The 114,049-nt window shown below is 42.3% G+C and carries 99 protein-coding genes (1 of these 99 running past the window's edge); 72 read left to right on the forward strand and 27 right to left on the reverse strand.

Annotated features, from left to right (window positions below; all coding sequences use genetic code 11):
- On the reverse strand, positions 1–1,933 hold the 5' portion of the coding sequence (locus L1271_RS18630; protein WP_235368508.1) for a hypothetical protein. The gene continues 1,655 nt to the left of window position 1, outside the view; only the first 1,933 of its 3,588 coding nucleotides appear in the window; the start codon lies at positions 1,931–1,933; the stop codon falls past the left edge of the window.
- A gap of 133 nt (positions 1,934–2,066) precedes the next feature.
- Complete coding sequence (locus L1271_RS18635; protein ID WP_102057821.1) at positions 2,067–2,372, reverse strand: hypothetical protein; 306 nt, start codon at positions 2,370–2,372, stop codon at positions 2,067–2,069.
- Between the two features lie 239 nt (positions 2,373–2,611).
- Between L1271_RS18635 and L1271_RS18640 the strand changes: the two genes are divergently transcribed.
- The 27 genes from L1271_RS18640 (at position 2,612) to L1271_RS18770 (ending at position 25,841) form a co-directional block, all read left to right on the forward strand.
- Positions 2,612–3,409: an isocitrate lyase/PEP mutase family protein gene (locus L1271_RS18640; RefSeq protein ID WP_235368509.1), complete on the forward strand. Its 798-nt coding sequence runs from the start codon at positions 2,612–2,614 to the stop codon at positions 3,407–3,409.
- A gap of 409 nt (positions 3,410–3,818) precedes the next feature.
- On the forward strand, positions 3,819–4,256 hold the full coding sequence (gene mioC / locus L1271_RS18645; protein ID WP_010604148.1) for an FMN-binding protein MioC: 438 nt from the start codon (positions 3,819–3,821) through the stop codon (positions 4,254–4,256).
- A 422-nt stretch (positions 4,257–4,678) separates the two neighbouring features.
- Complete coding sequence (gene mnmG, locus L1271_RS18650; protein WP_235368510.1) at positions 4,679–6,568, forward strand: tRNA uridine-5-carboxymethylaminomethyl(34) synthesis enzyme MnmG; 1,890 nt, start codon at positions 4,679–4,681, stop codon at positions 6,566–6,568.
- 15 nt (positions 6,569–6,583) lie between these two features.
- The gene (gene rsmG, locus L1271_RS18655; RefSeq protein WP_010376874.1) at positions 6,584–7,204 is read left to right on the forward strand and encodes a 16S rRNA (guanine(527)-N(7))-methyltransferase RsmG; all 621 of its coding nucleotides are present in this window, start codon (positions 6,584–6,586) and stop codon (positions 7,202–7,204) included.
- Positions 7,205–7,218: 14 nt separating this feature from the next.
- Positions 7,219–8,004 (forward strand): ParA family protein, encoded by a 786-nt coding sequence (locus tag L1271_RS18660; RefSeq protein WP_010376876.1) that lies wholly within the window; start codon positions 7,219–7,221, stop codon positions 8,002–8,004.
- Positions 8,005–8,019: 15 nt separating this feature from the next.
- The gene (locus tag L1271_RS18665; protein ID WP_102057818.1) at positions 8,020–8,958 is read left to right on the forward strand and encodes a ParB/RepB/Spo0J family partition protein; all 939 of its coding nucleotides are present in this window, start codon (positions 8,020–8,022) and stop codon (positions 8,956–8,958) included.
- Positions 8,959–9,247: 289 nt separating this feature from the next.
- A complete protein-coding gene (locus L1271_RS18670; protein WP_010604145.1) occupies positions 9,248–9,628 on the forward strand; it encodes an ATP synthase subunit I in 381 nt (126 codons plus the stop codon).
- A gap of 15 nt (positions 9,629–9,643) precedes the next feature.
- Entirely contained in the window at positions 9,644–10,501 is an 858-nt protein-coding gene (gene atpB, locus L1271_RS18675; RefSeq protein ID WP_010376880.1) for a F0F1 ATP synthase subunit A, read from the forward strand.
- 78 nt (positions 10,502–10,579) lie between these two features.
- Positions 10,580–10,813 (forward strand): F0F1 ATP synthase subunit C, encoded by a 234-nt coding sequence (gene atpE, locus L1271_RS18680; protein ID WP_010376881.1) that lies wholly within the window; start codon positions 10,580–10,582, stop codon positions 10,811–10,813.
- Positions 10,814–10,862: 49 nt separating this feature from the next.
- On the forward strand, positions 10,863–11,333 hold the full coding sequence (gene atpF / locus L1271_RS18685; protein ID WP_010376882.1) for a F0F1 ATP synthase subunit B: 471 nt from the start codon (positions 10,863–10,865) through the stop codon (positions 11,331–11,333).
- Positions 11,334–11,349: 16 nt separating this feature from the next.
- Positions 11,350–11,883 (forward strand): F0F1 ATP synthase subunit delta, encoded by a 534-nt coding sequence (gene atpH / locus L1271_RS18690; protein ID WP_010604141.1) that lies wholly within the window; start codon positions 11,350–11,352, stop codon positions 11,881–11,883.
- A 14-nt stretch (positions 11,884–11,897) separates the two neighbouring features.
- Entirely contained in the window at positions 11,898–13,439 is a 1,542-nt protein-coding gene (gene atpA, locus L1271_RS18695) for a F0F1 ATP synthase subunit alpha (RefSeq protein ID WP_235368511.1), read from the forward strand.
- A 52-nt stretch (positions 13,440–13,491) separates the two neighbouring features.
- Positions 13,492–14,352: a F0F1 ATP synthase subunit gamma gene (gene atpG, locus L1271_RS18700; RefSeq protein WP_017218545.1), complete on the forward strand. Its 861-nt coding sequence runs from the start codon at positions 13,492–13,494 to the stop codon at positions 14,350–14,352.
- 32 nt (positions 14,353–14,384) lie between these two features.
- Positions 14,385–15,770, forward strand: coding sequence for a F0F1 ATP synthase subunit beta (gene atpD, locus L1271_RS18705; protein WP_102057817.1), 1,386 nt, complete (start codon positions 14,385–14,387; stop codon positions 15,768–15,770).
- 13 nt (positions 15,771–15,783) lie between these two features.
- Positions 15,784–16,200 carry a F0F1 ATP synthase subunit epsilon gene (locus L1271_RS18710; protein WP_010604138.1) on the forward strand — a complete coding sequence of 139 codons (417 nt, stop codon included), beginning with the start codon at positions 15,784–15,786 and terminating at the stop codon, positions 16,198–16,200.
- Positions 16,201–16,900: 700 nt separating this feature from the next.
- Positions 16,901–18,988 (forward strand): winged helix-turn-helix domain-containing protein, encoded by a 2,088-nt coding sequence (locus tag L1271_RS18715; protein ID WP_235368512.1) that lies wholly within the window; start codon positions 16,901–16,903, stop codon positions 18,986–18,988.
- 217 nt (positions 18,989–19,205) lie between these two features.
- Positions 19,206–19,382 (forward strand): hypothetical protein, encoded by a 177-nt coding sequence (locus tag L1271_RS18720; protein WP_157782774.1) that lies wholly within the window; start codon positions 19,206–19,208, stop codon positions 19,380–19,382.
- An 18-nt stretch (positions 19,383–19,400) separates the two neighbouring features.
- A complete protein-coding gene (locus L1271_RS18725) occupies positions 19,401–19,913 on the forward strand; it encodes a hypothetical protein (RefSeq protein WP_157782773.1) in 513 nt (170 codons plus the stop codon).
- Positions 19,914–20,079: 166 nt separating this feature from the next.
- A complete protein-coding gene (locus L1271_RS18730) occupies positions 20,080–20,424 on the forward strand; it encodes a hypothetical protein (RefSeq protein WP_010604135.1) in 345 nt (114 codons plus the stop codon).
- Complete coding sequence (locus L1271_RS18735) at positions 20,424–21,668, forward strand: HlyD family secretion protein (protein ID WP_235368513.1); 1,245 nt, start codon at positions 20,424–20,426, stop codon at positions 21,666–21,668. Before L1271_RS18730 ends, L1271_RS18735 begins: the two co-directional genes overlap by 1 nt.
- Positions 21,668–23,896, forward strand: a complete 2,229-nt coding sequence (locus tag L1271_RS18740) for a peptidase domain-containing ABC transporter (protein ID WP_010604133.1) — start codon at positions 21,668–21,670, stop codon at positions 23,894–23,896. Before L1271_RS18735 ends, L1271_RS18740 begins: the two co-directional genes overlap by 1 nt.
- A gap of 87 nt (positions 23,897–23,983) precedes the next feature.
- Entirely contained in the window at positions 23,984–24,121 is a 138-nt protein-coding gene (locus L1271_RS18745; RefSeq protein WP_157782772.1) for a hypothetical protein, read from the forward strand.
- A 610-nt stretch (positions 24,122–24,731) separates the two neighbouring features.
- On the forward strand, positions 24,732–24,887 hold the full coding sequence (locus tag L1271_RS18750; RefSeq protein ID WP_081489935.1) for a class IIb bacteriocin, lactobin A/cerein 7B family: 156 nt from the start codon (positions 24,732–24,734) through the stop codon (positions 24,885–24,887).
- Positions 24,888–24,898: 11 nt separating this feature from the next.
- Positions 24,899–25,057, forward strand: a complete 159-nt coding sequence (locus L1271_RS18755; RefSeq protein WP_081489934.1) for a Blp family class II bacteriocin — start codon at positions 24,899–24,901, stop codon at positions 25,055–25,057.
- A 51-nt stretch (positions 25,058–25,108) separates the two neighbouring features.
- Positions 25,109–25,252, forward strand: a complete 144-nt coding sequence (locus L1271_RS18760) for a class IIb bacteriocin, lactobin A/cerein 7B family (RefSeq protein WP_235368514.1) — start codon at positions 25,109–25,111, stop codon at positions 25,250–25,252.
- Between the two features lie 29 nt (positions 25,253–25,281).
- On the forward strand, positions 25,282–25,440 hold the full coding sequence (locus L1271_RS18765) for a hypothetical protein (protein ID WP_157782771.1): 159 nt from the start codon (positions 25,282–25,284) through the stop codon (positions 25,438–25,440).
- A gap of 56 nt (positions 25,441–25,496) precedes the next feature.
- A complete protein-coding gene (locus tag L1271_RS18770; RefSeq protein WP_235368515.1) occupies positions 25,497–25,841 on the forward strand; it encodes a hypothetical protein in 345 nt (114 codons plus the stop codon).
- A gap of 1,698 nt (positions 25,842–27,539) precedes the next feature.
- On the opposite strand, the gene L1271_RS18775 is transcribed toward L1271_RS18770, so the two are convergent.
- The 5 genes from L1271_RS18775 to L1271_RS18795 all read right to left on the reverse strand — a co-directional run bounded on the left by L1271_RS18775 (position 27,540) and on the right by L1271_RS18795 (position 29,118).
- Complete coding sequence (locus L1271_RS18775; RefSeq protein ID WP_235368516.1) at positions 27,540–27,920, reverse strand: hypothetical protein; 381 nt, start codon at positions 27,918–27,920, stop codon at positions 27,540–27,542.
- On the reverse strand, positions 27,889–28,182 hold the full coding sequence (locus L1271_RS18780) for a hypothetical protein (protein WP_174170136.1): 294 nt from the start codon (positions 28,180–28,182) through the stop codon (positions 27,889–27,891). Before L1271_RS18780 ends, L1271_RS18775 begins: the two co-directional genes overlap by 32 nt.
- Before the next feature lie 95 nt (positions 28,183–28,277).
- Complete coding sequence (locus tag L1271_RS18785; RefSeq protein WP_235368517.1) at positions 28,278–28,604, reverse strand: hypothetical protein; 327 nt, start codon at positions 28,602–28,604, stop codon at positions 28,278–28,280.
- 46 nt (positions 28,605–28,650) lie between these two features.
- Entirely contained in the window at positions 28,651–28,890 is a 240-nt protein-coding gene (locus tag L1271_RS18790) for a hypothetical protein (RefSeq protein ID WP_010607034.1), read from the reverse strand.
- Positions 28,891–28,902: 12 nt separating this feature from the next.
- Positions 28,903–29,118, reverse strand: coding sequence for a hypothetical protein (locus tag L1271_RS18795; protein ID WP_010607033.1), 216 nt, complete (start codon positions 29,116–29,118; stop codon positions 28,903–28,905).
- A 1,081-nt stretch (positions 29,119–30,199) separates the two neighbouring features.
- Between L1271_RS18795 and L1271_RS18800 the strand changes: the two genes are divergently transcribed.
- The 10 genes from L1271_RS18800 (at position 30,200) to glmU (ending at position 44,496) form a co-directional block, all read left to right on the forward strand.
- Positions 30,200–31,555 carry a radical SAM/SPASM domain-containing protein gene (locus L1271_RS18800; protein ID WP_235368518.1) on the forward strand — a complete coding sequence of 452 codons (1,356 nt, stop codon included), beginning with the start codon at positions 30,200–30,202 and terminating at the stop codon, positions 31,553–31,555.
- A 127-nt stretch (positions 31,556–31,682) separates the two neighbouring features.
- The gene (locus L1271_RS18805; protein ID WP_010607031.1) at positions 31,683–31,901 is read left to right on the forward strand and encodes a hypothetical protein; all 219 of its coding nucleotides are present in this window, start codon (positions 31,683–31,685) and stop codon (positions 31,899–31,901) included.
- 292 nt (positions 31,902–32,193) lie between these two features.
- Positions 32,194–35,130: a S8 family peptidase gene (locus tag L1271_RS18810; RefSeq protein ID WP_102057810.1), complete on the forward strand. Its 2,937-nt coding sequence runs from the start codon at positions 32,194–32,196 to the stop codon at positions 35,128–35,130.
- A gap of 100 nt (positions 35,131–35,230) precedes the next feature.
- Complete coding sequence (locus L1271_RS18815; RefSeq protein ID WP_235368519.1) at positions 35,231–35,794, forward strand: hypothetical protein; 564 nt, start codon at positions 35,231–35,233, stop codon at positions 35,792–35,794.
- 619 nt (positions 35,795–36,413) lie between these two features.
- Positions 36,414–36,596: a hypothetical protein gene (locus tag L1271_RS18820; protein WP_010607028.1), complete on the forward strand. Its 183-nt coding sequence runs from the start codon at positions 36,414–36,416 to the stop codon at positions 36,594–36,596.
- Between the two features lie 81 nt (positions 36,597–36,677).
- Positions 36,678–38,093: a radical SAM/SPASM domain-containing protein gene (locus L1271_RS18825; protein WP_100215558.1), complete on the forward strand. Its 1,416-nt coding sequence runs from the start codon at positions 36,678–36,680 to the stop codon at positions 38,091–38,093.
- A 39-nt stretch (positions 38,094–38,132) separates the two neighbouring features.
- Positions 38,133–40,982 carry an insulinase family protein gene (locus tag L1271_RS18830; protein WP_235368520.1) on the forward strand — a complete coding sequence of 950 codons (2,850 nt, stop codon included), beginning with the start codon at positions 38,133–38,135 and terminating at the stop codon, positions 40,980–40,982.
- 44 nt (positions 40,983–41,026) lie between these two features.
- Positions 41,027–41,953 (forward strand): ATP-grasp domain-containing protein, encoded by a 927-nt coding sequence (locus L1271_RS18835; protein WP_010607025.1) that lies wholly within the window; start codon positions 41,027–41,029, stop codon positions 41,951–41,953.
- A 78-nt stretch (positions 41,954–42,031) separates the two neighbouring features.
- Positions 42,032–42,175 carry a hypothetical protein gene (locus tag L1271_RS18840; protein WP_157757260.1) on the forward strand — a complete coding sequence of 48 codons (144 nt, stop codon included), beginning with the start codon at positions 42,032–42,034 and terminating at the stop codon, positions 42,173–42,175.
- Positions 42,176–43,137: 962 nt separating this feature from the next.
- Positions 43,138–44,496, forward strand: a complete 1,359-nt coding sequence (gene glmU / locus L1271_RS18845; protein ID WP_235368521.1) for a bifunctional UDP-N-acetylglucosamine diphosphorylase/glucosamine-1-phosphate N-acetyltransferase GlmU — start codon at positions 43,138–43,140, stop codon at positions 44,494–44,496.
- A 60-nt stretch (positions 44,497–44,556) separates the two neighbouring features.
- Here glmU and L1271_RS18850 read toward each other — a convergent pair whose 3' ends face one another.
- A complete protein-coding gene (locus tag L1271_RS18850; protein WP_010607023.1) occupies positions 44,557–44,745 on the reverse strand; it encodes a hypothetical protein in 189 nt (62 codons plus the stop codon).
- Positions 44,746–44,941: 196 nt separating this feature from the next.
- On the opposite strand from L1271_RS18850, the gene L1271_RS18855 reads away from it, so the two are divergent.
- Positions 44,942–46,186: an HlyD family secretion protein gene (locus tag L1271_RS18855; RefSeq protein WP_010607022.1), complete on the forward strand. Its 1,245-nt coding sequence runs from the start codon at positions 44,942–44,944 to the stop codon at positions 46,184–46,186.
- An 18-nt stretch (positions 46,187–46,204) separates the two neighbouring features.
- Positions 46,205–48,349, forward strand: coding sequence for a peptidase domain-containing ABC transporter (locus tag L1271_RS18860; RefSeq protein WP_235368522.1), 2,145 nt, complete (start codon positions 46,205–46,207; stop codon positions 48,347–48,349).
- Positions 48,350–48,384: 35 nt separating this feature from the next.
- On the opposite strand, the gene L1271_RS18865 is transcribed toward L1271_RS18860, so the two are convergent.
- Entirely contained in the window at positions 48,385–48,573 is a 189-nt protein-coding gene (locus tag L1271_RS18865) for a hypothetical protein (RefSeq protein WP_010606994.1), read from the reverse strand.
- A gap of 234 nt (positions 48,574–48,807) precedes the next feature.
- Between L1271_RS18865 and L1271_RS18870 the strand changes: the two genes are divergently transcribed.
- Both L1271_RS18870 and L1271_RS18875 read left to right on the forward strand, forming a co-directional pair.
- A complete protein-coding gene (locus L1271_RS18870; protein WP_235368523.1) occupies positions 48,808–50,013 on the forward strand; it encodes a lanthionine synthetase C family protein in 1,206 nt (401 codons plus the stop codon).
- A 9-nt stretch (positions 50,014–50,022) separates the two neighbouring features.
- Positions 50,023–53,151 (forward strand): lantibiotic dehydratase, encoded by a 3,129-nt coding sequence (locus L1271_RS18875; protein WP_235368524.1) that lies wholly within the window; start codon positions 50,023–50,025, stop codon positions 53,149–53,151.
- A gap of 46 nt (positions 53,152–53,197) precedes the next feature.
- Here the strand turns inward: L1271_RS18875 and L1271_RS18880 are convergent, their stop codons facing one another.
- Positions 53,198–54,763: an NAD(P)-binding domain-containing protein gene (locus L1271_RS18880; protein ID WP_235368525.1), complete on the reverse strand. Its 1,566-nt coding sequence runs from the start codon at positions 54,761–54,763 to the stop codon at positions 53,198–53,200.
- A gap of 236 nt (positions 54,764–54,999) precedes the next feature.
- Here L1271_RS18880 and L1271_RS18885 point away from each other — a divergent pair, with 236 nt between their 5' ends.
- A complete protein-coding gene (locus tag L1271_RS18885; RefSeq protein WP_102057803.1) occupies positions 55,000–55,518 on the forward strand; it encodes a hypothetical protein in 519 nt (172 codons plus the stop codon).
- Between the two features lie 49 nt (positions 55,519–55,567).
- On the opposite strand, the gene L1271_RS18890 is transcribed toward L1271_RS18885, so the two are convergent.
- The 6 genes from L1271_RS18890 to L1271_RS18915 form a co-directional block, all read right to left on the reverse strand.
- Entirely contained in the window at positions 55,568–55,741 is a 174-nt protein-coding gene (locus L1271_RS18890; RefSeq protein ID WP_017218574.1) for a hypothetical protein, read from the reverse strand.
- 228 nt (positions 55,742–55,969) lie between these two features.
- Positions 55,970–58,516 (reverse strand): family 20 glycosylhydrolase, encoded by a 2,547-nt coding sequence (locus tag L1271_RS18895; RefSeq protein ID WP_235368526.1) that lies wholly within the window; start codon positions 58,514–58,516, stop codon positions 55,970–55,972.
- A complete protein-coding gene (locus tag L1271_RS18900; RefSeq protein ID WP_235368527.1) occupies positions 58,506–59,381 on the reverse strand; it encodes an ROK family protein in 876 nt (291 codons plus the stop codon). The genes L1271_RS18895 and L1271_RS18900 overlap by 11 nt, the downstream gene beginning before the upstream one ends.
- A gap of 6 nt (positions 59,382–59,387) precedes the next feature.
- A complete protein-coding gene (locus L1271_RS18905; protein WP_235368528.1) occupies positions 59,388–60,653 on the reverse strand; it encodes an MFS transporter in 1,266 nt (421 codons plus the stop codon).
- A 106-nt stretch (positions 60,654–60,759) separates the two neighbouring features.
- The gene (locus L1271_RS18910; RefSeq protein WP_235368529.1) at positions 60,760–62,247 is read right to left on the reverse strand and encodes a tryptophan halogenase family protein; all 1,488 of its coding nucleotides are present in this window, start codon (positions 62,245–62,247) and stop codon (positions 60,760–60,762) included.
- Between the two features lie 58 nt (positions 62,248–62,305).
- On the reverse strand, positions 62,306–64,960 hold the full coding sequence (locus tag L1271_RS18915) for a TonB-dependent receptor (RefSeq protein ID WP_235368530.1): 2,655 nt from the start codon (positions 64,958–64,960) through the stop codon (positions 62,306–62,308).
- Between the two features lie 284 nt (positions 64,961–65,244).
- Here L1271_RS18915 and L1271_RS18920 point away from each other — a divergent pair, with 284 nt between their 5' ends.
- The 3 genes from L1271_RS18920 (at position 65,245) to thpR (ending at position 67,544) form a co-directional block, all read left to right on the forward strand.
- On the forward strand, positions 65,245–66,111 hold the full coding sequence (locus L1271_RS18920) for a helix-turn-helix domain-containing protein (protein ID WP_010606984.1): 867 nt from the start codon (positions 65,245–65,247) through the stop codon (positions 66,109–66,111).
- A 171-nt stretch (positions 66,112–66,282) separates the two neighbouring features.
- Positions 66,283–67,005 (forward strand): helix-turn-helix domain-containing protein, encoded by a 723-nt coding sequence (locus L1271_RS18925; RefSeq protein WP_235368531.1) that lies wholly within the window; start codon positions 66,283–66,285, stop codon positions 67,003–67,005.
- A gap of 20 nt (positions 67,006–67,025) precedes the next feature.
- Positions 67,026–67,544 (forward strand): RNA 2',3'-cyclic phosphodiesterase, encoded by a 519-nt coding sequence (gene thpR, locus L1271_RS18930; RefSeq protein ID WP_193521934.1) that lies wholly within the window; start codon positions 67,026–67,028, stop codon positions 67,542–67,544.
- A gap of 235 nt (positions 67,545–67,779) precedes the next feature.
- Here thpR and L1271_RS18935 read toward each other — a convergent pair whose 3' ends face one another.
- From L1271_RS18935 to L1271_RS18955, 5 genes are all read right to left on the reverse strand, one after another.
- Positions 67,780–68,067, reverse strand: coding sequence for a hypothetical protein (locus tag L1271_RS18935; protein WP_174170167.1), 288 nt, complete (start codon positions 68,065–68,067; stop codon positions 67,780–67,782).
- 421 nt (positions 68,068–68,488) lie between these two features.
- Positions 68,489–69,145, reverse strand: a complete 657-nt coding sequence (locus L1271_RS18940; RefSeq protein WP_199539668.1) for a hypothetical protein — start codon at positions 69,143–69,145, stop codon at positions 68,489–68,491.
- Positions 69,109–69,855: a hypothetical protein gene (locus L1271_RS18945; RefSeq protein ID WP_010606979.1), complete on the reverse strand. Its 747-nt coding sequence runs from the start codon at positions 69,853–69,855 to the stop codon at positions 69,109–69,111. The genes L1271_RS18940 and L1271_RS18945 overlap by 37 nt, the downstream gene beginning before the upstream one ends.
- Positions 69,856–69,878: 23 nt before the next feature.
- Positions 69,879–71,165, reverse strand: coding sequence for a LysM peptidoglycan-binding domain-containing protein (locus L1271_RS18950; RefSeq protein ID WP_174170170.1), 1,287 nt, complete (start codon positions 71,163–71,165; stop codon positions 69,879–69,881).
- Positions 71,166–71,395: 230 nt separating this feature from the next.
- The gene (locus L1271_RS18955) at positions 71,396–72,259 is read right to left on the reverse strand and encodes a LytTR family DNA-binding domain-containing protein (RefSeq protein WP_235368532.1); all 864 of its coding nucleotides are present in this window, start codon (positions 72,257–72,259) and stop codon (positions 71,396–71,398) included.
- 167 nt (positions 72,260–72,426) lie between these two features.
- Here L1271_RS18955 and L1271_RS18960 point away from each other — a divergent pair, with 167 nt between their 5' ends.
- On the forward strand, positions 72,427–73,629 hold the full coding sequence (locus tag L1271_RS18960) for an acyltransferase family protein (protein ID WP_235368533.1): 1,203 nt from the start codon (positions 72,427–72,429) through the stop codon (positions 73,627–73,629).
- Positions 73,630–73,766: 137 nt separating this feature from the next.
- On the forward strand, positions 73,767–77,192 hold the full coding sequence (locus L1271_RS18965) for a GMC family oxidoreductase N-terminal domain-containing protein (RefSeq protein ID WP_235368534.1): 3,426 nt from the start codon (positions 73,767–73,769) through the stop codon (positions 77,190–77,192).
- Between the two features lie 173 nt (positions 77,193–77,365).
- Here L1271_RS18965 and L1271_RS18970 read toward each other — a convergent pair whose 3' ends face one another.
- Complete coding sequence (locus tag L1271_RS18970; RefSeq protein ID WP_235368535.1) at positions 77,366–78,691, reverse strand: sensor histidine kinase; 1,326 nt, start codon at positions 78,689–78,691, stop codon at positions 77,366–77,368.
- An 11-nt stretch (positions 78,692–78,702) separates the two neighbouring features.
- Positions 78,703–80,115 carry a sigma-54-dependent transcriptional regulator gene (locus tag L1271_RS18975; protein WP_235368536.1) on the reverse strand — a complete coding sequence of 471 codons (1,413 nt, stop codon included), beginning with the start codon at positions 80,113–80,115 and terminating at the stop codon, positions 78,703–78,705.
- A 249-nt stretch (positions 80,116–80,364) separates the two neighbouring features.
- Between L1271_RS18975 and L1271_RS18980 the strand changes: the two genes are divergently transcribed.
- The 7 genes from L1271_RS18980 (at position 80,365) to L1271_RS19010 (ending at position 90,999) form a co-directional block, all read left to right on the forward strand.
- Positions 80,365–81,618, forward strand: a complete 1,254-nt coding sequence (locus L1271_RS18980) for an efflux RND transporter periplasmic adaptor subunit (RefSeq protein ID WP_102057789.1) — start codon at positions 80,365–80,367, stop codon at positions 81,616–81,618.
- Positions 81,619–81,628: 10 nt separating this feature from the next.
- Positions 81,629–82,336 carry an ABC transporter ATP-binding protein gene (locus tag L1271_RS18985; RefSeq protein ID WP_235368537.1) on the forward strand — a complete coding sequence of 236 codons (708 nt, stop codon included), beginning with the start codon at positions 81,629–81,631 and terminating at the stop codon, positions 82,334–82,336.
- A gap of 2 nt (positions 82,337–82,338) precedes the next feature.
- Complete coding sequence (locus L1271_RS18990) at positions 82,339–84,735, forward strand: ABC transporter permease (RefSeq protein ID WP_102057787.1); 2,397 nt, start codon at positions 82,339–82,341, stop codon at positions 84,733–84,735.
- A gap of 228 nt (positions 84,736–84,963) precedes the next feature.
- On the forward strand, positions 84,964–87,378 hold the full coding sequence (locus L1271_RS18995; RefSeq protein ID WP_235368538.1) for an FtsX-like permease family protein: 2,415 nt from the start codon (positions 84,964–84,966) through the stop codon (positions 87,376–87,378).
- A gap of 122 nt (positions 87,379–87,500) precedes the next feature.
- On the forward strand, positions 87,501–88,847 hold the full coding sequence (locus tag L1271_RS19000; protein WP_235368539.1) for a 3-deoxy-D-manno-octulosonic acid transferase: 1,347 nt from the start codon (positions 87,501–87,503) through the stop codon (positions 88,845–88,847).
- A 2-nt stretch (positions 88,848–88,849) separates the two neighbouring features.
- Entirely contained in the window at positions 88,850–89,878 is a 1,029-nt protein-coding gene (locus tag L1271_RS19005) for a glycosyltransferase family 9 protein (protein WP_235368540.1), read from the forward strand.
- On the forward strand, positions 89,875–90,999 hold the full coding sequence (locus tag L1271_RS19010) for a glycosyltransferase (RefSeq protein ID WP_102057783.1): 1,125 nt from the start codon (positions 89,875–89,877) through the stop codon (positions 90,997–90,999). The genes L1271_RS19005 and L1271_RS19010 overlap by 4 nt, the downstream gene beginning before the upstream one ends.
- 53 nt (positions 91,000–91,052) lie before the next feature.
- Here L1271_RS19010 and L1271_RS19015 read toward each other — a convergent pair whose 3' ends face one another.
- On the reverse strand, positions 91,053–91,232 hold the full coding sequence (locus L1271_RS19015; RefSeq protein ID WP_235368541.1) for a transposase: 180 nt from the start codon (positions 91,230–91,232) through the stop codon (positions 91,053–91,055).
- A gap of 546 nt (positions 91,233–91,778) precedes the next feature.
- Here L1271_RS19015 and L1271_RS19020 point away from each other — a divergent pair.
- Positions 91,779–92,099 carry a DUF6482 family protein gene (locus L1271_RS19020; RefSeq protein ID WP_102057782.1) on the forward strand — a complete coding sequence of 107 codons (321 nt, stop codon included), beginning with the start codon at positions 91,779–91,781 and terminating at the stop codon, positions 92,097–92,099.
- Between the two features lie 64 nt (positions 92,100–92,163).
- Here the strand turns inward: L1271_RS19020 and L1271_RS19025 are convergent, their stop codons facing one another.
- Entirely contained in the window at positions 92,164–94,086 is a 1,923-nt protein-coding gene (locus tag L1271_RS19025) for a PKD domain-containing protein (protein WP_235368542.1), read from the reverse strand.
- Between the two features lie 149 nt (positions 94,087–94,235).
- Here L1271_RS19025 and L1271_RS19030 point away from each other — a divergent pair, with 149 nt between their 5' ends.
- Both L1271_RS19030 and glmS read left to right on the forward strand, forming a co-directional pair.
- Positions 94,236–95,018 (forward strand): DeoR/GlpR family DNA-binding transcription regulator, encoded by a 783-nt coding sequence (locus L1271_RS19030; protein WP_010377680.1) that lies wholly within the window; start codon positions 94,236–94,238, stop codon positions 95,016–95,018.
- Positions 95,019–95,028: 10 nt separating this feature from the next.
- On the forward strand, positions 95,029–96,849 hold the full coding sequence (glmS, locus tag L1271_RS19035; RefSeq protein WP_235368543.1) for a glutamine--fructose-6-phosphate transaminase (isomerizing): 1,821 nt from the start codon (positions 95,029–95,031) through the stop codon (positions 96,847–96,849).
- Between the two features lie 138 nt (positions 96,850–96,987).
- Here glmS and L1271_RS19040 read toward each other — a convergent pair whose 3' ends face one another.
- Positions 96,988–97,887, reverse strand: a complete 900-nt coding sequence (locus L1271_RS19040; protein ID WP_235368544.1) for a WYL domain-containing protein — start codon at positions 97,885–97,887, stop codon at positions 96,988–96,990.
- A gap of 192 nt (positions 97,888–98,079) precedes the next feature.
- Here L1271_RS19040 and L1271_RS19045 point away from each other — a divergent pair, with 192 nt between their 5' ends.
- From L1271_RS19045 to L1271_RS19095, 11 genes are all read left to right on the forward strand, one after another.
- The gene (locus tag L1271_RS19045; protein WP_235368545.1) at positions 98,080–98,253 is read left to right on the forward strand and encodes a hypothetical protein; all 174 of its coding nucleotides are present in this window, start codon (positions 98,080–98,082) and stop codon (positions 98,251–98,253) included.
- Between the two features lie 144 nt (positions 98,254–98,397).
- Positions 98,398–98,535 (forward strand): hypothetical protein, encoded by a 138-nt coding sequence (locus tag L1271_RS19050; RefSeq protein WP_235368546.1) that lies wholly within the window; start codon positions 98,398–98,400, stop codon positions 98,533–98,535.
- 78 nt (positions 98,536–98,613) lie between these two features.
- Positions 98,614–99,441 carry a TnsA endonuclease C-terminal domain-containing protein gene (locus L1271_RS19055; protein ID WP_235368547.1) on the forward strand — a complete coding sequence of 276 codons (828 nt, stop codon included), beginning with the start codon at positions 98,614–98,616 and terminating at the stop codon, positions 99,439–99,441.
- On the forward strand, positions 99,425–101,512 hold the full coding sequence (locus tag L1271_RS19060) for a Mu transposase C-terminal domain-containing protein (RefSeq protein ID WP_235368548.1): 2,088 nt from the start codon (positions 99,425–99,427) through the stop codon (positions 101,510–101,512). Before L1271_RS19055 ends, L1271_RS19060 begins: the two co-directional genes overlap by 17 nt.
- A complete protein-coding gene (locus tag L1271_RS19065; protein ID WP_235368549.1) occupies positions 101,509–103,179 on the forward strand; it encodes an AAA family ATPase in 1,671 nt (556 codons plus the stop codon). The genes L1271_RS19060 and L1271_RS19065 overlap by 4 nt, the downstream gene beginning before the upstream one ends.
- Before the next feature lies 1 nt (position 103,180).
- Positions 103,181–104,698, forward strand: coding sequence for a TnsD family Tn7-like transposition protein (locus L1271_RS19070; RefSeq protein ID WP_235368550.1), 1,518 nt, complete (start codon positions 103,181–103,183; stop codon positions 104,696–104,698).
- Positions 104,685–106,313, forward strand: coding sequence for a Tn7-like element transposition protein TnsE (locus L1271_RS19075; RefSeq protein ID WP_235368551.1), 1,629 nt, complete (start codon positions 104,685–104,687; stop codon positions 106,311–106,313). Before L1271_RS19070 ends, L1271_RS19075 begins: the two co-directional genes overlap by 14 nt.
- A 15-nt stretch (positions 106,314–106,328) precedes the next feature.
- The gene (locus L1271_RS19080; RefSeq protein WP_235368552.1) at positions 106,329–106,667 is read left to right on the forward strand and encodes a hypothetical protein; all 339 of its coding nucleotides are present in this window, start codon (positions 106,329–106,331) and stop codon (positions 106,665–106,667) included.
- Position 106,668: 1 nt separating this feature from the next.
- Complete coding sequence (locus tag L1271_RS19085) at positions 106,669–107,895, forward strand: PfkB family carbohydrate kinase (protein WP_235368553.1); 1,227 nt, start codon at positions 106,669–106,671, stop codon at positions 107,893–107,895.
- Complete coding sequence (locus L1271_RS19090) at positions 107,892–108,488, forward strand: 7-cyano-7-deazaguanine synthase (protein WP_235368554.1); 597 nt, start codon at positions 107,892–107,894, stop codon at positions 108,486–108,488. Before L1271_RS19085 ends, L1271_RS19090 begins: the two co-directional genes overlap by 4 nt.
- Entirely contained in the window at positions 108,475–109,146 is a 672-nt protein-coding gene (locus L1271_RS19095; RefSeq protein ID WP_235368555.1) for a hypothetical protein, read from the forward strand. Before L1271_RS19090 ends, L1271_RS19095 begins: the two co-directional genes overlap by 14 nt.
- On the opposite strand, the gene L1271_RS19100 is transcribed toward L1271_RS19095, so the two are convergent.
- Positions 109,090–109,941 (reverse strand): 8-oxoguanine DNA glycosylase, encoded by an 852-nt coding sequence (locus L1271_RS19100; protein WP_235368556.1) that lies wholly within the window; start codon positions 109,939–109,941, stop codon positions 109,090–109,092. The genes L1271_RS19095 and L1271_RS19100 overlap by 57 nt on opposite strands.
- A gap of 110 nt (positions 109,942–110,051) precedes the next feature.
- Between L1271_RS19100 and L1271_RS19105 the strand changes: the two genes are divergently transcribed.
- From L1271_RS19105 to L1271_RS19120, 4 genes are all read left to right on the forward strand, one after another.
- Positions 110,052–110,384 carry a helix-turn-helix domain-containing protein gene (locus L1271_RS19105; RefSeq protein ID WP_235368557.1) on the forward strand — a complete coding sequence of 111 codons (333 nt, stop codon included), beginning with the start codon at positions 110,052–110,054 and terminating at the stop codon, positions 110,382–110,384.
- A gap of 74 nt (positions 110,385–110,458) precedes the next feature.
- Positions 110,459–110,758 carry a MazG-like family protein gene (locus tag L1271_RS19110; RefSeq protein ID WP_235368558.1) on the forward strand — a complete coding sequence of 100 codons (300 nt, stop codon included), beginning with the start codon at positions 110,459–110,461 and terminating at the stop codon, positions 110,756–110,758.
- A 6-nt stretch (positions 110,759–110,764) separates the two neighbouring features.
- Positions 110,765–111,865, forward strand: a complete 1,101-nt coding sequence (locus L1271_RS19115) for a dCTP deaminase domain-containing protein (protein ID WP_235368559.1) — start codon at positions 110,765–110,767, stop codon at positions 111,863–111,865.
- A 2-nt stretch (positions 111,866–111,867) separates the two neighbouring features.
- Positions 111,868–113,274: a hypothetical protein gene (locus L1271_RS19120; RefSeq protein ID WP_235368560.1), complete on the forward strand. Its 1,407-nt coding sequence runs from the start codon at positions 111,868–111,870 to the stop codon at positions 113,272–113,274.
- Positions 113,275–114,049: the final 775 nt, after the last annotated feature.

Below are 114,049 nucleotides of genomic sequence, written 5' to 3' on the forward strand. Positions count from 1 at the left end.
ACAATCCTAAGTTATCAGGGTTATAATGATCGGACTTTTTATGACATTTCTGAATTATGTGCTGGGCAGCGAGTTGCCAAATATGATTGTCGTTAAGATAATTTGCTAGTTCCTCAGTAATATCGTCGCCAATATGCTGATTATAATCACTGTGCAGGTGATAGCTGGCCAGTGTAATTAATCCCATATCCAATTGCGGCCATTGCTTTGGGTGGCACAGCGCACGCGATGAGCGGAAATGCTCATCGACCAACTTAAGATGCTTGCGACACAGTAATTCATCTTGGTTGGTGAAGTGACGAAATATCGACTGGATATTTTTGGCTTTAGCATTTTCAGCCGCGCTCTTGATATCAGACACGGAGAGTTGAGTATAACGCTGATAATAGGCTTCTCTGGAGAGTAGTGCTTCATCACCTTCGGTAAGTGATGCCATCATATATTTGCAAAACTCACGCTTGCCTAGGGCATGGTAAAATACATCAATCACGCGAAGGTACTGCTCAGCACGAGCTTGTAGTAAGTTATTTTCTGCATCGTTGCGTACCGCAAGCGTCAACACCATGCCATTTGGTTGTGTATATTCAGCTTCTTCACTGAAGTGATCTGTAAGTAGATCGCCTCGCACAAGGCTGAGCACCGACTCCAGCTCCTCGACTATGCCTTGATTATTGCGCTCAAAACTACTCAATTGATCAATAAGATGCTCAGCCATGTCACTGGCATGCACTTTCGCTAATTCAAGCACATCTACTTCACAGACTGTTTCCAATACTGTTTGTGGTTCCCCAGTTTCAATGTAGCGCCACAATACTTCGCCTTGGGGCATAGCCAGCACAAAAGGTTTCAGCAAATTAGTACCATAGTTAAGCTCATATTTACGCTCACCTCTGGCTAGATAGGCACGATAATTTGCGCGAGCAGCAATGGCACTCTGTGCAATTTTAACTAATGGGCCTGCAACCTGTGATTGGACTTTTTGCTGTAAATCATACGCTTCATTTTCGAGGGTACTGCCAAAAAATGACATTGCCATAAAGCTGTCTTTAGCCTCTTCATCGTCATAAAAACAGCTATGGGGGAATAGCGATTGATACAAAGAGATCACAGGCTGATGACCACTAAGGTCTTCTTCTTCATCCTCATCACACATGGTATCGACATGGGCAAGCAATACAGGTTCAGCTTGAAAACGTGCAATGACTAATGCTTTAAATTGCTCATAACTCTCAGGATTTTCGCGTAAATATTCCCCAAGCGGCTGGTAGTCACATTCTTCACTGTATTGATCATTTTTGAACATGCCAGATCTAAAGTTATCGTTGTCACACCAAATAAATGCTTTGATCATTTCACGATGCCAACCGTGCTCGTGTAGCAATACACTTAAATAGCTTTCATAACCACATGCATGTTCATCATCCCAATAAGGCACAAAGTATTGTGCTAGCAAATAGGCGTACTGTATATCCGTCTTTGCAAGCATATACAAAGCTTCAACGCCAAATACCCGCATATCATCAAGCCACATTTCATCAGTGTCATTTTGGCGGCGACTATAGGCCACTATTGCCTTGGCGGCTTCTACAACGGCTTGTTTGATCTCAGGGTATTGCAGCGCTGCTGCAAATAAAATGACCTCTGAAATATAGTTTTCGGTGTCATCAAGTATGGTGTGGTCATAGTGGTGAGCACCGCCTTCTTGGCCTAAATCTAATGCAGATTGAAGCAACTTTAGGTTGTTGCCACTATCTTGCGGTTGCAAACGGCGCATCCCCGCTTCATCAAGTTGCTTAAACTCAACATCAAACTGACTGTTAAAACAGGCCTTATCGCTGTCCAACAAAGCCATATACTGAGCTAATGCTAATTTGATTTGTTGCGGGTTTTGGATATCCAGCGTGATTATCTGGTTTTTATCGAATTGGTTCATGTCGTTATTTCTAATTGAATTTGACGTATAGCCGCACTAATCGGGCTATAGAGAAGAAAAAGAAAAAGATAATGAAGCGCAGCTTTGTGAACTGCGGCAATTTCAAGCAAATGCTAAACACAGCGAGTGGCAGCTACGCGTTCGTATCCTCAGCTTGCAGCTCCTTTAACCTGTCGATATCTATTTGACAGTCCTGCTTTGCTTTTTTCTGTTGATCGGGTGCCATATCATCCCAATGAATATAACCACCGTGTGCGTATGGCGCATTGTATAAATAGTTGGCGAATTTTTTGTTGGCAGTACCAGAGACTAACCCTCTTACAGAACCCTGTTTATCAGCAGCCCACAGTGCGACGCGTTTAAATTCCAACTCTCCAGATGCATTAATACGAAATGAGTACCAATTTTCAGCAGCACTAATGTGCAGATCCTTATCCATGTTTTACCTTTTGTAGTTCCTTAATATCAACACTATTATTTCGAATCCATATAACTAGGTCAACATCAAACTTATCGTTAAGCTTTTGATAAACATTAATAAAAAGTAAAGAGCAGCACACTTATAATAAGGATCTGAGCGATAACCGCAAATCTACCCAATCACGTTAAGTGCTAAATCTGGCCAGTCCAACATCCGTACACTGCGTATCCTAAGCGTTTCAACTTAGGAGAAATAAAATGGCTCTTTTTACAACTTTCAATGCACTACACCAACAATCAGCCCCGCTTTTTCTAGCTAACTGCTGGGATCCATCATCAGCGCTTATCATCGAACAGGCTGGTGGTCAGGCCGTTGCGACAACAAGCTGGGGCATGTCTAATCATCAGGGCTACAAAGATGGAGAACAACTCACATTTGACCGTGTACTACAAACAGTAAGTGCCATCCTTAAGGTGATCACTATTCCATTGAGTGTTGATATTGAGGCAGGCTACAGCGCGGATCTAAATCAGATCATCAAACATATTATCCAATTGGCCGACCTTGGCGTTGCAGGTATCAATATTGAAGACAAGCCCAGTCACCAGAGCAGCTTACGCGATATAAAGGCACACCAAGCGTTATTGCAGGCAATCAAACAAGCTTTACGTCATAATGGTTTCGATCATTTTTTTATTAATGCCCGTTGCGATCTTTGCTTACAACCACAGTGGACTGAAGCGACGCTGCATGAGCGTGCACTCGCCTATCAAGCAGCAGGTTGCGATGGCTTTTTTATTCCCGGTTTAACCGACGCCACGACGATAAAACGCCTAACAGCCCTGCTTTCAATTCCAGTCAATGTGATGCTGTTGCCCGGATTTAGTGATAAACAGGCGTTAGCAGAGTTAGGAGTCAAACGTATCTCATCGGGTAACGCTCTCAGCGATCATGTGATAGCACAACAAGAATCAGTCACCAGAAGGCTGCTCGAAGAACATGCTGTAGACTTCTTATTTGAGCAATCAGTCCGCACAACTTGGCTGTCAAACTAAATAAATCACAAGATCTGACCGCTTTTTTAGATTCTTTTATTATATGGATCTAACTATATAGATCTAAAAGACTGGATCGACTTCCAGCTTTTAGATCGTTATCCACAACACCTCATCCACAACCTCAAAATTTGTTCAAAAACAGCGGTGTTCTTACCGTTTCAAGCATGAGCCTTGGCTTAAAAAAGTATTTTTAGGCTCAGCTATCCCATAGATTATCCACAAATAAATCACCGAGTTAAACTTAGGAATATTTTATTTTATGTCTTTATTTCATATAGATAAGTAAAAACACTAAAAATTACACACTATTTGTGCAAATATTTTTATCCAATAACCTCAAAGCCCTCTTTACATATTCACGTTAAACGCTAAGATGGCGCGCAATACGACTTAGGTGAGGGTAACAATGCAAACTTTAGATCTTATTGTAGGCAGCCAAATGGGATCAGCTGAATACGTTGCTGAACAGCTTATGGAATCGCTTGAATCTCAAGGTTATACCGTGAATTTGCATGAAAAACCCGAGCTTGAAGCTTGTCAGCAAGCACTTTGGCTGGTGGTGACATCAACCTATGGAGCCGGTGACTATCCAGAAAACTTATTACCTTTTATATCAGCATTAAAAGCGAGCTCGGATCTAAGCCAGTTACGCTTTGCGGTAGTGGGAATTGGTGATTCAAGTTATGACACCTTTAATCATGCAGCTATTAATCTTGCTGATCTACTTAAAGAAAAAGGTGCAACACAGCTGTTAGACATAGAAAAGATCGATGTTTTACACCCAGATCTACCAGAAGATACCGCTATTGCTTGGTTACCTAAGTTTGTTGAATGTGTCGCTTAACGGCGCGACACTGAAATACACAGAAGTTATTCACAAATTCAGTCTATTTTAGATCGTATTGTGGATAACCTATGATCTAACTGCTGATCTACGCTTACTTATCCATTGGATAAAATAATTCAGATCTAGCCCTGTGAATAAAGTGGCAAGTTGATCAAAGGTTTTAAGCCCATTGATCCGATCTAATTCACACCAATTGATCTTAGTTAAGCAGTTGGATCTAAACAGGAATACAAAACTATTCACAGATCAAAGGATCAGTAGTAGTAAGATCAATAAAGATCTTTAAAAAGATCCTTATATATTTTAAGTGATCTCTTTTTTGCGTTGTGCAAAGTTTAACCATTTCACTTCTGGTTAATTCTAGGTAGAATACGCATCCTTTCTAAATTTGCTCGGTTGTTTTAAGTAGGATCCCGTAAATGATTTATCATGAACATTTTGATGTCATCGTTGTTGGTGGTGGACACGCAGGCACTGAAGCTGCACTTGCAGCTGCACGTATGGGTATGAATACCTTATTGTTAACACACAATATGGATACCTTAGGCCAAATGTCGTGTAACCCAGCTATTGGTGGGATTGGTAAAGGTCATTTGGTTAAAGAGATCGATGCGCTTGGTGGTGCAATGGCCAAAGCAATCGACAAAGGTGGGATCCAATTTCGAACGCTTAATTCATCGAAAGGCCCTGCGGTACGAGCGACTCGTGCTCAGGCAGATCGCACATTGTATAAAGCTGCGATCCAAGACATTTTGCAACATCAAGAAAACTTAAAGATCTTCCAACAATCTTGTGATGATCTGATTGTTGAAGGCGATCAGGTCAAAGGTGTCGTAACTCAAATGGGTTTACGCTTTAGCGCTTCTTCAGTGGTGTTAACGGTTGGTACTTTCTTGGGTGGCCAGATCCATATTGGTTTAGAAAACTTTAAAGGCGGCCGTGCTGGCGATCCTCCTTCTATCGCTTTGGCTGAGCGTTTACGTGAAATGCCTTTTCGAGTTGATCGACTAAAAACGGGTACACCACCACGTATCGATGCAAGAACGGTTGATTTTTCAGTGATGCAAGAGCAACCAGGCGATACCCCTACTCCGGTTTTCTCGTTTATGGGCAAAGTGTCTGATCATCCAAAACAGATCCCTTGTTATATCACCTATACCAATGAAAAAACCCATGATGTGATCCGCAATAACTTACATCGTTCGCCGATGTATGCTGGCGTGATTGAGGGGATTGGTCCGCGTTACTGCCCTTCCATCGAAGATAAGATTGTGCGTTTTGCTGATAAAGAAAAACATCAGATCTTCGTAGAACCTGAAGGCTTAACGTCATACGAGCTGTATCCAAATGGTATCTCCACCAGCTTACCATTTGATATCCAACTGGAGATCGTGCGTTCTATTAAAGGCTTTGAGAATGCGCATATTTGTCGTCCTGGTTATGCAATTGAGTACGACTTCTTCGATCCTCGTGACCTAAAGCAATCATTAGAAACTAAGTTTATCAATGGCTTATTCTTCGCTGGTCAAATAAATGGTACAACCGGTTATGAAGAAGCTGGTGCCCAAGGGCTGATTGCGGGTATGAACGCAGCGCTTCAAGTTCAAGGCCGTGAAGCATGGACACCGCGCCGTGATGAAGCTTATGCCGGTGTGTTGATTGACGACTTAGCAACGCTTGGTACAAAAGAACCTTATCGTATGTTTACCTCTCGTGCTGAATACCGTTTGTTACTGCGTGAAGACAATGCGGATTTACGTCTAACGGAAAAAGGTCGCGAACTAGGTTTAGTTGACGATGAACGCTGGGCTGCATACAACAACAAGCTTGAAGTTATGGAACAAGAAGCACAGCGTCTACGCAATACTTGGATCCATAAAGATCACCCTGCACTTGAAGCGGTAAATGGATTATTGAAAAAACCACTGGTACGCGAAGCCAGTCTTGAAGATCTGATCCGCCGTCCTGAGGTTAATTATCACGATCTGATGGCAATTGAAGGATTAGGATCTGAATTTGATAATATTCCAGCCCTTGAACAGGTTGAGATCCAGACTAAGTACGCTGGTTACATTGCGCGTCAACAAGATGAGATTAATAAACAGCTTCGTCATGAAGAGACATTACTGCCTGCTGAGTTTGATTATGCTCAGGTAAGCGGCTTGTCAAATGAGGTTGTGGCAAAGCTAAGTGATGCTCGTCCACAAACGATTGGCCAAGCTTCACGTATTTCTGGTATCACCCCTGCTGCTATTTCGCTATTATTAGTGTATCTGAAAAAGCAAGGGCTATTACGTAAGTCGGCGTAATAGCAGTGGAACACTGTGTTACTAGAACAATTGAATGAATTACTCGCTGATACCTCTATCGAGCTCAGCGAACAACAAAAGCAGCAGTTGGTCGAATATGTCCAGCTGCTGGATAAATGGAACAAAGCCTACAACCTCACTTCCGTTCGTGACCCAAAAGAAATGATGGTAAAACACATCATGGATTCTTTGGTTGTTGCGCCACACCTAACGGGCAGTAACTATATTGATGTTGGCACCGGACCGGGTTTACCGGGTATGGTTTTAGCGATAGCTAGACCGGACATCAATTTTGTTCTTCTTGATAGCCTTGGTAAAAGAGTTCGATTTTTAATGCAGGTAAAACATGGGCTTGGCATTGAGAATGTTACCCCAGTGCAGTCTCGAGTTGAAGAATATCAGCCAAGTGTTAAATTAGACGGTGTACTCAGCCGTGCTTTTGCATCACTACAAGATATGATCCAGTGGTGTTCACATTTAATCGATAACCAAGGTGTATTCTTAGCACTAAAGGGTCAATACCCTGCGGATGAGCTAGAACAACTACCAAACGGCGTGAGTTTATCGCAAGATATTAGTTTAGTGGTGCCCAAGCTTGAAGGTGAGCGCCATTTAATCATTCTTTCTAAAGATTAATTGTCGAGGACAATGTGGCAAGAGTCATTGCAATAGCAAACCAAAAAGGTGGTGTTGGTAAAACAACCACTGCGGTGAATTTAGCCGCGTCCATGGCGGCGACTAAACGTAAAGTTCTGTTGATCGATCTCGATCCTCAAGGCAATGCAACCATGGGCAGTGGTGTTGATAAATACGCCGATGTCGCAACGGTTTATGATCTATTGATCGAAGAAGCGCCAATGGATCAAGTGATCACCACAGAAACCAGTGGAGAGTATCATTTGATCGCAGCCAATGGGGATGTAACCGCGGCAGAAGTCAAACTGATGGAGTTGTTTGCGCGCGAAGTGAGACTACGCAACGCCCTTGAGACGATAAAAGATAAATATGAGTATATATTCATCGACTGTCCACCTTCATTAAATATGCTAACGGTAAATGCCATGGCTGCCGCCGATGCGGTTTTAGTTCCGATGCAGTGTGAATATTATGCACTGGAGGGATTAACAGCTTTAATGGACACCATTACCCAACTCGGTAAGTTGGTGAATCCAGGATTGCAAATTGAAGGCATTTTGCGCACTATGTACGACCCGCGTAATCGTCTAGCTAACGACGTATCTGAGCAGTTAAAACAACACTTTGGCGATAAAGTGTACCGGACTGTGATCCCTCGTAATGTGCGATTAGCGGAGGCGCCAAGTTTTGGAGCGCCTGCGATGTATTATGATAGAGCATCAAGCGGTGCGAAAGCTTATCTAGCGCTAGCGGGTGAAATGCTAAGACGCAAAGAAAAGCAAGCAGCTGCGGTTGCCTAAGAGGATAAAAAGAACATGTCGGTTAAAAAACGTGGTTTAGGCCGAGGGTTGGATGCCCTACTCAGCTCAGCTAAACCTAATCCAAGTGCTGCGGCACCTGTGCCTAACCAACAAGAAGCGGTTGCGACAGTCAGTGAAGCACCTGCCGAATCGGCGGTTGAACAAGAGTTACAACGATTACCTATTGAGTGGCTAAAGCCAGGTAAATATCAGCCGCGTAAAGATATGTCTGAACAGGCACTTGAGGAACTGGCGAGTTCGATCCGTTCACAGGGGATTTTACAGCCTATTGTTGTGCGTAAAGTTACCACGCAAAGCTTTGAAATTATTGCCGGTGAGAGACGTTGGCGTGCGGCACAACTGGCAAAGCAAGATACCGTTCCTTGTTTAATCAAAGATGTGCCGGATGAAGCGGCTGTTGCTATTGCCCTTATTGAAAACATTCAGCGTGAAGACCTCAATGCGATGGAAGAAGCAATTGCTCTAGATCGATTGCTTAATGAATTTGAACTCACGCATCAGCAGGTTGCTGATGCGGTGGGTAAATCGCGTACGACGGTCACCAATTTACTTCGTCTCAACAATCTCAACGATGATGTAAAAATCTTGTTGGAACATGGCGACATAGAAATGGGTCATGCTCGTTGTTTACTTGCCCTAACTGGTGAAGCGCAATCTGAAGCAGCAAGAACTGCTGTGGCCAAAGGATTAACCGTAAGAGAAACCGAAAAACTGGTTCGCACCATTTTAGAGCCTGTTGAGAAAAAAGAAGCGAAGCAAAAAGATCCTGATGTGAAGCTGCTTGAACAGCAATTGCAGGAAAACTTAGGCGCAAAAGTTGAGATCAACTATAACCAAAAAGGCAAAGGTAAACTGGTTATTTCCTATGCTAGTCTGGATGAGCTTGATGGTATTTTGGGGCGTATTAACTCTGAAATGAATGAAGCTGACTAACGGTAAACTTAACTAATTGACTAATGCGTGAATGCGGTGCTTTATTTTGCGCCGCTATTTCCTCACCGATATGCTGCGAAATAGCGAGAATACTAAGAACTTTGATGGAAAAATAGCCACTCTTGTACAGGCTTTAATTTAAGCCTTCCTCCCTAACAAATTTTGACCTATTTGGCGTCCAAAAAACGTCACATTTCGCCTCGTCAAGTTGCAAATTAAGCAGAAACAAGTATAATTTCGCCAGTTTTCATACCCTGATAAAATTTAACGTCATTAAGGTTAATATAAAGTGACTCATTCGTTAGCCCGTCCATATAGGCGAGCCGCATTACAAGGTGTTTTGATTCAGGGTATCGTAGCATTAGTCGCTGCAGTAATCGTTTTTATAGGTTGGGGAGTACAAGCCGGAGTTTCAGCATTAGCTGGCGGCGCTGTGTTGGTACTCCCTAATTTTGTATTTGCTGCTTACGCCTTTCGATTTATGGGTGCAAGCAAAGCAAATCAAGTATATTCCTCGATAAAACGAGGAAATGGATTAAAATTTTTGCTAACTGTTGTGCTCTTTGCACTGATTTTTAAGCATTTTTCAGTAATGATGCTGCCTTTCTTTGGCGCGTATATGCTCGTGATGCTGACACAATGGTTGGTCCTGATTTTTTTTAATCATTAACTTTTGGGATAAAACATGGCTGCAGAAGAAGTTACTCTATCAAGCCATATTCAGCACCACTTGACCAATGCCAAGATGTGCTCGACCGATGCCGGTCTTGCCTTCAACAAAGCATGTGCGGATAGTGGTTTCTGGACATGGCATGTAGATACCCTCGCATGGTCAATCGGTTTAGGTCTGATATTTTTATGGATCTTCCGAAGTGCCGCTAAAAAATCCACTATAGGTGTTCCTGGTAAATTCCAGTGCTTTATCGAGATGGTTGTTGAGTTCGTTGGTGCCAACGTACGTGACACTTATCATGGTAACAGCAAGTTAGTTGCACCTTTAGCCCTAACGATCTTCGTTTGGGTATTCCTAATGAACTTGATGGACTTAGTTCCTGTTGACTTCCTACCTGCATTCGCTGGCTTTGTTGGTGAACAAGCATTTGGTATGGATTCACACGATGTGTACATGAAGATTGTACCTACAACAGACTTAAACATGACTGCAGCACTGGCGCTAGGCGTGTTTATTCTGATGATCGGTTATTCAATTAAAATCAAAGGCATCGGTGGCTTTATTGCAGAATTAACATTGCACCCATTTAGCTCTAAAAACAAACTAATGATGGCAGTGTTGATCCCGTTTAACTTACTACTTGAAACAATCGCATTGGTTGCTAAGCCGTTCTCGCTAGCACTTCGTTTGTTCGGTAACTTATACGCAGGTGAGATGATCTTCATCCTTATCGGTGCAATTGGTTTGATGCAGTTACCACTGCACTTCGTGTGGGCAGTATTCCACATTATGGTAATCGTACTTCAGGCATTCGTATTTATGATGCTGACTATCGTTTACCTCAGCATGGCTAGTACAGAAAGTCACTAATTAGCTGAATAATAAAGATTTTTACAACTTAAATTTAAACTTAAACTTTAATTTACTATTAAAACTTTGGAGATAAAAATGGAAATCGCAGTTGCTATTAAACTTATCGCTGTTGCACTACTAATCGGTTTTGGTGCTATCGGTACTGCACTAGGCTTCGGTAACATGGGTGGTAAGTTCCTAGAAGCATGTGCTCGTCAACCTGAGCTTGCGCCTTCACTACAAGTTAAAATGTTCATCCTAGCTGGTCTTATCGATGCCGTTGCAATGATCGGTGTAGGTATCGCTATGTACATGTTGTTCGCTCTTTAATATTGCAAAATACCTGAAACGAACAACTGTCAAGTAAGGAGGAGCGGTCGTGAACTTAAACGCCACTCTAATAGGTGAATTAATCGCATTTGTGGTCTTCGTATGGTTCTGTATGAAGTTCGTATGGCCACCACTAAATGGTGCGATTGAAGCTCGCCAGAAGAAAATTGAAGATGGTTTAGCGGCATCTGATGAAGCTGAGAAAGAACTTGAGCGCGTACGTGCACAAGGTGCTGAACAGTTGAAAGAAGCGAAAGCACAAGCGGCTGAAATCATCGAACAAGCTAAGAAGCGTGCTGCGCTGATTGTTGACGAAGAGACTACTCGTGGTCAGCAAGAGCGTGAAAAAATCATTGCTCAGGGACACTCTGAAATTGAGTCTGAGCGCAATCGTGTGAAAGAAGAGCTGCGTTCACAAGTCGCTGCACTTTCTATCGCAGGCGCTGAGAAGATTTTAGAGCGTGAAATCAATCAAGCCACACACAGTGACATCGTTGAAAAACTTGTCGCTGAGCTTTAAGTAGGAGGGTATGAGCATGTCTGAATTGACTACTATCGCTCGCCCATACGCTAAAGCGGCTTTTGAACTTGCCGTTGAAAAAGGCACAGTTGAAGCTTGGAATGAAATGCTGTTCTTCGCTGGTCAAGTTACCAGCGACGAGCAGGTTCAGGCGCTACTTGGTAGCATTGCTACTGAATCACAGCAGTCTGAAATCATTATCAAGTTATGTGCTGAGCAACTCAACGAACAAGGTCAAAATCTTATCAAGCTGATGGCCGAAAATGAGCGTTTAGCCGCCATCCCAGCTGTTGCAGAATTGTTTGCTGAATTAAAAGCAGACTATGACAAAGAAATCGAAGTAGATGTGGTTTCAGCAACAGTGCTTGCAGATGATACGCAAGCAAAATTGGTCGCGGCACTTGAGAAACGTTTCGCACGCAAAGTTAAGCTGAATTGTAGCATCGACGAAGCCATTGTAAGTGGCCTAGTGATTAAAGCCGGTGACACCGTAATTGACGGTTCTGTTCGCGGCAAGTTAGATCGTCTTGCGACGTCGCTACAATCGTAATTGGGAAAAAGAGCATGCAACTTAATTCCACAGAAATTTCTGCACTGATCAAGCAACGCATTGAGCAGTTTGAAGTTGTAAGTGAAGCGCGTAACGAAGGTACTATCGTATCTGTTACCGACGGTATCATCCGCATCCACGGTCTTGCTGACTGTATGCAGGGTGAGATGATCGAGCTTCCTGGCAACCGTTATGCTATCGCACTAAACCTTGAGCGTGACTCAGTAGGTGCTGTAGTAATGGGTCCATACGCTGACCTTAAAGAAGGCGTAAAAGTTAAATCAACTGGTCGTATCCTTGAAGTACCAGTAGGCCGTGGTCTACTAGGTCGTGTTGTTAACACGCTAGGTGAGCCAATCGACGGTAAAGGCGCTGTTGATAACGATGGTTTTGAACCAGTTGAAAAAATCGCACCTGGCGTAATCGAGCGTCAATCAGTAGATGAGCCAGTACAAACTGGTTATAAGTCTATCGATGCGATGATCCCAGTTGGTCGTGGTCAGCGTGAGCTTGTGATCGGTGACCGTCAGACTGGTAAAACAGCACTAGCAATCGATGCTATCATCAACCAAAAAGACACAGGCGTTAAGTGTGTGTACGTAGCGGTTGGTCAAAAAGCGTCAACAATTGCTAACGTAGTACGTAAACTAGAAGAGCACGGTGCACTTGCAAACACTATCGTAGTAGTTGCTTCTGCATCAGAATCTGCAGCGCTACAATTCCTAGCGCCGTTCTCTGGTTGTACTATGGGTGAATACTTCCGTGACCGCGGTGAAGATGCACTAATCGTATATGATGATTTGTCTAAGCAAGCTGTTGCTTACCGTCAAATCTCACTACTACTTAAGCGTCCACCAGGCCGTGAAGCATACCCTGGTGACGTTTTCTATCTTCACTCACGTCTTCTAGAGCGTGCGTCTCGTGTAAACGCTGACTACGTTGAGAAGTTCACAAATGGTGAAGTGAAAGGTAAAACAGGTTCATTGACGGCATTGCCAATCATTGAAACTCAAGGTGGTGACGTTTCTGCATTCGTACCTACCAACGTTATCTCAATCACTGACGGTCAGATCTTCTTAGAAACTGACTTGTTCAATGCAGGTATCCGTCCAGCGGTTAACGCTGGTATCTCGGTATCTCGTGTAGGTGGTGCAGCTCAAACTAAGATTGTTAAGAAACTAGGTGGTGGTATCCGTCTAGCGCTAGCTCAGTACCGTGAACTAGCGGCGTTCTCTCAGTTCGCTTCTGACCTTGATGATGCAACACGTGCACAGCTTGAACACGGTGAGCGTGTAACAGAGCTAATGAAGCAGAAACAGTACGCACCGATGTCTGTTGCTGATATGTCATTATCGCTATTTGCAGTAGAGAAAGGCTTCCTAAAAGATATCGAAATCAATAAGATCCTTGATTTCGAAGCAAGCCTAATCGCATTTGCTAAGAGCGAGTACGCAGAGCTAATGGCTCAAATCAATGAAACTGGTAACTACAACGCCGAGATCGAAGCGCAGCTTAAAGAGCTTCTTGATAAGTTCAAGTCTACGCAAACTTGGTAATGTGTTATTAAGGTGAGTAGGTAACTACTCACCGAGATTCGGAGAGAGAGTCATGGCCAGCGGAAAAGAGATAAAAAGCAAGATCGGGAGTATCAAGAATACTCAAAAGATCACCAGCGCAATGGAGATGGTTGCCGCTTCTAAAATGAAGAAGGCACAAGAACGCGTAGCGTCTAGTCGTCCATACGCTGAGAACTTACGCAAAGTGATCGGTCGTGTTGCTCAGGCTAATCTTGATTTCCATCACCCGTTCCTAGAAGAGCGTGATGTGAAACGAGTTGGTTATATCGTTATCTCTACAGACCGTGGTCTTTGTGGTGGCTTAAACTCAAACGAGTTTAAGCGTGTAGCGAAAGACGTGAAAGCGTGGAAAGAAAAGGGTGTTGAGGCGTCGTTCGCAACACTAGGTAGCAAAGCTGCTGGTTTCTTTAAACGTTTTGGTGGTTCGCTTGAAGCCAAAAAGGCAGGGCTGGGAGATACACCTTCAATACAGGACGTAATTGGTCCTGTAAAAGTAATGCTAGATGCATACGAAGAAGGCAAAATTGACCGCTTATTCGTTGTGTACAACAAGTTTGTCAACACAATGAAACAAGAGCCTGTTATCGATCAGTTATTACCTTTGCCAAAAGCTGAAGAAGAAGTATCAGCTCACGCTTGGGATTACTTATATGAGCCAAGCCCAGAGGCGATTTTAGAGACACTAATTGTGCGCTTTATTGAGTCTCAGGTTTACCAAGGCGTAGTTGAGAATGCTGCCTCTGAGCAAGCTGCCCGTATGGTTGCGATGAAAGCCGCAACTGATAACGCAGGTGGCCTGATTGATGAGCTACAGCTGGTATACAACAAGGCACGTCAAGCCGCAATCACACAAGAAATCAGTGAGATTGTGAGCGGTTCGGCTGCCGTGTAACGCTTCGGCAAAGTTTAATAAGAGGAATAGACATGAGTTTAGGTAAGGTCGTCCAAATTATCGGCGCCGTTGTGGACATCGAGTTTCCACAAGACAACGTGCCAGCCGTATATGACGCACTAAAAGTTACAGAAGGCGACTTAGCTGGTTTGACACTAGAAGTGCAACAGCAGCTAGGTGGCGGTGTGGTACGTGGTATCGCACTAGGTAGTACTGACGGTCTACGTCGTGGTACTCCAGTACAAGGTACAGCTGAGCCAATTAAGGTTCCAGTTGGTACAGCAACACTAGGTCGTATCATGAACGTACTTGGTGACGCGATTGACGAAGCGGGTCCTATCGGTGAAGAAGAGCGTTGGTCTATTCACCGTGCAGCACCATCATACGAAGAGCAGAGCAGCTCAGTTGAACTTCTAGAGACTGGTATCAAGGTTATCGACCTTGTATGTCCATTCGCTAAAGGTGGTAAAGTTGGTCTATTCGGTGGTGCGGGTGTAGGTAAAACCGTAAACATGATGGAACTTATCCGTAACATCGCAATCGAGCACAGCGGTTACTCAGTATTCGCAGGTGTTGGTGAGCGTACTCGTGAGGGTAATGACTTCTACCATGAGATGAATGACTCAAACGTACTAGACAAAGTATCACTAGTATATGGTCAGATGAACGAGCCACCGGGTAACCGTCTACGTGTTGCACTAACTGGTCTAACAATGGCTGAGAAGTTCCGTGACGAAGGTCGTGACGTACTATTCTTCGTAGATAACATCTACCGTTATACACTAGCAGGTACTGAAGTATCAGCACTTCTAGGTCGTATGCCTTCAGCAGTAGGTTACCAGCCTACACTAGCTGAAGAAATGGGTGTTCTACAGGAGCGTATCGCATCAACTAAGACAGGTTCAATCACTTCAATCCAAGCGGTATACGTACCTGCGGATGACTTGACTGACCCATCTCCAGCAACAACGTTTGCTCACTTAGATGCGACAGTAGTACTTTCTCGTGATATCGCGTCTCTAGGTATCTACCCTGCGGTAGACCCTCTAGATTCAACTTCACGTCAGCTTGACCCACAAGTTATCGGTCAAGAGCACTACGACACTGCACGTGGCGTTCAAACAGTTTTACAGCGTTATAAAGAGCTGAAAGACATCATCGCAATTCTAGGTATGGACGAGCTATCTGACGAAGATAAGCAAGTTGTATCTCGTGCACGTAAGATCCAGCGTTTCCTATCTCAGCCGTTCTTCGTTGCTGAGGTATTTACAGGTGCACCTGGTAAATACGTATCTCTTAAAGACACAATCTCTGGCTTTAAGGGCATCCTAAACGGTGATTTCGATGATATGCCTGAGCAGGCATTCTACATGGTTGGCTCAATCGACGAAGCAGTTGATAAAGCTAAAAACATGTAATTAGGAGGTTGTTATGGCAATGACAGTACACCTTGATGTAGTAAGTGCAGAGCAGAGCTTGTTCTCTGGCGCTGTGACTACTATCCAAGTGACAGGTAGTGAAGGCGAGCTTGGTATTCATCCAGGCCACGCGCCACTACTGACTGGCCTAAAACCTGGTATGGTACGTTTGGTTAAAGCGGATAGCTCAGAAGAAGTTATCTACGTTGCAGGCGGTACGCTTGAAGTTCAACCACAAACAGTAACTGTTCTAGCGGACGTTGCTATTCGTGCGGAAGAGCTTGACGAGCAAGCTGCTGAAGAAGCTAAACGTGAAGCGCAAGCGCAAATGGCTTCTGGTACTAGCGGTGAGTTGGATTACCAACAAGCTGCAGTACAACTAGAAGAAGCCCTTGCTCAACTACGCGTTATTCGCCAGCTGCGCAAATAAGCAACCACCTATCTGGTTATTGGAAACCCACGCATCGCGTGGGTTTTTTTATGCGTACAGGTAAAGAGCTAAGGGCTTGCTATCTAGCTATTAGAGCCATTGCATTAAATTTTAGGGCGGATATACCATGCAATTTAAATCAATTAAATGGCTTAATTTTGCCTTGCGGTACGTAGATACTGAGGTAGTAGTCGGGTGTGAGAGCGGATCTGCTAAGTTATTTCTTCACACTATTTCTAGCTGACAATGTGTAAAGCTTTATAGACATTCCCATACTAGGAAGATTTGTTATGCATGCATCGATGCAAATAGGTATCGAGAGTTGTTCAAGCATTGAACAGCATCACTTGCTTCTTTTTATATAGAATGGGCTGTAACTTTCTGTTTTTATATTCTATTTTTTATTGGTACTCTGAACTTTGAAATATCCAGGAAAAATAACATTTTTTACATGATAAAAAAGAAATAATGGTTCGATATTGTCTTTTGTATTTGTAATGGGTATAAGTGAGCGTATTCCCTTGAACTTATTGTTTTTAACGTTAAGTTTTAGGTTAAATGTGGTTGGTAAAGTTATATTTTATGCTACTTTAATTGTTCGTATTTATTGAAAAATAACTTTGTTATCTTAGAATAGGTATTGTCTTCTCGATAATGGAAACTCGCAGGCTTCATGGATGAGGTAAAGCACGGAAAAGTGATGAAAGAAGTAAATTTCACTAGAACAGTCCAATTTGTTAAGTTTGCTCAATGGACTTTAGATCCCAAAAAGCAAACAATCACTGATGGTGACGAAAGTAGAGAATTAGAGCCACTGCTTTATAAGATTCTTTGCTATTTGTTACTTAACATCGATCAAATTATAACTAGACAAGACTTAATTGATGACGTTTGGTGTCAGCATTATGTTGATGATAACGCAATAAATAGAGCGATCTCTGAACTCAGAAAACTGCTAAAGTCAGAAAAGTTCAAAGGCGTTATTATTAAGACTCACTACCGTAAAGGTTATAGCTTAGCGGTAGATAGAGAAATTGTTCTTTTTGAAGATGGCGGCCAATCTAGTAATCCAGAAGTAACCCCACCACCCACTAAAAAATCTAAAAAAAATTACTCCACAATACTTATTGGCTTAATGCTTCTTGTTGTAGCAATCACGCTATCAATGCTTTATTTCCTCCCTGCTAAAAAAAATGAGAATCAAGCGCTCAGCGCTTTTAAAGAGCATTCATTTGATAGTTTTGAGGAGCGAGCTATCACTTGGCAAGAGGCATATTACAGTTATTTAATATTGCACCCTGACAGCAATTATTATGCTTATTTGTCGGAATCTGACACGAGTAAATCTATTGTTGTTCGTTCGATGAAACACGATGATGCAAAGAAATTTACTTTTCCTGACAGCAGTGTAGAGCCTTTAGGTTTTTCTACTTCTCTTTCGCACCTATTCTACAGAGAGAAAACTGCAGATGGTGCTTGTGCCATATGGCGTATTGATTATTTGAAGGAAACTGATGCGCAAAAAGTAATGGGATGTGATAAGCAAATTCGCAACCTATTAGAAGTTGATAATCGTTATCTACTCTATGACAAGCTAGGCTTTCGTGAAAAGAGCCATACTGCTGCACTTTATATTTTCGATAGAAAAAGAGAGCTTGAGTTTAGAATATCTTCTCCAAACGCAAGTTCATTTGGCGATCAATTACTGCATTATGACTCCAGTAACGGACGAGTGTATTTCAAACGGATGCAAAGTGAGTTTACAGAAGTTTTTTATACCGATGTTGAAGGCAGTAACCTAGTCCAGGTAGCAACCATTACAGGAGTCGTAAACAACTTTACGATTGTTGATAACCAGCTATATTGGTTTGATTTACTGTCCCAAAGTGTCAAAGCATTTGACATCGATCTGGGAGTTGAAGTTGAGAACATCAAAAATAACTCATCAGTCGAGTATAGGAATATTTGGCGTGTAGCAAAAGATAAATATTTGGCGCAACAAAAAGACTTTGAAGTGGTAACTACACTGTATTCAAAAGATCTTGTCAAGCAGCTGGATATTGCAGGGGCCAGAGATGCCGCAGCATTGGAAAATATGGATCAATTTGTTGTTATTTCCAATGTTGATCATATTAATGAGCATTTACTTAGTTTTTTAGACAAGCAAGGCCGTGTTATTCGCCAAGTACAGTTAGATGAGTTTGCTTATCGGGTTAAGGTGAATAAAAGTAATTCATTGATTTATATAAGATTAGATAAAGATATCAAGGTGTTTGACCTCACTGGTAAGTTAGTCAATGAATTCTCATTTGATGAGAAAGTGGTTGAGATTGAAGCGTCTAATGATTCTCAGATAGCTGTAGTGGTACAAAAGGGCAAGATAAATAGAGCGCTTCTTATAGACAGTATGACTGGAAAGCAACGCCTACTGCCGATAAGAGATGTTCTTTGGTTTACCTGCTTTACAGAGTCAAAGTGTATTACGCAGAATTTTTTCAGAGAGGTACGGCTATACGATCTCGAAGAGGGAGCATTTACTGGGCAAAGCACCTACGTTGAACCATTTTTCCCCAACTTTACATTATTTGGAGCAGAGTTAATTTACTTTGACGGTAAAAAGCTAATGGAGTTTGACCCCGAAGCTTTATCGCAAAATGAACTAAAGTCCTACGATCCTAGTGAACAAGGAAATCTGTTAAATATGAGGCTAATCGATAATGATGGCAGTTATCTAACTTTTGCTATCACACGTAAGCAAAATGCAATCACGGTCTTTGAGAACAAATAAAAAAGCCCGAGAGCATGGCGGTGCCTCGGGCTGGTACATATGCGAGAAATGCAGATGTAATAAGGAAAACTTAGTCTAGGGGATCTAATTTATCCAGTCAAATTTATTGAGATACTTATCCTAATATTCAAATTAGCTTTCCTAAGGTTTTGCTAATAGCAAGTTTTTGATTTATCGCTATGCTAGACCTTGCTCTACAATAAAACGGAATAAAAAAATGAAACTTTCAATTAAAAAAAAGCAACTAAAGCAACTAACTAAATCACAAGCATCTAGCGTTAATGGTGCTGGTACTAATGAAATAGTAAAGGAGCTATTGACCTACAGCGTGATGTGTAATCAGGACAGCATGGCCTGTGGTATGGACGATAAAACCACAAAGCATTTTATGTAAGCTAAAAGGGTCGCTCGATTGATGCGTGCTGTTTGGCTTTTAACCAATGTTATACTTATTAAAGAGTTAACTTTTATCCCTCAGCCAGTGGAATACATTTTGGCCGGAGGGGGAGTGAAGTCAATACGCAATCAAATTGAACAAGGACCCGTTCATAAGGAAGAGGTACTATTTGAGTACCTCTCGACTGATAGCCATTTTAAGCCTTTCTTTTCACACTCCAGCGGAATCATACAGTACGCGCTTAAAGATACGCCTCAACTCACTACTGGCAAGAGAATACTCAAGATCACACCCAATGCAAGTTACGGGTACATGATATTTGAACAGTCCAATACGTACCCTGACATCTCTGTAGATTATTTTATTTGTACAGATGATGAAAGTACTGGTTTTGCGGTTCAGTTTTATCACACTCGATCGAATATATTTTTTTGGAAATCAAGTGAAGATGAAATAAACATGCACTCAAGCTTAAGTGGAAAACCAGTTTATTTAGCGCTTGCACCATGTAATACGTCTGCCGACTAGCCTTCAAAACAACCCTAATATTATCAAATAATATCCATATCCTTTCATAATGCTTTGAGTCAACTTGTTGTTAGCTATGGTTATTTTTGTTTTTTTTGCTTGTTTGAAATGTAAGTGAACTATAGGCATTATCAAACCACTTTATTAGTTTGAATAGGCACTAAAAATGACGTTAGAAGAATACTTTAATAATTACTACGAACTAATATGTAATGGTGAGTTAGATAACTTAGCGCAATTTTATTGTAGTAACTCTCCACTTATTGAAGCAAATTATCAGCAGTTTTCTGGTATGAGACAGCAATTTAAGTTCAAACTTTCATTACAAGGTGTAGAGCTTATCTCAAAGCAACCTGACCTATTAATTGTGCGAGATAGCTTAAGGTTTGAAGCGACAATTGAAGGTAATGAAGTTGTTCAGGTATCAAGCAACGTTCACATGATGACGCGTGATAACGACGAATGGAGAATTTTTAACTCTGCAGCGTTGCCTGACAATAAGGTGGCATAATGTCTGACTTATTCAGAAAAGAAGCGTTATTACATCAAGGGCATAAACTAGATGGTGAAGTTACCCTCGCTACTCATATGTCATTCAACTGGATATTAGGTGTAATTGTACTTATCGTAGTTATAGGTTGCGCTTATTTATTCCTAGGAGAGTACCACAGAAAAGAAGTGGTTTCTGGTTACCTGAGACCAACTCAGGGGGTTAGTAAAATTTATCCGCTCGGCACAGGGGTAGTTGATAGAGTCCTGGTAGAAGAAGGTCAGTCTGTTAAGAAAGGTGAAGTGCTCGCAACGATTCGTATGGAGCGGGTACTGACTTCTGGTGCAGACATGAATGCCGCGATTGTCACTGAGTTGGAAAAGCAAAAGCAGCTATTGCAAGAAAATCTTGCGAATCAAATAAAGTTGAGAGATATGAATCAGGATAAACTTGAGTCTCAGATCGCAAGTTTATCAATTCAGCTAGAAAAGGCTAAAAACCAGTTACGACTACTATCCGAGCGAGTAGCGCTTAGCGATGAGCGAGTCAAAAATACAGAAGCACTTATCACAAAGGGGTTTGCTTCAGGTAATGACTTAAAGACTCAAAAAGACAACTTATTAGCTATTACTCAGCAGCAAGAAGAGCTGTTGTCGCGGCTATCCAGTCAAAGAGAACAGATGAGTCAACTTCAATATGAGCTAGCGCAGTTACCTATAGATCATCGAGAAACACAAGTAAGCCTTCAGTCACAACTCGCAAGTATCAACCAACAAATCAGACAAGCACAAGGCCAGCAGAGCTACAATATACTGAGCCAAATGGATGGCAAAGTTAGCAATCTACTTGTTAAACCGGGGATGGTTGCAAATGGACAAACTCCCATAATGACTGTCTTGCCGCATAATGCGGAGTTGGAGGCTATTTTGTTTGTGCCAACGAGAGCTTATGGCTTTGTAAAACCCGAGCAGCTTACTCGGATCCGTTACCAAGCATTTCCATATCAGCGCTTTGGCATATATGAAGGGCATATTAATACAGTTTCTAAATCAATTTTATTACCTAATGAAGCAAATGCCCCTGTATCTTTGCGAGAACCGGTATATCAAGTAGTTGTAAGTCTTAAATCTCAGTCTGCTAATGCCTATGGCGCGACAGTTCCGCTCCAAGCTGGAATGTTACTAGAAGCCGACATTATGGTTGATAGTCGCTCATTATTTGAGTGGTTATTTGAACCAATTTACAGCATCAAAGGAGCGTTGTAATGGAAAATCCTATGCATTTATTGAGATTTAGTGGCAATAAGCGTCTACCTGTGATCTTGCAAACTGAAGCCGCTGAATGTGGTTTAGCTAGCTTAGCTATGGTAGCGGCATACCATGGTCATAAAACCGATCTTACTTCGCTTAGACGTGAACACGAAATATCGCTCAAAGGAGCAAATTTAGAAGAGTTGATGCAGATTGCTGATAAGTTAAAGTTTAGCACAAGAGCACTACGGCTAGACTTAGAGCATCTACCTAAGCTCAAGACCCCCTGCATTTTACATTGGGATATGAACCACTTTGTGGTATTAAAAAAAGTTTCAAGTCGCGGAGTCGAAATACATGACCCTGGAGTTGGTTTACGAAAATATACATTAAGCGAGTTTTCTAAGCATTTTACTGGTGTTGCTTTAGAGCTAAATCCAACAGAGGAGTTTCGCTCTGAGGATACGAGAGTAAACTTGAAGTTATCTGACTTTTGGAGCAAGGTGACTGGGATGAAATCAACACTTGGTAAAGTGTTTATTTTATCGGTATTACTCCAGGCGTTCGCGATTGCAAGTCCTTACTATATGCAGTTAGTTGTCGACGAAGTTGTGCTCAGCTACGACAAGAACTTACTCGCGATATTGGCGATAGGCTTTGGCCTTCTTATGCTAATTGAAATGATAACTGGTGCCGTTCGGAGTGTTTTGCTATTACACTTTGGAAACTTGATGAGTATACAGCTTGGCTCCAACCTGTTTTATCATTTAATACGCTTACCTTTAAAGTACTTTGAAAAGCGCCATATTGGTGATGTGGTTTCGCGTTTTGGCTCATTACAACAAGTGAAAGACCTACTAACTCAGGGAGTAATTGAAGTTATCATCGATGGTATTATGGCAATTGCCACACTAGTGATGATTTTTATTTACAGCCCCAAATTGAGCTTCGTAGTGCTAGTTGCCATTGTGTTATATGCCATTTTCAGAATTGCAATGTACCGACCATTGAGGCAAATGTCGGAAGAAGTCATTGTGAATTCTGCAAAAGAGCAATCTAACTTCATGGAAACCATTCGCGGAATACAAACGATAAAGCTATTTGGTCGTGAAGTACAAAGACAAAGTGTTTGGCATAATAAATATGCGGATAGTCTGAACGCAGGTATACGCGTTGGACATTTAAATATCGGGTATGAAGCAGTAAATAAAGTTATTTTTGGCGTTGAAAACGTACTGGTTATCTATTTTGCTGCTTTATTAGTGATGGATGGTGACCTAACGGTAGGGATGTTATTTGCCTTTATGGCATATAAAAGACAGTTCGTAGAAAAAATGGCAGGTCTTGTTGAGAAAGCCATTGAATTTAAAATGCTGAACCTGCACTTCAATCGCTTAGGTGATATTACACTCACAGATAAAGAACAAGATATTGAGCGAAAAATATCAGGCTCTCCATTAACGGGAAAGATTGAGCTACAAAATATTGCCTATAAATATAATCAAAAAGACGCACCTATTTTTAAATCACTTAATTTGCAAATTGAAGCTGGTGAATCTGTTGCAATAATAGGCCCTTCTGGTTGTGGTAAAACAACGCTCGCAAAAATTATGCTTGGACTTTTTGAGCCTGATGATGGAAAGGTATTGGTTGATAATCAAGATATTCGTCAATTAGGTTTAGGTAGCTATCGCTCTCAAATAGCCGGAGTTATGCAAGATGATCAGCTACTATCTGGATCAATAGCCGATAACATCTCATTTTTTGATCCGCAGTTAGATATGAAGCAAGTAGAGTGGGCTGCTCAGGTTGCAGCTATAGATAAAGATATTGCTAATATGACTATGGGTTATAACACGCTGGTTGGTGACATGGGAGCTGCACTATCTGGTGGTCAAATTCAGCGCCTACTATTAGCTCGTGCGTTATATCGCAAACCTAAAATTTTATTTATGGATGAGGCTACGAGTAATCTTGATACCAAGCTTGAATATGCAGTTAATACTGCAGTTAAGTCTTTAGATATAACTCGTATCATTATCGCTCACCGCCCTGAAACCATAGCCAGTGCTGATCGTGTGATCGAGCTTCGATACGGTGAAGCTGTTGAGGTGGATAAGGATATTTATGAGGCTAGGAAAATGCCTATGGGTGAATCAACACAAGCACCTGTGTGTAAGTTAAATATTGAAAATGAGCCTTATACAGATACTTCTGCTGGTGGAGAATTTGTTCTGAGCTAGTAAACGATTTCGAGTAATCACTCTCACTCGGGAGCTTGAGGTAATAAGGAAAATAAAATGAACAAAACTAATCAAAAGGTACGAGAAATGATTGAATTAACATATCAATTAGAAAAAATTTATGGCGGCAGTACTTCCCTGCCTACAACAGCGCCAAGGTATCAAGGGCCGTTTTATCCTTCAGACCCATGCTTAGGGCCTATCGATATCACGACTTATTTTTAGAATGAAACTAAAAACCCCTTTTATGGGGTTTTATTTACTATTGATGAACTTTTGGAGTTTGAAATGTTGATAGTGGTATCAGCGATTATGTATGTTTTAGTTGTGTCATATTTTAATTGGGAGTTTTCTTTTTTTAGTGATGATTTTAATTTCTGGTTGTTGTTTTTAGATGTTTCTCTTTATTCGTTTTGTTATGCTGTTTCTTTTTTTGCTTTGAAGTTTTTGTTTAATGAAAAACATTTGGGTTGACTGTTTTATAAGTTGTTAATTTTTTAATGGTTGTGATTTTATTTTGCTATTAGATTTCCAATGTCTTTGTTGTCTTTTGATTTTTTCTTAATATTTACAATAGTAAAATTACGGTTCTTATGCTTTTTTGTGTTCTTTAATGGTTTTATTTGTTAAGTAGAGATGTTAAAGGTTATGTATTTATTATATTTCTACTTCTTGTTGTTTTATAAGGTTTTATTTTTTTCTATATATTTGACAGTTGTTTTGTTTTGAATTAAATTTTGTTTCAGGGTGAGTTTTTAATTTTCCCTTATATAGAAATGCTACCTAGTATTTATGGTGGTGAGGTAATTTAATTTTTAATAAATGCGAGAAAAAAATGAAAGAAATTAATAAATGTGAAATTCAGGAAGTTAATGGAGGGGTTGTACCTCTGTTTTTTGCCGTTGCTGTTTATGGTGAGGTTGCAGCTTTTTCTGCTATTGTTTCAGGAATTGCTACCTATAATGCTGTTAGAAGTGGATTCAAAAAATAAGGAATAATAAAATGAATACATTGTCAATGGAACAAGTTAAACATGTTAATGGTGGATTTGCATTCTTATTTATTCCAGTCGCTTTGACTTGGGGTAATGTAGCAACGGCTGCAGCTGTTGGTGCTGCCGGTGGTGCAATTACTGGTGGATTATTAGCTATTTATTCTTAAAATATGTTGAATATGGTTTTTAGCTAAATTTAAATTTTTATGGATGTTAAAATGAAAGAAATAAAAAAATATCAAATTAAAGAAGTAAATGGTGGCGCTGTACCTTTGTTCTTTGCCATTGCTGTTTATGGTGAAGTTGCAGCTTTTTCTGCTATTATATCTGGTATTGCAACTTATAATGCAATTAAAAATTAAAAATTAAAAATTAAAAAAGGAGTAATTGAATGAATACATTATCAATGGGTCAAGTACAGCAAGTTAATGGTGGATTTGCATTTCTATTTATCCCCGTTGCATTAACTTGGGGGAATGTGGCGACGGCAGCTGCAATTGGTACCGCAGGTGGTGCAATTACTGGTGGATTATTAGCTATTTATTCATAAAATAGAATGGGGAAGAACTTCTTCCCCTTTATTTTTATCTTTTTGAGAGAGAAAAAATGAGTATTAAAGTATCAATTTTTGTAATCAATAGTATTTTTTTTGTTTTCTTTGTTGCAATGATACAAAGTGTCATGGTTGGTGTTCATCAACCTAAATTTGGTGATTTAGTATTCTTTTTGCCTGGTGTATTATTAAGTTTGGTTTGTTTTCATGGCTTAATTTATAGAAAAAAGAGTGGTGATTATTCATTTCTTTCCTTGGTTTTATATAGTGTTTTTGTTTTCTTGAGTAAAAGGGTTGGTGAAGTAGGTAGCCTTCAAGCTGTTGATTATTATATAGCCTTATCTGGTTTAGTTATTTTTTATTTTGTTTTTAAAGGGTTGAAGGATGAGGGGAGTTGAATTGTTTTATACTATCCAGTTTTAAATGGTTTAAAACTAATCGTTGTACTCGGTAGATACTGATGCAGTTAGCTTACCCCAAGATAGGTTATAAATTAGCCTAGTCTTAGTTAAGTTTTTTATGTTAGTTGTAGAGGGGTTGTTGAAGAGGTGAGATGGGGTCCTTCGAAAAATCATTTCGTTTGGCTAGAGCAAGGGTCAAATGTCTAATAAAATTCAAGAGTTAAATGGTAGTGTTTTTTGTGTAAGTTCGGATGTAATTATTATATAAATAATTGGCTTTTTAGTAAGTAATGTTGATTGTTTTTATTTGCAACCATTTTATAAGTTTTTACTTTGATTGTGGTTTTGTAATTTAGTTTTTGTCGGGTGTTATTTAACGCTAAAGTTTGTTGTGAATTAAACAGTGTAACTTCCCAAGTCATATCTTTTATTTTAATGGTTGTGTTAAATGTAAATATCGGTTTTCATATTTTAAATTATGAAAAAACCTAAGTGGTCGTTCCTGAATGTTGACGATTTAATGCTTAGGTTTGCCGAACCAAATAAATCCAGAATTAGTATTATCTTTATCCAAAATTTTGTTATTGCATAGCGCTTCGCGCAGCTAATAACTGATAAAAAAAGGCATAAAAAAGTCGCTATTGGGCTAAAATTTTACGGCAGTTTTGGCCTACGCCTGCAGCACTGTGTTAAGCCTATCACCGAGCTTTCCTTTTGAGCGGTTAAGAGCCAGGTTACCACCCGTGTTTTGCGTGTTCGATGATTGGCTCTATCGCATTGCGCCGCTTGAGCTTCTTCTTAATGCTCGGAGTCATTCGGTGTTTTCGTCAGACAGTATGTGAATTTGTTTTATTCAGGTATTCGAGGCCCGTGAGCAGGCGGACAGGCTTCGCGCCAGCGCCTTTATCGCCATAGCGCTGTTTAAATCCGCTCTCTAAGCACTGCTAATCAATGAGCTTTGCTAGTTTCACCAGCTCATGATGCGATGAAACGATATCAAGAAGCTTGAATTAAAACGGGTGTTTTTGTGGTGTGTGCCTAGTTGATTCTGGTGTCATTTTTACACTCAAATTGCGATGTTTTGGTTGCGTGATTCAAAAAATCTGTAATTTGAGAGTAGTAAGAACATTTAGATCTTCAAGTAATTCAATTGGTTTAAGGATGAACATAATAAAACTTTCATGATCTCGTCTTGGTATAATCTCGCAGTGAGGTCGTATGGGTACATTATCAGTCCAACAAGTTTGAAAATTATAAATGGAAAGTGCGTAGTTGGAATTGATCATTATAAAATTAGAGATTCACCCTTCTTCGTCATTTATTTTTGATATAGCTACTTTTAGGATATAGATAGAAACAACCATGCAAAAAATAAAAAATGCAGGAAACTTATCCATCATAGGTAAATAAAATAATGAGACCATGATGTAAATTATCCATTCTGCGATCTTAAAATTCACAATGCGGTTCATAAATATTGAATTTATAATGAGAAAACTTGATATGAAGCTAAGTAATGCTAGGATGCTGGCAGCATCTAATTTAAGATGAAATAAAAAAGGGATTAATATAAGTAATAATATAGATAATGAAAACTTATATGGCTTTTCTAGGATGTTATTCATTCTATTCTCTCTACTACGTTATCTAGAAAAATGAGGCCAAATTCAGCCTCATCAAATGCACTAACCACATTTAGCGCATTGTACACATTGTCTTTCCAACAACCTCGAAGCACTTTACCATCGATCGCAATGTGTGGCTTTTGAGCTTCTTCATGCGTTTAAATTGCTTGGCATGGGCATAGCGCGCTACTTTTTGTGCGGTCTTAGGGCCAACTCGTTCATGACTTTGTCTAAGCCGAATACCGGCTTGCTTAGCGAAACCAACCAGTTTATCACGGCATTTTTCTAGTAGTTTATTGTCGGTTGGATGGGTGATATTTTTCTCCATGATGGTGCTGTCTAAGACTACTTCCCGTAAGCTTGAAGGCTTAATAATATTACTTTTAAGGCCCGCATCTACCGTGAGTGACAGCATTAATTCAACCCCATTTTCGCCAATATGGGTGGTCACACCACATGGCTACCGTATTTTCGTCAGACAATTTGTGAATTTGTTTCAGGTATTCGAGGCCCGCAAGCAGACGAATAGGCTTGGCGCCAGCGCCTTTATCGCCATAATGCTGTTTGAACTCGACCTCTAGACGCTGCCAGTCAATGAGTTTTGCTAGCTTCACTAGCTCATGACGGGGTGAAACAATATCAATAAGCTCGATTTGAAACAGGTGCTTTTGTGGTGTTTGCGCGGTTGGTTTTGGTTTTATTTTTACACTCAAATTGCAATGTTTTGGTTGTGTGATTCAAAAAAGCTGCAATTAGAGGGTAGTAAGATCGTTTAGATCTTCAAGTAATTCAATGAATTAAATTGGTTTCAGTGGCGACTATTTAAAAAAATAGCAATTTCTTTAGCCATTTTTTCAATGTTCTTTTTAGACTCCAACATATACAACACCCTTGAAGAACCGTTGATAAAAAGTTTTCCATCAACTAACTCAATAGAGTTAATTTTAACAGCAGGCAAAAAAGGACAGAAACAACAAAAGGCTTCATTTTTTTCGAAATAAAATAAACGTCTAAATGTTAGAGCAACATAAAACAACGAAGCTAACAAAAAAACATAAAAATCACCCCAAAATAAAAAAATAGGTACATAAAAGATAAAAAAAACAAGTGCTGAATTATAAAAGCTTCTTTTCATTTTCACCCTTGATTTGGGGTGATAAAACCACCCCAATTGAATAAAGTTACTGCATTAATGCGTAACTAACAGTGCCGCTTATAAAGCCAATACCGCCACCCATAAGCCCCAGTACAGCACCAGCAGGTGCACCGCCAATTCCTGTAGACGCAGTACCGAGTGTAAATCCGACTGTAGCACCAAACCCAGCTCCGCCAATAGCACCTTTAATACCAGCTTCCCAAAGACCTGATACAGAAACGGCACCATCAACTAGTATAACTTCATTTTTTTTCAATTCTCTCATGTTCTTAACTCCTTATTTAGCCAAAGCATAGTAAAGTGCGCCACCCGCAGCACCTACGCCAATGATGCCAGCAGTAACCCAACCAATAGGGTTGCTTGCCAGACCAACATAAATAGCAGCAGCACCTGCACCAGTCAGTCCACCATCAAGGCCACCAGCAATTAAATGATCGGATGTCCAAGCGGCACCATTTACTTCTTGAACTTGATTTAAATTCAGTTCTTTCATCTTTATTTCTCACGTCAAAGTTAGTTATTAATTTATCATCACTTCCGCCAAAGAAGATGACTTGTTCTAGAGGGAGTTCAGCTCGCCTCCGAAAATTATAAAAACAATAAAAAAATAAAAAATCAAATTTTAAGAAATTAAATTAAAGTAATAAATTCATTGGTTTAGAGGAAAAAATATCAAAAAGTAATATTCTATAAGCATCTAGTAAGATGTTGTTTAGCAATCTGTGTCGTTTCATTAGAATAAACAAAAAAGAGGAATGGCGCATAAGCAAAGAGTTTTATTTAGACACTGGACAAGATTAAGAACCTGTCTTCATGTAAGGTTTTGATTTTGAGGATGTTCTTGAGGTAGGCAGACTATTTATGCAAGTTGATACATTGTTAGAACGCTTCTCTAGCATTGATTACTTGAGGTGAGAGCATATTTTTTTAACAAAACTAACTCTAGAAGAGTTTCTCTCTGAATTCGTCGTCAAGCCTAGCACCTAATGTTGCTGACTTTCTATGTACCAATGGTGGAGAATTTCTTCTTGTTGCATTTGCGCATCTTCAGGGACGGGGATAGATAAAAGTGTGTATCAATTCTTGTTGTTTGCCCATCAATTGCAACTAAGTCAGCAAGCTCTGGCCATTTCTGTTTGGTTTCTTTAGTAATTTATCAGCGCTTAATGCATAAGTAATATGCACTTCTTCACGGTTGTGCCCATTATTTTGTTGCTTGCTGACAAATCGCTTTTTACTCAATGCATTGTTGAAAGATGATGTGATCCCACCGTGGGATTACCTGTAAGCAGTTTGCTTTTTAACCGCTTCATCAGAGGTCGTATACCATCATCTGAATTCGAGTGCTTAATCTCTCAAGCGTTAACCTGCTTCATTATTACTTAATGAAAACAGAGCTAAAAATCCCGCTAATTTTTATCAAACTCTTATTTTTTGAGAAGCTATTTTTATCTTTTTGTTTTTAAACAATAAATTTATTTATTGTAATTTGCCTTACAAATTTTTGACTGACATGATTGGACCTAAGTTTGAGACGCTATGACATTTGGCGTGTTTGAAATGGGGCATAAGGCATGACAAATACATTAGAAAACGCTGGTGTGAAGGTTCGAGAGTATGATCGGAGCACCTATGCTGTGTGGGAAATTACCTTAAAGTGTAACTTAGCCTGTAGTCATTGTGGTTCTCGTGCGGGTGATAAACGAGCTGATGAGCTGTCGACTACGGAAGCGTTTGATTTAATCAAACAGATGGCTGATCTAGGCGTAAAGGAAGTGACCTTAATAGGTGGCGAAGCTTATCTACGTCCTGATTGGTTGATGATTGCGTCAGAAATAAAAAATAAAGGTATGAGAGTCACCATGACGACTGGAGGTTACGGCATTTCCAGAGGAACCGCAAAGCGCATGGCTCAAGCGGGCATTGAAGCAGTCTCAGTTTCTATTGATGGTCTTGAAGATGAGCATAATAGTATTCGTGGCAAGTCTGATTCGTGGAGCCAATGCTTCACCACATTATCTCAATTTAAAGATTTGGGAGTACATACTGGAGTAAATACTACAGTAACAAGAAAAAGCGCAAAGGACCTTCCTTTATTGTACGAAAAATTAATTGATGTCGGCGTCAAAAACTGGCGAATCCAATTGGCCGTGCCAATGGGGAATGCGGCTGATAATAATGAGATGTTGATGCAGCCTTATGAATTACTCGATCTGTATCCATTATTGGGGTTGCTGTCAGTTCGTGGCAGAAAAGACGATCTCATAATTCAACCTGGTAATAATGTTGGTTATTTTGGTCCTTATGAACGTTTGCTTAGAGGGACTTTTATGCAAGAGAGTAAGTATTCGTTTTATACCGGTTGCGTTGCGGGACAAGGAGCTATCGGCATTGAAGCTGATGGCAAGATCAAGGGATGTCCATCATTGCCGAGCGAAGAATATACAGGGGGTAACATCAGGGAACGTACATTGAAGGATATTTATGAAAATGCACCAGAACTGAATTTTAATAGTCAAGAAATGGACGATGTGTCGATTGCACATTTGTGGGGTAATTGTAAGGGATGTAAATACGCGAAACTGTGCCGAGCTGGTTGCAATTGGACTGCTCATGTATTTTTTGGAAAGCGAGGAAATAATCCTTATTGCCATCATCGAGCATTAACTTTAGCCGCCAGCGGTTTACGTGAGCGCTTTCAGCAGCGCGTTGCGGCTTCAGGTATCCCGTTTGATCACGGTGTATTTGAAATCTATGAAGAATCAATCTCTGCGACATCTAATGACAACGTAAATCGCTTCACTATTCAGGGTATAAATTTTCCTCCTTCTTGGTTGGCGACAGACTCTAATCTGAGAGAGCGATTAAATAGCGAGAAATTAAATGCAATTCATCAATACAGAGCGTTAGGTTTAGCTAAAGCTGTGTGAGTGAATAAAAGTCTGTGGCGGCAGACTTCTAGGTGTAAATGATAGAGGCACCAAAACTTAGCGGTTTATCGCAAAGTATACTCTCGAGAGTACAAGCTCTATCAATAAATGTAATAAGGAAAATAAAATGAGAAATAAAAACTACGATATGCAAGAGCTGAATAATGCAGCCGAGTTACTTGAGTTAGTCGAAGGTGGCACACTGCATGATAATGGCTTAACACCTGTTCCTTGGGATTTTCCTCGTGTTATTCCAGACCCTATTGACCCAGTAAAGCCTCCGTTTCAAATGTCTTACGGTATCTGGATCCCACCATATGATTTAGCTAAGTACTCTTTGAAATAAGCAATGCTTAAGGGGCGGAAGAGATTTCTTTTGCCTCTTTGTTACCTCATACCCCAACTGTTTACTAGGGTCACAAATTTTCATCAGCAATAGCATTAGGCTTTCTTAACTAGTTGATAGTGCTCTGGACAAATCGTGCACTCTAGTCTTTTGATTTAATCACAGCGACTACTTAACAAGCGACTGTTCAATAAGCGTCTCTCAATTATTAGCTGAATACTTCATATGGTGGAATAGGAAATAGAATAAACCCTTCAATACTTTGAAAAAGATAATAAAAAAGGAATAGAAGATGAAATTTAGTAAACTTGCACAAAGTTTATTATTGGCACTTTTGCCCGTAGGGCACATATATGCATCTGGAGCCGATGAGAATACAACACCTATTGTTGTGAGCTACACTCAGGGAAATTTACCCTCAGCATTTGTTGCGCGGTCAACGCTGTTATCTTCAGATGGTATCCGTACTTATGCTTCTCTCACCGTTACCCAGAATGAACTTGACTCTCTACTTGTAGAATCACTTAATCAAGGTGGTTTACTGCGGATTGAGGGAAATCATAGGTATCATTTCCCTCAATTACTTTCTCATAATGCGGGTGATAAATCGCAAAATCAGCTTAACTGGCAACAGTTAACAAAGCTTTCTAAACTGGAGGTTCAGACCGTTGGTACAACGAAAGTGTGTCTGATCGATTCAGGTGTTCAACTTAATCATTCCCAATTGAGCTCACAGTTATTTTCAGGGCTGAGTAGTGAGTATGCAGGCTTCTGGTATCAAGATGCGATTGGACACGGAACTCACCTCGCTGGACTACTTACCGATCCTGTTTTTGCGAACGGTGAAATATCCGTTGAAGTACGAAAATTACTACGATCGGCTAATGGTGAGAATTCTATTATCCGCGATTCAGACCTAATTAGTGCCATAGAGCAATGTGCAAATTCAGGTGCTCAAGTGATTAATATGTCGCTTAGTAGTCCATACTTTTCATCTGCTACTCGAGATGTGATCGATAGACTTGCCTATGACAGAGACATTATTTTTGTTGCTGCTGCGGGAAATCACGGGATACCTCAATCAGATAAAGGTGACTACCTAGCGTTTCCAGCGGCTTATCGAAATGTGATTGCCGTTGGCGCGATCGATGAAAATACGGATCTTGCATATTTTTCCGCTGAGAATGCCAGTATTGATCTAGTTGCGCCCGGTGTGAATATTCGTTCGACAATGACGAATCGTAATCGAGTGACTGCGGTGAGCAATAAGGTAGGAAATAAACTGCACTTTGTTCAGATTGATAATGGTACTCAGGACTTTCCAAATGAATTGAGCTTAGTGGAAAATTGCTTGGTAGCGCTGCCTAAAACGCTATTGGATGAGCATGATACACAATATGCTCTATCCCCTGAAAGCAAGCAGTGGTTAAAAGATGCTACAGACACATGCGCTGATGCTAACGGTAGTGGGATAGTATTTACTTATGATGTTGGTATTGCAGATACTACCATTAGCAAGATCGATTTTAGTACAAGCTTCCCGACTCTACTTATTCCAAACTTGACGTTAACACACGGAAGTTCAGAGACATTCGATTTACAGGTTGATGTAAATCAGTCTGAGTATGCTGTTTTATCCGGCACATCACAAGCAGCAGCCATTGTAAGTGCTGGTATAGCCAAGCTCAAATCAGCTAACCCTAATGTGGATAGAGAAACGCTAATTCAAGCGTTATTTGGCAGTGCCGAAGACCTGGGACAACAGGGCAGAGATGGTAAATTTGGTTTTGGATTAGTCGACTTTTATAAAGCAAACCAAGTATTAAATGGCGAGATTGAGTTACCGGAGCAAGGTGTAAATCACTGTCCTGCTTCTTGGTATAGTAATCGCGCGTATACACAAGGGGAGCGTGTTGCTTTTGGCCGCTTTGTTTATGAAGCGAGCTATTGGTCAAAAAATCAAAACCCTTTATTCTCCGATGGTGATTATGAAGCGTGGAGCTATATCGGTGAGTGCGATAAAACTCAACCTAGTTATACCGCAGACTTCGATAGTGACTATGCCAGTTCTGGTTACCAGTTATCAGAAATAGAACGAATCACAGTGGTTTATTCATGTGAAAGCTACACACTAGCTTGTGGTGGAGGTAATTCTGGTGGCGGATTTGGTGGCTTCATTAGCTGGGGTTATGGTGGTGGTTCAGGTTTTTCTGACGGCGGAGGCGGAGGAGGCGGCTCATCATCAAGTAATCAAAATAGTCAAAAAGAGAAAGAAGCTAAACAATTTAAAGAAGATGCAGGCGATATTACTAACGTTGTCGCGCAATTCCAGTTGAAGCTAAAGCAAATATTAAATGGCCTAGACCCAAATAGTTCAGCCTATAAACAAGTCAATGGAATGCTTCAAAACTTAGGTAAACTCGCCGATAGGCTCAACAGTGGCGTACAAGGCTTTAGTCACGCATGGAATGGTGAGGGTCAAGAAGCGTTAGCTGAGGCACTTGCATTTGTGGTTGCGGTTAAAACTGGTAAAACGATCGATGCTGTTGGTCGAATGTTAGGTAAAAACCCTGTAGTTGCTGTTGGCAAGGCTGCAGTCTCTGTTGGGTTCAGCTACGCGGCTGGTAATAGTGTTGAAACAGCTGTTGAAAATTTTGTTTACGATACGTATGTCAAGGATGCGATGACTGCTGCTAGCTATTATCAAAAAGTCGTGAATAAAGGAAATGAAATACTCAATGACATGCGCTGCGGTTATCAGCGGGTAACTAGGCCCGATATGTTATGTCGAGAGCATCTGAGAAGCATCGATCTGCTTGATAACACGTACATTGTTATGCTTGATCTAGATAACAATGGTGTTCGCTGGCAGTCCGCGCAAGCAGACAGAGAGATTTCCTTAGGTCAAAGTGACGGAATGTTATTCATAGACTTTAACGGAAGCGGCGAGCTCGACAGTGTTAATGAAGTGCATTTTGGTCATGCAGATACTCAGTTGGATACTTTACTGCTATTAGATAGCAATCGCGACTTGAAGATAGACGCATTAGATAGCAATTTTGACCGTCTAATGGTTTGGCAAGATCTTAACGCGGATGGTCGAGTCAATTCGGATGAATCTATCTCTGCCGCTAGTTTAGGGTTGGTAATCCATTTAGAAACTCCAAGCTTACAATTTACAGCGACAACTCATAGCGGTCCGGTAGGACTAATTAAGAGTAAGCAGTAATCGGCAAGCAGCCATGGAATGCTAGTTATTTTGTGGCTGCATATTTTCCATAGTTTGCAGTAATATCAACTTAAAAATAGCAGTAAAGGGAACATCAATCGTGGACGATCACATACAAACCTCTCCCCGAGGGGAGTCTACACTGGTAGATGAAGTAAACACTACGCAATTTTACTTTTCAATTAAAGTATCTCGTCTATTATTTGCATTAGCCGTTTTTTTCGGCATATCAGCTTGGATGTCGGAGGGGATATACTCACCGCAGAGCGCAGCGTCGGCGTTTAAGTCTGAACTTCTCAGTAACCCTAAAATACTTTTTTGGTTTAGCTTATACTGTGTCACTTTTATGGTCTCGGCTGGATTTTACTTGTTGGTTACGATTCAAAATAAGTTGGTTTTAGATGTCAAGAATTGCACGATTGTGATTTCTTATCTGTTTTTGCGAGACAAAACGATCGATTTTGAAAGCCTTGATAGCTTATTGGTGTTTCAAGATAAACATGAGTCATCTTTATTTGGCTTACATTGCCAGGACAAAGACCAACGCAGGGATAAATATCTAAGTAAGGGTATATGTTGGAGACTAGCAGAATCGCAATTGGCAGCATTTCTTCAAGTGATTAAAAAACACCGATTAGATCTCGGAGTTTCGCCTTGGGATTGAAGTGTACCAAACATAGTAAGCATCACTCTTACGAGATTATTCATAAACTTTTCCAAACTCCTTTCGCATCACACGACTGTTGATCTTAGTAGGTCATACTTTTGAATGGCCATCATCATTTTATCTCTCTAGGCCGTACGCTCATGTTATAGACACTGAATGATTAATGGGGGCTCATCAACTGTCTCTCATCTGTCAAAGTGTTTAGTTTGATTTTTACATTAGCTGAATATCAATATCAAACCAATAATATACTCTTATTTGGCCATAATGTTGGTGCTTAAGATTATGATAATTATAGTTAAGTTGTTTTTTTCCTTTGTTTGATTTAAAACTTTTTTAGCAACAATATTGAGCCATACCGAATTGAAGAGATGTGTTATTTACCTTTCACACTTTGCAACTTTAAGTCGGTCTGGCAGGTGGCTGTACTCAACTCTACTTCTCCACTTTGTCTGAAAATCGATTACCAAAAAAAGCGAGATAGTATCAATCTCAGCGCCACAAAAGGACAGTGGTTCTGTGTTGGTTGGAAGATCTAGCGATGCCTTCCATTTGAAGCTTCAAACTTGGTAATCAAACTACATGTTATTTTTTAAAAAAAAATTAGGATAATAAAATGAAAGACTTACATCAAAATATGCAAGATGTTACCGAAGCAAAAGAACTACTTGTAAAAGTAGAAGGTGGTCTATCACCTATCAAATTCCCTGGTGATGACAAATTACCACCTTGTGACTGGTGGGTTTGCCCTCAGCCGTTATACGGCGTAATCATCGATCCTCCATTTGAAAAGTTCTAAGAACGTTTCGAATAGATCGTGATTGTGTTGGTGGCGCGTTATGCGCCACCAATAAGACTTGAGCTACTAGGGGTTAAAAATATGTCAGTCAATATGGATAGTGCAGGAATAAAAATAAAAAAAGAAGCACGCCAAACTTATGCAGTATGGGAAATTACGTTGAAATGTAATTTAGCGTGTAGTCATTGTGGCTCGCGAGCAGGAGACAGCAGAGTAAATGAACTCTCCACAACAGAAGCATTAGATTTGGTCCATCAAATGGCTGACCTAGGCATTAAGGAAGTTTCACTGATTGGTGGTGAAGCCTTTATGCGCCCAGACTGGTTGATGATAGCTGCTGAAATTACCCGCTTGGGTATGAAAGCATCAATGACAACTGGCGGCTTTGGTATTTCTGAAGGAACAGCTAAACGTATGAAGCAGGCTGGTATTTCAACAGTTTCTGTTTCTATTGATGGATTAGAAAAAGAACATGATTTGCTCCGAGGAAAAGTTGGAGCTTGGAAGCAATGTTTCCTGACAATTGAACGATTGACCAACGTAGGAATTAATGTTGGTTGTAATACTCAGATAAATCGTTATTCGGCAAAGCAACTGCCTTTGCTTTACCAGAAACTTGTAGATGTGGGGGCTAGAGCATGGCAATTGCAGCTAACAGTACCTATGGGTAATGCTGCAGATAATGATGAAATGCTATTACAGCCGAATGAGTTACTTGACGTTTTCCCTCTAATTAACTTTCTATCTGTTAGAGGTAGGCGTGATGGCTTAGCTGTGCAAGCAGGCAATAACATTGGTTATTTTGGACCTTATGAACGTCAGCTTCGAGATAATAAATCCACTCATTCTGAATGGGCTTTTTATAGAGGTTGTGGAGCCGGCCAGAATACACTCGGTATAGAAGCTGATGGGAGCATTAAGGGCTGTCCTTCATTACCAACAAATGCATACACTGGCGGTAACATTAGAGAGCGTTCACTACGCGATATCTATGAAAATACTGATGAGCTTAGATTCAACGATATTAATAAACCTGAAGATGCGACCAAACACCTTTGGGGAGAGTGTGCAACCTGCGAATTTGCAAAGGTTTGTCGTGGCGGTTGTAACTGGACCTCTCATGTATTCTTTGGCAAGCGTGGAAATAACCCATATTGCCACCACCGAGCTGTAAAGATGGCAGTAAGAGGTAAACAAGAAAGGTTTTTCATTCGAGAAAAAGCGTCTGGAGACCCATTTGATCATGGGGTATTTGATTTAGTTGTTGAAGATTTCAAACCTTTAGATCCACAGGATACTTCTGTATTCAGCTTAGCACAGGCGCAATTTCCTGAAAATTGGCTTGAAGCGGACCCCAATTTGGTCAGGCGTTTGTTTACTGAAAGGGGCCTTGTTATGAAGCAATACGTTGACTCAGGTATTGTACCTAAAGAGGAATCTCCTTGGTTCGATAAAACCCAACGAGAAGCACTGATGTCTAGCGCTGTGCCAGCCTAAGTAATTATAACACCGATAAATTTTAGAGGTATGTGAGTTATGTTTAACAACAGATTGTCTTTAGTCGCTTTGGCATTACTTTCTCTTAATGCTACAGCACAAAAAAATACTACGATAACGCAACTGACTTCTGCTGTACCATCTGATATTGCACAGTCTCAATTTATCAAAAGTGTGCAAGATGACAGAAGTTATGATGAGCTCGTATTGGAAAATGGCCTACGAGTTGTGGTTGTCTCAGACCCCAGTATTTCAGAAGCTGCTGTAAGTCTGACGGTTGGTGTTGGCCAATATCATGACCCTGAATCTTATCAAGGGCTGGCGCACTTTCTGGAACATATGATCTTTCAGGGATCTAAGGCTTACCCTAAGCCAAATGCATTGAAGGATTTTATTAGCAAGCATGGCGGACAATATAATGCCGCCACTGAATTGCAAATGACGAGTTACTTCTTTAGTTTACCGCAAGATAAATTTGATACTGCATTGACGATGCTTAGTGATGCAATCGTTAATCCTCTTTTTGATAAAGAAAATATTGATAATGAAATCAATGCAGTAGATCAAGAGTGGCAACGATTGAGGCAACAAGATAGCTTCGTGATTAACCGTACGGCCGCCGTAACCGTTAATCCAGAGCATCCAATTAGAAAGTTCGGTGCAGGCAATAAAGCTTCATTAAAGAGTAAATCAAATAAGAATGACCTCTATGCAGCGATGGCTAACTTTTACAAGCAGTATTACTCTGCAAACTTAATGACAGTGACGCTAGTGGGAGGGGAGTCGACTGGCGAATTAAAATCGTTAGCAAAAAAGCACTTTGCAAAAATAAAAAACTTACAGGTTGAACCCCCAATTATCTCAACACCAGTATTTACAGAAGCTACACTAGGCCAAGAAATCAAGCTCCAAACCAAAGTTGCTACCGATCTATTACTATTACAGTTTCCATTGTCTTCAAACTTTGCTAACTGGCAATTTAAGCCAAATGCGTACATTCAAATGTTATTGGCTTCTCAAGAACCGGGATCCTTGGCTGCTACGCTGACTGAGCAAGGGTTAATTGAAATGATGCTACCTATGTTGATACCCAATAGCTACGGCGTTGAGGGTACTGCGCTGGTACAATTTATGTTGACTGAAAAAGGCAAGATTCATCAGGAAAAAATAGTCGCAGCATTTTTTGATTACGTTGAACTCATTAAGGAAACTGGGATAACTGAAGGATATGCCGCTGAGCTTAAACAAATGCTTAATGGTCAATTTGAGAGCTACCAAAAGCCTCCCGCGCTTCATTTGGCAATGCAGTTTAGTCGTATGATGCAAACTGTACCTGCTCGCGATATCCTTCATTTTGATACTTATTTTAAAGGTTTTAATTCAGCAGTCATTCGCGAAAGTTTATCTAATCTCACCTTAGAGAAAGCCAGAATATGGCACATTAGCGACGATGAAAAAACGGGCACTTCTTTGCAATATGCACAAGGTAGCTACCATGTTGCTCCTTTGTCCGATTCGGCGAAAAAAAGTTATGCAGATTCAGGGTTGAACTTTAAGTTGCATTCGCCTTCTGTAGAAGAAGAGGTTGCTACACAGCTTGTTAAGCAAAGTAACGAGCTACCTAGCCAAGTTGTTGCATCAAAGGGTATTAGTGCTTGGTTGAAAAATAGTGAACATTTTACACAGCGTCAGGGCGTTTTAGGTATATCCATTGAAAGTGCAATACTTAATCAAGATGTGAAAAATCACACAATGCTGAACTTGTTAAATGTGATGATGATAAGAGAGCTGCAAAGGTTGGGGACTCGTGCTCAACAAAGGCATCAGATAAACCTGATGGCGATGCAGAATGCGCAAGGAAATTTAGCGATCACTCTCTCAGGGAAAACAGGAAAGCAAGATTATTATGCTGAGCAGCTTTTTAAAGAAATTACCGGCATGGAAATTTCGGAATCTAGACTTGAAGCTGCGAAAAAGTTGTATTTAGAATCTTTAGAAAATCTAGATAAATTGCCGCTTGCGTACCAGTCGGAACTGCATTTTGGTCGACAAGTTAAGACTGAAGCGATGTTGTGGACAACAGAGCAGGTTATCGCACAACTTAAGCAAGTTAATACCAAGGAATTAGCTAGTTTTCACAATAAGTTAGTAAGTAACACTTACATCGATATATTTGCATTTGGTGGTTATGACCAAGCTGATGTGCAAAGTCTTGCGTATAAAGTAAGAGAAACTTTTGGTCCAACATCCCAGACCCAAAAGCCACAGATTACAACCAAATATGCTCCTCAAAAAGGTTATATGACGAATGATAAACAGCGCTCTTCACTGGATAACGTTTATTATAGAGAGAGTTATATTTACGCCGAAAAATCCGCGCCCACGTATGCTGCGCTTATGGTGTTGAACCAGTTTTTTAATAGCTCAATATTCAATACTTTGAGAACTGAAAAGCAAATGGCTTATGCGGTAGGGAGTAAAGCGTTTAAGGTACATGATTATCCTGCTTTCAGTTTATTTATTGAAAGTGCAAATACCTCGTTACCAAAGATTAAGTCCGAGTTTGATAATTTCATTATGTCATTTTATCAAGGACTTGAAAAAATGGATGAGAAGGAGTTTGAGGTTGTTAAAGATGGATTGCTTGTCAGTTTAGAAAAGCAGCCTGAAAATGTATTTATTGAATCTCAGCGTTACTTCGAAGATTGGTTGAGTGGTAGGCTCGATTTTAGTTCTCGAGATGAGCTGATACATTATCTGAAGCGTGTGAATAAGTCACAAATTATTCAAGCCTATCAGCAATTATTAATTGACTATCAGGGTGAAGTGCAATTGCTTCAAATTAAAGGCCCGAATTCTAATAGTGAATACTTTGAATTTGAAGAATAAATTCTGCTGTAACGCAGGCCAGTATTGCGAGGCTTAGAGTAAAAATGGCAATTATTGTTATGGGACAAGTTGAAGATGCTCATACCCAGCATATGTTTCAACAGTTAAAGCGCTGTCGAGATGAGGTATACCATTTTCAATCACATGATTTTCCGTCAAAGTGTCAGTTGAGTTTTGATTTCGTAGATAATAAACATTCGATAAGCCTTGCCTGTGGAACACAGATTTCTCTTGATGATATTGAGGCTGTGTACTGGCGAAATTTTTCTGGGGTGAGTGATGAATCGACACGTGAGAATGTGGGCAGTTTGGATAGCTTAGCAGCACAGGACAGCATGGCTACTATCCGCACTTGGATGCAGTTAAACAATAATACTCGCTGGTTTAATAGCTGGGCGGCATATCAATATCATTTGGAGAAACCGAGGCAGTTGGCCAGAGTAAAAGAGCTCGGCTGCCTGGTGCCTAGTACTTATATTGGTAATGAGCTTCAAGCGATCCAAGCGGCATATAAGGCTTTTGATAAAGCGATATTCAAACCAGTTTATGGCGGTGCATATACGGAATGGCTAACTGCTCAGCATATTGACCCAGAGCATGCTCTCGTTGCTCTGCAAAAGTCACCCATCACTGTGCAAGAGTATATTGAAGGCACAAATGTACGTACATTTGTGGTTGATGGCAGAGTTGCTTCAGTTGCAATTGACAGCAACAGTGTTGATTTTAGAGAAGATGATCTTGCAAGTATGCGATTGGTCAATACGCCTTTAAGTATAAAGAGCCAAGCGATCGCCGTAACGAAAGCGTTGCAACTTAACTGGACCGCGATTGACTGGAGACGAACGGCGACTGGTGAGTACTATTTCCTTGAAGCTAATCCCTCACCGATGTTTCTCGGTGTAGAAGAACGCACTGAAGTGCCAATCACAAAATGGCTGATAGATGCGATGACAGAAAGTAAAAATAAATAATTTTAACTGTTTTGGTATAAATCGGGTGGCGGCCCTCTCGTATCAAAACTTACTTGTAGATGTAATAAGGAGAAAACTATGCATCCATTTTCATTAAATAAAGCGCAGCAAAAGAAAGTAAACGGTGGTTTACCTATTAAAGATCTGAAGAAAGAGACGCAGCCTGCTGGTTGTGTTGAAGGTGGCGGTATCATTCCACCTGATTTCTTTAAAGATATGTAATTAAAAAAGAGCCAGAGTGTACGCTTTGGCTCTTTTTTATACTTTTTAAGTAAGCAGTCTTTAAAACTATTATTTTTTGGATTTTTAAATGAAACCGTAGTTAGCGTGACTAAAAATGGTAAAGTTTATATAAATCAATAAATTATTGTTATGGCGCAGCAAAATAAAAACCCAAGTCATTCTACAAGTGGAAATTCTGGTGATTGAGACCGTGACCAAGACCAGCAATAGTTTTGCTGTCTTTATAACACGAGGGGTTAGATATTGAACTCGAGTTATTTGTTAAAGATTCTATTTTCTGTGGTCTCTTTTAATGTTTTCTACTTACTTTTGACTCTTTTCTTTGAAAGAGACTTTGACTTTTATGTCTCAATTTTTGGCAGTTTTGGTATTCTATTCTCGATAGTTGTTTTTTCATCCGAAGATGAGTGAGTTAATTGTTTTTAACGAACCTGAGATTTACAAAAACTAAAATTGCCGTTGAGTTGTGAAGTTTATCTTATCCGGCAATGTATTAGCTCTATGCTTTTGGTAACTCTACCTACGAAACCGTTGTATAGCTATTTTTGAGCTCTTTCATTATCTTCAGTGTTTCCGTCAGCTTAGTTGTCATGCATATCATGGGATCACTATAATTGGCGCACAGTGTTTGAGATTCATCTATATGTGGCCGGTGTAGGTTGATGAGCTGTTCGCTGCCCATTGAAAGGAACGCTCTCGATACCGGATAAAAAGCTGTGTGCGGATAAACACTCTCATTATCAATAGTTTCTTTTTCAGCCGGATACTCTCTTACGTTTCTGAACAATCCCCGCTACAATATTGCAAAATTTGTACTGAGTAAGTACTTATCTGCCTGCTAATTTTAGGTATCGCGATGCACATAGAAGTGATGGCGTTAAAGGCGTAAGTATAGAAAAGTACACCTGTTTAACTGACACAAGAAAAAGGATCCTGTGTTCATGCCATTAAATACAATTATTCTGGCTGCGGGTAAAGGTACCCGCATGCGCTCAAAACTGCCAAAAGTACTTCACCCTATTGCAGGAAAGCCAATGGTGCAGCATGTCATCGATAATGCGGTGTCTCTTGGGGCGCAATCGACCAATTTAGTATTCGGACATGGTGCGCAGCAATTAAAAACTGCTTTGGCACATAACGAAGTAAATTGGGTTCATCAAGCTGAGCAATTAGGTACTGGTCACGCGGTTGCGGTTGCGAAAGAGCATATTGGAGATGAAGATAAAGTTTTAATCCTCTATGGTGATGTTCCACTGACAAAAAAGAGCACGTTACAGCGTTTACTAAATGTGACGCCAGATAATGGCCTTGCTGTACTCACTGTTGATTTAGCAAATCCAACGGGCTACGGCCGTATGTTACGTGAAAACGGCAAATTAGTTGGTATTGTGGAGCAAAAAGACGCGTCTGCTGAGCAACTTGCTATTACCGAAATCAATACAGGCATAATGGCGGCAAATGGTGGGCTACTAAAGAAATGGCTTGGACAGTTATCTAATAATAATGCACAAGGTGAATACTATCTCACTGACATCGTTGCTATGGCGCACAGTGAAGGGATAGAGATTACTTCTGCACAGCCTGATGACGAAATGGAAGTTGAAGGTGCGAACAACCGTGTGCAGCTTGCTGCTTTGGAGCGTGCCTATCAGGCTTGGCAAGCAGAAGCTTTGATGGTTAACGGTGCAAGTCTAGCGGATCCTGCTCGTATTGATGTCCGTGGTCAAGTAACGACCGGCGAAGATGTTCAGATTGATGTTAACGTGATATTTGAAGGTCATGTTGAAATTGGCGATGATGTCGTCATTGGCCCAAACTGCGTACTTAAAAACTGTAAAATCGGTAATGGTGTTGTAATTAAAGCCAATACCCTTATCGAAGATGCACTGGTCGCTGATAAATGCACTTTAGGTCCATTTGCTCGCCTGCGTCCTGGGGCGGTAATGGAAGAAGACTCTCATATTGGTAACTTTGTAGAGATGAAGAAGTCGCGCCTAGGTAAAGGATCAAAAGCTAATCACTTAACTTACCTCGGTGATGCCGAAATAGGTGAAAAAGTGAATATTGGTGCTGGTACCATTACTTGTAATTACGACGGCGTTAATAAGTCAAAAACCATCATTGGAGACAATGCTTTTATCGGCTCAAATTCATCACTAGTTGCACCTGTTGAGATCGGTAGCACGGCAACGATTGGTGCGGGCTCTGTTATTACGTCAACTGTAAAAGATGAGCAGCTAGCAGTAGCGCGTGGAAAGCAGCGCAACTTAGATGGCTGGCAACGCCCAATTAAAAAATAATTAGTTCATAAAGAGAAGTAGTTGCTGTAAGACTACTTCTCTAAGGGCTTTATAAATAGATTAGCCATAAGGATTGAGCTGAATCACGCAGATATAACCACATTTAGCTGAGTCACCATAGTCTGTTTCTCGTAGATGTGTATATAAGTGTCCACCAGCACCATTTACTTGTGGTGTCATTTTTAAAGGGATGGCTTTTTCGTTTACGTTAAGTGACTTCATAGCCTTTTTATTTAGTTTTAGCTTCATTTGTAAATTTCCTTTTTTTGTTGTGAGAGTATGTTTATACAAATGTTTTTTAATGTCAATGGCTTGTTTTTTGAACTTGTGTGAAGACTGGTGTAGCTTAACTACACAGCTCTATTTCATTCCTTTCTGTTACCGCCCGTGGTACATTGTATTTTCAATAAAAAAATATTAACAATAATATTACCCAATAAGTGCTATGGAAAATTTATTTCGCCGTGAGGTGTTTGAGCATAAGCAGCATCGCTTAGAGGGCACAATTAGCTTAATCCAACCACCTGTATTTAAAACACTGGGGTTACTCATTTTAACGGTTGTGATTTTAAGCATCGTGTTTCTATCAAGTGGTAGCTATACCAGAAAGGAAAGAGTATCTGGCGTTATTGAACCCAGTGGTGGGCTACTGCGCGTTGCTGCAATGCAACAAGGTGTGGTGTCCGAAGTGTTGGTCAAAGAAGGGGAGCAGGTCGCTGCAGGACAACCTTTACTGCGTATTGCATCCGCAAAACATAGCACCGAAGCCACTGAGTTAAATCAAGCATTATTGAATCAATATCGCTTTCAACAAAAGAACTTACTACAGCAGATAGAGCAACTGCGTGGACAGTACCAACTTGATATAGAAGAGCTGCAGCAACAAGAAACCACCGCAAGAGAAAAGCTAAAAGAGCTTGAGAGCCAAGCGGCCACGTTCCAAGAGCGGCTGCTACTCAATCAAGATTTGGTATCACAAATTGCAACCTTAAAAGGCACTGGGTATATTTCTGAACTTGAATTACAGCGCCAAAAAGACACTTTGCTTTCACTAAAGCAGCAAGCTTCTTCGATTCGCTCAGAGCGTATAGCGCTAGAATCGCAGCTTAAAAACATCAAAAATCAATTAGCTAAATTGCCAATTGAACACCAAAACCGAATTTCTCAGCTGCAATCACAACAAGCCGATCTACTGATCCAAATCTCGTCCATTGAGCAGGAACGACTTGGTGAAGTCCGTGCTACCCAATCAGGTATAGTCACTGGATTGCTTGCTAAGCTTGGTAAAAATGTTTCCATGGGACAGCATTTACTGACCCTTATCCCTGAGCATAGTGATATGCAAGCTATTGTTTATATACCAACTTCAGCTTTTGGTTTTATCAAAGAAGGTCAGGAAACTAAATTGCGCTATCATGCGTTTCCCTACGAAAAGTTTGGTATTTACAAAGGGAAAATTGTGGAGCTTAGTAACAGCGTTATTTTGCCCGAAGAAACCAATATGCCTGGTATTATTCAAGAGCCCGCTTATCGAGTCGTGGTTGAGTTAGACGAACAAGCTGTCAAAGCATATGGTAAAGACACAGCTTTGCGGGCTGGTATGACTTTGGATGCCGATATTGTGGTCGAAGAAAGGTCCTTGTTGCGCTGGTTATTTGACCCAGTATTTAGCATTAAAGGTCAGTTATAAGAAGAAAAAAGGGTTGATATGGAAATGGAACACGAAGGCACGGCCAGCAAGTTAGAGTTTTGGTCACGGAAATCTTTACCTGTGATCATTCAATCGGAGGCTGCTGAGTGTGGTCTTGCGAGCCTTGCTATGGTTGCTGGATATCACGGTTACCATACTGACTTAACGCGTCTGAGACAGCGCTTTAGTATTTCAATCGAGGGTTGTACGCTGCTCGATATTATGCACTTTGCTGAAAAACTTCATTTAACCTCAAGACCACTTCGGATTGAACTTGAAGATCTTGACGCACTGCAAACTCCGGCTATTTTACATTGGAACATGAATCACTTTGTGGTACTGAAAAAGGCCAACGAAAAACGTATTGTGATCCATGATCCAGCCAGTGGTGAAAAAACCTATACGATGGAAGAGGCTTCTAAACACTTTACAGGAGTGGCACTGGAGCTGACTCCAACAAAGGAGTTCGAAAAGAAAGAGCAAAAAGCGAGTCTTAGATTTGCTGACTTCTGGAGCCGTATCACTGGCTTAAAACGTTCGTTACTGCTTATTTTTATGCTTTCTATTTTGCTGCAAGTGTTTACGCTTGCTGCACCATATTATATCCAATTGGTGATAGACGATGTCATACTAACCGGGGATACCTCATTACTTACTGTGCTTGCGGTTGGATTCTTTTTAGTACTATTGTTTGAGATAGCCACCAATGCACTGCGGGGCTTTACGTTACTGCATTTTGGCAATCAAATGAATATTCAGTTGGGAGCTAATCTCTTTCACCATTTAGTACGTCTACCCATTACCTATTTTGAAAAGCGCCATATGGGGGATGTTGTTTCACGGTTTGGCTCTCTTCAGCAAGTAAAGCAGCTACTTACAACAGGAGTAATCGAAGCCATCATTGACGGTTTAATGGCGATAATCACTCTAGCGATGATCTTCTTCTATAGCCCCATGCTATCTGCCGTCGTAGTTATCGCCGTTATTGCTTACGCGATTATCCGAATTGCTATGTATAAACCATTTCGCAATATCAGTGAGCAGGAAATTATGGCGCGCGCTGAAGAAAACTCCAACTTTATGGAAACGGTACGCGGAATTCAGACAATTAAATTGTTTGGTTCAGAGGTTAAGCGAGAAGGGCAGTGGCAAAATCGCTACGCTAGTGCGATTAACCACAATATCCGCTTGGGCAATTTTAAAATTGGTTATGACGCGATTAACCGAGCACTGTTTGGTATTGAGAATATCATCGTCGTTTATTTAGCTGCACATCTCGTTATTGCTGGTGGATTTAGCACAGGGATGCTGTTTGCTTTTATGTCTTACAAGCGTCAATTTATGGATAAAACCGCTAACCTAATCGAGAAACTCATAGAGTTTAAAATGCTGGGTCTACATTTTGACCGCATTGCCGATATTGCTTTAACAGACAAAGAAGAGTTGCAACCTGATCAATATCGTAAACTGAATATTGAAGGCAAAATAGAGGTGAAGAATGTTTCCTTTGCGTATTCTGATGCAACACCAAATGTTATTGAAAAACTAAACTTAACAATCAATGCGGGTGAGTCAGTAGCAATCACAGGGCCTTCCGGTTGTGGTAAGTCGACGTTACTTAAGTTAATGCTGGGGCTAAATAAACCATCCAGTGGTGAAGTTTTGGTGGATGGCATATCTCTTAGCCAAGTTGGTGCAAGACAGTATCGTCAGCAGATAGCTGCGGTGATGCAAGACGATGAGCTCCTATCCGGTACTGTGGCTGATAATATTGCCTTTTTTGATTCACCAATCAATATGGAAAAAGTGGTGCATTGTGCTCAATTAGCAGCTATCCATGATGATATTAGCGATATGCCAATGGGCTATGACAGCCTGATTGGTGATATGGGGTCGAGCTTATCCGGTGGTCAAAAGCAGCGGATCATCTTGGCGCGTGCTCTGTATAAAGACCCTAAGATTCTGTTTATGGATGAAGCAACAAGCCACCTTGATACGGGGCTGGAAGAAGATATCAATGAAGCGGTATCGCGGTTGAAAATTACCCGTGTGATCATTGCGCACCGTAAAGAAACTATCGCCTCGGCTGACAGAGAAATCAAGCTCAAAAAGCCGATGCATAGTGAGGGTGAGGAGCAAACGTCAACATCTGATTCAGAATAAATAAAGCGAGCACAGAGCTCGCTTGATATGTATCTTTATGGGATCTGACAGGTGTGCTCACGGCAAGAGCGGTTACGACCTGTCCAACAGTCACCGTAGCGATCAGTGAATAAGGCTGCTGCAGGAGATTTACCACCAGCAATCTGAGGTGTCATATTCGCTGGAATAGATTTGCTGTCGTTGGAAAGCGCTTTTATACACTTTTTGTTTAGTGCTAATTTCATTTGTTGTTCCTTACTTTTGCGGTTAATAACAATCCTTTATTTCAATCCTTTTAACCCCCCAAACTCAAAGGGCGTACAAAAAAAACTAGTTCTAGTTAGGGTGAATGTCAATTCTTTGTTTGTTTTGTGTTTATCTGTATTTCTTGTGTGTCAAAGTTTGAGTTTGACTGAACAAAAGGTTAACTTACCTGTAGTGAAGACAAAATTAAAAACAGAATTTGAACAAGGATAAGTATGCTAATGCCATTAGATATAGAAAAAAAAGAACTCATCCTGGCTATGGTAGAAAAGCTGGCTAAGCAGGTAGAGTCAGACCTAGAAATGCTAGACCGTAATGGTTTGCTCAGTGGTCTTGCTGGGCACTTATTGTTTTTATTTCGAGCGGCGAACTTTAATGATGCTTGGGTCGATGAGGAAAAATTTCATCTGGCGCTAGATAAGCTCCAAAACGAATTGGCGGAACAAACCCCGGAACTGAGTTCAGGGTTAGCTGGGCAGGCGTGGGTGCTTGAATATTTTAACCAGTATGACGACGAAGATTATGACCCTGAGCTGCTGGAGGAGATAGATCACTTCTTTGCAACGGCACTTGATTTTACTCCTTGGACGGGAGAAATTGAAATGGTGCTCGGCCTAGCTGGTTATTCACCCTATATCTCACGTCGCGCAAAGAGAACTAAACAAAGCACATTATTTGATCGGTTAGTGACGGGTTATGAATCGGTTGCTGTAGAGTTGAGTGATCAGCAGATCGCTTGGTCTCAGCCAAAACAATCCGTATATCGTTTCGATAAAGAAGATACGGAAAGTCATGAGTTTAATTTGGGACTAGCGCATGGCGTACCTGGCATTATTGCCGCACTTCTTCCCGCGCTTCAGGATCAAAAGGTAAAATTGCGCGCGCAGAAGCTAGTTATCGCGGGTTGTGATTGGCTGCTTGAACAACAAAGTCATGCAGAGGATAAGAAGGCGTGCTTTGGCTCATGTGCAGGCGACGAGCACCATTCTCGGTTAGGTTGGTGCTATGGTGACTTAACTATTGCGTTGACACTTGCAAGAGCTGGGCATGCGCTTGATAAGCCAAGGTATGTTGAGCAGGCATTGGAAATTGCTTTGTTTAACGTCGATAGAGATGCAACACAAGGCCATATTAAGGATGCTGGACTTTGTCATGGATTTTTTGGGTTAGTCACCATTTATCAACTGCTCAACCAAATCATGCCTCATCCTAAGTTACAGGGCGCCGCTTTAACTTGGCTTGACTACGGTTTAAATCAGTACCAAGAGCGTGGATTAGAGGCCTTATATTCATATAACGGTCTGGAAAAGGCACATCAGGAAGATCATAGCTTTTTAATGGGTTATTCTGGTATCGGCCTTGCTTTAATTGGCGTGTTAGATGACAACCTAGATTGGGTTGATTGTTTGCTAATGAGTTAAGGAGTGACTATGTCAGCTAAAATATCAACAGATTCCTTTTTTGTATTAAGGACACCAAAGCTGCCGATTGAAACCTTGTTCAATCAACAAGATACTAATGCTATGCTGAGTGCCTGGCTCGCCACACCTGGTGTGGTGGAAGCCCTTTATGTTGCAAGTCCTTCGTTGCTCGAACGCTTGGAACAGTGGCGCGAAAAGCCAAACTCTAAACAAGGTAAAAAAGTTGCTTTAGCACTGCTGAGATATTTAATTCGGATGTCATCTCGTCCTACACCTTTTGGTCTTTTTTCGGGGATCCACACGGGTAAAATTGGCTCAGAAACTCGACTTGTGAGTGATAACGCAGAGCATGATTCCCGCAAAACTCGTTTAGATATGTTTCTATTGTCAGCTGTTCGCTCTCATTTAGCCGAAACGGAAGCAAAATCGGATAGTTTGTCCTATTTACCAAATCCTTCCCATTACTTCATAGCAGATCAGTGTCGTTATATAGAAACTTACCTTTCTGATGACTCGATGCAATATCGCCTAAGTGCAGTCGATAGTGATGAATACTTCATCACTATGTTGGAGCTTGCGAAGCAAAAGCTCAGCTTTTCTCAGCTAATTGAGCAATTTTGTCACCGCTATAACGAAGCTGAATATGATGAAGTTAGCGCCTATCTAGAAGAGCTCATTAGCGAAGGGGTGTTAATTCCTGATATTCCGCTACCTCTTACCGGTGATAGCCCCGACATCGCGCTAATTAAAGCACTGAAAACCATCGCGCCAGCAGAGATTTATACTAAGGTGGAGCAAGCAGTTAATGACCTTGCTATTATGGATGAAAAGGGACATGCAACGCCTGAAGAATATCAAACCATTTTTAATTACCTCTCTGAATTACCAGTAAAAGTTCAAGAAAACAAACTGTTTCAATCGGATACTTATCGCGCGTTTTTGCATTGCGAAATGTCACGACAAGAAGTTGCGAGAGTGAACAAGCAGCTGCAATTGATTGCGAGTTTGAATCGCAGCACTAAGCAGAATCCACTTGAAAATTTTATTTCTAAGTTTAACGCGCGATTTGAAGGACAATTTGTGCCTTTGGACATGGTCTTGGATGATGAGTCGGGTATCAGTGTCTCAACAGAAACTGGTTATGATGCCCCTCTTGTGGGTGGTTTGCAGTTGGGTCGAGCGAATCGCGGTCAATCTAGTTCCCCTGAATATACTGAACTGGATCACATTATTGAGCAGGCAGTTACATTGCCAAGCAATTTAGGTACAAGCTGTGTGGCTCTTACCAGTAGTGAGTTGAAACAAAGAGTTAAGGATAAAGTAGAACTTAACTTGCCACGTTCAATGGCTGTAATGTTGAGTTTATTTGAGGACGAAAAGTCTAATCCCGTATTTAAGTTCAACGGTTGTTACGGGCCGTCTGCGGCCAATCTTTTGGGTCGCTTCTGTCACCTTGATGAAACATTAAAAGAATCGGTTATTCATCATTTAGAGCAAGAACATAGTCACAGTGAAGACGTTATCTTCGCTGAAATTGTACATATGCCCGAAGGAAGACCCGGTAACGTAATTGCGAGGCCACATTTACGACAATACGAAATCGTCTTCATGGCGGACAGTTCACTTGACCCTGAATACCAGATCCCGCTAAGTGATTTATACGTTTGGGTCGAAAGCCAGCAGGTTAAACTCTGGAGTAAGCGGTTAGATAAGCGCATTATTCCTCGCTTATCCAGTGCGCATAACTTCTCTGCCAGAAGCTTGAGTGCTTATAAATTCCTTTGTATGTTGCAACATCAAGAAAGTGAAACGCCCAAGTTTTCACTGCCCTCGAGCCTAAGAAACGCAACCTATGTCCCACGTATCATGTTAGATAACCTGATTCTGCATGAGAAAACATGGCGTATTGAGCGCAAAGAGCTTGAGGCGTTGCTGGTTAATCAGAGCATCGAAGAAAATAAGCTTCAACAACTCAAAGATAAGTATTTGTTAGACGATTGGGTGAGCTTTGCGGCAGGTGATAATGTGCTAACTTTGAGTTTGAGTCAAAGTGCGATGGTAGAAGTTTTGTTGATGGAAACCAAAGGCCGTCATACAGTTGAGCTCAGTGAAGTGTTGGCATCTCAATTTGCACCACGAGTAACAGATACACAGGGTCGTCATTATACTAATGAAATCATTGTTCCTTTACTTAATGAGAGTGCTGCTTCTCACACGCACTACATTGAAAAACCGTTAGAAAATATTACGGCTACACCAATCTCTCGGCGTTTTAGTGCTGGTTCCGAGTGGCTTAGCTTAAAAATATATTCAGGTAATACTATTGTTGAGCAGCTGCTTTATGAGCAGTTATTGCCGCTTATTGAGGAAAATAGCGCATTATTCGATAAGTGGTTCTTTATTCGCTATGGCGATCCTGACTGGCATCTACGCTTACGCTTCCAAGGCAAGCCAGAAGTACTTTGTGGAGAGCTATTGCCGAAACTTAATCAGCTGTTGTCACCTATGATAGAGAGCTCTCAGCTACATAAAGTTGAATTAATGACTTATGAGCGAGAGGTTGAGCGTTACGGCGGTCCGCAGTCTATGGCTTTGATTGAAAGCTTATTTATGTTTGACAGTGAGCTTATTGCAAAAAGTTGCCAGCTTGTCGCAGAGTTTGGTGAAGATGTCCGTTGGCGCGTCGCGTTAGCTTTTACTAATCGATTGCTAACGTTATTTAGCTATGATGCTGAACAAAAGCTATCGCTAATCTCTTCATTGCGCGCAGGGTTTGGTAAAGAATTTAATGAGAGTAGTGCGCTGAGAAAGCAGCTCGGCAATCGTTATCGCGACCATCAAACACAGCTCGATGATGACTTTGCGAAGCTTAATATTTCGAACCTAGCGCAATGTGATGAGGCTCAGCAAGCTATACTTGCACTGTTAGAAGGTTGGCAAATGCAGGCTGAGCCAGTGGTGAAGGAAATTCTGACGTTAGAAAAGTCAGGTTCGCTTAACCTGAGTACACAATCATTGCTGGGCTCTCTTTTACACATGCATAACAACCGTATGTTTAAAGCCTATGGTCGAGAGCAAGAATTTGTTATTCATGATATGTTGAGACGAAAATACTTTTCTGAATCTAAAGCCTTGTAGAGTATGAAAAAGGTTGGCTTGATTGCCAACCTTTTTCATTTATGAGCTATGCTGATGCTTTATTTTGCATTTTTTCACCAGCAAGCTGTGGCAGTACTCGCTCAATGAGTTGTTGAAGTGGTTTAACGTGCGCTTCTATGTCAGTCCAATCCGCTTCTAAGTCCTCAATAATATGATGAGTTTCTATCACCTCACCTTGATAGCAAAGTTCAATGATGGGGTGTAAGAATTTACTTAATTCCGCGTCAGTCGCGTTGTCTTTATGCACCCGAACCTGGTTGAACGGGTCACCTTCAATTGGCGCACCAAAGTCTAATGCTATCTGCAAATGATAGTGATCACCTAGGTGAGCATGGAGGTATGGACTCGGTAGGTGCTTGTAATACTGGGCCATACCGGTCTCAGATACTGTGACGGCATCCACCATAAAGCCATGTTGCTGCCATAGCGCGCTAGTCTCATTGATACGGCTGAGGATTGCGCTGCTAATTGCTTCTGGTGTGCCAAGGTGTTGATCGCATGCAAGCGCGGTATCGTGATGTTTTTGCTTTAACATCTCGACTAAAGCGCGGCTATTGTATCTAAAACCATGAATAAAGCCTGAAGTTGACTTACGATATTTGGTGGATTGAGTGAGCGTGCCTGCAAAGTAAAGACCTTTCACATTAATGGATTCAAAGCTGCAATCTAGAGACGGGAAGCGGCCCTCAATCATTAAATCGGGTTTTGCGCTATCGGCAAAAACGCTGCTATCCATGGCAAACCCTGTACAACAAATGATCTCGTCATACTCTATGGTTTCTTGCTCTCCATTTGCGTGGGCATAACTAAAGTGCACGATAAAGCGGTCGTCTCGTTTCTCAATTAACTTAATGTCGGCGTCTAAGATAGCATTTTGAGATTTAAGCTGATAAGTATCTAAAATATTATTGTTTACGGCACGTAGGTCGCCAACATAGTGCGTCTTCCATGCCATATCTAAAGGATTTGGACTACAAACATGGATTAGACTTGTAGCAGGAATAAGGTGATCAGCCGTTTCGAAAGCGGAGTTTCCTTTACCGAGAATAAGTACGCGCTTGTTTGCAAACGGGGCCAAATCAATATTTAAGTCAGAGTATTGCGTCACTAACTCAATTCCCTCGATCTTTGGAATATAAGGTTTAGGGACGCCTGTACTAACGATAACGCGAGACGCTTCATATTGATCATTACTTGTTGTAGTTACTACAAAGTGCCCAGCAATTTTTTCGATGGACTTAACATGTTGGTTATAAGCAACATTTAGCTGATTTTGGTCGACATAATGATTGAGATATTTGACTAAATTATCTGCACTTGGGAAAAAGTTTTGGTCAAAGCTTGAAAAGTTTAGGCTGTAGTCATCAGTTAAAATTGAGTTCCAGTCGTGTCGTAAGTTGAACTCAGGGTTTGTCGAACCAGTATATACTTTATTAATTGAAATCAGTTTTCGGTGAATTGGGAATGTTTCGAAAAAACATCCTGCGCGCTGGCCTGACTCCAACATAAGGTAGGACAAGTCATTTTGTTTTAGATGATAAGCAGTTTGGACCCCCGCAGGGCCTGCGCCAATAATAAGATAATCAAGCATGTTCGTTGTTCCTTGTTGGTGTTGGTGCTGCAACAACTACTCTGACAGGGTAAGGTTCCCCGCTTTCCCTATTGCAGTTATGATATTAATTTGTTGTGTAATTGTTGTTTTAAAATGTGTATTAATTGTGTATTTGCAATGTTTTTTTACCAATGGTGGGATGACTGGTTCACCTTAAGTACGCAACCTGTGCATGAAGATTTATACTGACTGAGACACAATCAACGGAAATAAAAATGATGAAAAAATTCGGGCTCGCCATATTGGCGGTATTCAGCACGCTATCTTGGGCTAATGAAAAATTAAATGAAGAACTCTCGGTGTTTACACCTTATCTCGGTACTTGGCAATCGGACTTTGATGTAGCTACAGGTAAACCAAAGATGCAGGATGTGAGTCACTGGGAGCGGGCTTTAAATGGCACGGCTGTTCGTACCTTACATTCAATCAACGATGGCATGTACGGCGGAGAGTCATTAATTTTCTGGGATAAAAGTAAAAACAGTCTAGTGTTTTACTATTTTACGACGGCAGGGTTTTACACCCAAGGAACGATGGAAGTCCTGAGCCAGACCGAGTTTGTGGCATACGAAGATGTCATTAATAACAAAGATGGAATTACAAAGGTGAAATCAACCAGTAAATTTGAGAGTGGTCAATTTACGGTGTCAACACAATATTTGAAAAACGGCGAGTGGACTCAACCTGAGTCGCGTGTTTACACGAAAAGTGAGAAAGAGGTTAAATTTAAGTAAGCCTTAAAGTGCCTCCAATGAGGCACTGAACTGTGATATTTACTCTTGATTAGTAAATATCAGGGCAAGTGTGGCGACCACACGTATTGGCAACACAATGCGTTAGCCTGTCTTGGCTGAAGCGAAGCGCGCCGCCTGCAACTTGTGGAGTCATTACTGCAGGTACTGTTTGTTTGTCAGCAGATAGGGCTTTGATTTTCTTTTTGTTTAACGATAATTTCATTTCAGTATTCCTTCTAAACTAGATGCTCAGATTGAGCTACAAAAGTGGATTAACGCGAACTAATTTGTTTCGATTTTTTCGAACAAAAAAGAAACACAATTGCCAAGCTAAAACATATTGCTTACTTTTTCAACATTTTGCTTTCGAATGATTATGTGATGGGATATTTGGCAACAATGAAAACGCCAAGTACCTAATAAAGTACTCAGCGTTAAAAACCAGTTAGGCCTACTTTTTGTCTAAACTTAGCGATCTTCCCTTGCGCTCGGAGCCTAACCGAGCTGCCCTAAGTGCAAGTACGTTGCTTAGTGAAGTATTGAAGGTCACCCAATTGCCGTTTTCAAGCTGTGCTTCGATAACAAAACCCGGAATGGCGGTAAAAGCGTCGAGCTTTGCTCCAGATAGCTGTTTTGCGGCAACGACGGGAATGCGAAATTCAATTCCGGCTTGTGCTAATTTAGGTAGCTCTTGATTGCCCAAAATAGCCACGAATCGTTGCCAATCAGCTTCACGTTGCGCTTGTAACTTAGCCGTAAAATATCCGCTAGACTGGCTGTATATACGACCGGCTTGGTAGGGTAATTCCCACTCGGCATGGTGCCATGCACGCTCTGCAAGGGCCAATAGCCTTGGATAAAGCATGTATTCGGCTTGTGCATCACTGCGCAGCATTTCACTCCATAAGTGCCCTTGGAGCCCGGCAAACTTAACCCCTTTGTTTAGTGATGAGTCGCTGTCGTTGGCTATGTAGGCGTGGTTATTGGTATTTTTCCAGATCTCTGCATGCGCAGGAAGGTTGTCTGGCATAAATTCAAACATCTTCTTGCTTTCGATAGCACGGCTTGCCCAGTGATTACCACGCTCTTCTGGGTGAGATTGATATGGAAAGTCAAAGTAGGTTACATCAGGGCTAGACAAGACCACCTGCCAGCCCTGATTGGCGAAGCGATGCGCGACCGCGTGCCCGTTTTCGCTTAATGTCGCCCAAGCATTGCTCTGTACGTTTGCTGGCATATTCGCAGCACGTACATCACCTAAACCGTCGCTCCACCCTGCAACCTGTATTCCTTTCTTATCTAGCAGCTTTGCGATCCGTTCAATGAAGTAACCGTTAAAGTTGGTAAAATCTTTCACGCTTGAGCGCAATTTTTTACAAGCCGGCGACTCTAGCCAAGCACCTGCGGTTTCATCTGCACCTATATGGTAAGTGTTGAGTGGTACACCTGCACGGTCATGAAGTACTTTTACTTCGCTTAATACTTTGTCGATAAAGGTATAAGTGTTTGCAATACAGACATTTAGCGTGTTGTCGTTGTAATGCTGAATGGAGCTGTAACGCGTCTTGTCAGCAGCTTCTACTAATCGATATTGCTGCGCATCCTCTGGTTTGCCTTGTGCCATCAGCTTTTTATATCGCGCCTCCATGGCGATGATTGCAGCGCGTGAGTGACCAGGCATATCTAATGAGGGTAACACCTCGATATGATGCGCCTTGGCATAGCGCAGGATCTCAATATAATCCTCTGCAGAGTAAAAGCCATTCACTTGCGCGTTTTTATCATTCCCAGCGCCTAATTGCGGCAATAGGCAGCGAGTTTCGGTCAAATCAAAGCAGCGATAAGCGCCGACAGAGGTGAGTTCGTCAAGACCGTCGATGGCTAAGCGCCAGCCTTCATCATCCGCTAAATGAAGGTGCAGTTTATTTAGCTTATACGCCGCCATCTGTTCAATGGTTTGTAAAATAAAGGTTTTGGAGCGGAAGTTGCGGGCAACATCGACGTGTAAGCCACGAAAGTCGTACCTTGGTGTATCATTAATATCCACCATGGGAATACTTAAATCATTAATATCCAACAGCCCTGCAAGGCTTTGTAGCGCATAAAATGCAGCGGCGCTGTTATTGGCTTGGATTGAGATATTATTTTCGGCGACCGTCAGTTGATAATTTGGACTTGATTGCTTATTTGGCTTTACAGCGACATTAACTACAAGCCCGTCCTTGGTGCTTTTTACCCCAAGGGTATTGAGTCGCTGTTGTGCCATGGCGATAGCCTCAGCGGAAACGCCTGAAAGTTGCAGATTGATACCGGCCGCTAAATTGAGTCGTTTATCGGACAGCACTGTCAGTTGTTTGGGTTTTGGTATCAGCCCAATTGCAACATCAAGCGTTGGCTGCACTTGATGTTGATATAAGTATTCACTGCCCATCCACGGCGTGTCATCCTTACTGCTGGTTTGCAGCTGGTTGAGCGTATCAAATGGCGTCAGATAAGGTTGTAGCTCAAGTCCTGTGTCGTTATCGCGCTGGGTTTGCGTGCTTTTGATCACTTGTGGGGTGAGCTTAAGCTGCGCGTCCGTTACAACATAATTTGGCATAAATTCTGAGCGTGTAACCTGAGAGTCCTTGGTATAAAAGCGCACGGTAGTGGGGGCACTTGAAAACCCACTAAATCCTGCTGTAGGCGTGATTTTGTGAATATCACCATTGATATGGGTGATGGCAAAGTTATCGTCTTCAACATGGTAAATCGGCATCAGTTGGCTAAAAAAGATAGCAAAGTCATTATTTGCCTTGGTATTTTCTTTAGCTACGCTAAAACTCAGCTCTGAGTAATAGCACTTTTGTTGTGCCTTGGGGCAGGTGCTCGGCTTGCTATCAAGCAAGGTGTACTTTACATCAAGATTTTGGCCTAACCAGTTTACAGCGGTTTGGTCGAGTGCATAAAGGGGTGACGACACCCCAAAAAGTAGGGCCATAAGCCGATTAAACTTCATTGGCTAGTTCCTTGTTATCATGGTTAATTTTATTGTGTTGAAACAATCCGTATGCCCCTAAAAGTGGCGCGTGATTTAAGGTGCTTGGAATGACACGAACGGATTGATATAAAGCATTGCCAAGCAATTGCTGCATCTTGGCTTCAAGTGCAGCGTTAAAATAGTCATATGAATGCGTCACGGAGCCGCCAAGTACAATGACATCTGGATTCAGCACCATGACTACTTGCGCGAGTGCATGACCAACGTGACTGCCAAAAATCTCAAATTGTTGTAGTGCAAATGGGTCGCCACTGCGTGCTTGTTCGGCCAACCATCTCCCTTCAATTCCTTGTCGCCCAAAGAACTGTCCTGAAGCATAATCTTCAATAATTCCATCAAGATAGCTTAAGTTGCCTAGCTCTCCTGCAGCACTATGGTTACCCGTATATAAATTACCGTTAAACACAAAACCGGCACCAATACCTGTGCCAAGGCATACGCCAATTAGGTTGTTGGCATGGTAGCCACCATATAAGTATTCACCAAATGCAAAGCAGTTTGCGTCATTATGGACAACAACGGGCAATGAAAAGTGCTGTTCTAACAACCGTTTCAGAGGCACATTTTGCCAATGAGGAATATTTTGTGTTGTCAGCACGGTGCCGCTGCACACATCCAGTGTGCTTGGTACGCCAATCGCAATACCGGTTGTTTCGGCCGTTAGGTTTTCTTCGATTAAACGAATAACAAAGGCATTAACTTGGTTCAAGTTGGCCTGACTAGGCACCGCATATTGGCGTACCTGCTCGATCTGAGTGTGGGCAACCGAAGCCACAAGCGCTTTGGTGCCTCCCAAGTCAATACATAACAAAGAGTGATTCATCGTAATTTAACTATTTTCATTTAGAGGTTGAGACAGCGTCTTTTGACTATTGCCAAAAGTTTTATTTTTAATCAAAGGATTAGCCCATACACCAACACTCAGAATATAGCTAAGTGGCAGTAGTAACAGCAGGGCAGCAAGTTGTAAGTTGTTACTCAATTCAGCCGCAAAACCTATGATGGGAGACATAAAAGCACCGCCAATGATCCCGGTACATAAAATCCCTGTGATTGCGCCATGGCCGGTTTTGAATGAATTTAATGCCAGAGCAAAGATGACCGACCACATAATGGAGAGGAAGAATCCCACAATTGGAAAAGCAATAAGCGCCACCGTAGTGCTACCGAATAACGCACTTAGGAGCGCGATAGCGGCGCCGGAGCTGAATAAAATCAGAAGCTTTTGCGCATCAATGAGTTTAAGTAGTGCCAGTCCAAGTAAACAGCCTAAGGTTAGGCATAACCAGAATTCGCTCACCACTTTTGCGCCTTCGATGGTTGGGTCTAAGCCATGATATTGCTGCAAAAACACGGAAATAAGGTTTGCGACACCTTGTTCTAGCGCAACATAAGCGGCGATGGCGGCAAAAAATTTCAATACGGTTCTATCTTTAAAAAAGCCGATACTTTGTGACCAGCTCAGCTGCTGCTTTTTCTGCTCGGGTACCGCGCTAAATGGCGTAAATTGCGAGAGTAATAGCATCACGACGCTTAGGATTGCGAATACCGCATAGATACTTAGCCAGGTTTTATCTGCTGGGATAACACCAGACAGCGCTCCGCCAAATCCCTCTGCGGTGGTGACTTGAGACTGTAGTTTGCTATACACCAAAGGCGCGAGTGTTGCGGCAGCACCAAACATCAACTGCGCAAACACCGAAAGCACGGCAAAGTGTTCTGAACCACCGCTAGCGCGTAATAGTGGATTGATAGCCACTTGCAGTAATGCCATGGCACAGCCGAGCATAAACAACGCAACCATGGCAATGGCAAACGTTGGCATTAGCACAAAGGTCGTTGCACCAATTGCAGCAAGGGTAAATGCGAGCTGCATAACGGTTTTTTCTCCAAAACGCTGAACTAGCAGTCCCGCTGGAATAGACATCACACCGTAAGCGATAAAAAAGGCGAACGGGAAAAACCCCGCAAGCGTTAGACCTATGCTGTAACTTTCTATTAATGCTGGAAAAATCGCGCCTAAAATATTGGTGATAAAGGACACCGTAAAAAAGGTTGCCAATACTAAGGCAATCACTAGGTAGCTTTTTTTCATGTTGTATTTCCACCTTCATTAGAGAGCGGGTGATGGCGTGGCGATCTCGCTTGTGGGCAGACAAACAAAAAGATCAAGGGGAATCTCACCACCACCCGCAATTGGGTTATGCACGAAACGCTTGTGCTCGCTGTAATTGTTCCAGTGCTGTTGTATGGGCAGTAAAATGCTCATCACTAAGCTTCGTTAGATAGGCCTTGGCCGCTTGTTCGATATGCTGTGGTGCTTGATCAAAGGGCATTTGGCAGGTGCTATCGCGATGATCCATGCCGCCAAGTAAGCAATACCAACTGGGACGAATATAGGGTGAGTGCATCCTGTGTTGGTTGAGCCAAGCGTCAAAATCACCACCGCTACGCCAGTGTGTGAGCAGCTCATCGAGCTCGTTTAAGCTCAGTGCTGCGATTTTCGCATCTTGCCAATACGGTGAATCTGCGCGCTTGCTGGTGGCGTAATGTGCCAGTACATACTCTTTAATACCGAGCACCAGCTCTGACAGTTGTTGATTGATGGTTTGTGCCTCGAGCTGTTGCGAAAGCAGCCTATTTAATAACTCAATGCTATAACCTGTGACCATCAGCGCAGTGGCTTCGAGTGGTTCAATAAAGCTCTGTGCGAGGCCAATAGCAAACACATTGCCTTCAATACTGCGCGCCATCATGCCCACTTTCATGGTGAGATGTTTGGCTTGTCCTTTATCGAGTTGCGCGGCTTGGCGCAGTTGAGCCTCAGCCTCTTCGGGAGTGGTATGTGCGCTGCTGTACACGTAACCATGTCCGGTTCTGCCTTGTAGCGGGATCTGCCAGCGCCAGCCGCACGGCATCGCGATAGCAGAAGTACTTGAAGGTAGCGGGTTGATTTTAGCGCCGGCAATCGCGACAGCTGAATCATTGAGTAACTGATCTGCAAAGGAAATAAAGGGCACTTCGAGCGTTTTCTCTATCAGTAGGGCGTTAAACCCTGAGGCATCGACGTAAAAATCGCTTTTCACCTGCTCACCTGACTCAAGTGTCAGTGCAATAATTTCTTTGGCGTGATGCTGTACGCTACTTACCGTACTTTGAATATGTTTTACGCCTCGCGCTAAGCTATATGCCCTTAACCAATCCGCGAGTTTTTGCGCATCAAAGTGATAGCCGTACTCAAGCGCCCTTGGTAATGGACGCTGTGGCTGAGGTGCTTGTTGCTTGTCGGCCAGCACTGCGGCTAAGAAGTAATGTTCGGGCTTATCTATATATTCGCTACCACGACGTCTGGCGTTGGCGTTGACAAAGTAAACTTCCGCTGTTTTTGCATCCATTTCAGAGAAGAAGGGATGGAAATAGCTGCCATTGTCGCCATTCCAGTTATCAAAATAGATCCCGGTTTTATAGCTTGCTTGGCATGCGGGCATCCAATCGCGTTCTTTCACACCAAGGCTTTGCATAAAAAGCTGCAAATGTGGCGTTGAGCCTTCGCCAACGCCAATTCTGCCAATACTCGATGACTCAATCACCGTGACCGATAAATTGGGTTGATGCTTAGCAAGGTAGGCTGCGCACATCCAACCTGCGGTACCGCCACCAAGGATGGTGAGTGACTGTATTGTTTTCATAGGCAAATGAGTTTTCATAGGCAAATGACCCCAGCCGCAAGCGACTGGGGCTCCGAGGTTAGAACTTATAGCTGACGCCAAGGTAATAACGCGTACCAAATTCAATGGTGTTCTGCGTTAAGTTGTAGTTGGTGTCGTAAGATTGAATAACCTCATTGGTCAGGTTTACACCCTCTAAGCTGACATCCAGATTTTCCATTGCATGCCACACCAAAGATGCATCCCATTGTTGGTAGCTATCGTTGCGCACCGCTTGTGCTGCACCGACGCCAATCCATTCACTACGCCAGTTATAAGCGATACGTGCACTAAATTGCTCGTTTTCGAAAAATAGCGAGCCATTGAATGAGTTTTCAGATACTCCCGGCACCATTTCTTTTGCATTATCTGGTGTGGTGGTTTCACTATCCACGTAGGTGTAGTTAGTAATAAAGCCAAAGCCATTATCAAAGCTATGTTGAAGCTGCAGTTCTATCCCTGTTACGTCACCGTCTCCGTTACTACGTGGGCGTGTGACTCGGCATTGATCATACTTAGAAGGGTCGGTACCGCATCCGTCTACATATTCAATCGCTTCAGTAGAAAAGACAACGTTGTCAATTTTCTTCACAAAAACGGCTGCTGAGAACAAGGAAGCTTCGGTAAAGTAATATTCGACACCAATATCTGCTTGGTCAGCTTCATATGGTTTAAGATTCGGGTTACCACCGGTGGCAGAACCAAAGTTGGCATCAATCGCTAGACCTGGTTTTAAGTCGTTATAATTAACTCGAGACATAACGCTAGATGCGGCCGCACGGATGATAATATCGTCGCTGTAGTCATAAGCGAAGTTGATGCTCGGTAGCCAGTTGTCGTAGTCAACCGTTTCATCGAAGGCCGTGTTATCAACATAGCCGCTGGACTGTTGTTCTGTATCCACATAGCGTAAGCCGATATTACCGCGGAAGTTTTCACCGCTGAATTCACTTTGCACATAGATAGCGAGCATATCTTCTTCGACATTGTAGGTTTTACCTAGGTCTTGCTGCTCAATTAGTTCACCCGCCTCATATTTGCCAGTGATAAAATCCCACCACTTATCTTCATCGAGCTTGGCGTATGAACTAAGAATATGTCCGCCCGTTTGCGAATGTAGATTGGTAAAAATACCATCACTCCAGTTAGCTAAACTATTACCATCAGGGACAAAACCAACAACATCCGCTGGATTTCTTTGTATTGCGATACGTGCAAATTCGTTTTTATTGATTTTCACACCCGCTTTGATGTTCTTGAAGTAATCATGCTCTAGCATCCACTTGATATCGGCTTGCGCATAACTCACTTCATGCTCTTGAACCGTAGTTTGGAAGTTTGATTCCTGAGCAAATTTGAGCTGTGAGGCATCGGTTGGGTCTAGCGAGTCAAACCAAATTTGATAAGGACCTGTGGCATCGTAAGTAAAGCCACCATCAGTACTATTTTGACCATTAGGGAAGGCAGGATCTCCAATTTTTCCACCCTCATCCGTTGCCGGGATCCACCAACTTGAGGAACCAAACTGTGTACCACCATCAGATGTAGATCGACCAATAACACCGCTTACCTCGAAAGTATCACCGACGTATTTACCACTAAGGTTTAAGGCATCGACTTCCATATTTACGGCGTTACGAACAGTAGGGTTGTATATAATGTTCGCGTAAGCTGGCAAAATACGCGCACGCTGTGTACCGCCCGCTGCGTTGTTTTGTACATCAACAGCACCTGCACCACGGGCACTTACGGTAAGAAAGTTATGGTTTACATGTGGATTGTCAAACTCAAAGCGAAAGTAGTCTACTGTAAACTCGGTGTTATCGCTTGGTGCAAATTGCGCGGTAAGTTGCGCGCTGGTGCGCTCGCGCTCAGCTCTGAATGCTTGCGAGCCGATAGCCCAAGCGCCCACTGTAGATGCTTGTCCCGTGTCTTGATCCGCCGCAAAATATTCATAGTAGCCACCAATGGACTCAATAACGTGACGGCCTGAAGTCAGGTTCTCAACAGAATATGCTGCGAGCACACCAAATTTTTCATCGTCACTCTTCCAACTACCTAAAAACGATCCGCTTAAGTCATTTTCATCATACAAGGTAGAGCGGCCCATTTCTGCCGACACCATGTAAGTGTGTGCATCTAAGTCCAGTGGTTTACGCGTGACAAGATTCACTGTACCACCCAGCGCACCTTCTTCAAGGTTTGCTTCAGGCGTTTTGTAGACGTTAACTGCCGAAACTTGCTCTGCTGATAACAGCTCCATGTTAAAAGTACGCGTCGATGGACCCAAATCATACCAATCGGTACTGGCGACCGATTGGCCATTCAATAAGATGCGCGATTGCTCGGGCGCGGTACCACGGATTGTAACACCACTTACTTCACCATATTTACGGTCGACTGTAACCCCAGAAATACGCTGTAGCGCATCACCAATGTTTTTGTCGGGAAACTTACCAATATCTTCCGAGGTGATAGCATCAACAATACCATCTGCAAAGCGCTTGGTGTTCATTGAAGCTTCAAGCGAGCGGCGAATGCCTCTTACTTCAATTACTTCGACATTTTCTTTTGCGCTTTGTTCTTCGGCTAATGCTGATGGTGCAGCGGTGAGTAAAAGGGGTGATAAGGTACTTGCTGTCACGATGGCGGCAAGTTTATTCAATTTAAATTGCTTCAACTTAGTTGTTTTCATTGTTCTGCCCATTGTTCCTATTTGTTGTTGGCAGAAGCTAGGGTATCGCCTTGGGTGTTTTTTAAGCGGTATATTTCTATCTACTAATGATACTTTTCACGCTTAAATGAGAGTAATTTGACAAAAATACTTCACTGCACTTCAGGCTGTCGCTATATTTCGATAGATTAATATTGGTTGGTGATTGAATTTGCATGATATGCAACTAGGTGTAACGAGTAGTTGTTTTAAAGTTTATAACATGCCGATTTTAAATAAGTTTATTAATGTAAAAGGAAATTGCTATGCGCGCGATGTACGAGAAAGTACTACCATCTCCTGGATGTTCATGGCGTTATTGCCTGTATCAATTGCCCGAAATTCCCTTTAATTGGCACTATCATCCGGAATATGAGATCTGTTTGACGCTCAACAGTGTCGGTGTATGTCACGTGGGTGATCATATCGCCCCTTACGAAGACTTAGATTTGGTTATCCTAGGCCCTGACTTACCACATACTTGGCAGTCAAAACCGAATCCGGATCACTCCGCTCACGTTGTCCATGTTGCACAAATACCTGCGCACTGGTTGGAATCTTTAGTGGCTCAGCATCCTGAATTACACGGCTTATCTGAATTGTTAAATGCAGCGCGCCGAGGCGTCAAATTTCCTGTGGAAGTCGCACGGCAAGCGAAAAAGTGGTTTGAGCAAATCGCGGATGCCGAGCCGTTAATGCGCTTTGTGCTTTTGCTTGAAATGTTAACGCGGATGACGACATCGAACTATCAACATTTAGCCAGTAACGGCTTTCGCTTTGACGCCCGCCATGACCCCGCGAAAGACAAGTTCGACCGGGTTATTGCCTATATCTATGATAATTACACCGACAAATTAAGCGCCGATGAGCTTGCACAGCAAGTGCACATGAGCACCAATCACTTTCACCGTTTCTTTAAAAAGCGCACGGAGCGAACTGTGACGGAATTTATCAATCAGCTGCGTATTGCCAAGGCCTGTAAACTATTAATTAGCTCTGCCTCTCCCATTAGTGTGATATCGGATCAATGTGGTTTTAATAATATTTCTAATTTTAATCGTCGTTTTCAAGCATTGAAGGCGTGTACGCCCAGTGAGTTTCGCGCACGGCTGCACCAAAAGGCATTGTATTGATCTGGACGTGAGCCTGTTTATTGTGCTTTTTAATCAAAACTTCAATTCAAACAGTGAATATTTCGTAATGCTATGATATTCATGCTTATTCCTAAATATTCAACTTGGTATTTATCAAAGAATTGCCAAGAATGTGCCGGGTCGCAACAACAATAAACGAGGATGACGGTGATGACACTAGGACACTTTATTAAACAGATCCGCACACAAAAAGGCTTAAGCCAACCCCAGCTAGCTGAGCAAATGTGTGTTGAGCAAAGCTATTTATCTAAACTAGAAAACGACAAATCCGTGCCTTCTAACGAGGTATTTAGAAAGTTACTGACGGCGCTGAATTTATCCTTAGATGAGTGTATGCAAACCCTTTCAACACAAGGAAAGCGTGAAGAACTAAGCCAAATACCGGACATCGAATATTGGTATAAGCAACATCAACAATCAAAACAAAAGCAATATAAGCAACTTGCGATATTAGCTATTTTGCTAGTATCTCTCGGTGTCGGGTTATTTTGGAGTGGCTACAAACAGATATTTTTTAGTGAAAAACTGTTTGAATATGAATCTCAAGGTGTATTGCAAGCCGGTGAGCCCGTTGAGTTATATAGAAAGTGGCGCTTTCTCCTTGTCCCTCATAGTAGGAATAGCGATATTGGATTTGTGGAGCAAGTTAAGCTTGCCATGGCGAAACGTTTAGACAAAAAAACGGTATTTTTTTCAGACTATAAAGGGAGCGCTTATACCGAATCGGTAACCGATGGTAGAAGGCATTATTGTTTTCAAGGCCCTAAATTTAGTGAGCGTGTAGAAAACGCCTGGCTGCAATTTGTTGGCTTATTGTGTCTCTCCGCTGGGGTTATGCTAACTTTAGTAGGTAAGCGGTTAGTTAAACCTTAGATTATCAATATAGGTGTAAGATGCAAAAACGATTATTTTTTGGTATTGGCATGGATGACGACACTCGAGCGCATATTGGCCAATGGCTGGTGGATAGTGTGAGCGCGAGTAAAGCCAATACTCAGCCGAATAATTGGCATCTTACACTGGCGTTTCTTGCTATGGTGGAGGAGTCACAAGTAGCTGAGCTTTGTGATTTTGCTAGTAGTTTATCGGTGCCTAAATTTACACTCACCTTTGGTGACTATGGCTACTGGCAGCACAATGGCATTTTTTACTTAAAGCCCGAACAAAAACCACAAGCTTTGCTTGATTTAGCCAATCCATTGCGTGCTTTTGGAGAAAAATGCGACCTCTATCACAACCCGCATCCATTCTCACCACATATCACGCTATTTCGAAATTGTAAGCCAGAACCGACTATCGATAAGCCAATTGCACCTTTCTCACTCACGGTAAAGAAGTTCTACTTATACCACTCTCACCGCAATGAAAATGGCCTGATTTATGAGCCAATAGCGTCTTTCTTCTTGAGCTGAAATGTCTATTTTGAATGCTTTTTCCAAATAGAATAGAGTGTACTGCTAAGTAAACAGCTAAATAGCAAGACAAAGATATAATTTGGCACGCCGTTATAAAGATATAACGAGAGGTTAGTTGCTAATAATAGTAATAATGCAATGTACTTCATTCAGTTTAGTTCCTATATTCTTCAAAGCTTTATTGAGAACTAATGTTTGATACATCCCCTGTTATGCCCGTTTGTAGCAGGCCTTAGCTTTTCTTAGAGTAAAAGGGTTCGAGTAAATAACAGGCTAATCCATAGGCGCAGCCGAATCCGATAGCAACAATTGGTAGCATTTGTATTTCACTAGCACCAAGCCAACTGCCAAAAATAAACACCAATGACACAACAGAAACTAGGCATATTGTTATCTTTGCGAGCACAATTAAAATATGCTGTTTTAAAGGTAAGTCGCACTTTTCCTTCCATCTCTCTTGCAGTACTACGTAAATAAAAACGAAAAACACAGGTAACAGAGACTCAATAAACTCAAACATGATTTCGTGTCCTACTAAGTAGGTCAGATCCAGAACACGGAGCTGACCGATAGGTGAAGCGTATTTATTGTAAAGCTTCTTCGCTAATCCACCCAAAGCTGCGCCAACTAGAAAAGCAGCTACAAATCCAGCGCCATTAACTTGGTCTGTTACCAGACTATAACTGTATCTGTAGCGACTAGAGCGTCATGACAGAGAGGTCTTGCTGGAAATACAAGAGGTGTAGTTATGACTGCCATCCGTATTCGCCAGAGACTCACTCAATAAACCAACATATCCTAGATGCGACTTGGTCAAGTTAGCATAAAAACTCACAAGTTCAAAAACCAAGAAAATAAAATTTATTCAATAATATTAGTGCATTATGTTTATATGTTATAGAGGGATAACAACTCAGTTTGCCAATCGTTATAATTGTTTGTTAGCTATGTAGCCAACGCTTTAGCTTTTTAACCAAAGTTTCAAACCAAGTCAGTTGATAGCGTTTGTATTTCTCGCACTTGAGGAATAGCTTTTTGGTGGCTTCGTTTCGTGCTGGGCTAATATGTAGACGGCTACACTCTTTACTTGCGTTGTGCCAATCTTGTGCGCTGACGGCTTTAATTAAATTAGGAAAGGCCAAAAATAACTTACTGGTACCAAGGTTATAAGCCATATCCAATAGCGCAATCTTAGCGGGCGTCGGTAATAGCTGATAAGGAATGCTGCCAGTTTCTTGCTTGGCAAGAAAATGAATGAGGTACTGTTCAAACTCTTTGATTTGCTCTACAAGGTATTTTTTAGACGCTTTTGGTGGCAAGGTAAGCTCGGTATATTGCGCATACCAAGAAGCCTTGTAGCCGCTGGGTTTGCCCTTAATATTACGGTATTCATCGCGCTTTTGTTGTAGGGTGGCAGAGCGTTTGGAGCGCCTATCTCGCATCGGTAATTGGCAAAATTGTTCAACACTTTGCATATGAAAACCAACACCAATCGTCGGATTGGCATTCACATCTAAGTACAAGTGCAGTACCTCACCCTCAAATTGCAATAAGTGCTGTATTACTCTTTGGTAGAATTTATCGGTGTCGTTGAACAACTAGGTACCTCAGTGATCACTGCTTTTTCGTTCGTGGTATAGCACTGTTTTAGTATAGAACAGTAGCAGGCCTCTGCCTTAAAAACCGATTTGTGGGCATCGATTTTATCCCATAACCCGCGATTAAAATTGCTTTTTGGCATGGTGAAAATGTTGAAGGTGTCGCCATCTGCCAGCAATATCTTCTGTGGTGCACTGGAAACATACCAACCAAACTTTTTTAGATAATTGATATTTGATTCTTCGTCTTGAGCATCACTAAGCGCTGCTTGATAGGCGTTAAGGTTACAACAAGCGTCCATCAGTTCGGTAACATCAAAGTAATTTTCGCCATCAAACTCGTACTTAATGTAGTGGATTATGGCAGGTCCGGTTCCTGAATTGCGAATATCGACTCTAATCGTTGCTTGAGTGGAGTCTAAATCAAAGTTGCTATAGCTGAATTGTAGCCATGGCCAGGTTTCAGTTTTTAGCTGCTTTTCGGCTGCGGAAACTTGCTCCTGAGCAGCCTTTGCTTGCAGGTAGGTGGCGTAAAACGACGCTGCGGAAATAAACATCGCACACAGGGCTAAAATGGTGTTCATTTTAGAGCGAGAGAGTTTAAATGTCCCTCTCGCTTGTCTCGAATTATGTGGAGATGGGTTTAGGCGCTCAGTGCGTTTCTCTTCGGTCAAATCTTCAGAGTGTGAGTTATTATTATGTTCTGACATATTTATCCAACTGATATTACGCCCTAGGGCGACAGAAATACGAGTAACGTATCGCCAATTTTAAGTCTATCTGTCGAAAGCTGATTCCATTGCTTTAGCTTAGCGACACTGACATTAAATTGTTTCGCAATGCGCCATAAACTATCGCCGTGTTTGATCTGATAGTCCAGTTGTTTGTCTGCCAAAATGGGCAAAATTAGCTTTTTTCCTGCACGAATACGGTCACTCTTTAATTGATTAAAGGCTTTTAATTCGGCGACAGTTAGCGAGTAGCGCTTTGCAATGGTGCTAAGAGAGTCTCCACGTCGAATAGTATAATGTTGCCATGTATCCGCGGGCATTTTTGGTAAGTGTGTGAGCATGGTTTGCCACTCTGACACGCGCGCTGTAGGGATGACAATATGCTCAGGGCCGCCGAGTAATGCAGGAAAACGTGCATAGCCTGGATTTAATACCTCGACTTCTTTCCAACCTTTAAGATCAGATAAAATAGCTTGTTGTTCGAGTTTAATAACGCTGATTAACGAACGATTAGGGATCTTAGGAAACTTCATTAAGTCATGCTTTAGCAGTTGTGATGCCGCAAGTAGCTTTGGTACGTAGTGACTTGTTTGGCGCGGTAGCTTCAAATGGAAAAAGTCAGTTGGTTTACCTGCTTTTTTATTTCGTTCAATGGCTGCAAGCACTCTACCTTCACCTGTGTTATAGGCGGCAATGGCATGATACCAATCACCATCAAAACGTTTGTGGAGGTATTGCAAAAAGTCCAATGCGACACGGGTCGAGTCTACGATATCTTGGCGACCGTCATACCAAGCGTTGATCTTGGCATCATAATGTTTTGCAATCAGCGGTGTGAGTTGCCACAAACCCGAAGCATGCTTGTGAGAGTAGGCCTGGGTATTAAAGTCGCTTTCAATTAGCGGCATCAATGCAAGCTCTATTGGCATATCGCGCTTTTCGACTTCTTCTACTAAGTAATAAAGTAGCGGCGCTGCACGTTCACTGATGGTATCCATATAGTTTGGATGCCTGAGATACCAATCAATCCGTTGTTTTACACGCTTATCGTCGGAATCGGCAAAGCTGAGCTGATCTTTAATGCGGAGCCATAAATCATCAGTTGCGAGCGGATCATATGGTGTTTTAACCACCGTTTTAGCTTCGTTTTTAACTGTCTCTCTTGGCTTATTTACACCAGTTTGCACGGAGTTATCTGGCGTTGGTTCATCCTGTTGAGGTTGCTGTATTTGGCTACAGCCATTTAGGAGCAGGATTGCTGCGAGTAATGGAGTGATGAGGTTTTTCATAGAGCCTTTTTTATTATCCTTTTATTATGCAGTCCAATGAGGCATCTGAACCGCATAAGATTGTATATAAATTCGGTGCAAATGCAAAAATAGGCACCTTACCTGTTGCGGCTGTGTAGTGTAGAGCGATGAAATGGATACAAAATGAACTTTAGCGTTACAGCATTTATCATTGATTAATGGGATTAACGCAATAACACGCGATTACTCACTGATCGTGTATTGCCCATTTATTCAAGGCGTAGTTGGTGCTTAAATTGTGTTTTATAGGTTCGCGAGAGCGTTAATACTTTCCCACTTTGCAATGCGATTTCACTGTCACCGCTGGCGAGCGGCGTAATACTTACCACTTTAGACACATTAATAGCAAAAGAGCGATGAATACGCACGAAGCCAACGGGGTCTAAGCGCTGACATAAAGTAGCAAGCGTCGAGCGTAGCGGATAAATGCGGCCATTTACGTGTAGGTTGACGTAATTTCCAGACGACTGTAACCACTCAACCTCTTCAACTTTAACGATAAATTCTTTACCAAGCTTACGTACCAATAAGTGATGAATAGGTTTGTGGAGTGTTTCACCTTCATCGCTTTCTTGTTTTATCGGAGATGCTTCACCAAGCATATGGGAGACACTAAATTGATAACCTTTTATGAGTGCAATAAAGAACACCAAACTCCATGCATCTTTTTGATATTCATAGATAAGTTCAAACCAAGAAAGGTGAAAGTTGTAATCTAGTTGCAAACTAAAATAAATCGTTTCACGTAATAACACCATGATGCCAACATGGCCAAAACAAAATAACAGTGAGGCCATAAAAAAGCTAAAAGCGACGTTAACAGGTTTATGCCACTGCCAAGGAAATGCGTTTAAATACCAAGATATGACGGGAATTAAGGCTAAGCTGGCAGCTGCACTGGTATATTCCCACACGAAAGGCTCCCACAGCGCAAAATCGAGCTGCGCATCTCGGTTGGCATCCATGATCAGAGTAATGGCATTTAAGGTGTTATTAATCGCCAGAAAGAGGGCGAGTAATGCCATTGCCATCAAAGGGTGGTATTGCTGAATAAAGGTACGTGAAAACATCATGGTTTGAGTTTTTCTTTTACTCTAGCAACTGGATGCAAAGCGGTCACTTATTTTATCCCTCTATTCCACGGTTTATCCCTAGCTATTGTTATTTAAGCAAAATTCGTTTGTTTGTACGCTGTATTGGCGCACTGTAGGGGTAAGTTTACTTTCAAAAAGAAAATAACATGGATCATTTAAATCGGCGAGTAGAGCTAGACTGGCTGCGTGTTATTGCATTTACAATACTCATTTTTTATCACACCGCTATGTTATATGTACCTAACTGGGGTTTTCACTACAAAAGTGCTTATACTTCGGTTTGGCTAGAATATCTGATGTTACTGATCTCACCATGGCGCATGTTGCTTATCTGGTTTATCTCGGGAGTTGCGCTTAGATATATTTTTGATAAACAAGGAGCATGCACAGCCATGCTCTTTCGTACTCCTTTGTTATTGCTCCCACTATTATTTGGCATATGGGTTGTTGTGCCAGTGCAACTGTACGTAGAAATGCAGCAAAATGCTGGATTAACGCTCGGGTATGTTGATTTTTACAAACAGTTTATTGATTTTAACAGCCCTTTATTTAGTCAATATCAAAGCGGTATTTGGCCCCATGTCGATGTCAATCACTTGTGGTATTTGCGAGAATTATGGCGTTTTACTTTGCTCCTTGCTGTACTGCATATCGTCTTTAATTCTAAGCTTCAAGTAATGCTCCGGCATTGTATCACTTTGCGCTGGTCAACTTATCTACTAAGCGTGCTGGCTTTTGCAAGCTTACTCTGGGCTCAGTTGGCATTGGAAGGTGATAGCAAAAGAGAATTTCAGGGGTTTGTTTTTCTGCTCGCAGGTTATCTGCTTGCTAAGCATAATCGGTTTTGGGCTTGGCTTGCTCGACAAGGTAAAGTGCTGCTGTGGGTTTGTGCCGTCAACGCCATGATTATTTTGCTTTTATATCATTTTTACTGGTTGCAGCAAGACACGCGCACTACCTTCATTACTTGGGGTGGGAGTTTTGTGTTGGTGTTACAGCGTGTGTGCGCAGTGTTGTTGATATTAGCATTAGCGGCGCGTTATCTTAACCGTCCTCATCCACTGCTTACGGGGCTCAATAAAGCGGTGTTTCCCATTTATCTCTGGCATCAAAGCGTGATTATTGCCTTGGCGCTCTGGCTGAGCCGTTATCAACTCGGTGGTGTGCCTGAGAGCCTGTTGGTGATCACAGGAACACTGCTATTTTCTGGATTGTTGTTTTGGCTGGTGCCAAAGCTGGACTCCCTTGGGTTGATGATGGGGTATCGCGCAGCCTTGCTGACAAACAATAAAATTCTTTGGGGGGTGGGGTGTTTGTTATTGTTGCCGCTGATCCTCCGGATTATTTAACCAGTGTACTGCGCGATTGTGCAATAAATGCTCTACTCTTATTGCTAGGGTCAGTATGCCTCCGATGGAGGATACTTCACGGATAGCATCGCCACGGGCAAGGTGGTGAGCGAAAATAAGAAGAGGGAATCAAGCAAATGAAACCAATTTCTTCACCTCTGGCGGCAATTCAGCCGCATTACGATGTACTTGTTATTGGTAGTGGTTATGGTGGCTCTATCGCTGCGTCACGCATGGCGAGAGCCGGAAAATCAGTCTGCCTACTTGAGCGAGGGCGCGAGTTTTTAACGGGAGAATTTCCGGATACCGAGTTGGAGGCCGCTGGTGAGTTGCAGTTTAATAGCCAAACAGGGCACAAGGGCTCTCATTTGGGATTATTTGATATTCATATGCACCGTGAACAGAATGTCGTCGTCGGTTGTGGCTTAGGTGGTACCTCTCTTATCAATGCCAATGTTGCTTTGTCCCCAGTAGATGCAGTACTGAGAGATCCAGTATGGCCACACGCGATTAGAGATGATGAGGATGGTTTGTTGGAAGAGGGGTTCTCGCGGGCTCGAGAGATGCTGAAGCCTGCCTTATACCCTGAACATTACCCAACTTTGAATAAACTTAAGGCTCACCAGCAGTCGGCAAATGCATTAGAAGCCCCCTTTAATAAAGTACCAATCAATGTATGTTTTGCGACCCCAGAAGGTGGCATCAACCATGTGGGTGTTGAGCAGCAAGCATGTAATAACTGCGGAGACTGTGTGTCTGGTTGTAATTTCAATGCCAAAAATACCACCCGAATGAATTACTTACCGGATGCTTGGAATCATGGCGCAGAAATTTATTGTCAGGCCCGTGTGCGCTACCTTGAGAAAATCGACTCTGGTTGGCGGGTGTTTTACCAAGACATGGGAACCGGCGCAGAATGCTTTTCTGCAGCCCCGTTATTTGTTGAGGCGGATATTGTGCTCTTGGCCGCTGGCACGCTGGGTAGTAATGAAATTTTATTGCGTAGCCAAAGTCGCGGTTTGGCTATCTCTTCGCAACTTGGTCAGCATTTTACCGGTAATGGCGATATGTTGGGTTTTGGCTATAACTGCGACAGCGAAATCGGTGGTGTTGGGGTTGGCAATCTAGAACCAGAAGGCAAAGCGCCTACAGGACCTTGTATCACCAGTGCAATCGATCTCCGTGAAGCGAGCGAACGCGCGCAACAAATGATTATTGAAGAGGGTAGTTTACCTGGCGCCATGGCAGGAGTGTTACCAACTGCGCTTGCAAGTGCAGCGGGTGTAGTTGGACTCGACACGGATCATGGTTTTTATGACGCTTTGGAGGAGCAAGCGAGAGTATGGCAAAGCCAATGGCGAGGCGCTTATCATGGTGCGGTAAAACATACTCAGACCTACTTAGTAATGAGCCATGACGATAGCCAAGGTGTCATAACTTTAGAGCAAGACGAGTTGAACATCCGTTGGCCTGAGTTAGGAGCTCAGCCTAATTTTCATCATGCGAGTGAAAAGCTGCTTCAAGCGACAGCAGCGCTCGGTGGCACCTATGTTAAAAACCCAATTTGGTCACCGTGGTTGAATAATCGCTTGGTTACAGTTCATCCTTTAGGTGGCTGTCGGCTTGCTGAGACGGGTTCCGAAGGGGTGGTGAATCATAAAGGGCAAGTGTTTACGGGAGAGAGTGATGCCTGTTACGACTCGCTCTATGTGTCAGATGGTGCCATCATTCCAACGTCGCTTGCGGTCAATCCGCTGCTTACGATAAGTGCATTGACAGAGCGCTGCTGTGCGCTTATCGCCAAGGACCGTGATTGGCAAATTGACTATCAATTGCCGTCAAGCCGCTCCCGTACCGCTGAGCCGACTACAACAGGGTTGGCGTTTACAGAGCGAATGCAGGGCTATTTTAGCCGCGTGGTAGAGCCAAGCACTACCTCTTTACAAACCTACTTGGCTGCCTATCAGCTGGGCCAAGAAACAAACCAAACGCTGTCTTTTGTATTGACGGTCACCTCGATGGATCTAGAGGTGATGTTGACCGACCCACAACATAAAGCGCATATTTCGGGTCGCGTTGAGTGTAATGTGCTTTCTGATAAACCACTGATCGTTCGCAATGGTGAGTTTCGTTTGTTTGAGCGTCAGGCCTTTCCTCCAAATACTCGGAAGATGATCTATAAAATGAATTTAATGGCGGAGGATGGCAAGCAGTACTTCTTTAATGCCTTTAAGTTAATCAAAGACGACCCTCACTCTCTCGATCTTTGGGATGATACTACAACCTTATTTGTTGATATTCATGAAGGAGAAGATACTCAAGGGGCCGTATGTGGTCACGGTATTATGAAGATAGCGCCGATTGATTTTGTGACGCAGCTTGCCACTATTCGTGTAAGTCATGCCGAGAGTAAAGCGGCTCGCTTAAAAGCCATCGCACGCTTTGGGCAATTTTTTGCGGGCACTCTATATCAAAGTTACGGCAGTATTTTTTACCAAGAAAAAACGCACAGTGGTGAATTGGTGCGCAAAAAGCGGCCGCTAAGGGCTCCAACACCTGAAGTATACTTGTTTGATACAGCTGATCATGTGCAGCTATCGCTGACTCGTTATCGTGGCGGTGACAAGGGCCCGGTTATATTAGTGCATGGGCTGGGAGTTGCTTCGAGTATCTTTTCCACCGATATGATAGATACCAACTTAGTCGAGTACCTAGTCGCTAACCAATATGACGTGTGGCTATTGGATTATCGAGTCAGTATTTTGTTGCCTGCTGCCGCAAAGCAATCAAATGGCGATCAGGTAGCGAAATACGATTACCCTGCTGCAGTGAACAAGATCCGAACCATCACGGGAGCAGATAGTATCCAGGCGGTGGTGCATTGTTATGGTGCTACGACCTTCTTTATGTCTATGCTTAGCGGCCTTTCAGGGGTTCGAAGTGTTGTTGCATCACAAATTGCGGCGGACGTGGTGGTGCCGATGGCAACGAAAATGAAGACAGGTTTACATCTCCCCTCATTTTTAGAAAGGCTGGGCGTAGACTCGCTAACGGCGCGAGTACCACAGCAGAGCAATGGGCTTGCCTCTTTGTATGATAAGGCGTTAGGCTTGTACGCGCTCGCTGAAGCACAGGGGCGATGCAACAATGACAGCTGCCATCGCGTGACTTTTATGTACGCCTCCTTATACCGTCATGACCAGTTAACCGATTTGCTGCATGAGCATATTGATGAACTATTTGCCGAAGCCAATATTCAAACCCTTGAGCACCTTGCTGCAATTTGTCGCGCAGGAAAACTGGTCGATGCAGATGGCAAGGACGTTTACATGCCACACATCAACCGGTTAAACGTACCGACGCTATTTATTAGCGGGGCAGATAACGAATGTTATTTACCCGAGAGCACGAAAAAAACCTATGAACGTCTTTGTCTTGCCTTTGGTGAGGCTAAGTTTACGCGTAAAGTGATCCCCAATTACGCGCATATAGATTGTATCTTTGGGCGTCAGGCTGATGTAGATGTTTTTCCTCATATTCTCAATCATTTAGAGCGATATTAGCCGTGGTTTTACGATTGCGGCTAACTATGACTGCCAATTTAAGTACTACACACTTTTGGATAGTTTTACCTTAGCTTTAATGTAGCACTAAATGACAACGAAGGATCTCAAATAACAAGGGCTCCCATATTACCAAACGAATATGTTTTGCTTCACCTAGATTGCGTTGATTACTAACCAAATACGCATCTGAAGCATGCGCCTTGTTCGCGCCTAAGATAAATTAAGTCGCCGCCATGATTAATCATAATTTGTCTTGAGAGGCTTAAGCCGATCCCCGAGCCTTGTTGTTTAGTGGTAAAAAACGGCACGAAAATCATGTCAATGACATGCTCTGCGATGCCGGGCCCATTATCGCTTATTTCTATATAGTGCTGGCCTACGTTATTTGCTCCGGTCTTTAATACCACTTGGCGGGTGTTTCGCAGGTCTTCTTCATTGCGCTGCTGCACCGCGTCTATGGCATTTTTGGTTAAGTTAATAAGTACTTGCTCAATTTGAGCCGTGTCTAACATCACCAGTTGGGAGTGGCTAACATCAAGCTGTAAGTCTATGTTCGCTTGATGACAGCTTTGTTGATGTAACTGATAGATGCCCTCTACCAGCGGCGCTAGCTGGGCAGGTTGCAGCGCTGGGCTGGGTAAATTACTCACCGTTCTAAAACGGGCGATAAAAGCGCCCAGATACTCAGTGCGTTTTGCCAGTGTTTGCAACGCTAAGGCGAGGTCTTGTTTATCTTCTTCATCGTCAAAACTCAATGTGTCGGGCAAGAGTCCCCCACAGGTTTGTGCAATGGATGCCAGAGGTGTAATAGAGTTAGCTACCTCGTGCGTAAGCACTTTGGTGAGGCGTTTATAGGCTTGCTGCTCTTTGTTTTGTAATGCATCACGAATGGATTGTAAGGTGACAATTTTACGAATTTGCCCTTGGATCTGCGCTGATGTTATTTGTATAGACAAGTTATCTTGTTGCTCGCCATATTGCCAATTTGCTATCGTTTTCAAGCTCTTATCGCATTCATTAACCAGTGGTGCGATATCTTCTAAATCTTTGCTGTGATTAATGGGTTTACCGAGTAGGCGGGTTACCGCTGGGTTTGATTCAATAACCTTCCCCTCGCTGTCGAACACCAAAACCGCTAAGTCGATATGCACTAGCAAGGTTTGTAAAAAGTGAGCCTGCTGCTCGGCGCTCAACCGCGCGCTTTGGATCCGCGTTTTGATCTCTTCTAAGTGTTGCCGCATTGGGTGATGTTGGCTTAGTCCCAAGGAGCTATCGCCATTGGCTAAAGACTTAAGTACAAAACCCATGTGCTTGTTTTGCTTGTTAAATTGAAAGTATAAGGTTGAAATAAACGTGATGGTAATAAGGGTGATCAACAGCCAAGTTGCCGAAAAGCCACCTTGTATATACAAATATAGCGAGAGCCCACTGGAAATTACTAGACCAATGATAGTAAAGAAAAAAACAAGGATGGGATGGTGAGCAACGCGTGTCATTTCTTTTCTTCCTACAAATCGTACTTTTCTAAGCGACGATACATTGCCCCTCGGGTTAACCCGAGCGCTTTGGCTGCGTTTGAGACATTGCCTTGATAATGCTTGAGCGCTGCACGCACCGTACGTTGTTCAATTTCTTCAAGGTTGAAAGTGCCTTCAAAAGTGAGTGTATTGGTGTCCGAGGTATCTTCCATACTTGCTTGTGCCGCCGTGGGATTAGTGCCAATCACGGTACTGATATCCAAAAACTCGGTTTCACTTAAGATCACCGCACGTTCGATAGCATGTGCGAGCTCTCTGACATTACCGGGCCACGGGTAGGTTTGTAGACATTGCATGTCGCTGCTATTTACCTCAAGCTGCCTTTTATACTTGTGGCAAAAGTGTTCAAGGTAGTAGTTTACGAGCAGTGGAATATCATCGACACGCTCGCGAAGCGGTGGCAGACGGATCTCTATGGTATTGATCCGATATAATAAATCTTGCCTAAAACGACCTTCATCAACCGCTTGTTGCAGATTATCGTTGGTGGCACAGATAAGCCGTATGTCCACTGAAATAGGCTTATTGCCGCCTACAGGAGTGACTTGTCGATTTTGTAGCGCTGCAAGTAGCGTTGTTTGTTGGCCCATCGGCAGGTTGCCCAATTCGTCCAAAAACAAGCTCCCCTCGTGTGCGAGTTCAAAGCGACCGACCTTATCGCTTTTCGCATCGGTAAACGCCCCTTTTTTATGACCAAACAATTCGCTTTCAAACAAATTTTCGGAGATAGCACCCATGTCTAGGCTGATAAAGGTATTGTCGCGACGCATACTCGCCTGATGAATGGCGTGGGCGGCAAGCTCTTTGCCCGTGCCACTTTCGCCGGTGATCAAAATGTTGGCATCGGTGAGTGCCGCGCGTTCGATGGTACTAAATACCTTTTGCATGGCCGAGCTTTGGCCTAAAAAAGCAAATTGATGGCTACCACTGGATTGATTGAGTGCCTGATTTAACCCTTGCGTCTGACGAGTGAGCTTACCAACCTGTTGTTTGTCTTTGGCATGCGCAAATGCGGCGGCAACCGCACCGAGTAGTTGGTCGTTTTGCCAAGGCTTAGCGATAAAATCGGCGGCGCCTGCTTTTATCGCATCGACGGCAAGTTGAATGTCACCATAGGCGGTCATTAACAACACCACGATGCTTGGGTCTTGCTCGACAATTTTCTTTAACCAATAGAAGCCCTCTTTGCCACTAATGGCATCTTGGCTAAAGTTCATGTCGAGCAAGATCACATCTATTTGCTGTGATGCAATTTGCGCTTCTATATCAAAGGGGCTATCTGTGGTGATGATGGTTTGGTAATGCTTTTTTAGCAAAAGCTTTGCTGCAATTAATATATCGCTGTTGTCGTCGACAATTAATATGGTGCCTTCCTGCTTCATATCCTGATCGCTTTATTTTTCTTTTAGCGTACCGCAATCATTTAGATCTCGTCTACGAAAAGTGTTCATTTATGGACACTTTGTTATTTTTGATGTGTTCTATTTCCGGACACTTATTATTCTTAGAATATAAGGGTAAATGCCTAACATTTTGTAATTTATAATAAAATCAAGCTTGGCACGGTGCTTGATATTAGTCATACATATTCGATAAAACGATTTAACCGACTAAGAACAAGAGGCGTGATTATGGATAAGAAAATAGAGCGTTCAGGATTGCAAAAACATCTTAAGAAAGCGGTGGCAGGTGGTGTACTACTGAGCATTGCAGCAGCGGCACTGGCATTCAATAACACAGCCTCTTCAGGTCGTAGTCAAAATCTCGCACTGAGTAGCCTTACGGTGAGTACCGTAAGCAAAGGGGCGTTTGTGGACGCGCTAAGCTTACGTGGTCAAGTCGTACCAAAAACCACGATTTACTTAGATACCATCGCGGGTGGTCAAGTAGAAGAGCGTTTGGTGGAGCAGGGTGAGTTTGTTGAGGCGGGTCAGCCATTAGTGAGATTGAGCAATACCAGTTTACAGCTAGACGTGATGAGTCGCGAAGCACAAGTAACAGAGCAGCTTAACTTCCTAAGAAACACCCAAATGACCATGGAAACCAGTCGCCTTAATTTACGCCGTGACTTGCTGGAAATTGACTTACAAATTAGCCATTTAGAACGCCGTTATAAGCAATCCAAGCCACTCGTTGAAAAAGGCGTGCTGGCAACCGACAGATTGTCTGAAATTGAGGACGATTTACAGTATTACAAGGCCCGAAAGGAGCTGACGTTAGAGCGCCAAACGCAGGAAAATTCCATTCGTAAAGTACAAGTCGAACAGCTAGAAGACAGTGCTGAGATGTTACAGAAGAATTTGCAATTTGCCCGTCAAAATCTCGAAAACCTACTGATCAAAGCGCCGGTATCAGGTTACTTGAGTGAGCTGGATGTTGAAATCGGTGAGTCAAAGAGTAAAGGGGCAAGGTTAGGCCAAATTGACATTCCGAATGAATACAAGTTGGTTGTCCGCCTTGATGAGTTTTATTTAAATCAAGTACAACCGGATATGGCAGTGAATGTGATGTTAGACAGTGGCTTAGTCAGTGCCAAGGTGAGCAAAATTGATAGCCGTGTAACGCAATCACAATTTCAGGTTGAAGTGGCATTACCAAGCGGCCAAAGCGACATTAAACGCGGCCAAAGCATAGATGTAGAACTGATGCTTGGCGGTAACAAAGAAAATGCCTTATTGCTAAAACGCGGTGCCTTCTTTACTAGCTCTGGCGGTAACTGGGTATACGTGTTGGCAAGTGATGGCAAAACCGCCGAGCGTCGTGACATTCGCTTAGGTAAAAAGAATCAAGATTATTACGAAGTGTTAGATGGCTTATCACAAGGTGAGCAAGTGATCACCTCAAGCTATAGCAACTTCGACAAAGCGCAACAACTCAATTTCTAAGGATATAACAATGATAAAACTAACTAACCTAAACCGTATATTTTGTACTCAAGACGTTGAAACGACTGCGCTAAACGATATTAACCTAACTGTTAATGAAGGTGAGTTTGTCGCCATCATGGGCCCGTCTGGGTGTGGTAAGTCTACTTTATTGTCCATCCTAGGGATGTTGGATTCACCGTCATCTGGGCAGTTTGAGTTTGCGGGCACGGACATTGCGGGCTATAGCGAAAAGCAGCTCTCACAGCTACGTAAAGCGTCTATTGGTTTTGTATTTCAAAGCTTTAACCTGATTGATGAGCTGACTGTGTTTGAAAATGTCGAGCTACCGCTGCAATACCAAAATATCTCAAAAAGTGAACGTAAGCAGCGTGTAGAGCAGATTTTAAAACGCGTTGCCATCGACCACCGTGCCGATCACCTACCACAGCAACTTTCTGGTGGTCAGCAGCAGCGTGTGGCGGTTGCAAGAGCGTTGGTTATTAACCCTAAACTGATCTTGGCGGATGAGCCAACGGGTAACTTGGACTCCAAAAACGGTGAAGAAGTCATGGCGATGTTACGCGAGCTAAACCGCGAAGGCACAACCGTGATCATGGTAACGCACTCAGAAAAAGAGGGGTCATACGCGGATAGACTTGTACGCCTTCTCGATGGCCAAGTGATGTTAGACAAAGCCAACACGGTGGTGCAACCACAAAAATCAGAGGTGGCATAACGATGATAGTGAATTATCTAATAACAGCATTGCGTGCTTTTAAGCAGCAAAAACAGCATTTTATTTTAAATGTACTTGGGCTTAGTGTGGGCTTAGCCGCGGCAATTTTGGTCGCACTGTTTGCAAAAAATGAACTATCTTACGATAGCCAGCAACCTCATGCTGAGCGTGTGTATCGAATTGCACAAGACTATTCGCAATTAGGGCTTGGGGTCGTTCCTATTTTTAATTACATCAATGGCACTCGAGCACTTGAATATAGCCAAGTTGAAGAGGTTTTTGCGCTGACGATGGTGGAGTTTACTCGCGAAGCTGAAGTAGATGTGACAGTAAAAAATCAAGGTTTTAAACTGAATGACCTTTATGGCGCAACTGCAAATATCGAGAATTTTATCGATATGGAAACGGTGGCTGGTAGCCTAAGTCGCGCCATGAGTGTACCGAATAGCATTGCATTGAGTAGTTCAGAAGCTCAGCGTATTTTTGGTCGCACAAACGTGGTTGGCGAGACTCTACAGCATAAAAACGGCCAATATACGGTAGGTGCAGTATTTACAGATTTACCTGAAAACACGCATTTTGGCTTTAAAAACCTAGTGTCTGTAGAGCATGATCCAGTCAATACGGATATAACTTCTAGCTATGTTTATTTAAGATTGGCGCCGCAAACAGATGTTATTGCTTTGGAAAGCATACTGACTGAGAAATATTATTTCGGTGATTTTAAGGGTCGCTTATCGCTGCAATTACACCCCTTAACGGAGCTTCACTTTACTGCAAAGTCGCCGTTTGAAATGAAAGTGGGTGGTGCGAAACAAGTGGTGATGATCTGTGTTGGTTTAAGCGTGCTGCTGATCCTTATCGCTGGCTTTAACTTTATTAATATGACGGTTGCACAGTCGACCAAACGTGCAAAAGAAGTGGGTGTACGCAAGGCACTTGGTGCCAGCAAGTCGCAATTAGTTGCACAGTTTTTATCTGAGTCTGTACTCGTGTCATTGCTTGCAATGACAATAGCCTGTGTTTTGGTCGAGCTACTATTGCCAAGTTTCAACAATCTAGTTGGCCGTGAATTAAGTATTGATTATGCATCTATGTTTAGTGTCGTAGTAGTCGCGGTTGCCGTCATCGTGGGTTTGTTGGCGGGTCTCTATCCTGCATTTTTTATCTCATCTTTTAGTGCTAAACGCGTACTAAGCGGAGATTTACAGCGTGGGAGTACCGCGATTTGGGTGCGCAAAAGTCTTTTAACTGTACAAGCAGCACTTGCGGTTGGGTTAATTATTGCTTCGATAACGCTACAGTACCAGTTGGCACATTTGCAAAATTTACCGCTTGGTTACGAAACCACACAGCGTTTGGTGGTCTCAGAAGTGCCCGTTAAAGCGGCTTTTACAAAAGCGCCAACGTCATTAGTTAAACAGTTCGCGGCTATTGAGGGCGTTGAACATATCAGTGTGATAGATACGCAGCTGACTCGCTCGATTAATAACACCCTAGTACCAACGTGGCCAAATGGTGAACAGTCGCAATCCTTAACGCCAGTTATTGGCACAAGCTACGAGGTAGTCAAAGGGTTGGGGTTAACGCTACTTGCAGGTCGAGACTTTAGCCGAGAGTTTGCCGGTGATTGGTCAAATCGAGTTAACGGCGTAACCACAATAGGCACCATTATTACCGAGTCGGTCGCCAAGCAAGCTGGCTACAGTAATGTTGCAGATATTATTGGCAAAACTATCAAAGATACTGGCCGCAACGTAGAGATGCGAGTGGTTGGCGTCGTCGCTGACGTCAAAGTGGGGAATGCACAAGAAGCGAGTTCTAATATTATGTTTTTATTGGGGTTTACTTATTTTAATCCAACATCTGAAGTAATCTTAACGATTAACCCGCAGTATTTAGCACAGATTCGACAAGACTTGATTAGTGTGTTGGCAAAAACCGCAAACGTGTATGAACCAGAGATCAACCTACTTTCAGACAGTTATAGGGCGGTACTTAGTGGTGATGAGCGTATCTCTAAGGTAGTACTTATCTTCACCGCGCTAGCTGTATTCTTAACCTGTTTAGGCACTTTTGGATTGGCATCCTTTGCAACGGTTCGCCGTCAAAAAGAAGTAGCTGTACGCAAAGTCTTGGGGGCATCACGGCTAAGCATTGTGAATATCTTAGCAAAAGAGTTCCTGATTTTGGTGGGAGTCAGTATCGCCATTGCTTATCCGGTAACTTATTGGCTCGTTGGTGATTGGCTTGCAAACTTTAATGACCGCATTGAGCAAGCAATGTGGGTTTATGGCGCAGCAGCCTTGGTGGTTGCCGGTATCACTTGGTTGACTGTGGCGACCCTTGCCTTTAAAGCCGCGAGTACGCGTCCGTCGCTGATCTTGCGATATGAGTAAATTAAATTGGTAATCACTCAAGAAATTGCGGCCTAATTTAGGCCGCTTTCATCATTTATTCTTTGGTGTTTTCATCGCCAATATCGGCACGACCATTTCTGCTTTTGAATGGTGTGAATATACTGCTACAAGCAGTCATTTTTAAAAGTGAGTCACAATCGCGAGTGGAAAAATCAAGTGACTTTGTACTGGATATCTTTATAAAAAAATAACTAAAAAGGATCTTCTATGCTCACTTCATATTTGAGTACGGCAATTCGGGTAAGTAAAAAACAAAAGCTACACACACTGCTCAATGTCATCGGTTTCAGCATTGGAATTGCTGCTGCAATTATCGTGGCTTTATTTGCTCAAAGTCAGTTGATTGTTGATAAACATCAGCCTGATGCAAATCATGTTTATCGAGTACATTTAGATTTGCGTTCTGTGGGTGTGGGCGTGCGCGGTGCGATTGACCCTAGAATGCCGCTGCTGATGCAAAAGCACAGTCAAATAAAGGAACTGTTGATTATTAGTCGGATTGAATCGTTACAATATAGTGGCGAACCAATGGCGGATATCGTGAAGGTTAAAGATCAGCGCTTTAAGCTCAAAAAGGCGTATGTTGCGACGCCAAATTTGGCTGAGTTTGTGAATATCTTAGTATTACATGGAGACTTAACTCAGGCCCTTTCTCAGCCCAATCTTATCGCCCTTAGTCAGACAGAATCAAAGCGCTTGTTTGGCGACACAGATGTTATCGGCAGGCAACTTGAATACGATGGGGGAAGCTATGAAGTGGCTGCTGTTTTTGCGGATTTAGAAGCAAATACACACTTTGATTTTGATGTGCTGATGTACTTACCCAAATTGCAGCGCGGTCCTTTTAGTAGTCATGTGTATTTAAAGTTGCAGCCAGAAGCTGACTTCAACGCGTTAGCGCAAGAGATGACGCGCGAGATGCAAAAAAGAGCTAAAAACCCGAACTTCAAAGACATCCAGTTTCAGTTTATTCCATTGACCCAGTTGCATTTTCACACCAATGGCACCGTAGAGATGAAGCAAGGCGGGTCTTATTTGGCACTGCAAGTGAGCGTTGTGCTGAGTACTTTACTTGTGATCATAGCCAGCGCTAATTTTATTAACTTCAATATTGCCAGTGCTGCAAAGCGTGCTAAAGAAGTCGGCATACGTAAAGCGCTAGGTGCCAGTAAGTCGCAACTCGTCACACAATTCCTGTCAGAATCGTTACTGATTGTGCTGTTTTCAGGGTTTTTAGGGGTTGTAATCGTTGAGTTGGCATTGCCGCACTTTAATCAGTTAATCGCGCAGCCCCTGACATTGGTATACAACTCTCTATTTATGCTCGGTCTTGTAATTACATTGACAGTGGTTGGTTTATTTTCTGGGCTATATCCAGCTTTATTTATCTCGTCATTTGGCGCGAAAAAAGTGTTAAGTGGCGATTTTAGTCGAGGGCGTTCATCAGCAAGGATCCGCAAAATAACCTTATGCTTACAAGGTGCGATTGGCGTAGGGCTGATAGCAGCTATCAGCATGCTCTATCAACAAATGATGCTGGTAAAACAGTTGGATGTAGGTTACGAAAAAGCACAGCGAATTATCATTCGAGAATTGCCCTCAGAGCTGATCTATCAGCAACAAGGAAACGCATTGCTTGATGAGTTAGGCCAGATCTCAGGTGTGGCTGGTTGGACATTGAGCGATACCAATTATGCAACCGCCATTAACGGTGGGATGCATTACACTTGGCCAAATGGCGAAACCTATGACGGCATGTTAGCAGTAATCAATACGGGTTATGACGTGATTGATGTACTCGGGTTAAAGTTGATTACTGGGCGAGGCTTTAGTCGCGATTACGCTGGAGATTGGTATCGTGAACAGCAAAATGGAGAGGCGCATGTCGCGATCCTGATAACCAAGAAAATGGCTCATTTAGCGGGATATGAGAAGCTTGATGAGGTAATCGGCGTCACTGTTACCGTACCAAGGCGAAAGTTGACAGCCAAGGTTGTGGGCGTAGTTGAGGATATCAGAATTGGCTCTGTGAATAATGCAGTACAACCTACTTCATTGATGCTTGGTCATGTTGATGGTGAAACTGCAAATGTGGTATTAAAGATCGCTGAAGGCATTAATCCAGATAACGTGATCACTGAAATTGAACAAGTTCTTGCTGCACATCTCAATCGTCGTGATATAGAAGTTCAGTCTCTCAATGATGAGTTCTTGGCGGCCCACAAGAATGAACTCTATACGCTTACCATGCTATCTATCTTTAGTCCTTTAGCTATATTGCTGACCTTACTCGGAACATTTGGGTTAGCGTCATTTACTACCTTGCGTAAAGAAAAGGAATTAGCTATTCGCAAAGTGTTAGGCGCTTCACGTATTGGGTTAATTAGCTTGGTTGCTAAAGAGTATTTGTGGTTATCTGCATTGAGTATGGTACTTGCAGTCCCGCTGACGTATTGGCTAGTTGGTGAGTGGCTTAATCGCTTTAATGAGCGGATAAATCAATCTATATGGATTTATGGAGTCGCAGGCCTACTTGTGATCTTGCTTACTTGGCTTACCGTTGTGCTCGTTACCTACAAGGTTGCAAGCCGGCGCCCCTCATCAGCGCTGCGCTACGAGTAGCTGATAGCAATTTTTAAAATAGACCACTTAATAAAGCAAGTTGGTATAACTCGCTGTCAATTTAGTGTCAAAAACCATAGTTACACTGGGGTTAATTCAGGCTTGAATAACAAGGTGTAGCTATGGCTAAGGTTAAGACAACCTCTCGTCTTCGTAGAAGATCAGCTAATTCACTTTGGATTGGTGTTTATAACAGTATCCTGTTGTTGTGTTTACCTTTGATTGCGCTGATCTTATTAAAAAAATGGCTACGTAAACCGGGTTATAAAAGGCACTTTTTACAGCGCTTAGGTGTCTACGATTGTAAACGTTTACCCGCTTGTATTCATTTACATGGCGTCTCCGTTGGCGAATGCGCCGCCATTGCTAAACTTATTCCTGAGCTGCGTAAACAGCATCCTCATTTACCCATTGTTTTTACTTGTACCACGGTTGCGGGTTCCAACTATATTGAGCGCAACTGGGGGGAGCAAGTCATTCACACTTATTTGCCACTGGACTTTCAATTGACAGTTGGTGCGTTCTTGACGCATTTTAATCCGGTATTGACCATGTCGGTTGAGATGGAGTGGTGGCCGAACCTTATTCGCCAGTCGCGTAACCAAGGCAGTCGAGTGATGCTGGTAAATGCCCGCATGACCGACAGATCAAAAAATCGTTATGCTAAAATGTTAGGTCTTTTTACCTTTATGGTTTCCAAGGTGCATAAAATCCTGCCGCAAAGTGAGCTAAGTTATCAAGCTTTTCGCGAGTTGGGTGTACCACCAGAAAAACTGATGATGTGCGGTAATATCAAGTACGATTGGCCAGAAGTTAAACACGCCGACCCAACGCAAAAACCCTCTCTGTTGACATGGATTGCGGGGAGCACGCATGACACTGAAGAAATAGCGGTGGTCGCAGCGCACAAACAGTTGTTACAGCAAAATCCAGCAGCTCAGCTAATTATCGCACCGCGTCATCCTGAAAGATTTGATGAGGTATGGCAGCTGCTGCAAGCAAGCGGGCTGAGCTGTCAGCGTTACTCGCACGCGCCAACACTAACGGCAAATACGCAAGTGTATCTGCTCGATACGATGGGCAAACTATTTGCGTTTTATCGTGATGCCCATGTTGCCTTTATCGGTGGCTCGTTAGTTAAGCTCGGTGGTCACAACCCTGCCGAAGCCATTGTCCAAGGGGCTGCCGTCGTAATGGGAAGTAGTCGACGAAATTGTGAAGATATATGTGCGCCGCTGAGTCAAGCTAGTGCACTTGTTGAGGGTAACGAGCCACAGCAAATAGCCAGAGAAGTCATCGGCTTTTGGCAAAATAGTGCTGCAACAACACAACAAATACAGGCTGGGCAAGCTGCAATCGCAAAGCATAATGGCGCACTACACACAACCACATTGCAAGTTTTATATCAGTTAAAGCAGGCGCAACGGCCAGTTCATAGTACCCGATTACATCCAATGGTGATCAGATAACAATGCAATACAACAATATCCTTATTGTCCGGCTCAGTGCCATTGGTGATATCGTGATGGCGTCAGGCCTTATTTCTGCACTAAAGGCACGTTATCCAGAAGCAAAACTGAGCTGGTTAGCAGAGCCTGCTGGCGCGACCTTGCTACAACAAAATCCATTGCTAGATGAGGTGATCCTGTGGCCTCGCAATGAGTGGCAAAAAGTGCGAAAAGCACTGGGGATCATAGCGCTACTTAAGCAAGTTAATAGCTTTAAAAAGCAGTTAGCTAGTCGACAATTTGACTTAGTGCTCGACGCTCAAGGACTCCTTAAAAGTGGCGTGCTAGCTTGGCTTAGCGGCGCTCAATATAAGGTTGGGATCAATAGTCGCGAGGGCAGTCAGTGGCTTATGAATAAGGTAGTGACCTCGCCTTGGTCTGCTGATATCAGCTCGGAATACAGAGCTGCAGCGAAATTTTTTGGTGCGCCAGAAGCGGCGTTTCAATACTCGCTCATTGCCTCGAATGAGACACAACAACATACAGAGGCACTGCTATTGGAGCATACTCAAGGCCAACCTTATGTGGTGTTTTGCCCGTTTACAACGAGAGCACAGAAACACTGGGTAGATGGGCATTGGCGTGAGTTGTATAAACAAGTAAATCAGTCTATTTGTGCGCATATTATTATATTGGGTGGACCAAGTGATATCGCTCATAGCGAGCGCTTAGAAAAACAGATGCCGGGGATCATTAATCTAACTGGGAAAACGACATTACTTGAGTGCAGCGAGATCATTCGGGGGGCAAAAGGTGTGATTGGCGTTGATACAGGGCTAACTCACATGGCGATGGCGCATCATACCCCGGTTATTGCATTGTTTGGTTCAACCTTACCGTATGAAAACACCTTTAATCCAAATGGTCGCGTGTTGAGCGATAAGCTTGCTTGCTCACCATGCAAACGCCGGCCAACCTGTGAGGCTCGTTTTGATTGTATGGTGGGGCTCACGCCACAAAGAGTGTCGAGCGCACTAGGAGAAGTGCTATGAAAGTTCTGCATATTGAAGCGGGTCGTCACTTATATGGCGGCGCACAGCAAGTGGTGTATTTAACCCAAGCGTTACAGCAAAAGGGCATTGAGAACGTACTGGTTTGCCCGCCTAATAGTGAAATGATTGCAGCCGTTGATAAGCAAGTTGTTGTGGATCCTGTGAAAATGACAGGCGATCTCGATGTCATGCAATGTTTGCGTTTACGAAAGGCTATTGCCCATCATCGGCCTGATTGTGTTCATATTCACAGCCGCCGAGGGGTTGATACTTGGGGATTACTTGCCGCGAAGTCGCTTAATGTTCCTGTTATTTTATCGAGACGAGTCGACAACACCGAGCCACGCTGGTGGTCAAAATTAAAATACCCAGCCTACGATAAAGTTATCGCTATCTCAGAGGGGATCCGCCAAGTATTACTCTCACAAGGTGTTGCCTCTGAGCAAGTAAAGTTAGTCCACAGTGCAGTCGATACCCAGCGCTTTGCACCAAGTAGCGCGGAGCGGCAATGGTTGCTTGATGAGTTTGAGCTGCCACAAAATGCCTTGGTTGTGGCTAATTTTGCGCAACTGATAGAGCGCAAAGGGCAGGATGTGATCATGCGTGCAGCCAAACAACTCATTGCTGAGCATCCTAATTTACGTGTATTACTGTTTGGCCGAGGGCCAAAGCTGCAACAGTATCAAGCGCGTATAGATGAGCTGGGGCTGCAAAAAATTGTCCAGCTGGTGGGATTTCGACAAGACGTAGCGCGTATTTTACCGGCGGTTGATATTGTTGCACATCCAGCATCGATGGAAGGGCTAGGCGTAGCGTTATTACAAAGTAGCGCATCTGGCGTGCCTGTCGTGGGCTTTGCTGCTGGCGGCATTCCTGAAGCGGTTGCGCACAATGAAACCGGACTACTTGCTCCGATTGGTAATCAAGCTCAGTTTACTCAAGATCTTAATCGCTTATTGCAGGACCCGATTTTACGAGAGCAAATGGGCCGTAAAGGTCGCGCTAAAATGTGCAGTGAATTTGCCATTGAGGTGATGGCGGAAGGTAACTTGTCGGTGTATCTAAGCGTGTTAACTGAGTTGGGAAGAGACCCTTTAACCAGCCAATCACAGAAAGTGTGAGTTCCAATAAAGGTAATCACCAATGCGGCTTACTAGCTTGGTTCTTAGTGGGTTTACAGCAATATGCTGGGCAATGGTATGCCTATCTTCTGTGGATCTGAGCTGATGATAGTAATACGCGCTTTGCCAAATTCTGTGTTTAGCAGGTAAGCTATTCTGCCTTTTAATTCTCCAACAACCTTACCAAGTTGTGCATTTCCAAGCGTCAGTAAGCCATGAAAGTGATCTGGCATTAATACCAATTGAATTAATTCTCTAATCAATTTGAAGGGTGAAATAGCATATTAGCTTCGTTAAAAATTTCTCATTTAGAACAACTAAATAGCAAAATTTTTGCCTTGCTACTAAAGCTATTTCCCCGCTTCAAGATAGATCATTTACTTAATACAACTGGTATAACACCCATGTTTGCCAGCGGCACTCAAACTTTTTTCATTATGTGAGATAGATTGGCAAAACAATCGTGCCAGCTGATAATCCGTAAAATAGAGCGTGCGTTTATGGCAGTTAAACGTAATGAAGTATTCTGCGTACGGGATTGGTATCCTGCCTTTTCTCAGGTTATTCCAGCTCATGTGCATGCCTTGCAATTGAGAGATAAGTTTTAAAGATAAGTCCTTCGATTAAATCTATCGAGGTACACCTCGACCTACGTGATGGGTGGTAGGTCGTGATTTATCACGACAATAGGTTTGCGACAAAACATTCATGACTATCAAGGTGAACCAAACACGCACAAGGGTCGTTTAATTATTAATCGGTTAAACGAGGAGAGCATTATGCTTGCTGCCACACTCAAAGAAAAAATCGCTAATAAAGAACTCCATGCCATCGTGCTTAGCTACGCGGATTCAAATCACTATCTTGCGGGTGGTCAAGATAGTGATGGGAACTTGCATATCTTAATGCATGCCGAGGGTAAACTAACGCCGTTTAACTCGCTGCGAGAGGCCGAGACAAAGCTGGCGGAACTCGGCGCAACTCAAGCCTACCTCAGAGTTGAGTCCGCCTATGATGAAATTGGCCCAGAGGACTCTTCGGGAACGCATATCAGCAATATGGAGATCCGTCACTTAACTCCATCCGACATAACCGTTTAAACAAAAAGGCTTAAGCGCCCACAAGTGAGCGCTTAAGCCTTAAAAGTCAACGAGTAGAGATCTCTTATTCTACTGAAAGTGTTATCGTTTTAGTTGCAACGGAAGCGGACTTTTCATCTACAACACTTAAACTTACCTGATAGTCGCCTGATGCTATAGGAGTGAATTGTAGGTTCGAGTCATGAGCTGTGGTACTGTCAATCACTTCGCCTGATGGAGCAACCACCTTCCAAAAATAGGTCAAATTGCCTGCATTGCTGTCGCTATCTATAACCGTTGGAGTTATCCAAAGCGCTGCATCTGTTTTCAGTACTCCTTGATAGTCCAGCGCCGTAATTACTGGAGCGCTATTTTGAGCAGCACTTACTTTGATGAATGCCGCGACGACTAGTTCAACCTTGCCATCAGACACGATGCATTTCAGCACATAGTTACCAGCTTCATCGAAGGTAATAGACGCGCGATTATCAGCATTGTTGACCACTGCAGTGCTATTCTCAGGCTTCGTTTCAAGTGACCAGTGATAAGTGAGCGGATCGCCGTCTTTATCTTCTGCGGATACCACAAAGACTTTGGTTTCCCCTTCCGTAGCTGTAGACATTTGTGGACTCATAGACGCTGTGGGTCCATAATTTTCAGGGTGGCTCTTTATCACGCCACTGGCGGTTTGGCTTAGCTCACCGTTACTTACCTCCACAAAATAACGGTAACTTCCCTCTCCGTGAGGCGTAAAAATCACCGTATCGGTATCTTCATTCGTAACGGAATAGGTCAAACCGGCTTCAAATGGCTCAAACGTCCAACTAAAGGAGAGTGGTCTTCCGCTTGTATCTTTACTTCGCTTGGCACTAAGCTTGATGGCTTCATTGATTTTGGTTGACTCTGGCACGTCGACGAATACAAGCGGTTTGTTTGCTTCGCCTAATTTGGCCGTTAAGGTATGGGTTGCCTCACTTAAACGACCCTGTCTGTCTTTAAGGCTAAAGCGGATTTTATATTGCCCAGCCTTATCTAATTGAAGCGAGGTGAGAAATCCATTTGGTGTTGCCATTGCGGCTTGGCTGCCGCTCGGTTTGCTGTCAAAACTCCAAAGCGGTGTTACAGCGCCTTGATACTGACTACCATCGCTTTTCAGCTCAACAAAAGTCATTGAGCTTAATGTAACCTCTGAAGGCGCTGAAATAACCGCTTTAAGAGCTGGCTGGTTATCTATAACGATGACTTTTTCTGATTTGCTATGTGACGATTTACCATCATAAACGGTTAAAGTAATGGTGTATTCACCCGCAAATTTAGAGGCGAAAGAGGCAACGTTATTGTTAGGGCTTACCAATGTGTATTCATCAACATTAGCAGGTGCAGTAACTTGCCATTTATAACTGAGATTATCGCCGTCTGAGTCTGAGCTGTTGCTCGCATCTAACTGTAGATGCTCGTTGATGGCAATTGCCTGTTTTGTGAGTGTGAAATCGGCGACAGGAGGTGTGTTCACACTTGGTGTAGTTTTTTCTTTTATACGGATCTCAAACTGTGTTGTCGATTCGTTACTACCTGACTTGATTGTTAGCCCTAGAATGTAAATACCTGCAACGTCAGCGGTAAAGTGCGTTTGCTTAGCGTTGGGGTTAGAAAACTGAGCGTTACTGCCTTGGGGTTTGGCTTGCCACTGCCATGTTATTTCGGCATTTTCAGGGATCGTACTTCCCGTAGTGCTAAGCTGAATGACGTTGCCAGTCTCCCCAAAGGCACTTGCCTGAATTTTAGCGACTGGCTTAGTCGTGGTATCCGTTCCAGAATCTGTATTATCGTTATTTGAGTCTGTGTTGCTGTTATTTGAATCTGTGCTGCCGTTATTTGAATCCGTGTTGCCATTATTTCCATTTTTGCCGCTATCTTGATTGACTGGTGTAGTGTCACCGCCTGAACCGCCGCATCCTGCTAGTAATAGTGAACAACAAAGCATTGATGTTATTAAGTTTTTGTTCATTTAATTATCCTTTTAAGTACCTCAATCCGGAAATGTATCCTGATGTTCGTAATATTTCCAGTTAAAATTTGTTCAGTGCAAAATTTAACTTGTTTAGGTTTTGAAGTTTCGACTATAATCGCCTTAAATTTCGAAACGAAACTTATTTGATGACTAAACGAAACACTCAACAGCGCAGACATACCATTCTTTCATGGGTGAATGAATACGGTGAAGTAAGCGTAGAATCACTCGCCGCTGAGTTTGAAACGTCAGAAGTTACGATTCGTAAGGATTTAACGGCACTAGAAAAAAGCGGCCTGTTACTACGCCGCTATGGCGGTGCGATAGCCCTTCCTAAAGAGATCACCGCATCAGGTAAAGACGAGCAAGACTCGGTACGTAAAACGGCCATTGCCAAAGCGGCCGCCGAGCTGATTAAAGATCACAATCGCATCATTATCGATAGCGGCAGAACCACTGAAACCCTAATTCCGGAGCTTGCACAAAAGCGCGGCTTAGTCGTGATGACCAATGCGATGAATATCGCTAATCGATTGTTATCACTGGAGAATGAGCCAACCTTATTGATGACCGGCGGGACATGGGATCCGCACTCAGAATCCTTTCAAGGGCAAGTAGCAGAGCAAGTACTACAATCCTATGACTTTGATCAGCTTTTTATTGGTGCCGATGGCATTGATGTAGAGCGCGGCACAACCACATTCAACGAATTAATTGGGCTGAGCCGTGTGATGGCAAAGTCAGCCCGTGAAGTGATTGTGATGGTCGAATCCGACAAGATTGGCCGTAAAATTCCAAATTTAGAAATACCTTGGGCACAGATCACCACTTTGATCACCGACAACAACTTGGCCGATGACCTCCGCCAAGCGATCGAAGCGCGTGGTATACAACTTATCTGTGCTGAACTACACACAACGTGCAAATAATGGAGAGATTATGTGTGGAATCGTAGGCGCTGTTGCTGAGCGTCCAGTAAACAAAATTCTTATCGAAGGCCTAAAACGCCTTGAATACCGTGGTTATGACTCTGCGGGTGTCGCACTTTGCGAAGGCGGCGCACTCAACAGCGTGAAAGCCGTAGGTAAAGTGGTAAACCTAGAATCTGCGCTTGAAAATGCTGAAGTAAAAGGTACTACCGGTATCGCGCACACGCGCTGGGCAACGCACGGCGGTGTAACAGAAGCTAACGCGCACCCGCATATTTCTAACAGCGAAATTGCGCTGGTACACAACGGCATTATTGAAAACCACGAAGGTTTGCGCGCGGCATTAAAAGAAGACGGTTACGAGTTTTTATCTGACACCGACACCGAAGTGATGGTGCACTTGATCCATCAACTCAGAAAGCAACACACTACATTACTCGCTGCCGTGCAAGCAGCGGTAAAACAGCTTGAAGGTGCATACGGTACAGTATTGTTTGATAAAGCTAACCAAGATGAAATCATTGTGGCACGCTCAGGTAGCCCACTGGTAATTGGTCTTGGTCTAGGTGAAAACTTTATTGCTTCTGATCAGCTTGCATTATTACCTGTAACACGCAGCTTTATCTTCCTAGAAGAAGGCGATGTAGCGCGTATTACCCGCGAAACGGTTGAAATCTTCGACATCAATGGTAATCCAGTAGAGCGCGAAGTGGTTGAGTCTAACATCACTCAAGATGCGTCTGGCAAAGGTGAATACCGCCACTACATGCTAAAAGAAATCTACGAACAGCCAATGGCCGTACGTAATACACTTGAAGGCCGTTTAGACAACGATCGCGTGAGTATCGATGCATTTGGCGACAAAGCGAACGAAATTTTTAAAGATGTAAAACACGTACAGATCATCGCGTGTGGTACGTCTTACCACTCGGGTATGGTAGCACGCTACTGGTTAGAGCAATTTGCAGGCGTAAGCTGTAACGTTGAAATCGCCTCAGAATTCCGTTACCGCGACTCATTTGTTCACGAAAACAGCCTGCTGGTGACCATTTCACAATCAGGTGAAACCGCAGACACGCTCGCAGCACTACGTTTGGCCAAAGAGCAAGGCTATATGGCATCAATGACTATCTGTAACGTACCTGGCTCATCGCTAGTACGCGAATCAGATCTTGCCTTTATGACCAAAGCTGGCGCTGAAATTGGCGTGGCATCAACCAAAGCCTTTACGACCCAATTAGTTGGCTTATTGATGCTAACGGCATCGATCGCGCAGGAAAAAGGCCGTGACCAAAGCGCAATCGTCAACGCCATCAAAACCCTGCCAACCAAGCTAGAAGAAACCCTAAGCATGGCTGACGGCATTGAGCTACTTGCAGAAGAATTTGCCGACAAACATCACTCGCTATTCCTAGGCCGTGGCTCACAATACCCAATCGCAATGGAAGGCGCACTTAAGCTTAAAGAGATCTCCTACATCCACGCCGAAGCCTATGCAGCAGGCGAGCTAAAACACGGGCCGCTCGCGCTTATCGACGCAGACATGCCTATCATCGTCGTTGCACCAAACAACGAGCTGCTTGAAAAGCTCAAATCAAACGTTGAAGAAGTGCGTGCACGCGGCGGTATCATCTATGTATTCGCGGACAAAGACTCAAACTTTGCCTCAGACGACACCATGCGAGTAATGAACGTCAATCACGTAGAAAACATCATCGCCCCAGTGGTTTACACCATCCCACTACAGCTACTTTCATACTATGTAGCCGTGATCAAAGGCACCGATGTTGACCAACCGAGAAATCTCGCAAAGAGTGTAACGGTGGAATAAGAAAAAGGCGCGCAAGCGCTTTTTTTGTGACTTAGGAATATAGTTTCATCCCAAGTATTAAAGTATCATCCTAAGTAATAAAGTTTCATACTTTGATAAGCTTAAAAAGCCGACGTGTGTCGGCTTTTTAACTTCTTCTCATAGGTAATCGAGTAGCATTTGTCTATTCTTGAGTTGAAAATTGTAATACCGGTTATTATTCTTACTTGATTCTTTGTCGGTTTTGTCGATGAGCCACTGACTGCACAGCAACCAGATTAATGCCCCTCTTTCAGTCAGAATAACTTCATCTTGATTGTCTGCCATTCCATAGTCACGTCTCACAGACGCTTTTAAATCATCATTTAAGTTTGGGTGCAGTTCTAATAAGAGTGGAAGCATCGTGTTCCACTTTACGTCATGAGCTAATAGTTCATAAGATTGTGCGTCTTTTTCAGCGACAACATCAAGGTCAATATTACAAGCTCGCGCAAAGTTGAAGTTCTTAAAACTATAACCATCACTAGACCTATCATAGGCTCTGAATAGCCAGTTCTTACCGTCTGATATAAGAGTTAAAGGCACTAATTCTCTGTTACTATGGTTGCAACTATTCGCAGAGATATATTCGCAATTAATTGCTTGCTGGTTAAACATCGCTCTAGTGATTTTTGATACCTGATCGATATCTAATTGTTCAGGTACTTTCCCGACTCGGGCATAGTTTAGTAAGGGCTTGCCAATTAATCTGTTTTTATTAAACCCATGAGAAAGCATGCCCAAAGCAATTTCAGCATCCATAGCTATAATCGGCTCGTATGACTCCTCACAAATGACATTAACTTTTTTACTTCTGTCATAGTACATATTGTTTGGCTTGAGTTCATGGTATAGAGACAGGAGTCGTGAAGAAGAGGCTTCAGCCAAATTAAATGCTTCAGATAAGTCTGTTCTTTGGATAACCCCCGTGAAGCGTAATTTGAAGTCAACAAAGGCAAGCCTTTCCGCATTTGAACCATATTCTTCATTCAATTTAGCGTAATCATAAGTTGTCGCCATAGCACTTTTACTCTTGTTTTTTTAATGATAGTAGCAGTAGTTGAGTAAAATATCACGAATCATTTTGATATGTGATATTTTATTTATTTTAAAAAAACAAAGATCAAAGTTTGATCTTTTATGGATCTAGTTGTAGTATATATTTTGATCGATAGCGATCTAACTAAATAACTTGAATTTTTGGAGGCCAAAATGGCAAAAAATGCACCGTATGGTGATGGCAAGCGAATTGGAGCAGTAAAAGAACGATCTCAATTTCAAACTCCGTCAGGATTGTGGGCAAAAAGAGATACAAATACTGGGAGAATTATGGATGTGAAAATGGACGGAGAACCATTTAAGGGGGTCAGAAGAGAGAAGAAGTGAAAGACCTATCGAAATAGGTCTCCATACAAATTGGCAGTTCAGGGCGGCCACCCTGTTCTAAACTTTATAGAGAAACAACCAATGTCCTTGACTATAAATCTAACTTATATGATTCGTCAAGGGCAGTGGTTCTAGGAAAAAATTATGAATAAGAACGATTCCAAACAAAAATCACCAGAAGACGTTGAGTATATATATAGACCTTACATTACTGTTAAAGGAAAGAGGATTACTCGGAAAAATGGGGGGATGTTCCGTATCCCAATCAAAAAGGCTGCTTAATGTAGCCTATTCTTTTTATTTAAATGGAGTATACCGCTATGGCTAGCGAAGTTATGAAATCAGTTATAGCGGTATATTATGTCTAGGAAGATCGGCCACACTGAGGCGCAATATCTTAAGTGGATTAAAGAGGGGCGCGGTACTGGCGAGTATCAGGATTACAAGCCGTGGTTAACGGTTTATGATGCGCCATCTGATGGTCGTGTACATCGAGTCTTTGGTTATAAGTCTAAGCGAACCCATCATTTATTATCCGATCTTGAACTATCCATGTTCTACTTGCTTGAGTGGCGGCAGGATGTGCTGCAAGTCAAAGAGCAGTTTCCGCTAGAGCGCGAGATAACATTAGAGCTAGCTGAATCTGCTGGCATCAAACACCCAAATGTTGGGGGCGTAGACCAATACCTATCAAGCGACTTTCTCGTTGAAACAACCTCACGAGATCTCCCCTATTTTGCGTTACAAGCCAAATATGTCAGCGCTTTGGAAGAGCAGCGCAAAATAGAGATACTTGAACTCGAGAAACGCTTTTGGCATGAAAAGCAGATCCCTTGGCAAATAGTCACTGAGCAAGAGATCCCAAAAGTTGTTAAAGCGAATGTTGAGTGGATTTACCCATTGCAAGGTGAACATGAAGAAGCCTCAGACTCCGCCATTGAGCAAGCCAGATTCTATGCCGATTACTTTGCAAAACACCCAACCAAAACCCTCATAAACGTCTGCAAAGAGATAGATACCGCCTATGGGCTAGACTTAGGAGAGTCGTTGTTTGAGATAAGAGCTTTGCTGGCTGACCGTTACTTTACCTTTGATATTTTTACGCCAGTACAAAAGCTACCAGTTGGTCATCTTAAACTTGGTAACGTTGAGCAAATTCAGGAGGTGTTTCGTGTTTCAAATCAATGAAGTATTGCAATACGAACAAACCTTGTATCGCATTTTAATGGTATTTGATTATTACGTGCTTTGGATAAAAGTGCACGATGACAAAGCCTTTCCTGAACTTGTTGAAATAACTGAGTTAGAACAGGGTTTTCAAGATGAAGTGCTCACACGTGCAGCCGACCCATATAGCGATATTACTACTGTTATTCCAGAAGCAGGTTCTACCGCTCAGTTAAAACGTGATGAAAACTATGCCGCAATCAAGCCATTGGTAGAGCTTGAAAACTGCTACGAACCGAAAGCGCGTGGCAAAGTGGTTAACCAAATAATGACTGAGACAAGCAAAACCAAACAGTCTATTTATCGTTTTGCCCGTAGATACTGGCAACGTGGTCAGATCCCCAACGCATTATTACCCGATTATAAAAACTCAGGTGCCAAAGGCCAAAAGCGCCGAGCTACTACAACAAAGTTAGGGCGACCTCGCAAATATATGCCCGGGACTGGCGCTTTAATTGATGATTTTGCGGAGAAGCTTTTCCGCATAGCGATTGAGAGACACATATTAACTGACAAGGGCAAGTCTTTTAGATATGCACATAATCGTTTAAAAGATATCTATAGTCAGCACTTTCCAGATCTACCTGAAGAAGAGTTACCTACCTATTGGCAAATGGAACATTTCTACAAACGTGAATATCGCCAAGTAGACAAAATTGAAGCGCAGGCGGGTGAAATAAAGCGAAAGAAAGATATTCGACCACTAACTGGTACCGCCGCCGCAGATGTTTTGGGCCCAGGTATGAGATATGAAATTGACGCCACAATCGCAGATATTTATTTAGTGTCTGATTCCCAAAGAAGCAATATCGTGGGTCGTCCAGTGATTTACATGGTTATTGATGTATTTAGCCGCATGGTGGCTGGATTTTATATTGGTTTTGAAAACCCTTCATATGCTGCGGCTATTCAGGCAATACATATGGCCACGACGGATAAATCAGACTACTGCCGTCAGTTTGGTTTTGACGTAACCCCACAGCAATGGCCGTGTATTGGCTTACCTTCAGCATTGTTGGCTGACAGAGGCGAGTTAATGGGTCATCAAATTGAATGCCTTGAAAAGGGCTTTGGTGTTCGCGTTGAAAATACACCACCATATAGAAGCGAGGCTAAAGGGGTTGTCGAACGAGCGTTTCTCGCCTTTCAACAAGCATTTAAACCGTTTGCACCTGGTGTGGTCACTGGTACCAAAATTAAAAAACAAGGCGATAGAGACTACCGCTTGGATGCTAAGCTTACGATCCAAGAGTTTACTCGAATCATCTTAGCTTCAGTACTTTATCACAATCAATATCACGTGATTGAAGACTACGATAAAGCCGCTGATATGCCAACAGACCTACCAAATAACCCACTGGCGATATGGAATTGGGGCTTGCAGCATCGTACTGGTCGGTTGAAAAAGCCAGCAACTGAGCATCTTCGCGTGGCATTGATGCCAAGAACTCGGGCAACAATATCTGATTCGGGTGCCTGTATATTTGGCGTGTATTACACCAGCTCAGAGCTTTTAAAGTTGGGCTGGATGCATCGAGGTAAGGAAGTGAAGCGCCCTAAAAGTGTGGAAGTTGCCTATGACTTAGCAACGGCAGACTACATCTACATTTATCACGGCCCTAACAGCAATGACTATTTTGTGTGCCAGTTAGCAACACGCTCAAGACAGTTTTCAGGTGCGAGTTTTTGGGATGTGTGGCAGCAAAATGATGAGTTAAAACAGACTCATGCTGATGCAAAACTAGTCGCTGATGAGCAAAAGCATGCCTTGGAGCGACAAGTAATAGAAGTGGTTAATCAGGCTGAAAAGGCCGCGCCAAAACATATTGGCTTGTCAGATGCGGAGCGTATTCGCAATATTCGCGACAACCGCGCAGAAGAAAAAGCCAAAGAGCGTAAAGAACGGGCTTATAAACCAGTGGAGATCGACACCAGTAAATCAGCGCAAGTACATTATCTCTCTGAGCCAGATGACGATTTGGACTTTCCTGACTTTTCAGATCAGTTGTTTAAGGAGGATGACGACACATGAGTTTACCCTCTAACATCTTCCGCGCGGTGTATCAGGAGTCTGAGGTTGAGCGTTACAAAGGCAACCCGTTTATTGAAGCACTGCCAAGAGTAAGCAAAATAGAAGAGCTGAAAACTAAGCTGGAGGGCAAAGTAAAATATAACCCTGCAGCAGGTTATTTAGACGCAAGGCAGCGTGCTCACGAGTTGTGTGGCTTGCTTGATGACTTCTTTCAACCGCTTTCGATGCATGTGGCGCTAGAGGAAAAAATAGCGCTGATGATACGTGGGGGCTATGTTGCTAGAAACATTGCAACTGGCCAGCTACAACAGCATCTACAAAATGGCTACGAACGTTTGATGACGGGCGACATTAGCAGTTTTCGTTTTGCCGAAGCGCCCTCTACGGCACGTTGCTTGTCACTTATTGGTTGCTCTGGATGTGGTAAAAGCTCCAGCGTGCTACGAATATTGGCCACCTACCCACAAGCGATTTATCACGAAAAATATAATACGTACCAGCTCGCCTATTTGCGTATCGAGTGCCCAGTAGATGGGTCACTAAAAAGTCTATGTTTAAATTTCTTTCAAGAGGTTGATAAGCATCTAAATACTAAACTCACAGAAAGGTATTGCTATAAGCGTCATAGTCCCGAAGTGCTTTTAGCATTTATGGGACAAGTCGCCAATCAATATGCTATAGGCGTGTTAGTGATTGATGAAATTCAAAGGTTGGCCCGAAAGAAAAAAGAAGGGCAAGAACGTATGCTCGAGTTCTTTGTGGCTTTGGTGAATATAATTGGTGTGCCGGTGATTTTAGTTGGTACCCCCAAAGCGAGACCCATATTCGAACTTGAGTTGCAATCAGCAAGGCGCAGTACTGGCATTGGCTCTATGGTGTGGGCACCCCTGCCACAGCAAAAAAATAGAATCGATACTGCAACGGGTAAACCAAAACCCACAGAGTGGCGATTGTTAACTGACAAGCTTTGGCAATATCAGTGGCTTATTCACCGCGATGAACCGCTCACAGAAGAAGTCCGCAATACTTGGTTTGAGCTGTCACAAGGTGTATTAGATATTGTGGTTAAGTTATTTGTGCTTGCACAACTACGCGCCATTATTACTGGCGTTGAACGACTATCTTCAAAATTATTTAGAAAGGTATATGAGTCTGAATTACAGCCGATCCATCCCATGATTGAAGCGCTCAAGTCTGGTAAAGCTAAGAGCGTTGCCAAGTATTCAGACTTAAAATACAAAGAGATTGATAAGCGGTTGTTGGAGCTCAGCCAGCAGATCTCCGAAGTTGCCGCTGCTAAGTCAGACACACTCCCTTTTGCGAGCGACTCAGAAGCTATGAGGCTTTATAACCTCTTGCTCGGCATGGGGTGTGAATCAGAGTTATTGGTACCACTAGTGCAAAAAGCCATTAAAGATCACCCAAATCTACAGGTAAGAGGGCTTATTCCACTTGTTCTTGAATGGTATGAACAAACGCCAGATGAAGTGGAGGAGCTCAAAGAAAAAACCACCCTCATCAAGCTCAAGGATTGGCATACACTACCTAGTGGCGATTTACGTTTTGGTTATTCTCAACATAAAAAGCAATCGGATGAGCTTTACCAATACTACAAACAGCAAGGAAAGATTTTTGATATGACTGCTTGGCTTAAACAAAGCGTGTAGCATGGCCTGCTTACCCGTACCTTACCCAGATGAGCTCCTTTATAGCGTCATTGCAAGGTACGGCGTGCATGCAGGTATCACTTCACCCAAGCAATTGCTTGACGAGGTATTCCAAGACCGGCACATAATCGCCTCAGTTGCGCTTCAAGGGCATTTAGCGCAGATCTCCGCTCACTATCAAGGTAACGCTGATTTAACACCATACAGGCTATTACAGGGGCATACGCTTTATCCGTTGTACTCACCCTTTGTGCTTCCCAACATTGCCGATCAAGCTAAACATGAGCTACTTACTGATTGCAAACATTCGGCAGAAGTACTGCTTGGCAAAGCGGCATCCAAAGTTAAAAGCCCACACTACCTGCGTTACTGCCCATTATGTGTAACAGAGCAAGTTGCGCGATTTGGAGAACCTTTTTGGACGCGGCGCTGGCAACTTCCTGGTCTATCTGTGTGTGCGGAGCATGGCGTGCAGTTAATCAACAGCCCTGTGTTAATTAGCGAGGCGCATAGGCACCAATTTATAGCGCTGAGCCCTCATGCGCTGTTGCATTCAACTACAAGTTTTACAAGTCACAAGACCACACTGCTAGCAGAATATGCTCAGCAGTTACTGAACTTATCTGAGCAAAATATACATCCATTACAATGGAGTTATTTTTATCATCACTTGGCTTACCAGCTGGGATTTGTTAGGGGTAAGCAGGTTGAACACGATCTGATCGCACAATTGGTTTTAGGGTATTGGGGTAGGCATACCCTCGCTAGCTTTGGGCTCGATGTAAACAAGTCAGAAGGCACTAATTGGTTGAAGTGTTTGTTCAGAAAGCACAGAAAATCCTTTAGCTACCTTCAGCACCTATTGGTATGGCAAGCATGCTATGAGCAGCAGTTAGATATGGCGAACATACTCACTACTGCTTCAGCATTACCGCATACCCCATACGATGAAATGCCCTCGATCACTGAGCCTGTGATGGTTGACCAAACTCGTCGCACAAAGTGGCAACGCGCTGTGGCCAAGTTTGACGTTAAAGGCGCAAGGCAAAACGGTTTTGCTCACCTTTACACATGGTTATATCGGCATGATAAACAATGGTTGATGCAATTTAATCAAAGCGCGATGCGACCAAATGTTGCAGAACCAAGTAGGGTTGATTGGCCGAAAAGAGATAAGGAATTTGTTAGGCAACTAATTAATTTAATGAATAAAGTTGAAAATCAAGTAGATACTGCGCGATATACAATCACTTGGTTTGCAACCCACGCAAACATTCCATTGTCTCAGATCAAAAAAACACATAAGTTACCTTTATGTAAATTGTTTTTTAATAAATATTGTGAAACTATAGAGGAATACCAATGCCGTCGTATCGCTGTGGCATGTATTCGTTGTATTGCAAAACATCAAATACTCAAAGCTTGGCGAATTGAACGTATGGCAGGACTAAACGAAAAAAGGACCCGACCACTCGCGTCGCAATTGCTAGGATTTGCAGTAAAGTATGAACCAGGTTGATAGATTTAAAACGCTACCAGACAACGCCAGAATACAGGCGATAGGCAACCTGTTTAAATACAATAACCGCAAAACTTGGGATATTGGTGTTCGCTTTAAGCAATCCACGCGCAAAGCCCTTAAGTTTAGCCAGTTACCCTATTTAAGCCGACAAGTTGTACTCAACCAAACAGTTGATGCCATCCCTCCGGGCTTCTCTATTAAATTTGCTTTACCCGACCGTGCATTTTGGCAAACCGCTACTGTGGGTGACAGCGCTTTAGTGACGTATAAGCTGAGTGAAGAGCAATCGCAAAAATGCTTTGTGTTTGAAAGTGCGGGCAAAACCATTTATTTACCACAGTTGGAGCTGGCCAGAGCCTTATTTTTTACAAACAACTATCTAGCAAACGCTGCACTCATTAACAGTGTGCTCGACCTAGAGTTTTACGTTGACCAAGAACCAAACAACGATGATACAGAGTTTCCTTTGGATCTCGTGATCAACGCCTTACCAACAACACTATGCCCAAAAGTACTGTTTGATAATGAAGGGTTTAGACATCAAATTGCTTGGTTATTGTTAAACAGTGACATTAAAAATTCGTTTAACAGTATCTATCAGTATTTTTCGCAAGAGCGAGTTAGGACACCTAACGTAGAGCGTTGGACGTTTCGGTTCGATCCACCTCAGCTCAAAGGTGTAAAAGTGGCGGCGAGAGGTTGGAAGTCACGTGATGAAAGCACATGGTTTATCAATCGCATAGAATTGTTAGATGGTTTGTTCTTCCCTGACATTTCGGATATTGGTTATTCGCACCCAAATTCAACCGAAATCAAACCTAGTTCGGGTAAAGGAAAAGGCGGCACCTACCCACAGTTACCTTCGCAGCGAGAAATCGACGAAGAAAGCGATGGAAGCGAAGATAACGAGTCTGCATTGATATTCTGTGATGCAACACAGCGCATATACAACAGAGTTCCTCGCACTCGTAAAGTTTACGCCAAAGCTCGGAATAGCTTAGGGGGCAAAGAGGACGAAGACAAACCCTGCACCCTACCACCGGAGGTAAGCACCGATGATTCAAATTCACGTGGTGATACGCCTCGGGCTGTAGTTGATGGTCTTGATGACCAAACCGACAACGCCCACTTATATCTAAATAAGTTCGATAGCTTCTTCAAAATGCTGGAGATATTAGAAAAAGAGCATGGCGTTAAGCAAAATAATCCTGTCATTCGTAAGCTGCCTGCTGTTGGCCGAAGTAGAAGCCATTTGATGCATGGTTGGTCTGCGAGGTGTATGGCTGTAGTACGAATTGAATATAAAAACAAAGGCTATTTCCTGTTAGAGGTGGATACTTCAGATGGTAGAGCATCCATCGCCACCAAAATCATTTCGGCTCAAGCATTAGCGCCAAAAGGCAAGTTACGAGACTTTATATCGGAGATAGAACAAGGGCTGCTTAGTAACCAATTCTGCTGGCCAAAGAAATACTTTGATGTGCTGGTTGGAGAAGACAATCACAAAAGTGTGTCGCATCAAAAGTCTAAGAGCGAAGGCCGGCTGAGTGAGGAAGATGTGGCTAGGTGGGCTGAGAGGTTTTTAAAATTATTTACAACATCAAACAACTAATATTAAGGAGTTAATATGTCAGGAATGGGTTCAGGAAGGGGATTAGGGCCGAGTGGTGCTGGAGGGCGTAGTTTCGATTGTGCAACGTTTAGTTTTGAGACGCATATACATAGTCCACAACCACAAAATATTGGAAGTATATCCGTTGGCGAAATTTTAGAGGTGGTATTGGCAATAATGGATGGCATACAAGTTGTCCAAATTCGTAAATCGGATGGAACAGTCGTGGGAGGACTAGTTGAAAAGGGACCAAGAATCAGAGAGTGTTTAGAGGCTGGATATATTTATACGGCTACTGTGAGAGATATTCAGGGCGCAGCGATAAGGATATTTGTTCAATCACAAGGAAAGTAGTATGAACATCGATGTTGTTGGTGGTGTATACCATGAGTTTTGCTCTTGGCCAGAACATGAAGCTCTTTTAGGATCAGCTGGCAGAGCTGCACTATGTTTAAGTCAATTAGATTGTGGTATCAATGTTTGCTTACATAGCATACTAGAGCTAGGTGACCACACCAAGGTTCAAGAAGTATTCGCTTTTAACAGAAATTGCCATTTGAAAATTAGGGAAAGTAGATTTACCACACGGTTTGATTATTTCCACCCACTTTCAGAACCCACAATCACTCCAAATAAAGTTGATGCTAAAAGACCTGATTTTCAAGTCGGCTCTCTCAACGGTGATGCAGTCATTTTGTTTGGAATGGTAGATTACATACCTGTTATTTCAGCTTCTGTTGTAATTTATGATCCTCAGAACACATATAGTCCAATCTTATTTTCAGAAACGAATAGCTCAGCTGAAAGGCTAGTTTACATCATCAATAGAAGTGAACTAAGTACCTTATTTAAAGCGGAAAATGAAACAGATGAGCAAATACCTGATATGGCTAAATGGCTTCAAGATAAAGAGCAGGCTGAGGTAGTCATTGTTAAATGTGGTGAACGTGGTGCTTACATTTTAGCAAATGAACAAGATAAGTGGGTTTCACCATATAAAACTCAATCTGTTTTTCCAATCGGATCTGGAGATTCCTTTGTAGCTGCTTTTTCATACTTTTGGCTTGTACAAGGCTTAAATGTATTTGACGCTACAAAAATGGCGAGTGTAGCTGCTGCGTACTACGTATCTCATAAAACTATGAATTCTGCCGAGGGATTAGAGTTTTTTGCACAATCACTGGAACCCATACTGGATGTGAAAAGGCAGAGAGTTTATTTAGCAGGTCCATTTTTTACATTGTCTGAACTTTGGATGGTGAACGAAGCTAAGTTCCATATAGAGGCTTTTGGGATGGAGGTATTTTCTCCTTATCACGAAATAGGAATTGGAACGGCTGAAGAAGTGGTTCAAAAAGACATTGATGCTATCCATGACTGTGATGCTATTTACGCTATTTTTAATGGCACAGATCCAGGAACCCTTTTCGAAGTTGGGTATGCACGCAGCATTGATAAACCAGTTGTGATCTTAGCTGAAAACCCCAAAGACGAGGAGTTGAAGATGTACGAAGGCTCTAACTGTAAAATATTTCAAGATTTTGCTTCTTCAGTTTACAGTCTGTCTTGGTTGTCATCATGAAAGGTTTGTTACTGTCAGGAGGCTTAGATTCAACTGCCCTTGCTTACATGTTAAGGCCGAGAGTCGCATTCAACATTGACTATGGTCAAAAAGCAGCCAGAGCCGAGAGAGTCGCTGCTCAGGCAATTTGCGAAGAGCTCGATATCGATTTGATTAAAATTGATATCGATTGTTCTAGTATAGGCAGTGGCGATCTCGTTGGTTCGCATGCGCTAGAGGTGGCTCCTGAAAGCGACTGGTGGCCATTTAGAAATCAGTTATTGATAACAATGTGTGCGATGAAAGCTGTTGTGTTGGGGTGCTCAGAATTAGTAATTGGGACCGTTTCTTCTGATTCATATCATGTGGATGGGAGCGCTAGCTTTATTGATAAAATCAATTCTCTGATATCAATGCAAGAAGGTGGTCTATCGGTTACTGCTCCAGCAATGAATACGAGTACAGCAGAACTTATCGAAAGATCGGGTATACCATTTAGTTTGCTTGCGTGGAGCCACTCTTGCCACAAAGCTGATTTACCTTGCTTAGGATGTAGAGGGTGCAATAAGCACTATTATGTTATGGAAAAGCTGGGAAAATATGGCAATTTATAAAGACCCTAAAATAAAGCTTGTAACTTCAATCAAAGAGCGTGTTGCATACAAAGTACGTAACTCTATTGAGCTAGCCTATCCTAACGAGCAAAAAATAAGCTTTTTAGACGTGCTCGAAAATCGGCATTCAACGAGAGAGTTTGCTCCAATGTCAATAAGTGACCTGGGAGGATTCCTTTATTTATCTTGCCGTACTAGATCATCAGAACGGGGTGAATTAGGCTTAGTTTATGAGAAAAGGAATTACCCATCTGCGGGAGCCCTACATTCGATAGATGTTATTGTATCTGACAACTTTTCAAGAAACTGGTACATCTATAACTCAAAGCGGCATACCCTTGATGAGATTAGTGTTGCCGATCGTGAGGAACTCCAGAAATTTAAAGAAAGCTGTTTTAACATTTTAGGAAATGGTAAAGCAGGATATCTGATTTGGTATGTATGTGATTTTGAAAGATTGGCATGTAAGTACGAATTCCCTGAAACGCTTGCTTTTAGAGAATCAGGAGGGCTTTCTGCGATTCAATCGTTAGTGTCTGAATATTTAAACATGTCTTTTTGTACTTTAGGTGCTAATGGTTCCCAGTACGTAACCTGTCTATCAGAGCAAAGCAAGTTGCTGGGTGTTGGTACTGCGATTGTTGGTGGAAAATTTTGAAGTTGAAATAGGAGCTTCCACTTTTAAAGCTTCATTTCTGAATTCGAGTTGCTTGAGAATAGTAGTAGATTCCTGCATTTCAAACCACATTAGCGCGTCCAATTCCGATGCTCTTACGTCCATTGAATTAGCTAGGGCCAGAAATTGTTCTTCTAGTTCTAGGTAATGTCTCTCAACAGTGAGGTTGTCTTTAAAAAACCCCCCTAGAATTCCTGCGCGATAGATATGTATATCGAGAATTGCAACATCATCAGCATCTAGCCAATTTCGCGCTATCCACGAGGCGGTCTTTAGACCAATTCCATTTATTTTGGTTAGCCAATTTCTTAACTCTTTGCCTGACTCTGTAGGTGGTGTGTCGTCGATAATATTTTTGATCGCAGAGTTAAGGTATTTGGCCTTTTGTTTTGAAAATCTGTATCGGAATGTCTTCCCTTCAAACTCTATAGGTTCAGAAAGCCAATCTTGGAGCTGTTCAGTGGTATAGGGGCTGCCATTAAATGCGCCTTTTGATTTCATGTGCTCATAAGCCGCGAGCCCTTTTTCTGCTGGAATACCATGCCCACCAAGTAAGCAAGCTCCTACTTCCTCCAGTAGAGATTTACCAAGCTTGTAATTCAAAGAAGTATTTGTAAGCCGACGCTCAAATACTCTGTATAACCAATAGGAAACTGACGGAAAGCCAGCTACGCAGCCCCATTTCACATTTGGAAGGACCTCGTCATTTTCGTGTGGTAGCTCAACTTGGAACAAACTACGTCCAGCTGCTATGAATGCTGTTTGCGTCTGTTGCATAACATGTTTCCTATGGTTCAAGTTTATTATAGAACAAACTTGGTATTTTGGTTATCTGAAATTATCTGTATAATAGCATTTAAACAGATTAAAATCGATAGGTTTGTTAATTGGAAGTTGATACTTTTTGTAATGAATTAAAGGAGTTCTTGAAACACTCTGGAGTAAGCCAGAACCAGCTTTCCAAGCAGTCAGGTGTTTCTCAATCGCAAATCTCTGACTGGTCAAAAGGTAAGTTGAAAAGATTTGGTAAGAATCCTAGGAAAGTAATGCTGGTTATCGAAAGCTATCGTAAAGATAACTATAATTGTGTATCTGAAAAGGTTTGGCGTGCAGTAAGTGACTTTTGCAGAGGTAATCATGGGCGAGCGGATGCTTTAATTAATATATTAACAATACTTCAGACAATGGAGCTTGATGGAAACAATTTTAAACATCGTTGAGTTAATTCATTTTATGCTCTAGAAACATTGTTATTTAGTTGTTCGCCCGAAATTTTGGCTGAAAGGTAATTTATATGACTTTAATTGAACTAATGAAATGCATGCATGAGTTTGTCGATGCAAAAGGCTGGTATTCTAATGAAAGTATAAAGCCTCAAACGGAAGAATCGTTAGCTAAATCTGTATGTATAGAAGCGTCTGAATTACTGCAGTGTTATCAATGGAAAAACCAAGCAAACAAAGCAGATGTGGCTGATGAATTGGCTGATATTCTGATGTATGTAGTTCAGCTGGCTAATGTAGCAGATATTGACCTTGACTTAGCGGTAAAGAGCAAACTTGCACGGAATTATAAAAGAGAATGGAAAGAGTGATGATAAATGAATGAAACTGTATATGGGGTTCTTCCACATCAAGAAATACACGCCCTACTAGGCAACGATAAACCGTGCAAAAATGTGATACTAGGGGCAGATCCTAAGCATGTAAAGAGTGCAAGCTATGATTTGCGACTTGGAACGACCTACTATTTATACAAAGAACAAAATATCATTTCGGATGCATCGATCCGTATTTCAGATATGAAGAAGAAAGAGAGTGGAGTAATTATTATCCCTCCACACCAAGCTATTTATGTCTCGATCGAAGAAACTTTAGATTTACCTGAAGATTTGGTTGGACACTTGAGTTTGAAGCTAGATTTGACATTGAAAGGATTAATGATGTCTGCCCAAAGTCAAATTGATGCTGGATATAAAGGGAATATTTTTGCTTTGTTATTTAACCTCTCAGCCAACGATATAGCGTTGAAAGTAGGTAGCGAAATATTGAGGTTAGAGCTTGTACGAATGCAAGCTGTATCAAAGCGGCCGTATCAAGGTGATATAAAAGGTAAGCCGTTAAAAAATGTTCTGACGGAACACGTTAACAGTAGTAATGCACAATTGAAAGCTGATATCGATAAGAGAGTGGAGCGAGTTAATGCAAAAATTCGCAACTACGGAATTATTGGTTTAGTGGTTGCTTTTTTAGGGGTGATTGCTCCTTCGGTGTTTACTTATTTCGGTCCGACGAATATCAATGAAAATAGTATTATTGCTATGAAACAACAGCTCATTGAACTCAATAAAAGTTTGAAAGATGTAGAGCTTAAAAATGAGGGTAATAAAACAAAGCTTGATTCATTGGAAGGTAAGCTTAGTTTTGGGAACATGGGGCACAGTTTGCAAGTAGCTATGATGGCAAAAATGTATGATGAAATGAGAACTACATTGTCTATAAACTCAGTAAGCTTGGTCGAAGTGCAGAGCGAAATTGCCAAAATCAGAAAAGAAAATGAAATGCTAATAGCGCAATCGAACTCCCTAGTTAGTAAAGAACAGTACAGCTCTAAGTACGAAGATTTACAGCGAAGAATACAGCAAAATCGAAATGAAATTGAAATGTTTGAGAAGCTCGTTAAGCCTATATTGTTGAAGTAAATATGAAACTAAAAGATACAAACCCAACTGTATTAGTTGTTGGGGCTGGACCAGCAGGCCTATTTGCTGCGATGCAATTGACCTCAGTAGCGAATGTTATATTGGTTGACAAAGGGAAATGTATTTCAGAAAGAGAGCATGATGACCCCGCCGATCTAGCTTCAGGTGTTGGGGGAGCCGGATTATATTCTGATGGGAAACTGTGCCTAGACTTGCGAGCGGGAGGCTACCTTCAGAAGTTTTTGAATGACGAGCAAAGGCGAGAACTAGAAGAATCAATAGAGGCCTTGTTTGTGGAGTTAATGCCGGAGCTAAAAGAAACTAAGGGCTATTTTACAAGTGGTGAATACGAGAAGCTAGAAGAGTGTGTATTACAGGAAAAGTCGTACCGCGTTCTTAATATTGGCACAGATCGTGGTGCGAAGCTAATTGAAAGTTTAGTCAATAAGTTGAAAAGTGATGGTGTATCAATATTGCACGATACAACATTAACTAAGATAGAAAAAGTATCTTCGGGGTTTCAAGCTACACTTGTAAATCTGTCCAATGAAATAAACATTAAAGCTGATTTCGTTATTCTGGCAATGGGCAAGGTTGGTGCAAATCAGCAAAGAGAACTATGTGAGTCAATGGGAGTTGAATCAGCTTCGAACTTGATGAATGTAGGTGTTCGACTTGAGTGCAACTCAAAGCTACTGGAACCGCTTTTTAATAAGTCAGCAGACCCAAAAATTAAGTTGGAGCTACCAGGTGGAAGTTATATAAAAACCCACTGTGCTTCCAATAACGGGGAAGTTGTTCCTGTTAAATATGGAAATTATATGCTGGCAGGAGGGCATCAATACTATAATCGGCGTTCGGGTCGTAGTGGTTTTTCACTGGTATGGAATGGTATTCGTTCTCGGTTTGACGTAGACCAGAAAACAGGTGGTGTCGAGTCCTTACTAGAACCGTTTAGTGAAAGCTGCGGAGATAAACTTGCGGTACAACTTGTATCAAACTTTTTGGCTCGTGAAAAGAGTAGTGAAGATGCCATTGCAAAGGTGCCATTGAGCTGTAAAAAAGTTAAAGCATCAAATTTATGGGAACTGCTACCGGGCAACGTATGTGCTCCTATCGTGAATATGCTTGAGGAGCTCAATAAGCTAACTCCAGCCATAAAGCATAGGGAAACCGTTTTATATGCACCTGTAGTAGAATGGTGGATGAGTACTATAAAAGCGAATGCTTCAACTATGGAGACGAGCGTTGCTAATCTATACGTTATTGGCGATGGCAGTGGTTGGAGCCAAGGAATTGTTCACTCAGCAGCCACAGGCATCTTGGCTGGAAATGCTATTAGAGAAGCTTCTGAGAATAGTAAAAGTACTGAAGAAAATAAACATGTTTCTTGGGTTTCTCATTTCTAACTTCCAAGCCAAAACATGAAGGTTATAGCTATTTAAATTAGGCAATGAAAGCCGCGTTTGTCGGCCTTTATTGTCACTTTCCTAATTCTTAATTTTTTGCCTATCGGCGACTGCATGATAAGTTAAAGTGAATTAGTTCAGCAAGATCTGACATTTCGATTTGAAAAATTGAGAGTTACCCGTTTTGATAAAGGTGTCGAATCTTTGTTTAAAGCAACTCCGAAGTAATAAAATATTTGGCTCCTCAGTTGAAAAGAGCCGGTCTCGAACTCTTTGAGTGGTTAAGACAAAAGCAAAGTTAACACTCAGTATGTAACTTTATTACTGAATATTTAGGTGGTTCTCAGCTAGCTTTGAAACTGAGTGTGAAACTCTATTTTTACAGCCTAAAATTTTCAAACCAAAACACAGGCCCTATAGCCCCACTCGGTATGAAACTATATTGCTAGGCGACATTTTTTGTAATTTAGTAATATGCACTTATAAAGTGCTGGGCGACATTTTTTGTTACTTAGGAATATGTACTTATAAAGTGCGGGGCCACAACTCGTCCCCTCAAAAATCAAGACACTAAAGGCGCATTCAGCGCCTTTTTTATGACTATTCCAAAATAATTTCTTTTAAAACAGCTTATAACCTACTTCAGCTTGTAACTCCCCCAAAAAATGAAACAGTTCATAAGTAGAATTTTCCATTAACTAAAATAGGAAAATTTACGATGAGAAAAAGCAAGTTCACCGAAACCCAAATTGTCAGCATGATCAAAGAATCTGAG

The organism is Pseudoalteromonas sp. OF5H-5, from assembly GCF_021530695.1.
In the GTDB taxonomy this organism is placed as follows: domain Bacteria; phylum Pseudomonadota; class Gammaproteobacteria; order Enterobacterales; family Alteromonadaceae; genus Pseudoalteromonas.

Coding starts and splice junctions, on each gene's coding strand:
- L1271_RS18635 (WP_102057821.1), bottom strand. CDS start 2,372: ATGGATAAGGATCTGCACATTAGTGCTGCTGAAAATTGGTACTCATTT.
- L1271_RS18640 (WP_235368509.1), top strand. CDS start 2,612: ATGGCTCTTTTTACAACTTTCAATGCACTACACCAACAATCAGCCCCG.
- mioC (WP_010604148.1), top strand. CDS start 3,819: ATGCAAACTTTAGATCTTATTGTAGGCAGCCAAATGGGATCAGCTGAA.
- mnmG (WP_235368510.1), top strand. CDS start 4,679: ATGATTTATCATGAACATTTTGATGTCATCGTTGTTGGTGGTGGACAC.
- L1271_RS18665 (WP_102057818.1), top strand. CDS start 8,020: ATGTCGGTTAAAAAACGTGGTTTAGGCCGAGGGTTGGATGCCCTACTC.
- atpB (WP_010376880.1), top strand. CDS start 9,644: ATGGCTGCAGAAGAAGTTACTCTATCAAGCCATATTCAGCACCACTTG.
- atpE (WP_010376881.1), top strand. CDS start 10,580: ATGGAAATCGCAGTTGCTATTAAACTTATCGCTGTTGCACTACTAATC.
- atpH (WP_010604141.1), top strand. CDS start 11,350: ATGTCTGAATTGACTACTATCGCTCGCCCATACGCTAAAGCGGCTTTT.
- atpA (WP_235368511.1), top strand. CDS start 11,898: ATGCAACTTAATTCCACAGAAATTTCTGCACTGATCAAGCAACGCATT.
- atpG (WP_017218545.1), top strand. CDS start 13,492: ATGGCCAGCGGAAAAGAGATAAAAAGCAAGATCGGGAGTATCAAGAAT.
- atpD (WP_102057817.1), top strand. CDS start 14,385: ATGAGTTTAGGTAAGGTCGTCCAAATTATCGGCGCCGTTGTGGACATC.
- L1271_RS18710 (WP_010604138.1), top strand. CDS start 15,784: ATGGCAATGACAGTACACCTTGATGTAGTAAGTGCAGAGCAGAGCTTG.
- L1271_RS18715 (WP_235368512.1), top strand. CDS start 16,901: ATGAAAGAAGTAAATTTCACTAGAACAGTCCAATTTGTTAAGTTTGCT.
- L1271_RS18720 (WP_157782774.1), top strand. CDS start 19,206: ATGAAACTTTCAATTAAAAAAAAGCAACTAAAGCAACTAACTAAATCA.
- L1271_RS18730 (WP_010604135.1), top strand. CDS start 20,080: ATGACGTTAGAAGAATACTTTAATAATTACTACGAACTAATATGTAAT.
- L1271_RS18735 (WP_235368513.1), top strand. CDS start 20,424: ATGTCTGACTTATTCAGAAAAGAAGCGTTATTACATCAAGGGCATAAA.
- L1271_RS18740 (WP_010604133.1), top strand. CDS start 21,668: ATGGAAAATCCTATGCATTTATTGAGATTTAGTGGCAATAAGCGTCTA.
- L1271_RS18745 (WP_157782772.1), top strand. CDS start 23,984: ATGATTGAATTAACATATCAATTAGAAAAAATTTATGGCGGCAGTACT.
- L1271_RS18750 (WP_081489935.1), top strand. CDS start 24,732: ATGAAAGAAATTAATAAATGTGAAATTCAGGAAGTTAATGGAGGGGTT.
- L1271_RS18755 (WP_081489934.1), top strand. CDS start 24,899: ATGAATACATTGTCAATGGAACAAGTTAAACATGTTAATGGTGGATTT.
- L1271_RS18760 (WP_235368514.1), top strand. CDS start 25,109: ATGAAAGAAATAAAAAAATATCAAATTAAAGAAGTAAATGGTGGCGCT.
- L1271_RS18765 (WP_157782771.1), top strand. CDS start 25,282: ATGAATACATTATCAATGGGTCAAGTACAGCAAGTTAATGGTGGATTT.
- L1271_RS18770 (WP_235368515.1), top strand. CDS start 25,497: ATGAGTATTAAAGTATCAATTTTTGTAATCAATAGTATTTTTTTTGTT.
- L1271_RS18785 (WP_235368517.1), bottom strand. CDS start 28,604: ATGAAAAGAAGCTTTTATAATTCAGCACTTGTTTTTTTTATCTTTTAT.
- L1271_RS18790 (WP_010607034.1), bottom strand. CDS start 28,890: ATGAGAGAATTGAAAAAAAATGAAGTTATACTAGTTGATGGTGCCGTT.
- L1271_RS18795 (WP_010607033.1), bottom strand. CDS start 29,118: ATGAAAGAACTGAATTTAAATCAAGTTCAAGAAGTAAATGGTGCCGCT.
- L1271_RS18800 (WP_235368518.1), top strand. CDS start 30,200: ATGACAAATACATTAGAAAACGCTGGTGTGAAGGTTCGAGAGTATGAT.
- L1271_RS18805 (WP_010607031.1), top strand. CDS start 31,683: ATGAGAAATAAAAACTACGATATGCAAGAGCTGAATAATGCAGCCGAG.
- L1271_RS18810 (WP_102057810.1), top strand. CDS start 32,194: ATGAAATTTAGTAAACTTGCACAAAGTTTATTATTGGCACTTTTGCCC.
- L1271_RS18820 (WP_010607028.1), top strand. CDS start 36,414: ATGAAAGACTTACATCAAAATATGCAAGATGTTACCGAAGCAAAAGAA.
- L1271_RS18825 (WP_100215558.1), top strand. CDS start 36,678: ATGTCAGTCAATATGGATAGTGCAGGAATAAAAATAAAAAAAGAAGCA.
- L1271_RS18830 (WP_235368520.1), top strand. CDS start 38,133: ATGTTTAACAACAGATTGTCTTTAGTCGCTTTGGCATTACTTTCTCTT.
- L1271_RS18835 (WP_010607025.1), top strand. CDS start 41,027: ATGGCAATTATTGTTATGGGACAAGTTGAAGATGCTCATACCCAGCAT.
- L1271_RS18840 (WP_157757260.1), top strand. CDS start 42,032: ATGCATCCATTTTCATTAAATAAAGCGCAGCAAAAGAAAGTAAACGGT.
- glmU (WP_235368521.1), top strand. CDS start 43,138: ATGCCATTAAATACAATTATTCTGGCTGCGGGTAAAGGTACCCGCATG.
- L1271_RS18850 (WP_010607023.1), bottom strand. CDS start 44,745: ATGAAGCTAAAACTAAATAAAAAGGCTATGAAGTCACTTAACGTAAAC.
- L1271_RS18855 (WP_010607022.1), top strand. CDS start 44,942: ATGGAAAATTTATTTCGCCGTGAGGTGTTTGAGCATAAGCAGCATCGC.
- L1271_RS18860 (WP_235368522.1), top strand. CDS start 46,205: ATGGAAATGGAACACGAAGGCACGGCCAGCAAGTTAGAGTTTTGGTCA.
- L1271_RS18865 (WP_010606994.1), bottom strand. CDS start 48,573: ATGAAATTAGCACTAAACAAAAAGTGTATAAAAGCGCTTTCCAACGAC.
- L1271_RS18870 (WP_235368523.1), top strand. CDS start 48,808: ATGCTAATGCCATTAGATATAGAAAAAAAAGAACTCATCCTGGCTATG.
- L1271_RS18875 (WP_235368524.1), top strand. CDS start 50,023: ATGTCAGCTAAAATATCAACAGATTCCTTTTTTGTATTAAGGACACCA.
- L1271_RS18880 (WP_235368525.1), bottom strand. CDS start 54,763: ATGCTTGATTATCTTATTATTGGCGCAGGCCCTGCGGGGGTCCAAACT.
- L1271_RS18885 (WP_102057803.1), top strand. CDS start 55,000: ATGATGAAAAAATTCGGGCTCGCCATATTGGCGGTATTCAGCACGCTA.
- L1271_RS18890 (WP_017218574.1), bottom strand. CDS start 55,741: ATGAAATTATCGTTAAACAAAAAGAAAATCAAAGCCCTATCTGCTGAC.
- L1271_RS18895 (WP_235368526.1), bottom strand. CDS start 58,516: ATGAAGTTTAATCGGCTTATGGCCCTACTTTTTGGGGTGTCGTCACCC.
- L1271_RS18900 (WP_235368527.1), bottom strand. CDS start 59,381: ATGAATCACTCTTTGTTATGTATTGACTTGGGAGGCACCAAAGCGCTT.
- L1271_RS18905 (WP_235368528.1), bottom strand. CDS start 60,653: ATGAAAAAAAGCTACCTAGTGATTGCCTTAGTATTGGCAACCTTTTTT.
- L1271_RS18910 (WP_235368529.1), bottom strand. CDS start 62,247: ATGAAAACAATACAGTCACTCACCATCCTTGGTGGCGGTACCGCAGGT.
- L1271_RS18915 (WP_235368530.1), bottom strand. CDS start 64,960: ATGAAAACAACTAAGTTGAAGCAATTTAAATTGAATAAACTTGCCGCC.
- L1271_RS18920 (WP_010606984.1), top strand. CDS start 65,245: ATGCGCGCGATGTACGAGAAAGTACTACCATCTCCTGGATGTTCATGG.
- L1271_RS18925 (WP_235368531.1), top strand. CDS start 66,283: ATGACACTAGGACACTTTATTAAACAGATCCGCACACAAAAAGGCTTA.
- thpR (WP_193521934.1), top strand. CDS start 67,026: ATGCAAAAACGATTATTTTTTGGTATTGGCATGGATGACGACACTCGA.
- L1271_RS18935 (WP_174170167.1), bottom strand. CDS start 68,067: ATGTTTGAGTTTATTGAGTCTCTGTTACCTGTGTTTTTCGTTTTTATT.
- L1271_RS18945 (WP_010606979.1), bottom strand. CDS start 69,855: ATGTCAGAACATAATAATAACTCACACTCTGAAGATTTGACCGAAGAG.
- L1271_RS18950 (WP_174170170.1), bottom strand. CDS start 71,165: ATGAAAAACCTCATCACTCCATTACTCGCAGCAATCCTGCTCCTAAAT.
- L1271_RS18955 (WP_235368532.1), bottom strand. CDS start 72,259: ATGATGTTTTCACGTACCTTTATTCAGCAATACCACCCTTTGATGGCA.
- L1271_RS18960 (WP_235368533.1), top strand. CDS start 72,427: ATGGATCATTTAAATCGGCGAGTAGAGCTAGACTGGCTGCGTGTTATT.
- L1271_RS18965 (WP_235368534.1), top strand. CDS start 73,767: ATGAAACCAATTTCTTCACCTCTGGCGGCAATTCAGCCGCATTACGAT.
- L1271_RS18970 (WP_235368535.1), bottom strand. CDS start 78,691: ATGACACGCGTTGCTCACCATCCCATCCTTGTTTTTTTCTTTACTATC.
- L1271_RS18975 (WP_235368536.1), bottom strand. CDS start 80,115: ATGAAGCAGGAAGGCACCATATTAATTGTCGACGACAACAGCGATATA.
- L1271_RS18980 (WP_102057789.1), top strand. CDS start 80,365: ATGGATAAGAAAATAGAGCGTTCAGGATTGCAAAAACATCTTAAGAAA.
- L1271_RS18985 (WP_235368537.1), top strand. CDS start 81,629: ATGATAAAACTAACTAACCTAAACCGTATATTTTGTACTCAAGACGTT.
- L1271_RS18990 (WP_102057787.1), top strand. CDS start 82,339: ATGATAGTGAATTATCTAATAACAGCATTGCGTGCTTTTAAGCAGCAA.
- L1271_RS18995 (WP_235368538.1), top strand. CDS start 84,964: ATGCTCACTTCATATTTGAGTACGGCAATTCGGGTAAGTAAAAAACAA.
- L1271_RS19000 (WP_235368539.1), top strand. CDS start 87,501: ATGGCTAAGGTTAAGACAACCTCTCGTCTTCGTAGAAGATCAGCTAAT.
- L1271_RS19005 (WP_235368540.1), top strand. CDS start 88,850: ATGCAATACAACAATATCCTTATTGTCCGGCTCAGTGCCATTGGTGAT.
- L1271_RS19010 (WP_102057783.1), top strand. CDS start 89,875: ATGAAAGTTCTGCATATTGAAGCGGGTCGTCACTTATATGGCGGCGCA.
- L1271_RS19015 (WP_235368541.1), bottom strand. CDS start 91,232: ATGCCAGATCACTTTCATGGCTTACTGACGCTTGGAAATGCACAACTT.
- L1271_RS19020 (WP_102057782.1), top strand. CDS start 91,779: ATGCTTGCTGCCACACTCAAAGAAAAAATCGCTAATAAAGAACTCCAT.
- L1271_RS19025 (WP_235368542.1), bottom strand. CDS start 94,086: ATGAACAAAAACTTAATAACATCAATGCTTTGTTGTTCACTATTACTA.
- L1271_RS19030 (WP_010377680.1), top strand. CDS start 94,236: ATGACTAAACGAAACACTCAACAGCGCAGACATACCATTCTTTCATGG.
- glmS (WP_235368543.1), top strand. CDS start 95,029: ATGTGTGGAATCGTAGGCGCTGTTGCTGAGCGTCCAGTAAACAAAATT.
- L1271_RS19040 (WP_235368544.1), bottom strand. CDS start 97,887: ATGGCGACAACTTATGATTACGCTAAATTGAATGAAGAATATGGTTCA.
- L1271_RS19045 (WP_235368545.1), top strand. CDS start 98,080: ATGGCAAAAAATGCACCGTATGGTGATGGCAAGCGAATTGGAGCAGTA.
- L1271_RS19050 (WP_235368546.1), top strand. CDS start 98,398: ATGAATAAGAACGATTCCAAACAAAAATCACCAGAAGACGTTGAGTAT.
- L1271_RS19055 (WP_235368547.1), top strand. CDS start 98,614: ATGTCTAGGAAGATCGGCCACACTGAGGCGCAATATCTTAAGTGGATT.
- L1271_RS19065 (WP_235368549.1), top strand. CDS start 101,509: ATGAGTTTACCCTCTAACATCTTCCGCGCGGTGTATCAGGAGTCTGAG.
- L1271_RS19070 (WP_235368550.1), top strand. CDS start 103,181: ATGGCCTGCTTACCCGTACCTTACCCAGATGAGCTCCTTTATAGCGTC.
- L1271_RS19075 (WP_235368551.1), top strand. CDS start 104,685: ATGAACCAGGTTGATAGATTTAAAACGCTACCAGACAACGCCAGAATA.
- L1271_RS19080 (WP_235368552.1), top strand. CDS start 106,329: ATGTCAGGAATGGGTTCAGGAAGGGGATTAGGGCCGAGTGGTGCTGGA.
- L1271_RS19085 (WP_235368553.1), top strand. CDS start 106,669: ATGAACATCGATGTTGTTGGTGGTGTATACCATGAGTTTTGCTCTTGG.
- L1271_RS19090 (WP_235368554.1), top strand. CDS start 107,892: ATGAAAGGTTTGTTACTGTCAGGAGGCTTAGATTCAACTGCCCTTGCT.
- L1271_RS19095 (WP_235368555.1), top strand. CDS start 108,475: ATGGCAATTTATAAAGACCCTAAAATAAAGCTTGTAACTTCAATCAAA.
- L1271_RS19100 (WP_235368556.1), bottom strand. CDS start 109,941: ATGCAACAGACGCAAACAGCATTCATAGCAGCTGGACGTAGTTTGTTC.
- L1271_RS19110 (WP_235368558.1), top strand. CDS start 110,459: ATGACTTTAATTGAACTAATGAAATGCATGCATGAGTTTGTCGATGCA.
- L1271_RS19115 (WP_235368559.1), top strand. CDS start 110,765: ATGAATGAAACTGTATATGGGGTTCTTCCACATCAAGAAATACACGCC.
- L1271_RS19120 (WP_235368560.1), top strand. CDS start 111,868: ATGAAACTAAAAGATACAAACCCAACTGTATTAGTTGTTGGGGCTGGA.